The sequence below is a fragment of the Aeromonas sp. FDAARGOS 1419 genome (assembly GCF_019047045.1).
In the GTDB taxonomy this organism is placed as follows: domain Bacteria; phylum Pseudomonadota; class Gammaproteobacteria; order Enterobacterales; family Aeromonadaceae; genus Aeromonas; species Aeromonas veronii.
The window spans coordinates 2,349,642-2,464,984 of the sequence record NZ_CP077209.1 but is presented as its reverse complement, the minus strand read 5'-3'; the positions used below and the strand labels follow the sequence as shown (position 1 = coordinate 2,464,984).

Below are 115,343 nucleotides of genomic sequence, written 5' to 3'. Positions count from 1 at the left end.
CCACTTCGAGGAACAGGCCGGAGGTCGACTTAAGGATGTTCGCCTTGTGGATGATGGTGACCTTCTTGCGCCCTTCCTGACGGGCCAGCTCGAAGGCGAACTTGACGATGCGCTCGGCCCCTTCGCGGGTGATGATGCTCATTGCCTCGGCACTCTTGTTGTCATCACTGCGCTTCTGACCTGCACCCGAGTACATCCCTTCGGTGTTTTCACGCACTGTGATGATGTCGATGTTGTCGTAACGGCTTCTGGTGCCCTTGAAGGAGATGACCGGACGCACGTTGGCGTAGAGGTTGAACTTCTTGCGCAGGGAGACGTTGATGGAGGTAAAACCGCCGCCGACCGGTGTGGTCAATGGCCCTTTCAGGCTCACCTTGTTCTTCTCAATCAGATCCAGGGTAGCCTGGGGCAGCAGCTCGCCATGCTTCTCGAGGGCAACCAGACCCGCATCAGCGTATTCGTACTCAAAATCACAGCCCGCATGGGTCAGGATCTGGATGGCTGATTCAATAATGCTGGGGCCGATGCCGTCGCCGGGGATCACGGTAATTTTTCTTTTGGACATGAGAGGGTTCCACTTCCAGGGTATAGGGGAGGATGGGGCTGCTTTATAGCATTTACTCAGCAAACCAACCACATTCCTTTACATTCTACTCACTTTTATCAACAGCGAGGGTGAGTCTCGTCATGGTTCACGCCCTTGCCTGCATTTTTGTTCGGCACTTTAGTCTGGCTGGGGCGGGTAGCGGATGTCCCGCAGGTTGAATCCCAGCGGAATATCCCGCTGCAAGTGCACCAGCCGCTGGGCCAGCAGGGCTTCATCCTTATGTTGGCGCAGCTTGAGCAGTGGCTTGGCGGCGTCCTCTTGCTGACAGGCTTCGAGCATGGCTGCCAGATTGCCATATTGCTGCAACAGCTGGGTGGCGGTCTTGGGGCCAATCCCCGGAACCCCCTTGATATTGGAACCGCTGATACCGGTCAGGGCCCAGAAGTCGACCAGCTGAGCAGGGGCTACCCCATATTGCTGCTGGACGAAGGCCGCATCCAGCCAGCGTTTGTTGAAGTAGTCGCGCACCCGGATCTGCGGGCAGAGCAGTTGGCAGAAGCCCTTGTCGGTGGAGATGATGGTCGCCTGATGGCCATGGCTGGCGATGCCACTGGCGAGGGTGGCGATAAGGTCATCCGCTTCATCTGTCTCGGAGAGCAGGGCATCTACACCGCACTCCCAAAAGGCATCCTGCAGGGTCGCCAACCCCTCACGCAGTTCGGGGGGCATGGGGGTTCGCCCCTCCTTGTAGGCCGGATAGACCTCTTTGCGCCAACTATGCACTTCGCCATCAAACACGGCAATGACATGGGTCGGCTCGCTATTGGCCAGCAGCTTGCGGCTGGTATTGATAAGGTTGGCGCGGGTGGCAACCAGCGCCTGGGCAGGGGTCAGTGCCTGCTGGGCCTGTACCGCGTGCAGACGGCGAATGAGGTTGAGGGCATCGATGATGAGCAGGTGTGGCCGGATAGTTGACATGGGGCACTCTTGGCGATCGGGACGCTCCATTGTAACAAACCGCTCGCCTTATGGGGGATTGATGGTAGTCGGGAAGGTATTGAGCCAATAAAGAGGGGCGCCGCTGCGCCCCTCTGTCGATGATGTATCTGTACCCTAGCGGACGATTTCGTAGCAGGGCACATACTGGCTGCCTGGCAGCTTCATCCGCTGCTGCTTGACGAAGCTCTCCAGCAGTTTGTCCATCAGGTGCATCAGCTCCTTGTCGCCGTGCAGCTTGAAGGGGCCTTTCTTCTCGATGGCGCGAATGCCCCCTTCCTTGACGTTGCCAGCGACGATGCCGGAGAAGGCGCGACGCAGGTTGGCGGCCAGCAACTGGGGCGGCTGGTTGCGGTGCAGATCCAGACTGGCCATGCTGGCGTGATCCGGTTCGAAGGGGAGCTGGAACTCCGGCTCAATCTTGAGGGACCAGTTGAAGGAGTAGGCATCACCGACCGATTTGCGGTATTCGCGGATTTTCGGCATCGCCTCCTTCATCACTCGGGCCACTTCCGGCGCGTCGCCGACAATGATCCGGTAGAGCTTGGTCGCCGGTTCACCGAGGGTCGCCTTGATGAAGTCGTCGATGGCACGGAAGTAGTCGGCACTCTCTTTCGGGCCGGTCAGGATGATGGGCATCGGCTGCCGCTCGTTGGCCGGATGCATCATGATGCCGAGCAGATAGAGCAGCTCTTCGGCGGTGCCGACTCCGCCCGGGAAGATGATGATGCCGTGACCAAGGCGCACGAAGGCTTCCAGCCGTTTCTCGATATCCGGCAGGATCACCAGTTCGTTGACGATGGGGTTGGGCGGTTCGGCCGCGATGATGGAAGGCTCGGTCAGGCCGATGTAGCGGCCGTTTCTTACCCGCTGTTTAGCATGGCCGACGGCGGCACCCTTCATCGGGCCCTCCATGGCCCCCGGGCCACAGCCGGTACAGATGTTCAGCTCGCGCAAGCCCAGTTCGCTGCCCACGGCGCGGGTGTACTGGTATTCGATCTCGTTGATGGAGTGGCCACCCCAGCAGACGATCAGGTTGGGATCGGCGCCGGGCAGGATCACCTTGGCGTTGCGCAGGATGGCGAACACCACGTTGGAGATGTGAGTGGAGTTGGTCAGATTGACCAGGCGGTTGGACTCGAGCTGATTGGAGACATAGAGAATGTCGCGCAGCACCGAGAAGAGGTGCTCCTGAATGCCGCGAATAATCTCGCCATCGACAAAGGCGTGCTCGGGGGCATTGAACAGTTCCAGCTTGACCCCGCGCTCGCGCCGGATCACATGAATATCGAACGATTTGAAGCGCTCCAGGATCTCCTTGGAGCTGTCGGTATGGCTACCGGAATTGAGCACTGCCAGCGAGCAGTTGCGAAACAGTTGATAGATATCGCTGGAGGCAGTCTGCTTGAGGCGATCCACCTCAAGCTGTGACAGCAAATCCATGCTGCCGACGGGATTGATGTGCGTAATCATAGGTTCCCCTTTACTCACTTGTTATCGTTGTGTTTTTCCCTGGGGAGAAAAGGGGACGCTATGTTGCATCCCCTGAGATCGATAGTAGTGGTAACAGAGGGTGGAGGGAAATAGGGCGACGACTGTTCGCTGTTTTTTTAGCCGCTTGTCAGGCCAGTGTCACTTGATCCCGACCGGTGTGCTTGGAGTGGTAGAGCGCCTTGTCCGCCCGTTCAAACACATCGGACGGGTTGTCCCCATCCTTGAACAGGGTTGCGCCGATGGAGATGGTGATCTCCACCTTGGCATCTCGAAAACGGAACGGGATGCTCTTGATGGTCTGGCGCAGGGTCTCCAGCGGCTTCTGGAACTTGTCCGGGTTGATGTTGGGCAGCAACACCACGAACTCTTCTCCACCAAAACGGGCGATGAAATCAGTGTCACGCAGCGCGCTCTGCAGCGCCTTGGCGACTACTTTCAACGCCTTGTCACCAGCCATATGGCCGTAGTTGTCATTGATGTTCTTGAAGTGATCGATGTCGATGATCGCCATGCAGAGCGGAGTGCGGTAACGAAGCCAACGTTTGTACTCCTGCTCCAGCCGTTCATCGAGGGCAGCCCGGTTGTGCACCTGGGTCAGGCTGTCGAGGAACAGCTTGTGTTTTTGAATGGTCAGCCGCTTCTTGTACTCGGCGGTCTCCTCCTTCATCAAGCGCAGCTTGGACTCCATGGTGGAGAGGCGGGTGAGCAGGTGACGTTCCCGTGCTGCGGTACTTTCCCGTTCTTGCAGCAGCAGGTTGATGGCACCCATATGGCCGGAGATGGCGCGCTTGAGCGCATCGATGGAGTTATAGCTGGCCAGGGAGTGATCGATCGCCTGCAACTCGTTGACCAGCGCCTCGCGGGTCTCGCGGGTTTCGTTTTGCAGCGCGCGCCCCTCATCGAGGGATTCGGTAAAGCCGACATGTACTGCGGACAGGCTCTCGTTGAGGGCGCTGAGGAAGGCGCGAGAGGCTTTACGCTCCTCACGGGTGCCTTCGATGATGAGCTCGATCACCTGCAGGCAGGTTTCCGCCAGCAGGGCAGGGTTGATCCCGATCAGTAGTTGGCGGCGAATGTCGCTCAGGCTCTCGCCGATGGCGCCGGCAAAGTCGAGTTCGGTGATAAGCCGCTGCAGCTCATCGGCGATGCGAGCGTGATCCTTGAGATCAAACGGGTCGACATCGGGCTGGCCATCGTTGCTGGCAGTATCGCTTTCTTGTTGAGTTGCACCTGAAGGTGCCAACAGGGGCTGACTTGGCAGCAGCTGGATCTTGATCGCCTGCTGGTAGAACTCCAGCAGCTTGATAACCTTCTTTTGGTGATCGGCAATGCCGTAACCGGCGGGACTTGCCAGAAATTCCTTGAGGGACTTGCGGGTCTCTTCCGGGAAGCCCTTGATGGTTTTCAGCTGTTTGGAACCAAGATCGATGGCAGTTTGAGTCAGGGTGATCGACTCTTCCAGCGCATTGCTGTGCTGCTGCAGCAATTTTTCAATGGCCAGCAGGTCGGCGTCCAGCGAGGTAAATGCGGGATTGTTATCCAGTTTCTGCTTGAGCTTGGCGAAGCGATTGTCCAGCTCGCGGTCGAAGCCACGGCAGGAGAGCATTAACTTGTTGATAAACTGGATGCCGCGAGCACGCTCTGCATCGGAAAACGACAGTACGCCGTCGAGTTCCAGCTGTTTCTGCTGAAGGGATTCCCTGAGTCTTGCCAATTGTCCTGCTACGGCAGCGATGTCATTCATTATCAGGTCGCCCTGTTGTCATTATTGTTTTTGGTGTTGGATAGCAACAGTGGTCGAACCTAGTTTCGATCCTCGCCTGTTATCTACATTGTTTCCTGGTGGTTATCGGCTGCCAGCTTCCTTGCAAGGCTGGGCCAATTAACCCATTGCTTTTCATGAGAAGAATTGACTTTTACCAGTCCCTTGTCAATTGCCATCAGGCCGCATTGCCACACATCTCCATTAAAAAATGCCGCTTGTTGGCAATCGATCGCCGCGAGCTCCAACCAGGCGTTTTGCTGGCATTTTTCACTGAGCTGAATGGCTCCCGACAGGGCGAGATAGCAGAGGTCAAACAGGCCATTGTGATCGAGCGCGGTCGCCGCTTTCGGCAGGAAGGGGTGACTGACAATCCCGAGGCTGATCCGGCGATCCAGCGGATAGTTGCAAGGGAAGGCGGCGATGGCGGTCAGCAGGTCTCCCGCCAGTTGATGCAGGTTGGTGACGTGGCGCTGTGGTACCACATAGAGCATGTGTCCTTCACGCAAGTCATAGATACGGCCATCTTGCGGGGTCAGGGTGTCCATATAGGCACCGAAGGCCTGCTCGATTTCTCTGCTGGCCTGATAGCCGTGGCGCTCCAGCGTGTTGACCAGGAAGGGCACCCGGAACAGCAGATAGTGCAGCTTGTCATCGAACTCGCTGGAGGGCTGTTCACTGAGGTACCAGCGATCCGATTTCAGCTGGCGCTTTGCCATCTCCCGCGGCCAGCGGTTCATCAGCCGCTGCCAGTTGGCCAGCCCCGAGCGTGGCTCGATCAGCAAGGCCTCATTGGTCCGTTTCAGTTGCAGGCGGGCAGTACGCAGCTTGAGCCAGAGGGTGAAGAAGAGGTAGATAAAGAGCGCCAGCAGCAGGCTGGTGGTGATACTCGACCAGAGATAGCGCTCCTGCTGATGCTGGCTGTTGTTAAGTCGCTGCTCCAGCTCCTTGATATGTTGCACCCGCTCGACCTGGACATAGTTGTCGCGGATCGCCGCCTGCTCCATGGCCTGTTCCTGCTGGCGTACCTCCTCGCCAAGACGGTGGAAGCGCTTGTAGCTGTCGAGGGCCTGGCGCAGATACCCCTTCTGCTCATAGGCCAGCGACAACAGGCGGAATACCTCGTACTGACGGCGGGTATCACCGAGCTGATTGGCCAGCGCGCGGGCATTCTCCAACTGCAGAATGGCGATGGCGGCCTCCTGCTTCTTCAGATAGAGCTCGCCGAGCAGCAACAGGGTATCGATCAGCGGCTCTTTGGCATCGCTCAGTTCGTGAGACTGACGGGCCGCATTGAGGTAGTTGCTGGCCAGCGAGAGGTTGCCGCTTTGCAGGTAGGTCTTGCCGATTTCATATTTGAGCAGGGAGGCTTGTGGTCGGTTGCTCCCCTCATCGAGCAGATCCAGCGCATTGAAGAAGTAGACCAGCGCCATATTGAGGTCGCCCTGCTCGCGGTTGAGTCGCGCCAGCACCATCAGGGAGTCGCACAGCAGGGAAGGGTTGCCGATGGAGTGGAAGTAGTTGGCCGCCTCATTGGCATACTGTAGCGCTTTCTGGGGCTCCTGCTCCTGCTGATAGAGTTTGACTATCTGGTTCGACAGCAGGCCGAGAAAGAGCGGGTCGTTGAGGCTTTTGGCCTGTTGCTGGGCATCGATATATTCCCCCAGTGCCAGCTGTGGCTGCTGCAGCGCGCGATAGAGGTCGCCGCTGATGGCGCTGACCCAGGCACTGGCGAGGGGATTGGGGGTCTTGGCGGCCCAGATCCGCGCATCTGCCAAGTGGGCCTTGGCATCATCGAAGTGCTGGTTCTCGATGTCGTAGCTGGTGCGTTGTAGGCGGCCATAGATCTGCAGCTGGCTCTGCTTGAGCGTGGGGACGGCCAACTGTTCGTCCAGTTGATCCATCAGGGCGCGGCTGGTGCTCTGGTTATCCGGTTTGAGGGCCTGACTGCGGATCTTGAGATAGAGGCCGTGCGCCTTGAGTTCCGGTTGCCGCTCTTTGTCTGCCAGCGCCATCGCCTTGTCGAGCGCTTGCTGGGTGGCCTGATATTGGCCCAGTTGCAGCAGACACTCCCCTTTGAGCAGATGGGCGCCTATGGTCTGGGCTGCCGTGCTGTAACTCAGGATGGGTTCGCGATAACCGAACTCCTGGCGATTGCTGATGATTTGCTGGGGATTATTGGCTGCGCGCGTCAGGAAGGCGGTGGTGATCTGGACGCATCTGGCAGGATCGGTCAGTACCATCGATTGCGCTTGTTGCAGATCGATTGAGAGTTGCTCCTTGTCCAGATCCAGATTCGGAGCTGACAGGGAGGACATCATCATGGCCAGAAAAAACAGTTGATTCATTGGATTAAGGACGGCGCAGAGGTGTTGGCATGTTATCCAAGCCCCCCCCTGCGAGTCCAGCGTTTACTGTGGTTTGCTGGTGGCCGGCAAGTGGGTTTCGTCTGGATTTTATTATCCAGCCCCCTTATCCCAGCTGCGTAAAGCATCGATTGAAACCTTTTTACCAGTCATGGAGGGCAGTGCGACTGCCCTCTCTGTCGCAACTCGACTTTATTGGCGGATCAGACGCAGGTTGGCGGGCACGGCTTCGAAATCGGAGCGGAACGGGTTGATGTCGAGGCCGCCGCGGCGGGTATAGCGGGCATAGACGGTCAACTGCTCAGGCTGGCAATAGTGCTTTAGGTCGATAAAGATCCGCTCGATGCACTGCTCGTGGAACTCGTTGTGCTGGCGAAACGAGATGAGATAGCGCAGCAGCTTCTCCCGATCGAGTTTCGGCCCCTTGTAGCGGATTACCACGGAGCCCCAGTCCGGCTGGCTGGTCACCAGACAGTTGGATTTGAGCAGGTGGCTGTGCAGGGTCTCCTCGACCAGCTCGCTACCGGCAGCCCCTCGCAGCAGGGACGCATCAAACTCGTAATTGTCTACCTCGATATCCTGCTCATCAATGCACTCGCCGGGCAGCAGGGCAATCTGGTGCGGCGCCTTGTCGAGGGGGAACAGGGTCACCTTGACGGTCTCACCCGCACAGGCACTCAGATCCTTGGTCAGCATGGCGGCGACTGCCTCGATAGAGTCGCAACGGGTCTGGTTGAAGGAGTTGAGGTAGAGCTTGAAGGATTTGGATTCGATCAGGTTCGCACTGGTGGCCGGAATGGCCACTTCACCCACCGCCACCATCGGCTTGCCCTTGGCATTGAGCCAGGAGAGCTCATAGAGGGTCCAGACATCGCAACCGCTAAAGGGCAGATCATCGCCCAGCTGGAGATCATCCCGGTTCAGGCTGCGGGGAACCGGCTGCAGCAGGGAGGGGGTGTACTGGCTGATGTAATCGGATTGCTGGCCCAGGCTCAGGCCGGTCAGGGCGCTGGCCCCGGCGTATCTATCTTGTTTGCTCACAGGGTTGCTCACGTAATGTGCTCATGATGAGTGGAATGAAACAGGCCATTGCTGGGCCGGATGGTTGCAGCCGTTTGGCTTAGGCGTCGGCCTCTCTGTATCCCGGGTTCTGTTTCTCGGGTCGCAAGGTCGGCTGGCAACCTTGTCTGTTACCGGGTTTGGTGGTGCAATAGCGGACTTTGCCAGCAATTGTGGGGATTTTCGATGTCGGATCAAGTTTTGTCTGCCCTGGAGCACTTTTTTGCCCGCTGGCAACGGGATGGCGAGGCCAGACGAGGCCTGCCCCTGTGCGAGTGGGAGGCGGACTGGCGTTCCCCCTGCCAACTTGGTGAGCCTGCCGATGGTCGGGTGGCCTGGCGCCCTCACCAGCGCTCCGAGCCCGGCGATTTCACCGCCATGAACGAGGCGCTGGAGCTGCAGCTTCATCCCGCAGCGACCACCCTGTTTGGCCACTGGTTCAGCCGCCCAGTGCCCTGCCTCTTCAAGGGGCTGCGCCTTGAACTGATCCTGCCGTGGAACGAGGCGGATCTCGACCTGCTCAAGGAGAACCTCATCGGCCACCTGCTGATGCTGCGCAAGCTAAAACGAACCCCCTCCATCTTCATTGCCACCACCCGCAACGAGATGACGCTCATCTCCCTTGATAACGAGAGTGGTCAGGTGTGGCTGGAGTGGCTCGATTCCGGCCGCCGTCTGACGTTGGCGCCCTCCTTGCCGGCGTTTCTGGAACGGCTTGAGACGTTGCCGCAATAGCGCAGGTTCGAGCCAAGGTTACTCATCGGAACGAAAAGAGCCTTGCCATGCGGCAAGGCTCTTTTTTATGGCATCGCGTACAGGGAACGCGCTTAATCCTTGAAATCCCAGGAGAGGTTGGAGACCAGGCGGCAGCTGTCGCACTTGAAGTCGAAGATCTCGTGCAGTGGCTCTGCCAGCGCCCACTCACCGCCACAGCTGGGGCAGGAGCGCGCCTTCTCCTCGGTAGCGCTCAACCCGCCCACCCGGTAGAGGTAGTAGTAGGTGGGGATGCCGCTCAGCACTTCCAACCGTTTGGCCAGATCGCTGCCGCGCCGGTAGAGGCGGCTGCCCACTTCGCCGATTTCGTGCAGCGCCGCATGTTCGGCGATGGAGCCGTTCATCTGCAACTGATCGCACGCCTCCCAATCCTCCTGCCACTTGATGATCTGTTTCTGATCGCCGTTGGCGACCGCGGGCAGTTGGTAGAGCGGAATGGGGGCGAAGTGGTCGCCACAGCGCAGCGGCGAGCAGGTGTGCAGGAAGCTGGTGTAGAGCATCATCCAGCTCGGCCGCTCGCCCTGCTGGCCGCAAGGATCTGTGCTATCGGAGAGCAGATCCGCCCCCTGCAGCTGGAGTTTTGGCGCCAGCAACCCCGCCTGATTGAGCTGCTGCTCGGCCAGTTTGACCTGCTCGCTCTGGTTGTCGGGGTGCAGGCTATCCTGCTCCGGGCAGACCACCCGACTGACGAAATAGCCGTCATGCATGCTGGTGGGGAACTCCCGCCCGAGGATCTGGCCCTGATAACGCAGCATGTCGAGGTAGTTGACGATGGCCCGCTCGGCGTCGCCAAGGGAGGTATCGCGGTAACACTCAAAGCAGAGTTCGACGATATACATGGTTCAGCCTTGCCCCTGCTGGAGGAGCAGGTCGGTCAGGCGATCCACCTTCTGTTCGATGCGCGCGAGCTGTTCGGCGAGTTGCTGCAGGGTGAGCTCCGGTGCTGGCTGAGGCACAGCCTCTGGCAGGATCTCGCTCTCGGCGGTCGCAACTGGCTGCTGCTTCCACTGGCTCAGCACTTTCAGCAGCTCGGCCATCGGCACAGGCTGGGTGAGGCGGGCCTTGATCATGGCAGTGGTGGGCGTCAGGCCCTTGGCGGCCAGCTCGTTGGCAATTCGGATGATCTCGTGGGCGGACATAAGCATGCTCTGGGTGAGAAGGGGGGATCGATATCGGGGCGGGATCTTAACCAAAGCCGGCAGGGGAGGAAAGGGGCGGGCGGCTAGCGGGGCTGGCGCAACATCACATCGAGCTGGTCGATCGCTTCACACCAGTCGGAGTCGTTCCACAGGGCGTCGCGCAGAAAGCTTGCCTGGGCGGCGTTCCAGAAACCGGCCTCCGGCAGCAGGGTCTGATTGTCGAGGTGATGGTCGTGCACAAAGCGGTGCAGGCTCAGCTCGTCGTTGGCCATCCCGAGCTGGGCAAACAGGGCTGGCAGATCGTGGACAAGGGGTTCCATCTCGTCTCTCCCTTTGTTTAATCCCTGAGATTATAGACAGGCACAGCCATCGGGCGCAGAGACGAGATTGGGGATCAGGCAGAGGGGATGCGATGGGGTGGCAAATCAACGCCCACGACGTGCAGCCCCTGCATCTTGAGGGTGCCCTGATAGCGGCTCTCGCCATCGCTGGAAAATTCAAACTGATAGTGGGTCAGCAGCCGCAGGGGATTATGTGCCAGCTCCCGCCGATGGCGAGCCAGTGACAGCAGTTGCAGATCATGGTGCTGGCAGTAGCGGCGCACATATTGCCAGGCCACTTCTGCCTGTTGGCGTTGCAGCCAGAACAGGCTGGCAATCGCAATCAGCAACAAAATTCCGAGCATCTCTCCCATAGGCGGGCTTCCTTATCGTGATGTCGATAACCGGGAGTCCTGCTCGGCACTCCCGATCTCCTTTCTATTTCCCGCCGTGTTGCCTCGTGGCGTGAGGGGGAGGCGAGGGATCAGGCCGAGGCAAACAGACGGCCGATGGCCTTGCCCAGCGCATCGCTGCGCTCGGGGTCTCGCAGTCTGGCCAGCATATCATTGCGCAGGGCCGGTAAAGTGACCAACTCGGCAAAAACCTGATTGAAGAACTGGGTCGGTTGCAGTGCCAGCTGTTCCAGATAGTGGCTGAGCAGATTGGCATCTTTCAGATCGGGCCAGAGCCGGCCGGCGATGGCGAGCAGCAGCGCAGGGCTCGGCTGGGTTTGCAGCAGGGTCAGCAGCTTGTTGGTGCGCAAAGAGCTGCCGGGACAGGAGGCCATGGCGCGGCAGAGGTAGGCCAGGGTCTCAGGGTTGGGGGCTGCGCACTCCTGCTCCTTGCCGATCCGCTCAAGCAGGGCGCCTTGTACTGCTGGCGGCAGCGGGGCGTTTTCAAGGCTCTGGCAGAGGGCATAGAGCGGCTCTTGCGGCAGTTTGGGCAGCGCCTTGCAGATCAGCGCCAGATTGCGTTCATCATGCAGTCGCTCGGCCAGATCGGCAAAGCCCTGTAGTCCCAGCGTCTGCCAACCGGTGTCGTTGGGGGCGGCCAGATAGTGGCAGAGGGCATCGTAATAGGCGGAAGGGGCCTGCTCCAGCTGGCGCGCCAGCTTGGCGTGCAGACTGGCCATTTTTGCCTCCGCCGGGCGGAAGGTGTAGGGATTGTCGGCCAAGCGCTGGGCTTTTTCCTCGTCCAGATCGCCGGTGAGCTTGTAGCCCAGGGTCTCCACCACCTGATCCATGAACAGCTTGGGGCCGTTTGACATCAGCAGGCCGCGTTCATCGAGGGCAAACTTGAGGAACCAGAGGTAGTGGCGAGACTCGCTCGGCTGGAAGAAGTGCACACCCAACCAGGCGTGCTGTTGCAGCGGCCAGGGATAGGGCTCCTGCTGCTGTTCGATGCGCACAAAGGTATCGCTTGCCAGTGGCCGCACCTGGCGGCCCATGTCAAACAGCTGGAACTGGGTGCCAGCCTGAGTCAGAAATTCGGTCAAGGTATTGATGGCAGTAGGCGTCGCAGACATGGTGAGATCCGGCTAATGGTGATGCGGGCCGATTATAAGGCCCTTGCCGAGGATAGCCAGTGGCAGCAGACGCGCGTTGCGGCAGATATCAACATGGCAGCCATGCGGGGGGAGGTGTATAGTATCGCCCTTTTTTAACGGCGGCAGGCCGCGCTGGCTGCCGTGTATGTCGACGAGCCGGCTGAATCGCCGGTGCTGCGTGACGGAATTAATTTGCATCCTGGCTGGCCCTGTCGGGTCAGCGGATCAATCTGTGGTTATGAGGAAGAGAGCGAGATGAATCAATATTTGCTGGTAGCTGGCCTGTTGGGGGAACTCACCGCCGAGTTGCAGCGCCTTGAGCGCTGGCAAGCTGACCATCCCGGTGACGAAGCCCTGGCAAGCACCCTGCCTTTTTGTGTCGATACCCTGAGCTTTGATCAGTGGCTGCAGTTCGTGCTGATCCCGCGCATGGAGCAGCTGGTGATGTTGCAGGCGCCGCTGCCCACCAGCGTCTCCCTCTATCCCATGGCCAGCGAAGTCTACAAAGAGGATCTGGCCGAAGCAGAAGCGCTGCTGCGCCTGATCGCCCGCTTCGACCTGCTGCTTTCCGGCAAAGTGATTGAACAATGATGCCAGATCAAACCCGAGAAGATAGTGACCTGAAGCTGACCCTGCTCTATCAGGATGAGTGGCTGGTGGCGGTCAACAAGCCGTCCGGTCTGTTGGTGCATCGCAGCTGGCTCGACAAGGGCGAGACCCGTTTTGCCATGCAGATGACCCGGGATCTCATCGGCGGTCGCCATGTCTATCCGGTGCATCGCCTTGACCGTCCCACCTCCGGCGTGCTGCTGTTTGCGCTCGATCCGGTGATTGCCCGCGCGCTGACCGAAGCCTTCACCCAACGTCAGGTGCACAAGGAGTATCTGGCACTGGTGCGCGGCTGGGCACCCGAGCAGGGGGTGATCGACTATCCCCTCAAGGAGCAGCTGGACAAGATTGCCGATGCCATGAGCAACCCGGATCGCCCGGCGCAGGATGCCGTCACCACCTTCCGGCGCCTGCATCAGGTCGAGCTGCCCCACGCGGTCTCCAAGAAGCATCCCACCAGTCGTTACAGTCTGGTCAGATTGTTCCCGAAGACCGGCCGCAAGCATCAGCTGCGCCGTCATATGGATCACCTGTTCCACCCCATCGTCGGGGATACCACCCACGGGGATGGCCGCCACAACCGTTTCTTTCGCGAGCACTTTGGCTGCGAACGGCTGCTGCTGGTGGCCCGCACCCTGAGCTTTACCCATCCGGTGCTCAAGGTGCCGATTCGGATCCAGGCGCCGCTCGGTCAGGATGTGCTGCGCCTGTTTGCCGAGCTGGGCTGGCCCGCCAGCGAGAGCGACTACTAAGCGCCTGATCCTCAGCCCTGAATCGGTGGCATCTGACGCCAGCTTGCTGATAGAGTTGCTCAAAAGAGTGACTCACGCGGGGAGAGGAGAATGGCGCAGATCGATATCGTGGTAGGAACTGTCTACGGCGCAGCCATGCTGGTAGCCGAGACCTTGGCAGATGAGCTGGAACGCAAGGGGCATCACTGTTCTCTGCACGAAGAAGCACGGCTGGCGGACATCGACCCCGGCCGTTTTTTATTGCTGGTTAGTGCCACTACAGGACAGGGAGACATTCCTCCCAATCTGCAGCCCTTTGCCAGCGAGCTGGCTGACAAGGCGCCCTGGCTCAAGGGGCTGCGGTATACACTGATTGCCATGGGCGACAGCAGCTATGACCATTTTTGTGGCGCGGGCCGTCGGCTGGACGGGTTGCTGCAAGAGCTGGGTGCCACGCGAGTGATGCCCCCGCTGGAGTTGGATGCCACCGTGCACGATGAACCCGAACAGGTGGCACTCAGCTGGCTGAAAAAGTGGGATATTCAGCCCTGAATATTCTCTGAAATAGAGCCATATCAATCCCCTGATCCTTAACCGGCAGGGGATTGTTATTTGCACAAATGTCATCTCACTCAGCAAGCTTATTTCCCACTCTTATTGTCGATAGTGGCGGAGGGATATTTTCCCCTTTTGGCATTCCATCGGCGTAATGGTTTCAAGCGCACCGCAGACCCGTCCTTCAAATAAAAGTTCAATCTTGAAAGCGATCTCAGTCATGTTTTTGTCATTCGAACGTAAAATAATGACTTTGGTTCAGTCGCGAATTAATTGCTGGTAACGCTTTCAGGTTTGCTTTAATTGCTGATTTTGTTGTTTTGTTGGTCATGCATTGCCTTATTTGTCGGTTTTTTACCTGCTTGTGTTGTAGCGATCGTTTGCCGAGCGATTTGTCGCCATTTTGTGAGTCGCTTCATATTTGTCGTGAAATACGCTCCCTATAATCAACCTCGGTTATCACCAACAGGATTACATGGTGATAAGAAGTTGAATATTCAGGATCACACTCCTCACTGCGGGAAATAAGGAATATGACAATGAAAATGAAGTGGCTCCCGATTGCAGCAGCTGTTACTGCCGCCCTGGCTTCCCAAGCCGCCTTTGCCGTAGATTTCCACGGTTACTTCCGTTCCGGTGTCGGTGTTTCCGGCGACGGCGACATGGTTAAATACAACGTCAATAAAGTTGGCCGTCTGGGTAACGAAAATGATACCTACGGTGAAGTGCAACTGGGTCAGGAAGTATTCAACAAAGATGGCAAGACTTTCTATGTTGATTCCATGTTTGCCATGGCTTCCAACGGTTCAAACGACTGGGAAGGTACCGGTACTGTTTGTAACTTCGATGCCAAGCAGTGCAATGGTGATTCTGACTTCGCTCTGCGTCAGTTCAACGTACAAGCCAAAGGCTTGCTGAACTTTGCTCCTGAAGCAACCCTGTGGGCTGGTAAGCGTTACTATCAACGCCATGACATCCACATCTCCGACTTCTATTACTGGAACATCTCCGGTGCTGGTGCTGGTATCGAAGGCATCCAGGCTGGTCCGGGTAAAGTCTCTTTCGCATGGGTACGTAACGACCGTAGCGCAAAAGACGTGTTCGGCGAGTACACCAATACCGGTACCAGTGCAGCTCCAAACTACGTGAAGAACGAAGATCTGAACGTCAATACTCTGGATCTGCGTTATGCCGGCATCCCGCTGTGGACCGATGCCTCTCTGGAACTGGGCGTGGATTACGCTCTGGTTAATGAAACCAATGATCAGAAAGCGCTGAAGAAAGACCCGCAAGATGGCGTCATGCTGACTGCTGAACTGACCGCAGGCATCCTCGGTGGTTTCAACAAAACCGTGCTGCAATACGGTACCGAAGGTTACTCCAAGACCATGGCTTTCTATGGCGATGGTTCCTGGTACGGTGCTGAAGCTAAAGACGGTGCCGATGGTTTCCGTATCATCAACTGGGGCGTTGTTCCTATGGGCAACTCCTGGGAGATGGGTCACCAGTTGGTCTACGGTGTAGGCAACGAAATGTGGGATGGCAACGACAAGTACGAAACCATGTCTGCTGTTATCCGCCCGATGTACAAGTGGGATGACTTCAACAAGACCATCTTTGAAGGCGGCTACTTCAAGGACAACAACAAGTCTACCAATGGCAGCGAAGACAAAGATGCTGGCTACAAGCTGACTCTGGCACAAGCCTGGTCTGCCGGTTCCAGCTTCTGGGCCCGTCCGGAAATCCGTGTGTTCGCCTCCTACCTGGCTAACGATGAAGACAAGAAAGTCTTCGAAGGCAATACCTCCAAAGATACCTACCAATTTGGTGTTCAAGCAGAAGCTTGGTGGTAAGCAAAAGTTTAAGTTAAGTTAGTGACTGCCCCCTTATGGGGGCAGTTTTGTTTCGCCGGATCACGGCCACCGGATTATGGAGATAAGAAAAATGAAACGGGTAAAGATGTCTATTGCAGCCGTAATCACTGCGCTATTAACCGGTTGTGCCGGAAACATGGTTGTTCCTCTGCAAGAACATGGCTCGATCTTGAGCGATGCAGATCAAGCCAAGCAAGCGTTGGCCAAAGCCTCAAGCTGCTGTGTGGCGTTTAAAGATTTCAGTTATGCCCCCTTGCCTGAAGGTGAGACCTTACTGGCCATTGATGGCAAGCAACCTACTTTTCAGTTTGATGAGGGGATGAGTTACTTTGCTGCTTATCGCTTGCCGACCAACACCGGCAATCTGGCGATCAGCCTGGCATCACAGGTGAGTAAAACCGTGATGGTGCCCAAGGTTATTATGCTGGATGCCGAGTTCAAGGTGACTCGGGTCCTGGGTGAGTCAGTATTCAGCTATCAGCCTGCTCACTTGCTCGATAACGACCGTATTGAAGGGCGTGTTTTTGTTGACCGCAGCATGCCTGGCAACCCGGCCAGCGAAACATACATGATCGTTTATGCGCCCGCGGATAAGCTCTCTGGCAGCACAACAATCCTGCATCCATCAAAAGCGTTTGCTCGCGCTAATGGTACCGTTGAGCCTGATATCAAGGATCCGGTGATCCCGCACTCCCCGTGGGGTTTGGTGCAGATCAAAGTCAAAGATATGGCCCGTGGAAGTGGCCTTGAAGCGGTATTCAAACCCGAATATGCCGACAAGGTGGCCATGAGCCAGGGTCAGCAGGTTGCCGCGATAGCGACTACCGCAGCCGTTACCACAACTGCAACAGCTGCGGTCGCAGCCAAACCTGCTCCTGCCATGTTGAGTGAAACTGAAACCTTCTATCAGAGTCAGATCGAAAAAGCGGTCAAGGCGGGGGATATCGACAAGGCGATGAAGCTGGTGAACGAGGCCGAGCGGGCTGGTTCAACCAAAGCAAAAAGCGTGTTTATTGATGCGGTCAAGCGGTCGCAAAAATAGAATAATACGACCATTTATTACTGGTCAGATATATTTATTGAGGCCTCCCTTGTTGGAGGCCTTTTTAATCGGTAGACTGTAATAAATAAAAATCACACCGTTACATTGAGTTACATTGGGTTGCCATTTGATATAAATTGCATTGTTAAAATACAAAGTGAAACTGCTATTTATATGTCTTTGTAATAAAGTGATAATGCGGATTATTAACTTATATTAGAGGCGTTTTTTAGCCGCTAAACAAGTTGTGATCTTCCCTCCAAATTCAATATTCCCCCGCCTTCGAAAGCAGCAATTTATGACCCGCTGGGTTATATTCTGATGGTCAAAATAAACAAGCCCGACTCGAAGATATCTGAATGAATCAGTGCTTATTTCATCCAGATAGATCGTTCAGGGACGACAATCCATTCAGGAGCGCACACAATGTTCAAAAATGCTTTCTCTAATCTGCAAAAGGTTGGTAAGGCGCTGATGCTGCCAGTATCAGTCTTGCCAGTCGCAGGTATTCTGCTGGGGGTGGGTGCTGCCCACTTCAGCTGGATGCCGGAAATTGTCTCCCAATTGATGGAGCAAGCCGGTGGTTCTGTATTTGGCCAGATGGCCCTGCTGTTCGCAGTGGGTGTTGCTCTGGGCTTTACCAATAACGACGGTGTATCCGGTCTGTCAGCCATCGTTGGCTACGGCATCATGGTCGCAACCCTGAAGGTCATGGCACCTGTGATGGGTGTTGAAACCATCGAAACCGGCGTGCTGGGTGGTATCCTGGCCGGTGGTATCGCTGCCTGGGCGTTCAACCGCTTCTACAAGATCCAGCTGCCAGAGTACCTGGGCTTCTTCGCGGGCAAACGTGCCGTACCCATCATCACCGGTTTCCTCTCCATCGGTCTGGGTGTGATCCTGTCCGTGATTTGGCCGCCAGTGGGTGGCGCCATTGGTGCCTTCTCTGACTGGGCTGCCAACCAGAACCCGGTACTGGCCTTCGGTATTTACGGCGTGGTTGAGCGCTCCCTGATCCCGTTCGGTCTGCACCACATCTGGAACGTACCGTTCTTCTATCAGGCTGGTACCTGCGTCAACGGTGCCGGTGAAACTGTTCACGGTATCATGACCTGCTTCCTGACTGCTGATGACGCTTCCCGCGCTGCTGGTAACGGCTTCGGTCAGCTGGCTGGTGGCTACCTGTTCAAAATGTTCGGTCTGCCTGCTGCTGCGTTCGCCATTGCTCACGCTGCCAAGCCGGAAAACCGCGCCAAGATCGTTGGTATCATGGCCTCTGCAGCCCTGACCTCTTTCCTGACCGGTATCACCGAGCCGATTGAATTCTCCTTCCTGTTCATCGCTCCGGTTCTGTACGCAATCCACGCTGTACTGGCTGGCCTGGCTTATGTGCTGACCAACTCTCTGGGTATCGTACACGGTCACACCTTCTCCAACGGCTTCATCGACTTCGTGGTGCAATCACCGCGTGCCGACAACATGCTGCTGCTGGTTGGTCTGGGTCTGGTTTACGCGGCCATCTACTACGTCGTATTCAGCTTCGTTATCCGTGCCATGAACCTGAAAACCCCGGGTCGTGAAGACGAGACTGCTGAAGAGGCCGTTGGCCAAGGCAAAGACGAGATGTCTGCTGCTCTGGTTGCCGCCTTCGGTGGTAAAGAGAACATCGCTTCTCTGGATGCCTGCATCACCCGTCTGCGTGTTGGCGTGAAAGATGTTGCCAAAGTTGACCAGGCTGGTCTGAAGAAACTGGGTGCTGCCGGTGTGGTAGTGGCTGGTTCCGGCGTTCAAGCCATCTTCGGTACCAAGTCCGACAACCTGAAAACCGACATGGACATCTGGATGAAGAGCAACTAATTGGTTGCCTGAATACCAGAGTTCTTGAAGAGGGAGGCGAAAGCCTCCCTCTTGCTATTTGTGGTTGCTTGTAGCGTGTCTCGGGGCTTGGCAGGGGTTGTGTTTTCCAAGGGGCGATATGTAACGGGTTGCCCAATGGTGGCCCAACAGCACAAGGTGGTGTGCTCCGCTCACCTTATCGCACGGCATTGCCAGATAACCCCATAGCCCCATAAAGCCAGCCAATAAAAAGAGCGCCACCTGGGCGCTCTTTTGTCGAGTCGGGGGGATTAGAGTTTCTCTAGATCCCGTTCGATTTCGCTGATCTTGTTCTGCACCACTTTTTCCAGATGGCGCAGGTCGCGCAGGATCTTCTGCTTGATGTCCGGGTCGGCTTGCTGATGGACGCCCTGGGTCAGGTTGTCCAGCTCATCCACCACATACTTGAGGTTGGCGTTGATCTCGGTGACATCCTTGTACTCATGGGTACCGGAGTCGACCAGCATGGTCTTGCGCTGGCGGGGATACTTGAATTTGACACTCTTGGCGAAGAACTCGCCCTTCTGCTTCTTGAAGTAGATCTTGAGGATGTCGTGGTTGGCCTCCTGGCGCAGGGTATAGCTGTCGACGGAGGCGGGATCCTGGATCCCCAGGCTCTTCAGATTCTCGTACATCAGGCTTCCTCGGTTTGAAACGATCCTGTCCCATCCATCTTAACCGATGCCTCATGGCTTGCCTGTGACAGGGGCGCCAAAATCAAAAGGGCGCCATCAGGCGCCCTTTCATCACAGCAATGCTGATTACTCGTCGATGGAGCGCAGCAGGGCGTTGATGCCGACTTTGGCGCGGGTTTTGGCATCGACCTTCTTGACGATCACCGCCGCGTAGAGGCTGTACTTGCCGCATTTGGAGGGCAGGGAGCCGGAGACGACCACGGAGCCAGCCGGTACGCGGCCGTAGTGGATTTCGCCGGTTTCACGGTCATAGATGCGGGTGGACTGGCCGATAAAGACTCCCATGGAGATGACGGAACCTTCCTCAACGATGACCCCTTCAACCACTTCGGAGCGGGCACCGATAAAGCAGTTGTCTTCGATGATGGTCGGGTTGGCCTGCAGCGGTTCCAGTACGCCACCGATGCCGACGCCGCCGGAGAGGTGGACGTTCTTACCGATCTGGGCGCAAGAGCCGACAGTGGCCCAGGTATCGACCATAGTACCTTCGTCAACGAAGGCGCCGATGTTGACGTAGGAGGGCATCAGCACGGTATTGGGGGCGATAAAGGAGCCTTTGCGGGCTGTTGCCGGCGGCACCACGCGCACACCCGCTTCCTTGAACTGCTCGGCGGTGTAGTTGGAGAACTTGAGGGGAACCTTGTCGTAGTACTGGGCATCGTCGCCCTTGATGATGCCGTTGTCGTTGATGCGGAAGTAGAGCAGTACCGCTTTCTTCAACCACTGATGGACAACCCACTCACCGGCGATCTTCTCGGCAACCCGCGCCTTGCCGGAGTCCAGCAGGTCGATGGCTTGCAGGATGGCGGACTTGGTGGCGCTATCCACGGAGCCCGGAGTAATGGTGTCGCGGCGCTCGAAGGCCGCTTCAATGATCTGTTGCAACTCGGTCATGACAGGTTTCCTTTAAAAAATTCTGTTTGTTGTATCACACTTTTCCGACTGTTTTTAAGGGGTTGACCGGAATTCTTCCGGCCAGCGGCCATTTCTTCATCCGGTGTGCGCCAACCAGTTGTTTGGTATGGCAAAAAACGTCCGACAATCAGCCTCTTTCGAATCACTCTTCGCTTAATCCAGTACCGACTGCTGGGGATTGAGCTGGTGTACCAGTCGCTCTTCCAGCTGTTTTTGCTGCTCGGCGGTCAATGGTTCGCCATCGAGGCTGGTCAGGCTGAAAAAGTCCTCGACCCTCTCACCGAAAGTGGCGATTTTGGCGGCGTGCAGCGACAGACCACATTGCTGGAATACGGCACCGATCCGCGCCAGCAGGCCAGGAGTGTCGAGGGCTGTCAGCTCCATCAGGGTGTGGCGGCTTTCCCCTTTAGTGGGCGAAGAGCGGGGCAGGAAGACCACCCGGGTCGGTACGCTGAACTGGCGGTGGCGCCGTGACAGCGGCTTGTTGCGCAGCACCAGCTTGCCCGGCTCCTGCAGCGCTTTCTCCAGCGCTTTCTTGATGGTGGCGGTGCGGTTGGGGCTGATGGGTTCGCCGCTTGGCTCCAGTACCACGAAGGTATCGAGCACATAGTTGCTGCGCGAGTTCATGATCTGGGCGTCGTGGATGTTAAGGTTTTTCTGATCCAGCGCCGAGGCCACGGTGGCAAACAGATTCGGGGTATCGCGGCAGTAGATAAATACCTCGCTGCCGCCGCGGGTCGGGTGTTTGCCGATGATCACCAGCGGTGCCGGATTGTCGCCATGCTCGATGATATGGCGGCAGTGCCAGGCGATCTGCTCCGGGCTGTGACGCAGGAAGTAGTCGGCCTTGAAATCGGCCCAGAGCAGGTTGATTGCCTCTTCCGATACATCCCGTTGCGCCAGCAGTTGCTTGGCCTGACGCTGGTTTTCGCGAATGCGCAGCCGCATGTCGGGCGGGTTCTCCAACCCTTGGCGCAGCGCCTTCTGGGTCGCGAAGTAGAGCTCCCGCAGCAGGGTGCCCTTCCAGTCGTTCCACAGGGTATCGTTGGTGGCGCAGATATCGGCCACGGTAAGGCAGTAGAGCAGGTCGAGATGCTGCTCGTCGCGCACCTTCTGGGCAAAGTCGGTGACCACGTCGGGATCGTAGATATCGCGGCGCTGGGCGGTAACCGACATCAGCAGATGGTGGCGCACCAGCCAGGCGACCAGTCGGCTCTCGTAGCGATCCAGACCGTGCAGCTGGCAGAACTCCAGCGCATCGACGGCGCCCAGTTCCGAGTGATCGCCACGCCGTCCCTTGGCTATATCGTGGAACAGGGCGGCGATGCTGAGCAGCTCCGGTTTGCGCAGCCGGGTGAAGACCTCGTGGCAGAGCGGGTGGCTCTGGCGACTGGCCGGATTGGGAAACTGATGAATGTTCTTGAGCAGCCTGTGGGTGTGCTCATCTACCGTGTAGGCGTGGAACATATCGAACTGCATCTGGCCGACGATCAGGTTCCATTGCGGCAGATAGGCCGCCAGAATGCCGTACTTGTGCATCAGGGTGAGCGGCAGGCCGATGCCGTTGGGGTGGCGCAGCAGCGCCATAAAGAGGCGACGGCAGTCGGGTAAGTCTTGCAGCCAGCAGTTGAGTTTGCGGCGTGCCTCGCGCAGTTGGCGCAGGGTTGCCGAGTGGATGCCGGCAATCTCGGGATGCTGGGCCATCTGATAGAAGAGGCGCAAGATGGCGGCCGGTTCACGGCTAAACAGCTCCGCATCCACTGCATCGATGAGGCGGCCACGGAGCTGGAACTCGTCGGAGAGGCGGCGCACATCCATGGCGGTGTTGCCGAGAATAGCCTCGTCAAACAGCTGCAGCAGCATCTCGTTGAGCTCGGAGACCCGCCGCACCGTCTGGTAGAAGCGCTTCATCATCTGCTCGACCGGAGTGTTGCCTTCCCCTTCGAACCCCAACATCTGGGCCACGGTGCGCTGGCGATCGAACAGCAGGCGGTTATCTCCCTTGTTGATAGCCATGTGCAGGGCAAAGCGCACCTTCCAGAGAAAATTCTGGCAGTCGAGCAGTTCGCGATACTCGGCGCGGTTGAGAAAGCCGTGGCTGGTCATCTCGAACAAGGTTGTGGCGCCGAAGTGGCGGCGGGCGACCCAGGCGAGGGTTTGAATATCCCGCAGGCCGCCCGGATTGCTCTTGAGATCGGGCTCCAGCTTGTAGGCGGTGCCGAGAAACTGCTGATGACGCTCCGCCTGCTCCTGGCGCTTGGCGCGAAAGAAGGCTTCGCTCGGCCAGAAGTGCTGGGGGCCGGTGGCCTCTTTCAGTTGCCGGAAGCCCTCCTGGCGACCTGTGATGTAGCGGGCCTCGATCAGGTTGGTGGCGACAGTAATATCGGCGCGCCCCTGCTCAAGGCACTCCGCCACGTTGCGCACCGCCTGACCCACCTCAAGCTTGAGATCCCACAGTAAGGTGATGAACTCGCCGATCCGCAGCCCCAGCACCTCGTCCAGCTCGTCGCCGTCATAGAGGATCAGCAGGTCGATATCGGAGTGGGGGTGCAGCTCGCCACGGCCATATCCCCCCACCGCGATGAGGGTGAGGTCGCTCTTGTCGAAGCCGAACTTCTGCCACAGCCGGCAGAGCAGCTGATCCATGTATTCGGAGCGGGTGGCAACCAGCTCGATGATGTTGTCACCGGCATCGAAACGGGCGTGCAGCCAGCCGAGAAAGCGGCTCAGGTACTCTTTGCAGTTGTCGCGAGTGAGCTGGTCATCGGGTAACAAATGGGGGGAAAGCAGGCTGGCGTCCATGGCATCTCACACACAGTGGCAGGCAAATAGCTGAAACAGAAGTAAAAACCCCGGCGCTTTGGAAGTTCAGGGCCGGGGTTTGATGTTAGCTGTGTTTGATGAAGCGGTCGATAGTGTCATCGGGGCGCAGGGTGAGCACCTCGCAGCCATCCTCGGTCACCAGCAGGGTGTGCTCCCACTGGGCGGAGTCGCCGCCATCCTTGGTGGTCACGGTCCAGCCATCCTTCGGATTGACCTTGCAGTGATACTTCTTGCTGTTGACCATGGGCTCGATGGTGAAGCACATGCCCGCTTTCAGCTCCAGCTTGCCGCTGTTGCGGTAGTGGAGGATCTGCGGCTCTTCGTGGAACTCGGCACCGATGCCGTGACCGCAGTAGTCACGCACCACGGAGAACCCGGCCTTCTCGACGATGGGTTGAATGACGGCTCCAATCTCGGTGATGCAGGCACCCGGGCGCACTTTCTTGATGGCGGCATAGAGGCTCTCTTGCGCAACCTTGCAGAGCTGGCGGCGCAGCGGGGTGGTCTCGCCCACGATGAACATGGCCGAGGTATCGCCGTGGTAGCCATCCTTGATGACGGTGATATCCAGGTTGATGATGTCGCCATCACGCAGCTTCTTGTGATTCGGGATACCGTGGCAGATCACATCGTTCACCGAGGTGCAGATGGATTTGGGGAAGCCGTGGTAGTTGAGCGGAGCTGGAACCGCCTGTTGTACGTCGACAATATAGTCGTGGCAGAGGGTGTTCAGTTCGTCAGTGGTGACGCCAGCTTTGACATGGGGCGCAATCATGACCAGCACATCGGCGGCCAATTGGCCGGCAACGCGCATCTTTTCAATCTCTTCCGGTGTCTTGATTTTAATGGACATGGGATCTCTCTTGCGGCCTGCCGCTGGGCCTGTGAGGGCAGACAGGACAGGTAATGAAAAATAGATGCGTTTGCAATCAGGGCAAAATTTTATCCGCAACCCCCTCGTACTTCCAGTGTGATTGTCATCACAACGTCAAATCGGCGTCGCAGCATCCTCTGGCGGGATCCATATTTACACCTGTTTAGGGTGTCGGCCGGTGGTGTCCTGAACAAAGTTATGGTATAAAGCGCGCCGGAATGGGGAACTTGCGTCCCGATTTCATCACCCTTACTTAAACAACACACACACATCGACACATATGCCGGGGTGCCTTAACGGGTCGGTTATATGGGATGTGTGGAGGCCTAACCCCAATACGTAGAGGTATAAAATGGCTAAAGTTTCTATGCGCGACATGCTGCAAGCCGGCGTTCACTTCGGTCACCAGACTCGTTACTGGAACCCGAAAATGAAATCCTACATCTTCGGTGCCCGCAGCAAAGTTCACATCATCAACCTGGAAAAAACCGTTCCGATGTTTGACGATGCCATGAACTTCATCAGCTCCGTAGCTGCCAAGAAAGGCAAGGTACTGTTCGTTGGTACCAAGCGTGCCGCGTCTGAAGCCGTAAAAGAAGCCGCTGAGCGTTGCGACCAGTTCTATGTAAACCACCGCTGGCTGGGCGGTATGCTGACCAACTGGAAAACCGTTCGTCAGTCTATCAAGCGCCTGAAAGATCTGGAAACCCAGAGCCAGGACGGTACCTTCGACAAGCTGACCAAGAAAGAGGCGCTGATGCGTACTCGCGAAATGGAAAAGCTGGAGAAGAGCCTGGGTGGTATCAAGAACATGGGCGGCCTGCCTGACGTTCTGTTCGTTGTCGATGCCGACCACGAGCACATCGCTATCAAAGAAGCCAACAACCTGGGTATCCCGGTAGTTTCCATCGTTGATACCAACTCCAACCCGGACGGCGTTGATTACGTCATCCCGGGTAACGACGACGCTATCCGTGCTGTTCAGCTGTACCTGAATGCTGCTGCTGACACCGTACTGGAAGCTCGCGCTCAGGACATCGTTGTTCAAGCTGAACAAGATGGCTTCGTTGAAGCTGAGTAATTGATAAGGACTGCAAAGCCCTTATTAACCAAGCTGATGTAATTGGTTAGCAGGGGCCCTTGTGGCCCCTGTTTCTTGTCAATTCAAGACCGAGGATACTGGACATGGCTAACGTTACTGCCGCCCTGGTAAAAGAACTGCGCGAGCGCACTGCCGCTGGCATGATGGATTGCAAAAAAGCACTGGAAGAAGCTGCTGGTGATATCGAGCTGGCAATTGAGAACATGCGCAAATCCGGTCAGGCCAAAGCCGCCAAGAAAGCTGGCCGTATCGCCGCTGAAGGCGTTATCTTTGCTCGCACCGAAGGCAACGTTGCCGTCATGATCGAGCTGAACAGCGAAACCGACTTCGTCGCCAAAGATGCCAGCTTCATGGCAATGGGCCAGAAGATCGCTGACATCGCTGCGACCCAGAAAATTGCTGACGTTGACGCGCTGAAAGCCGCTGACTTCGGTAACGGCGAATCCGTCGAGCTGACCATCACCAACCTGATCGCCAAGATCGGTGAGAACATGAACCTGCGTCGCGTGATGCTGGTTGAAGGTGACAACCTGGGTACCTACGTTCACGGTTCCCGCATTGGTGTTATCACCAAGCTGACCGGTGGTTCTGCCGAGCTGGCCAAAGATCTGGCCATGCACGTTGCTGCCAACAGCCCGCAATTCGTCAAGCCTGAAGACGTGTCTGCTGAAGTCGTTGCCAAAGAGCGCGAAATCCAGATCGACATCGCCATCAACTCCGGCAAGCCGAAAGAGATCGCCGAGAAGATGGTTGAAGGCCGCATGAAGAAGTTCACCGGTGAGGTTTCCCTGACTGGTCAACCGTTCGTGAAAGATCCTTCCATGACCGTTGCCGAACTGCTGAAGAAAGAAGGCGCTGACGTTGTCTCCTTCACCCGTTTCGAAGTGGGCGAAGGCATCGAGAAGCAAGAGACCGATTTCGCTGCTGAAGTTGCAGCCCAAATCGCGGCCGCTCAAAAGGCCTAATCGAACCGGTTTTTCCGTTTCCCCAGACCGCGACTTATGTCGCGGTCTTTATATGACCAGGAATCAGTGACATGAGTACCAATCCCAAACCTGCATACAGACGTGTTCTTCTGAAGTTGAGTGGTGAAGCCCTGCAAGGATCCGAGGGTTTCGGCATTGATCCGGCGGTGCTGGAGCGTATGGCCCAAGAGATCAAAGAACTGGTTGAGTTGGGTGTTCAGGTCGGTCTGGTCATCGGTGGCGGCAACCTGTTCCGTGGTGCCGGTCTTGCCAAAGCGGGCATGAACCGCGTGGTGGGCGACCACATGGGTATGCTGGCAACCGTGATGAACGGTCTGGCCATGCGTGATGCCCTGCATCGTGCTTATGTGAATGCCCGTCTGATGTCTGCCATCTCCCTGCAAGGTGTCTGTGACTCCTACAGCTGGGCCGAGGCAATCAGCCAGCTGCGTGCTGGCAAAGTCGTTATCTTCTCTGCCGGTACCGGCAACCCCTTCTTCACTACCGATTCTGCGGCTTGCCTGCGCGGGATCGAGATCGAAGCTGATGTGGTGCTCAAAGCCACCAAGGTTGATGGTGTATACAACGAAGATCCGGTCAAGAATCCGGATGCCGTGCTGTATCATGAACTGAGTTATGATGAAGTTCTTGAAAAAGAGCTCAAGGTGATGGATCTTGCTGCCTTTACCCTGGCACGTGACCATGATCTGCCGATCCGCGTGTTCAACATGAACAAACCGGGTGCCCTGCGCCGGGTTGTCATGGGTGAACCGGAAGGCACTCTGATCCACCACGTTGGTAAATAAGATAAAAGTGAGCCACCTTGCGCTCTTATCCTATCCATCACGTCAGTAAATAAGATAGACACGGGCCGTGTAGCGGCTCGTTCGCCAAAAGGAAAACCACTGTGATCAACGAGATTAAAAACGACGCCAAGGACCGTATGGGCAAGAGCGTAGAAGCGCTCAAGACTCAAATGTCCAAGATCCGTACCGGCCGCGCTCACCCGAGCCTGCTCGACGGCATCCAGGTTGAGTATTACGGTGCTGCCACTCCGCTGAAACAGTTGGCCAACGTCGTGGCAGAAGATGCTCGCACCCTCTCCATCTCCATTTTTGACCGCTCCATGATCCAGGCGGTAGAGAAGGCGATCCTGACCTCCGATCTGGGCCTGAACCCGTCCAGCAATGGCCAGACCCTGCGCGTGCCGCTGCCGCCGCTGACCGAAGAGCGCCGTCGTGACCTGACCAAGATCGTCCGTGCCGAAGCGGAAAACGCCCGTGTTGCCGTGCGCAACATCCGTCGTGACGCCAACGCCGACCTGAAAGCGCTGCTGAAGGACAAAGAGATCTCCGAAGACGACGACCGTCGCGCTCAGGAAGAGATCCAGAAACTGACCGACTCCTACATCAAGCTGGTCGATGAGGCCCTTGCCGTAAAGGAGAAGGAGCTAATGGAAATCTAACCGTCTGAAAGGTATATTACGAGCGCCGTGTAGTGCCCCTGCACGGCGCTTTTGTCTTTGTGGGAGAATTACATGTCGCTTTTGGCTGCGTTGGGTGATTGTGCCAACTCGTCTTTACCCCGTCACGTCGCCATCATCATGGATGGTAACGGTCGCTGGGCCCAGAACCGAGGCAAGATGCGGGTTTATGGCCACAAGGCGGGCGTCAAGTCAGTGCGCGAGGCCGTTACCTTTGCTGCGCGTGCCAAGATCGAGGCATTGACCCTGTTTGCATTCTCCAGCGAGAACTGGCGCCGCCCGGAAGGGGAGGTCAGTGCCTTGATGGAGCTGTTCATCACAGTGCTGGGTCGTGAGGTGCAGAAACTGCACAACAACGGGATCCGGCTCAAGGTGATTGGCGATACTGCTCGCTTTAGTGAGCGGTTGCAGGCCAAAATCGCCAAGGCGGAAGCCTTGACCGCCAATAACAAGGGCTTGACCCTGAACATTGCGGCCAACTATGGCGGCCAGTGGGATATCGTCCAGGCGGCCCGCAAGCTGGCTAAAGCAGTGGCGGCCGGTGAACTGGCCGCTGACGACATTGATGAATCCATGTTGACCCGCGAGGTTTGCATGGCCGATCTGCCACCCGTGGACCTGTTGATCCGCACCGGTGGCGATCATCGCATCAGCAACTTTGTGTTATGGCAGCTCGCCTATGCCGAGCTCTATTTTACCCCGGTATTGTGGCCCGATTTCAACGAGGCCGAGTTCAGTGAGGCGGTCGCCTCTTTCGTTGCCCGCGAGCGTCGCTTCGGTTGCACGGGTGAACAGATACGGGAATTGATCGCCGAGCAGCAGACCGGCTAAACCCCGCTCCCAAGAGAGAGGTTTCTTTTGCTAAAACAACGAATTATTACTGCTTTGATGTTGATCCCCCTGGTGTTGGGGGCGCTCTTCTTTCTGCCATTGAAATTTTTTGCCCTGTTGGCAGCGCTGGTGTTTTTGTTGGCCAGTCGCGAATGGAGTGGGTTTGTCTCTGCTGCTCCGCAGCAATGGTTGCCCATCGTATTTTGTCTGTTGCTCGGTGCCAGCCTCTTTTGGTTGCCGGTGGAGCAACTCTGGACGCCCCACCTGCACCCCCTCGTGATGGGCGTGCTCTGGACTGCGGTAAGCTGGTGGCTGCTGGGTCTGCTGCTGGTACTGCGTTATCCCCAGAGCGCCAAGCTGTGGAAAGAGTCTATCTGGCTCAAGTCGCTGTTTGGTCTGGTGACCCTGGTTCCTTTCTTCTGGTCGCTGGTCGCCATCCGTGGTTACAACTTTTACCATGACCCCATGATGGGCGCCTGGATCCTGTTGTTCGTGATGGGACTGGTCTGGGCGGCAGATTCTGGCGCGTATTTTTTCGGCAAGGCGTTCGGTAAGCACAAGCTGGCACCGGCTGTGAGTCCGGGCAAAACCATCGAAGGAATGTGCGGCGGCCTCTTTACCGCCAGCCTGCTGGCCATCGGTGTCACCTGGTCGATGGGATTTGTTCCTGCCAAGATGATCACCGTGCTGTTTTGCTCTCTGCTGGCGGTGCTAGCCTCCGTACTCGGTGATCTGACCGAGAGCATGTTCAAGCGCGAGGCGGGCATCAAGGACTCCGGCACCCTGTTGCCGGGTCATGGCGGGATTCTCGACCGGATCGACAGCCTGACCGCCGCCCTGCCGGTGTTTCTGCTCAGTTATCTGCTACTCAGTCAGGAGTTTTGATGCACAAGTCACTGGTTATTCTGGGAGCCTCCGGCTCCATTGGTCAGAGTACCTTGAAAGTGCTGCGCCATAACCCGGGCAGTTGGCAAGTGTTGGCGTTGACCGCCGCCCGCAACGTGGATGCCATGTTGCGCGACTGCCTCGAATTCTCCCCCCGTTTTGCCGTGATGGTCGATGAGGATGCCGCCCGTGAACTGGCTGCCCGTCTGAAAGCGCACGGCAGTGCGACCCGGGTCATGTCTGGTGCCACCGCCCTGTGCGAGGTGGCCGCCCATCCCGATGCCCATAGCGTGATGGCCGCCATCGTCGGTGCGGCTGGTCTGGCCCCGACCATGGCCGCGGTGCGTGCCGGCAAGCGTATTTTGCTGGCCAACAAGGAGGCGCTGGTGATGTCCGGTGCTTTCTTCATGGAAGCCGTGCGCGAACATGGCGCCGAGCTGCTGCCCATCGACAGCGAACACAACGCCATCTTCCAGTGTCTGCCGACTGCCGTGCAGCGCCAGCCCGGTTTTTGCGATCTGGCGGCGGCGGGGATCAGCAAGATTTTGCTGACCGGTTCCGGCGGTCCGTTCCGTTACACCGAGATCAGCGATCTGGCGAAGGTGACGCCGGCGCAGGCCATCGCGCATCCCAACTGGTCGATGGGGGCCAAGATTTCGGTCGACTCCGCCACCATGATCAACAAGGGGCTGGAGTACATCGAGGCGCGCTGGCTGTTCAATGCGGCGCCCGAGCAGATCCAGGTGGTGATCCACCCGCAGTCGGTGATCCACTCCATGGTGCAGTACAAGGATGGCTCCGTGCTGGCCCAGCTTGGCAATCCGGATATGTGTACCCCCATCGCCCATGCGCTGGCTTATCCCAATCGCATCCCCTCCAGTGTGGAACCTTTGGATTTCTTCAGTGTCGGAGAGTTCAGCTTTATCCGGCCTGATTACGATCGCTACCCCTGTCTGGCGTTGGCCATCAATGCTTGCCAGAAGGGACAAGCGGCGACCACTGCGCTCAATGCGGCCAACGAGGAGGCGGTTGCCGCCTTCTTGGCCGGGCGCATCGGCTTTATGGATATTGCCCGGATCAACGAGGCAGTGATGCTGGCGCTGGAGAGCAGCGTAGTCGGCTCACTCGATGATCTGTTTGCCCTGGACGGTGCGGCAAGAGCCCGTGCTCACACTTTGATTGAGGAGCTTGGCTGATGGGCGGTGTGTTGTGGAATATCGGTGCCTTTGTTGTTGCGCTGGGCCTGCTGGTCGCAGTGCACGAGTTTGGTCACTTCTGGGTGGCCCGTCGTTGTGGCGTCAAGGTTGAGCGCTTCTCCATCGGTTTTGGCAAGGCGATCTGGCGCCGGATGGGTAAAGATGGCACCGAATATGTGCTGGCGCTGATCCCGCTCGGTGGTTACGTCAAGATGCTCGATGGCCGGGTCGATGAACTCAAGCCCGGTGACGAGCAGTATGCCTTCAACCACAAGAGTGTCTGGGCGCGGATGGCGATTGTCGCCGCAGGCCCCATGGCCAACTTTGTCTTTGCCCTGTTCGCCCTCTGGCTGATGTTTATCATCGGGGTGCCGAGCGTCAAGCCGGTGATCGGTGAAGTGCGTCCGGCATCCATCGTGGCCGAGGCGGGTGTGCTGCCGGGGATGGAGATTGTCGGGGTCGGTGATGAGCAGACCGGTGACTGGGAGAGCGTCACTTACGCCCTTATCAGCCATCTGGGTGATGATGCAGTCACCCTGAAAGTGCAGGCACCCAATACCAGCTATGCCACCGATAAAACCTTGTCGCTGACCGGCTGGACCTTCGATCCGGATAAAGAGTCGCCTATCGGTAGCTTGGGGATCGTCCCCCTGAGTGGCAAAGTGCTGCCAGTCGTGGCTGCCGTGGTGGCCAAGAGTGCCAGTGAAAAGGCGGGGCTGCAGGTCGGTGACCGTATCAAACAGGTCGGCGATCAGCCTATTACCGCGTGGGCCCAGTTTGTCGAGTTGGTGCAACAGGCACCGGGCGAACCCCTGCAAGTGGTGGTTGAGCGCAACAACAGCGCTCTCAACGTGACCCTGACCCCGGATAGCCGCAAGGTGCAGGGCAAGCTGGTAGGATTCGTCGGTCTCTCGCCACAACTGGTTCCATTACCGGATGAATATCGAATTCTGTTACAGTATGGGCCTTTGCAGGCGCTGTGGCATGGCGCGGACAAGACCTGGAGCCTGATCACGCTCACCTTTGACATGATTGGCAAGTTGATCGGTGGCATCGTGTCGCTGGACAACCTGAGTGGCCCCATCTCCATTGCCAAGGGCGCCGGCAGCAGTGCCGACTATGGTCTGGTCTATTTCTTGAGTTTTCTGGCGCTGATCAGCGTCAACCTGGGAATTATCAATCTGTTCCCCCTGCCGGTGCTCGATGGTGGCCATCTGGTCTATTTCCTGATCGAAGCGGTCACCGGCAAGCCGGTATCAGAGAAAATACAGGAAGTGGGTTTCAGGATCGGCGCCGCCATTCTGATGTTATTGATGGGCATTGCGCTGTTTAACGATTTCGCTCGCCTCTGAGGCCAGAGCATCAACAAGGACACATAAGAACAAAATGGCTGTTAAAAAAGCATTGGTGTTGAGTTGCCTGCTGGGTGCCAGTTTCCTGGCCCAGGCGGCCCCTGCCTCTTTTGTGGTGCAAGATATCCAGGTCGAAGGTCTGCAACGGGTGACCCTGGGTGCCGCACTGTTGAACCTGCCGATCCGGGTCGGTGATACCGTCGATTCCGTGGCTCTGGCCAGCGCCATCAAAAAGCTCTATGCCTCGGGTAACTTCGAGGATGTGAAGGTTTACCGTGACGGCCAGGTATTGCAGGTGATGGTCAAGGAGCGTCCGACCATCTCCAGCATCGAGTTTGCCGGCAACAAGGATATCAAAGAGGAGCAACTGACCCAGAGTCTGGAGTCCTCCGGTATCCGTGTGGGCGATCCGCTGGATCGCACCGTGCTCACCTCCCTCGAGAAGGGACTGGAAGATTTCTACTATGGCGTGGGTAAATACTCCGCCAAGGTCAAGGCCATCGTCACCCCGTTGCCGCGCAACCGGGTCGACCTCAAGTTCACTTTCGTGGAAGGGGAAGCGGCCAAGATCCAGCAGATCAACATCGTCGGCAACAGCGTCTTCCCTGAAGAGAAGTTGATTGCCCAGCTCTCCCTGCGCGACGAAGTGCCCTGGTGGAACTTCACCGCCGATCAGCGCTATCAGAAGCAGAAACTGGCCGGCGATATCGAGACCCTGCGCTCCTACTACATGGATCGCGGCTATATCCGCTTCCAGCAAGAGTCTACCCAGGTCTCCATGACCCCCGACAAGAAGGGCGTCTACGTCACCCTCAACATCAAGGAAGGGGATCAGTACAAGGTCTCCGGTGTCCAGCTCAAGGGTGACCTGATCGATCGCGGTGGCGAGATGAAGGGATTGATCCCGATCGCTGCCGGCAGCATTTACTCTGCCAGTCAGGTGACTCATACCGAAGAGGTGCTCTCCAAGTTCCTCGGCCGTTACGGCTACGCCTATCCGAAAGTGGTCACTTTCCCGCAGGTCAATGACAAGACCAAGGAAGTCGAGCTGATCGTCAACGTTGAGCCGGGCCCCCGTGTCTATGTGCGCAATATCAACTTCAGCGGTAACGCCACTACCGAAGATCAGGTGCTGCGTCGCGAGATGCGCCAGATGGAGGGCACCTGGCTCTCCTCCGACAACATCGAGCAGTCCAAGAGCCGTCTCAACCGCCTTGGCTACTTCGAGAGTGTCGAAGTGGACACCAAGCGGGTACCGGGCAACGATGACCTGGTTGACCTCGACTTCAAGGTCAAGGAGCAGCCTGCTGGCTCCATCAACGCCGGTATCGGTTACGGCACCGAGTCAGGTCTGAGCCTGCAGGCGGGGATCTCTCAGAATAACTTTATGGGTACTGGTAAAACGGTCTCTATCAACGCCAGCACCAACGACTACTCCAAGAACGTTGACCTGAGCTACAACGACCCCTACTTCACCGTGGATGGTGTCAGCTTGGGTGGGCGGGTCTACTATAACCAGTTCCGCGCCGATGATGCCGATATCGTCGATTACGAGAACGAAACCATCGGTTTCCGTCTCTCCAGCGGCTTCCCGGTCAACGAGTTCAACCGTCTCGACTTCAGTACCGGTATCGAGAGCACCAAGCTGAGTCGTCCCTCATTCAATAGCCAGAACTATCAGGAGTGTCTGAAGGACAATCCGGATACTGATGGCAATACCTACTGCTGGGATCAGTGGAACGATAACCGCCAGTCGGTGCAGATGGATCAGTTCTGGAATCTCTACTCCCAGGATGGTTCCAATCTCGACTTCGTGACCATCGATGTGACCGCTGGTTGGACCCGCTCCACCCTGAACAAGGGGATGTTCCCGACCGCCGGTGACCGCCAGCGTGTCAACGCCAAGGTGACCGTGCCGGGGATGGAACTGCAGTACTACAAGCTTTCCGCCGAAGATGCCCACTACTTCCCGCTCGATGCGGATCATAACTGGGTGATGATCGGCAAGGGGCGCGTCTCCTACGGTAACGGCTATGGCGATGACCCCATGCTGCCGTTCTTCGAGAACTACTATGCCGGCGGTTTCGATACGGTACGTGGCTTCAAGAGCAACACCATTGGTCCCAAGGCGATTTACAAGACCTACAACAAACCGGGGGTTGGCACTTGTACTGGCAGTCAACCTTGTGAGACCGGCAGTTATGAAGGTTCCGACACCTCGGTGGGCGGTAACGCTCTGGCCGTTGCAACACTGGAGCTGGTCTTCCCGACCCCGTTCGTCTCCGAGACCTATCGTCCGCAGATCCGTTCCACCGTTTTTATGGACGCAGGTACCGTCTGGAGCACTGATTTTGCCAACGGAGCATATCCTTGCGCCGCCGGTTCTGATTGCAACTATCTGAGCCAGGACTACTCCAGCCCGGGCAATATCCGGGTCTCTGCCGGTGTCTCCCTGCAGTGGCTCTCGCCGATGGGCCCGCTGGTGTTCGCCCTGGCCAAGCCGATCAAGAAATACGAAGGGGATCGTACCGAGTTCTTCTCCTTCAACATCGGTCGTACTTTCTAAGCAGAGTTTCGCCCCCACCCATGCGGTGGGGGTCTTCAATGATGGGACGCGCGGTATGCGTGCCTCACCAGGTAACAAGACGGTCCTAACGCCGCTTGCATAATCGGGTAAATCAGGTAGCCCTCGCCATGAGGGAACAAGGAGTAAGTGTGAATAAAGCGTTGAAAGTAGCTGGTTTGAGCTTTGCACTGATGGCTGCCGGCATGGGTTCTGCCTTCGCTGAGACCAAGATCGCCGTGGTTGATATGGGCGAAGTCTTCCAAAAGCTGCCCCAGCGTGAAGCCGTTGCAGCCAAGCTGAAAGGTGAATTCGAGCCGCGTATGCGTGAGCTGCAAAAGCTGGAACAGGAAGGCCAGAAGCTGGTCGAGAAGTTCCGCAAGGATGAAGCCTTCATGAGCGCCGAGCAGAAGAAGCAGAACCAGGAGAAGCTGGCCAAGCTGCAGATGGAGTTCAACCAGAAGCGTCAAGCCTTTGAGCAGGACAACGGTCGCCGTCAGTCCGAAGAACGCAACAAGATCCTGACCAAGGTGCAGGCTGCTATCGATTCCATCGCCAAGAGCAATGGTTACGATCTGGTGCTGGAGCGCAATGCCGCCCCGTATGCCGCCAGCAAGCTGGACATCTCCGGCCAGGTTATTTCTCAGGTAAGCAAGAGCAACTAATTGATGGCATTCACTCTCGCACAGCTGGCCCAGCAACTGGGGGCCCAGGTCCATGGCGACGGAACCCTGGAAATCCGCAAGGTAGCGACACTGGAAAAGGCCGGGGAGGGGGATATCACCTTCCTGTCCAACAAAAAGTACCGGCACTATCTGGAGCAGAGCAAGGCGACCGCCGTGCTCATTACAGAAGCGGATCTGCCATTTTGTCCCACCAATGCCCTGGTGCTCAAAGACCCCTATGTGGGCTTTGCCCGGGTAGCCCAACTGCTGGACACCACCCCGCAGCCGGCCACGGATATTCATCCGAGCGCCGTTATCGCGGCTGACGTGCAACTGGGCGAGAGAGTGGCTATCGGCGCCAATGCAGTGATCGAATCCGGCGTCGTGCTGGGTGACGATGTACGCATTGGCCCGGGCTGTTTTGTTGGCAAAAATACCCGGCTGGGAGCGCGCTCCCGGCTGTGGGCCAACGTTACCCTCTATCACAATGTGACCATGGGCACCGACTGTCTGGTTCAATCCGGCACAGTGATCGGCGCCGATGGTTTCGGTTATGCCAACGAGCGTGGCGAGTGGATCAAGATCCCCCAGCTCGGCGGTGTGACTATTGGCAACCGGGTCGAGATCGGTGCCTGTACCACCATTGATCGCGGTGCGCTGGAAGATACCCGCATCGCTGACAACGTCATCATCGACAACCAGTGCCAGATCGCCCACAACGTGGAGATCGGCTATGGCACCGCCGTGGCGGGCTCTACCGTGATGGCTGGTAGTCTCAAGGTCGGCAAATACTGTATCATTGGCGGCGCTTCCGTCTTTAACGGGCATATGGAGATCTGCGACCAGGCCACCGTTACCGGTATGGCCATGGTGATGCGACCCATTACCGAGCCCGGTGTCTACTCTTCCGGCATCCCTCTGCAAACCAATAAAGAGTGGCGCAAGACCGCCGCCCGGGTGATGCGTATCGAAGAGATGCACAAGCGGTTAAGCAAGCTTGAGAAGAAGCTGGATCAAGAATAATCACGATTGGTATAGGGTACTGTTTTGACTACTGAAAAGAAGAGCCTGGGTATCCAGGAAATCATGGATCTGCTGCCCCACCGTTATCCGTTTCTGATGGTGGATCGTGTAGACGACTACGAGATCAGCGATGAGCGCAAAACCCTGCGTGCCATCAAGAACGTCTCGTTCAACGAGCCGATCTTCCAGGGGCACTTCCCGGCCAAGCCGGTGTTCCCGGGCGTACTGATCCTGGAAGCGATGGCACAGGCCACCGGTATCCTGGCCTTTACCATGGTGGGCAAGCCGTCTCCCAACGAACTCTATTATTTTGCCTCAATCGACAACGCTCGTTTCAAGCGTCCGGTCGGCCCCGGTGACCAACTGGTGCTGGACGTGGAGTTCCTGAAAGAGCGTCGCGGTATTGCCAAGTTCACCGGTGTCGCCACCGTCGACGGTGAAGTGGTCTGTACCGCCGAGCTGATGTGCGCCAAACGCGAGGTTTAACACACGTGATCGACCAGACTGCCATCATTCACGATACTGCCATCGTCCATGAGTCTGCCGTGATCGGTAAAGGGGTTGAAATCGGCCCCTTTTCTGTCATCGGCGCCGAGGTGGAAATCGGTGACAACACCTGGGTAGGTTCCCATGTGGTGATCAAGGGCCCGACCAAGATTGGTTGCGGCAACAAGATCTTCCAGCACACCTCCATCGGTGAGGATTGCCAGGACAAGAAGTACGCCGGTGAGCGCACTTTCCTTGAGATCGGCGACAACAACGTCATTCGCGAGAACTGCACCTTCCACCGTGGCACCATTCAGGATCAGAGCCTGACCAAGGTGGGCAGCGGCAACCTGTTCATGGTCAACGTTCACGTTGCCCACGACTGCATCATCGGTGACAACTGCATCTTCGCCAACAACGCGACCCTGGCGGGCCACGTGGTGATCGGTGACTTCGTGATCTTTGGTGGTCTCTCCGCCATTCACCAGTTCGGCCGCGTCGGTTCCCACGCCTTCGTCGGTGGCTGCGCAGCCCTGAACAAGGACGTGCCGCCTTACGTGATGGCTGCCGGCAACTACGCCAAGCCGTTCGGGGTCAACTCCGAAGGGCTGCGCCGTCGCGGTTATACGCCTGAGGCTATATCTGCCGTCAAGCGTGCCTACAAAGAGATCTTCCGCTCCGGCAAGACCATCGAAGAGGTGCTGCCGGTGCTGATCGAGATGGCGCAAGCCGAACCGGCCGTCCAGCTCTATGTGGACTTCCTCAAAGATAACGAGCGCGGGATCATCCGTGCCTGATCCGGTTCGTATCGGTATCGTCGCCGGAGAAGTCTCCGGCGACATTCTGGCTGCCGGTCTGGTGCGCGAGCTGCAGGCCCGCTACCCGGATGCGCAGTTCGAAGGGATCGCCGGGCCGCGTATGCAGGCCCTCGGCGTCAAGGCGCTGTTCGAGATGGAAGAGCTCTCCGTCATGGGGATCACCGAGGTGCTGGGCCGTCTGCCGCGCATCCTCAAGGTCCGTCGCGAACTGCTGCGCCACTTTATTGCCAATCCGCCCGATATCTTCATCGGCGTGGATGCACCGGATTTCAATATCGGAGTGGAGCTGAAACTGCGCCGCGCCGGTATCAAGACGGTTCACTATGTCAGCCCCTCTGTGTGGGCCTGGCGCCAGAACCGCATTCACAAGATCAAGGCCGCCACCGACATGGTGCTCGCCTTCCTGCCGTTCGAGAAAGCCTTTTACGACCGTTTCGACGCCCCTTGCCGTTTTGTCGGTCACACCATGGCGGATGATATTCCATTGGTGCCGGATCAGGCGGCCGTGCGTCGCAATCTCGGTATCGATGCCAATCGCCGCTGGCTGGCGGTGCTGCCGGGCAGCCGCACCGCAGAAGTGGGCTTTATGTCCCCCCTGTTTCTCGAGGCGTGCAAACACCTGACGGTGCGCTATCCGGATCTCGGCTTCATCGTGCCGCTGGTCAACCAGAAACGGCGTGAGCAGTTTATGGCCATCAAGGCCGAGGTAGCGCCGGGTCTCGACATGGTGCTGCTGGAAGGGCAGGGCCGCGAGGCGATGATCGCCGCCGACGTGGTGATGCTGGCCTCCGGCACCGCGGCACTTGAAGCCATGCTGGTGAAAAAGCCGATGGTGGTGGGTTACAAGCTCAAGCCCTTCAGCTATTGGCTGGCCCAGCGACTGGTGAAGACCGAATTTGTCTCTCTGCCCAACCTGCTCGCCGGTCGCATGCTGGTGCCGGAACTCATCCAGCACGAGTGCACAGCGGAGAATCTGGTGGAAGAGGTGAGCAAGTACTTCGAGCACGACAACAGTGCGCTGGTCAACACCTTCACCGAGCTGCACCAGCTGATCCGCTGCAATGCCGACTCGCAGGCCGCCGATGCGGTGGCGGATCTGCTCGGCAGATAACGCTATTTCGGACCGTCGATTGCGCCGCGCAGCCCGTTAATCCGTTTTCCGAGCGGTGATGCCGCGCCAGTCGACCCCTGTCAGGCCCCACGGGGCCTGTTTTGATTCAAGGCTACAAGATGATGATCGATATTCCTGACGACAAGCTGGTTGCCGGTGTGGACGAAGTGGGCCGTGGCCCCTTGGTGGGTGACGTGGTCACCGCTGCGGTCATTCTCGATCCCGCCAATCCGATCGCGGGGCTCAACGACTCCAAGAAGCTCTCCGAGAAGAAGCGCCTCGCCCTGTTTGACGAGATCAAAGAGAAAGCGCTCGCCTGGGCCATTGGTCGCGCCACTCCGGAGGAGATCGACGAGCTCAACATCCTGCATGCCACCATGCTGGCGATGCAGCGAGCCGTGGCGGGGTTGAAGGTCACCCCCGAGCTGGTCTTTATCGATGGCAACCGCTGCCCAAGTTTGCCGATGGAGGCGCGTGCCGTGGTCAAGGGCGATAGCCTGGTGGCCGCCATCAGCGCCGCCTCTATCCTCGCCAAGGTGACCCGCGACGGCGAGATGACCGAGCTGGACAGCCGTCATCCCGAATATGGTTTTGCCCGTCACAAGGGTTATCCGACTGCGGAGCACCTCGCCATTCTGGCCGAGCGTGGCCCGTTGCCAGAATATCGCAAGAGCTTCAAACCGGTGCGCCGCGCACTGGGGATCGAGTAGACCATGTCATTTAGTTTGAGCAGCGAGAGGAGATGACGATGGCTGACCCCCGTTTTATCCACCTGCGAGTCCACTCCGACTTCTCCATGGTCGATGGCCTGCAGAAGATCAACCCCATCGTCGGGGCGGCTGCGGCCAACAACATGCCGGCGCTGGCGCTGACCGATCAGATGAACATGTGTGGTCTGGTGCGCTTCTATGGCGCAGCCCACGGCAAGGGGATCAAACCCATCGTCGGTGCCGACTTCTGGGTGCAGAGCGATGAGCTCGGCGACGAGCAGTTCCGTCTCACCCTGCTCGCCATGGATAACGACGGCTACCAGAACATCACCCTGCTTATTTCCCGCGGTTACCAGCGCGGCCACGTGCAGGGTCGTCCGGTTATCGACAAGAGCTGGCTCGCCGAGCATGCCAAGGGGGTGATCGTCCTCTCCGGTGGCCGCGAGGGGGATGTGGGCAAATTCCTGCTCAAGGGCAACCGGCAGATGACCGAGCAGTGTGTCGCCTTCTATCAGACTCACTTCCCCGATGCCTACTATCTCGAACTGCTGCGCACCGGTCGACCCGACGAAGAGGTCTATCTGCACATGGCGGTGGCCATCGCTACCGAGTTCGAGCTGCCGGTGGTCGCCACCAACGAGGTGGTGTTCCTTAACGCCGATGACTTCGATGCCCACGAGATCCGGGTTGCCATCCACGATGGCTATACCCTGATGGACAAACGCCGTCCCCGTCGCTACAGCCCCCAGCAGTACCTGCGCAGTCAGGAGGAGATGGCGGAGCTGTTTGCCGATATCCCCGAAGCGCTGGAAAACACAGTGGAGATCGCCAAGCGCTGCAACGTGACGGTGCGTCTTGGCGAGTACTTCCTGCCCAACTTCCCGACCGGTGACATGACCACCGAAGATTTTCTGGTGGCCAAATCGAAAGAGGGTCTGGAGGAGCGTCTCGAGTTCCTGTTCCCGGATCCGGCGGTGCGGGCCGAGCGTCGTCCCGAGTATGACGAGCGTCTCGATGTTGAGCTGAAAGTGATCAACCAGATGGGCTTCCCGGGTTACTTCCTCATCGTGATGGAGTTTATCCAGTGGTCCAAGGACAACGGCATCCCCGTTGGCCCGGGCCGGGGCTCGGGTGCGGGCTCTCTGGTGGCCTACGCCCTCAAGATCACTGACCTCGACCCGCTGGAATTTGACCTGCTGTTCGAACGTTTCCTCAACCCCGAGCGGGTATCCATGCCCGACTTCGACGTCGACTTCTGCATGGACAGGCGCGATGAAGTGATCGAGCACGTTTCAGATATGTATGGTCGGGAGGCGGTCTCCCAGATCATCACCTTCGGCAGCATGGCGGCCAAGGCGGTGGTGCGGGATGTGGGCCGGGTGCTGGGCCACGCCTACGGTTTTGTCGATCGTATCTCCAAGCTGATCCCGCCGGATCCGGGCATGACGCTTGCCAAGGCATTCGAGGCTGAGCCCAAGCTGCCCGAGCTCTACGAACAGGATGAGGAGGTCAAAGACCTCATCGACATGGCTCGCCGCCTGGAAGGGGTGGTGCGCAACGCCGGTAAACACGCCGGTGGCGTGGTGATCGCACCCACCAAGATCACCGACTTTGCGCCGCTCTACTGCGATGACGAAGGCCATCACCCGGTCACCCAGTTCGACAAGAACGACGTGGAGTACGCCGGGCTGGTGAAGTTCGACTTCCTGGGTCTGCGGACCCTCACCATCATCGACTGGGCGCTCGGCATGATAAACCCGCGTCTTGCCAAAGAGGGCAAGCCGCCGGTGGACATCGCCGCCATCCCCATCGATGACAAGAAGTCGTTCGACCTGCTGCAGCGCTACGAGACCACGGCGGTATTCCAGCTGGAATCCCGCGGCATGAAGGATCTCATCAAGCGGCTGCGCCCCGACTGCTTCGAAGATATGATCGCACTGGTGGCCCTGTTCCGACCGGGCCCGCTCCAGTCAGGCATGGTGGATAACTTCATCGACCGCAAGCACGGTAATGAAGCGATCTCCTATCCGGACGAAAAGTGGCAGCACGAGAGCCTGAAACCGATTCTGGAACCGACTTACGGCATCATCCTCTATCAGGAGCAGGTGATGCAGATCGCCCAGACCCTGGCGGGCTACACGCTGGGTGGCGCGGACATGCTGCGCCGGGCGATGGGTAAGAAAAAGCCCGAGGAGATGGCCAAGCAGCGGGCCGGTTTCGAGGAGGGCGCCGTCAAGAATGGCGTCGATGGCGAACTGGCGATGAAGATCTTCGATCTGGTGGAGAAGTTTGCCGGCTACGGCTTCAACAAATCCCACTCCGCCGCCTATGCGCTGGTCTCCTACCAGACCCTCTGGCTCAAGACCCACTTCCCGGCCGAGTTCATGGCGGCGGTGATGACCGCCGATATGGACAACACCGACAAGATCGTGACCCTGGTGGATGAGTGCCAGCGGATGGGGCTCACCGTGATCCCGCCGGATGTGAACACCGGTCGCTATCGCTTCTCGGTCAACGAAGATGGCCATATCGTCTACGGGATCGGGGCGGTGAAAGGGGTCGGTGAAGGCCCCATCGATGCGATCTTGAGCGCCCGGGATCAGGACGGCCCGTTCCGAGATCTGTTCGACTTCTGTAACCGGGTCGACATCAAGAAGCTCAACAAGCGGGTGATGGAGAAGCTCATCCTCTCCGGCGCCATGGATCGGCTCGGCCCGCACCGCGCCGCCCTGATGGCGACCCTGGAGGAGGCGATGCGTGCCGCCGAGCAGCACGCCAAGGCGCAGGCGGTGGGGCAGGTCGACATGTTCGGCGTGCTCACCGAAGAGATTGACGACGTCAAGAAGGCGTTTGCCAACGTGCCGCACTGGCCTGACAAGGTGTGGTTGGAAGGGGAGCGCGAGACCCTCGGGCTCTATCTCACCGGCCACCCCATCAACCAGTACAGCAGCGAATTGCGTCGTTATACCTCGGGTCGCCTGTGCGATCTGCATCCCACCTCCCGCGATACCGTAACCACGGCGGCGGGGCTGGTGATTGCGGCCCGCAGCATGGTGACCAAGCGTGGCAACAAGATGGGGATCTTCACCCTGGACGACCGTTCCGGTCGCCTCGATGTGACCCTGTTCAGTGAAGCGCTGGAAAAATATGAAGAATTGATGCAAAAAGACCGCATTTTGGTGGTTTCTGGACAGGTCAGCTTTGATGACTTCTCCGGTGGCCTTAAAATGTCGGCTCGAGAATTACTGGATATCAACGATGCGAGGGAGCGTTTTGCCAGAGCAATCCGCATCTCCCTCGATGAACAGCGGATTGATGATCGCTTTTTCCCGCGTTTGTGCGAGATTTTGGAGCCCGCCCGTGCCGGAGTCTGTCCGGTTCAGGTAAACTATCGTCGCCCCGGCTCCCGGGTGCGATTGACGCTCGGTACCGAGTGGCGGGTGACGCCCACCGATCAACTGATAGATGACTTGCGAGTCCTGCTTGGACGAGAGCGGGTTGAATTGGTTTTTGATTAGAGGTTCTAAGGCCCTATGAGTCTTTTTCTGGATTTTGAACAGCCGATTGCCGAGTTGCAGGCGCAGATTGATGAACTCAAACATGTGAGTGAAGGCAATCACGCCGTGGATCTGAAAGACGAGATCCGCCGGCTGGAGAAGAAAAACGAAGAGCTGACCAAGAAGATCTTCGGTGATCTGGGTGCCTGGCAGGTATCCCAGATGGCGCGTCATCCCCAGCGCCCCTACACCTTTGACTATATCGAGCATATCTTCACCGATTTCGACGAGTTGGCTGGCGATCGCGCCTATGCCGATGACAAGGCTATCGTCGGCGGCATCGCTCGTCTCGACGGTGAGCCGGTGATGGTGATTGGTCACCAGAAGGGTCGTGAGACCAAAGAGAAGATCAAGCGTAACTTCGGCATGCCGCGTCCGGAAGGGTACCGCAAGGCCCTGCGTCTGATGGAGATGGCCGAGCGCTTCAAGATGCCGATCATCACCTTTATCGACACCCCGGGCGCTTACCCTGGCGTCGGTGCCGAAGAGCGTGGCCAGTCCGAGGCGATTGCCCGCAACCTGAAAGTGATGGCCGGTCTGACCGTGCCGGTGGTCTGCACCGTGATCGGTGAGGGTGGCTCCGGTGGTGCGCTGGCCATTGGCGTGGGTGACCGCGTCAACATGCTGCAGTACTCCACCTACTCCGTCATCTCGCCGGAAGGGTGTGCCTCCATCCTGTGGAAGAGCGCAGACAAGGCTTCTGTGGCTGCCGAAGCGATGGGGATCACTGCCCAGCGTCTGAAAGAGCTCAAGCTGATCGACCACGTGATCGACGAGCCCCTCGGCGGTGCCCACCGCGATGTGGAGAAGATGGCCAAAAACCTCAAGGCTCGCATCAAGCAGGATCTGGACGCCTTGCGTCCGCTCGATACCGAGCAACTGCTGGAGCAGCGCTACCAGCGTCTGCTGGGCTACGGTTACTGCTAAGCGCAGCCGTCACCCCCGAGTATTCAGGCCCCCGTCATCGACGGGGGCTTTTTATTGCGGTTGATCTGTCATTCAGGTGAGTGCCCCAACGCGCCCTGAAACGGCGCCGCTCACTCTTCGCGGGTGAGGGGCAGGGTTGGTATGCCACGCTGTTGGTGAGGGCTGTCAGGGACTGTGGCAACGCGTTGTCTGTCGCCTGCCCGCTGCATCCTGCGGCATCGCTAGCGATGGCATGACAAGCCACGTGATCATCCTATTGCGGCATAAAAAAGCGCCCCGACTATGCGGAGCGCTTTTACAGGTGTCTGGCGGTATTACAGTTCAATCTCGTCTGTAAGACCTTCATAGGCGATATCGATGGATTGCAGCTCCTTCTGCAGGCGATGTTTGTCTTTCAACGCCTCGATTTCACGCCATTTACGTTTTTTTCCCGTTGTCCCGCGGCTACGCGAACCGAGTTCAACCACCTCGTCATAATCGAAGTTGAACATTTCCATGGCTCCCTCCTTGGTTTTTATCGTTTTCACCACCCGTATAACATAACGAATCTGAAATTAAAACGTTTTCGTGACGACTCTATGACAGCGCTAAAAAAGCCCATGAAAAAAAACCGGGCCCCTTGGTAGGGGCCCGGTTTTTATCAGAAAAAAGAACTGATTACAGACGGCTTGCCAGCATGGTTTCCAGCTTGCCCTGGTCGATGGCGAACATGCGGATGCCTTCGCCCAGCTTCTCGTGAGCCATGGCATCCTGGTTCAGTTCCCAGCGGAATTCGGCTTCGGTCATCGGGGTCGGTTTGGCCTTGCGCTCACCGGTGTAGTCCAGTTTGCGTACCACGGCGCCTTCGGTCTTGCTCAGCTCTTCCAGCAGGGCCGGGCCGATGGTCAGGCGGTCGCAACCGGCCAGTTCCAGGATCTCGCCGGTGTTACGGAAGCTGGCGCCCATCACGACGGTCGGGTAGTCGTGCTGCTTGTAGTAGTTGTAGATGGAGGTGACGGAGACCACGCCCGGATCTTCGCTGGCGGTGTAATCACGGCCATTTTTGGCCTTGTACCAGTCGAGGATGCGACCCACGAACGGGGAGATCAGGAAGGCACCGGCTTCGGCACAGGCACGGGCCTGGGCGAAGGAGAACAGCAGGGTCAGGTTGCACTGGATACCCTCTTTCTCCAGAACCTCGGCGGCACGGATCCCTTCCCAGGTGGAGGCCAGCTTGATCAGAATGCGGTCGTTGCTGATGCCGGCTTCGTTGTAGAGACGCATCAGTTTGCGGGCCTTGGCGATGCTGGCTTCGGTATCGAAGGAGAGACGGGCATCCACTTCGGTAGAGATACGGCCCGGAACGATCTTCAGCACTTCCAGACCGATGTTGACGGCCAGCTTGTCGCCCGCGTCGATGATTTGCTGTGCCTTGTCCTGGCTCTGGGCTTTGGCCCACTTGATGGCGTCTTCGATCAGCGGAGCGTACTCGGGGATCTCGGAGGCCTTCAAAACCAGAGAGGGGTTGGTGGTGGCATCGATGGGCTGATAGCGTTTGATGGCTTCGATATCACCGGTGTCGGCAACAACAGTGGTCAGGGCTTTCAGCTGGGTTAATTTATCGGCCATAGCGAATATCATCTCTTAATGAGGGAGTAATCCCTGGGTTGCGGGCTTGAGACGGTGGTTCTGAAATAAAATTACAGGATCTTGGTGCCTCAGGCTCAGAAAAGCGCGATGGGGGCGGCCCATCGTCATTGCCTGCCTAATTAATACTGATGTGTTGCATCCTGCAATAGGGGCGCTTGGTTGTTAAACATTCAGGCTGTTGAGTTATCCCGTTTTATGGCTTGAAACTATATGATTAGTAAGGTTTTTTACATTTCCTCCCGACCTCGCTCCGGTTTGCTTTCAGCTGAACTTTTTTAGCCAATATCCATATTTGTGTCGTCGATCACATAAATTATCTCGCTACGTACTTGAAATTTAATTACAGCGAAAACGTTTGGCGAAATATCGCCGTTTGAAAGCCATTTCATGCAAGCGTTTGCGTTTTCGGATAGCTCATCGGGGATATATCAAAATGGTTCTCTTATGGGGCTTAATGGAGGCCTGTCTGATTGAATTATTGAGTTTGTTGAAAGTTTGCGATTTAAATGGAGCTTTATGGGCTTTTACCGTTCGTTTTTTGTGTCTCGCGTGACCGGGATCACTATTCCGGGCTCTCCCGCTGTGCTAGATTCCGCCCCTTTAGCGAAACGCTAATTAAACGACAGACAGAAAACGGTCAGCGCAGACTGACCATGGATGTGAATAACAACGAGAGAATTATGGACACCTTGATTGCGATGCTAAACGACCTGATGTGGGGAGCCGTGCTCATCTACCTGCTCATCGGGGTCGGTATCTTTTTCACCTTCCGCCTGGGTTTTATCCAGATCCGTCACTTTGGCCACATGTTTTCCGTGCTGAAAAACAGTCGTAAATCGGACAACGCGGGCATCTCCTCTTTCCAGGCCCTCTGTACCAGCCTTGCCGCCCGTGTCGGCACCGGCAACCTGGCCGGTGTGGCTGTCGCCATCTATCTGGGTGGCCCCGGCGCCATCTTCTGGATGTGGCTGATTGCCTTTATCGGTATGGCGACCGCCTTCGTCGAAAGCACCCTGGCCCAGCTCTACAAGGTCAAGGATGAGGATGGCAACTACCGTGGTGGCCCGGCCTACTACATGGAGAAAGGCCTTGGCATGCGCTGGATGGGGGTGGTCTTCTCGCTCTGCCTGATCCTGGCATTTGGTCTGGTGTTCAACGCGGTGCAGGCCAACTCCATCAGTCTGGCGATGAAGGTGGCGTTTGGCATTCCTGACTGGGTCAGCGGTCTGGCGCTGGTGGCGCTCTCCGGCCTGATTATCTTCGGCGGCATTCGTGGCATTGCCCGTTTTGCCGAGCTGGTGGTGCCCTTTATGGCGCTGGCCTACATCTTGCTGGCGCTGGTGATCGTGGCGATGAACATCACCGAGTTGCCTCATGTCTTCATGCTGATCATCAAGTCCGCCTTCGGGATTGAGCAGGCAGGCTCAGGTGCGCTCGGTTATGCCATCTCTCAGGCGATGATCAACGGTATCAAACGCGGTCTCTTCTCCAACGAGGCGGGGATGGGCTCTGCGCCCAACGCTGCGGCGACTGCCACTCCCTATCCGCCGCACCCGGCCTCTCAGGGTTATGTGCAGATGCTGGGGGTCTTTATGGACACCATCGTCATCTGCAGCTGTACCGCCGCCATCATCCTGATGTCCGGTCAGTTTGAGCCGGGCTCCGGCGTGACCGGTGTCGAGCTGACCCAGCGGGCGCTCTCCTCCCAGATTGGCAGCGGTGGCAACATCTTCATTGCGGCGGCCATCTTCTTCTTCGCCTTCACCTCTATCGTGGCGAACTACTCCTATGCCGAGACCAATCTGGTGTTCCTCGAGCACAACCACAAGGGTGGCCTGATGCTGTTCCGGGTGTTCGTGCTGGGGATGGTGATGTTCGGTGCCGTGGGTGAGTTGCCGATTGTGTGGGCGATGGCGGATGTCTCCATGGGACTGATGGCTATCGTCAACCTGGTGGCGATCCTGCTGCTCTCCAGCGTTGCCATCAAGCTGGCCAAGGATTACAACGACCAGCTCCGGCTGGGCAAGGTGCCCACCTTCGATGCCAACAAATACCCCGAGATCCGCTCCCAGCTGGAAGAGGGGATCTGGGACAATCCGACCAAAAAATAACAAGCGGTGAGTCAAACCTCTTGATTAAAACCTGAAGGGGGAGCCGGTGGCTCCCCCTTCTTTTATCGCGCACTCGTTGGCTGTTGATCCCAGCGCTGGGCGAGCTGTCTGACACGCCGTCGCAACTGGCGCCAGCAGCGCCCTTGTTGCCGTTCGCTGAGGGGGGCATAACGCCAGCGGCGATAGAGCCAGGCCGCCTGCAACAAGGGGTGGGCAAGGTCGGGACGCAGCCGTGCCAGCCGCTCGCACCATGCCCCCATGCTCTCGGCGGGCTCTGGTGGGTAGCCGCTGCGTTTACCCCGTTTGATCAGGGGCTGCCAGATGCGCCGCTCTGGCGGCAGGCGGGCGGGCAACAGCAGGGGCAGGCTCACCAGCAGGGCGACCAGCATCAGGCTGGCGAGGATCAACCAGGGAGTGTGCCCCGCCAGTGCGGGCCAGCGCAGGCCGATTTGTTGCCAGAGCTGACCCGCATCGTAACCAATCACCCAGCGACTCCACTGGTAGTCGATATTGTTGCCCCACCAGCGCAGCTGATTGAGCAGAGCCCAGTTGCGATAACGCTGCAAAGCAAGCGGGTCGGCGGCGGTAAACTCGTCGCTTAGCGCCTCCCTCACGCCGCCTTCAATGCGCTCCGGTGCCACTGCCGCTGTGGGGTCGATTCGCCGCCATGTTCCTCCTTCATCGAGATACTCCACCCAGGCGTGAGCATCGAACTGGTGTACCGCCAGATAGTTGCCTCTGGGATTCCACTCGCCGCCGAGATAACCGGTGACCAGCCGTGCCGGAATACCGGCGGCGCGCAGCACGAAAGCGGTCGCCATGGCGTAGTGGCCGCAAAAGCCGCGCTTGGTATCGAACAGGAACTCATCCACCCCGTCACGGCCAAGTCGTGGCGGGGTCAGACTGTAGTAATAGGATTGGCTGCGAAACTGCGCGAGCAGGGCGGCGACCAGCGCAGCGCGTTCTGGATAGCGCACAGCCAGCCCTTGGCCGTGAGCTCGCGCTCTCGGGTTGCCCTCGGCTGGCAGCTGCAGGTTGCGCTGGGCGGCTTGGTTGTCGTCCTCGGGCTGCACTTCGCCGCGGCCAATGCGATAGCGGATCGCCACCTCGCCGCTTCCCTGACGATAGAGGGTGTCGAGAGGGGTAAGCAGCACCGGGCCCGCCAGTAGACGGGGATCACTCAGGGCGAAGGCCCAGCGGTGGCGCTGGGGCTCGGCGATCACCTCGTAGCTCCCGGCGGGTAACGGGTTATCTGCCAGTTGAGTACTGGCCTGAGAAGAGGATGCCAGAAGGGTCAGCCCGGTCTGCACCGGCACTGTCTGCTGCCACGCTTTGACCTCGGGTCTCAGCAGCCAGCGCTGACCATCGAAAACTTCTTGGCGCATCACCGGAAAGTAGCGCTCGCGGACAGGGGGCGGACCATCGGCAAAGGTGACCCGAAACGCCAGTTCCGAGGAGTTGACCAGTTCGCTGATATCGCCGGGGGCCAGCTCTTCCGAGAGGCCCGACAGGGCGCGGCTGGTGGTGGGCATCTGCCAGAGGGGCGGGAGCCTCGGCAGCAGCAGAAACAGAGTGATGAGCAGGGGAAGCGCCAGCAGCAGGGTACCCCCCGCACTGCGCCAAGGCTGTTTCTGCTCGGGAGCGACGGCGGCCACCAGCGCGGTCACTGCCAGCCAAAGTGTCACTGCCATCCCGGCCGTCCAGCCGATGCTCTGTCGCTGTACCAACGCCAGCGCGATGAGGAAGAAGGCGAGCAGCAGCACCTGCTCGATATCCCGCTCGCACCGTACCTCGATCATCTTGAGGCTATAGCCGAGCCAGAGCAGATTGATCAGGGCGGGCAGGGTGCCCAATGTGCGCCACTGCAACCCCAGCAACACCACGGTTGTGATGGCCAGCAGCGCCAACCCGCGGGCAGGCAGGGGCGGCCAGCCGCGCCACAGCATCATGGCCCGGACGCCGAGGGTGATGGCGCCCACTGTTACTACCCAGAGTTGCAACTGGGGCCAGAGCGCAGTGACCAGCAGCAGCTGTTGCAGGGCGATGAGTGGCAGTAGGCGGCGGTTATCGAGCAGCATCTGGCGTGCTCTTCGGTGGTGTTGCATCGAATTGGGCCAGTGCCAGCAGGCAGCGCTGCACAAAGGCGGCACCGCTATCGGGCCCCAGCGTCTGGTTTGCCAGCGTCAGGGTAAAGGGGATGCCCCGCTTGCCGTAATCGGCGCACCACCAGGCCAGCACCGCCAGCCGCAGCTCCAGATCCCCGCCCGCGACCCGCTGCAAGGTGAGGCGAGTGTCATCCTGCTGAGGTTCATTGAACTGCTTGGTCAGCAGGCCGCGCCCCTGGGCAAGTTGTTTCCAGGCGACCCGGCTCAGTGGTTCACCGGCCTGATATGTCCGCAGGGTATCAAAGTCACCGAGAGTGGCCGGAGCGGGCTGGCCCTGATTCCCCTCGCTTTCGGTCGCATGTTCCCCTCTTAGCGCCCCGAATGCCGGTTTGGGGGAAAGCCAGCCCTCCAGCTGCAAGTCCAGCAGGGACCAGCAGCGAAACAGACCGAGGGGGTAGCGGCTCTCGACCCGCAATCGACCAAGGGGCAGTGGCCCGCGGCGAGAGCCCGATACCGGCAGGATAACTGTGCTGGACACAGCGTCGGCCTGTGCCAGCCAGAGGGTCCCTTCGTTGAGGCTAAAGCTGAGTGCCTGTACCGGGCGCGGGCTCTGCACCAAGATACGGATAGGAAGCTGGCTACCCGCTTCCCCCAGCACCAGCGGGCCACCCAGCAGCTCCAGCCCCAGCAGGTTGCGGTGGGTGAGCCACATGGCTGCCATAAACAGGCTGCCGAGGCAGTAGGCCACCAGCAGTACCAGATTGTTCTGGTAGTTGGTGCCTAGCAGATAGATGGCGAGCAGCACCAGCAGATAGAGCAGCCCCATGCGGGTGGGGAGGATAAAGAGGCTGCGGGTACCCAGCGTGATCTGGCGGGCCGGGGGAATGCGGCGGTCGAGCCAGCGTCGCTGCCAGCGGGCTCGCCACTGCTGCCAACGGTTTAGCAATTTGCTCATCAGGGATTGTCCGGATCGACCTTGGCCAGCAATCGCTGGCTCAGGGGACAGGCTTCGCCGTGCTGTACGCCAAAGCTGCCCCGCAGCCGATGCTCGGCCACATAGGGGAAGACTGCCTGCACATCCTCCACCGTGACAAAGCGCCGCCCCGCCACCAGCGCCCAAGCACGGCTCACCGCCAGCAAGGTCTGGGCTGCCCGGGGGGAGAGGGACTGTGGCAGATCCCCATCAAAGCGGCTCTGGTGCACCAGCGCCAGCAGGTAATCGAGGGTGGCATCGGAAACATGGATAGCATCACCTTCCGCTTGCAGGGCAGCCAGCTCGGCGGCATCCAGCATGGCGGGCAATGGGCCGCTCGGCTGGTGGCCCCTCAGTAGCTGGCGCTCCGCTTCTCGCGGCGGAAAACCCAGCGAGAGTCGCACGGCGAAGCGGTCGAGCTGGGATTCCGGCAGCGGATAGGTGCCCGCCTGATCCGCCGGATTCTGGGTGGCGATGACGAAAAACGGATCGGGGAGTGGGTGCGTGTGGCCCTCGATGCTCACCTTGCCCTCGGCCATCGCCTCCAGCAGTGCGCTCTGCACCTTGGGGCTGGCACGGTTGATCTCGTCCGCCAGCAGCACCTGGGTGAAGATGGGGCCGGGGTGAAAGGTGAAGTGCTGCTGGCGGGGATCAAAGATCTGCAGGCCTAGCAAATCGGCGGGTAGCAGATCGGCGGTGAACTGCATCCGCCTGCATGCCAGCCCCAGCACCTGCGCCAGCGCGTGGGCCAGGGTGGTTTTGCCCATGCCGGGCAGATCCTCGATCAGCAGATGACCGCTCGCCAGCAGGGTGACCAGTGCAACCTTGAGCTGCAGCGGTTTACCCAGAATCACCTGTTCCAGCGCCGTCAGCACCGCCGTGATCTGTTCCTGTGATTTCACTATTCCTCCCGCTTTCGGCTTGTCCGTATCTTGCTTCTCTGTTTTGGCTCCTACAGCTTATACGCCAGTCGCTCAGGGCGGGCTCAGTACGCCGTAAAACCATAGAAATGGCCCGTTTTTTCAATGACTTCACACCGACTTCACAGTTGTTCACGCTCAGCTCACCAAGCGTCCTTATGATGCACTTCTCAACTCACCACAAGACAGATGTCATGAAACAACCAACAACTCTCTCGCTGCTGACGCTGGGTTCCCTGCTGATCTCTTCATTCGCTTCTGCTGCAGAGGATGCTTCTCTCACCGCCATCGTGGACGGCGCCATTCAACCCGTGCTCAAGGAGTACCGGATCCCGGGAATGGCGGTTGCCGTACTGAAAGATGGCAAGGCCCACTACTTCAACTATGGCGTTGCCAACCGGGAGAACGGTCAGCGCGTCAGCGAGCAGACCCTGTTTGAAATCGGCTCGGTCAGCAAGACCCTGACCGCGACCCTCGGTGCCTACGCCGTGGTCAAAGGGGGCTTCAAGTTGGATGACAAGGTGAGCCAGCACGCAACCTGGCTGAAAGGCTCTGCCTTTGATGGTGTGACCATGGCCGATCTTGCTACCTACAGTGCAGGCGGTTTGCCGTTGCAGTTCCCTGACGAGGTGGATTCGGATGACAAGATGCGTACTTATTATCGGCAGTGGTCACCGGCCTATCAGCCGGGCAGCCATCGTCAGTACTCGAACCCTAGCATCGGGCTGTTCGGTCACCTTGCCGCGCATAGCCTTGGCCAACCCTTCGAGCAACTGATGAGCCAGACCCTGCTGCCCAAGCTGGGTTTGCATCACACCTATATCCAGGTGCCGGAGTCGGCCATGGCGAATTATGCCTACGGCTACTCGAAGGAAGACAAGCCCATCAGGGTCAATCCGGGCGTGCTGGCTGACGAGGCCTATGGCATCAAGACCAGCTCGGCGGATCTGCTCGCCTTCGTGGAGGCCAACATCAGCGGGGCTGATGACAAGGCGTTGCAGCAGGCCATCTCCCTGACCCATAAAGGGCACTACTCGGTAGGCGGGATGACTCAGGGACTGGGCTGGGAGAGTTACGCCTATCCGGTGACCGAGCAGGCATTGCTGGCGGGCAACTCTCCGGCGGTGATTTACAATGCCAACCCGGTCAAATCTGTTGCCGCGTCCCAAGAGACGGAGGGGGCGCGACTCTATAACAAGACGGGTTCGACCAACGGCTTCGGTGCCTATGTGGCCTTTGTGCCCGCCAAGGGGATTGGCATCGTGATGCTGGCCAATCGCAACTACCCCATCGATGCCAGGGTGACGGCGGCTCACGCGATCCTGAGCCAGCTGGCGAAGTGACAGTGTGGTTGTTCTGACCGAGATAGCTACGCTGGGGTGACCCGGCGTAGTTATTTGCGTTGTCCACTGCCGCCGTCCTTAGCCTCATTGCCTAAACGGCTCGTGATTTGAAAGTATATTTCCTGACAGGAATGTACCGATCGCCATCTCTTCACTAGGTGAGGGCGGTGGGCCCACCATATAGTTCCCCCCATTGCGGCCCTGTCCGCTGTCATGTTCATTACGTTTGTTACCACCTTGGCGCCGCCACTGTTCGCCTGTCGCTGTGATCTGGCTGGTATCAGCACGCCAATCTGTTATGGAGCATCCATGCCTGTATTCCTGTTGTGCACTTTTCTGATGATCATCCTCTATCCGGTCGGGATCGATCTCTATCTGGTCGCCGTGCCCCAGATTGCCGATACCCTGCAGGCTAGCGAGGCGCAGATCCACACCGCCTTCTCTATCTATCTGTTCGGTATGGCGGCCACCGTGCTGCTGGGGGGGATGATTGCCGATCGCTACGGGCGGCGCTGGGTGGTGCTCGGGGGGGCGCTGATTTTTGTCCTCGCCTCGCTGGTGGCAGGCAGTGCAGAGGGGATAAGTCAGTTCTATTTCGGCCGTTTCTGGCAGGGAGTCGGGGCCGGTGCGCTCTATATCATGACCTTTACCGTGCTGCGGGACGTGCTGTGTCAGGAGCGGCTGGCGATGGCACTTTCAATGATTAACGGGGTCATCTGCGTGATCCCGGTGTTGGCGCCGGTGCTCGGTTACCTCATCCTGTCCCATTTTGACTGGCGCGGGATCTTCGTGGCGATGGCGCTGGTGGCTGCCGTCAGCGGTCTGGTGAACTTGCTTCTGCTCAAAGAGACCCGCCCGGCGCGGCAACCGGACAGTGGCGCTGCGCTGCCCTTTGCCCTGCTGCGCTCGCCGCGCTTTATGCTGCTCTCCCTGCTGACCAGTGCCAGTGTGACCGCCATTCTGGTCTATGTCAGCGTCTCGCCGCTGATCCTGATGAAGGAGTTTGGCTTCACTACCGAGCAGTACTCCATCGTGATGATGGTGATGGCCGGCGTGAGTATGTCCACCTCCTTCCTGACGCCCCTGCTGTTGCGCTGGTTGGGCAAACAGAAAGTGCTGGCTGTGTCTCATCTCTCCTATCTGCTGGCGGCGTGCTCACTGTTCGGCAGCTGGCAGGCGGGGGGCGATATCCATCTGTTGCTGCCGGGGTTTGCGCTGGTCTGTGTCGGGTTCTCCTGTGGCTTCGGGGTGGCGATGGGGGAGGCGCTCGATGGTTGCCAGCATAACGTGGCGTTCGCCAGTGCCGTGCTCTGCATCATGCAGATCAGCCTCTCCGGCCTCTACATATGGCTGCTGGGTCAACTTGGCTTTGCCCCGACCGAGATGCTGATCTGCGCCTTGCTGCTGGCACTGCTCAGTTACCTGGCTGTCAAAGGGCTGTTACCATGGCTCGCGCTTCGTGAAGCGCGGTCGCAGGGCTGATGGAAGATGAGAGGGGATATGCGCAATCTGGGTGAACTCGATTTGAACCTGCTGGTGGTCTTCAAGTACCTGATGCAGGAGCGCAGTGTGGCAGGGGCGGCCAAAAAGCTCTGTGTCACCCCGTCGGCGGTGAGCAAGTCCCTCGCCAAATTGCGGGAGTGGTTTGACGATCCCCTGTTTGTGCGGGTGCGGCAGGGATTGCAGCCCACCAACCTCTCCCTGACCCTGGAGGAGGAGCTGAAGGTCTGGTTCCAGCTCACTGACAGCATCACCTCGCTCAATAGCGAGGCGATCCCCGATGGTGCCCGCTTCACCCTGGTGATGGAGTCCCCCTTCTACATCAGCTTCCTGAGCGATCTGCCCATGACCATCTACCAGAAGTACCCCAACTCGGTGGTCAGGATGCTGGGGTGGGATCACCACTCCCTCAACGACATCGTCAATGGCGATGCAGATCTCGGCTTTTGTGCCCGCGAGACCCATGGCCGCTCTCTGGCCAAGGTCAACCGCTTGCCTTATTACATCGATCATGAGGTGCTGTTCACCGATCGCCCGGTGGTTTTTCTGCGCAAGGATCACCCCTTGCTCCAGCAGAAGTGGTCGCTGGAGAACTTTCTGGCCTGCCCCCAGATCAGCATGGTGTGGGAAGCGAACGATACCTGGGCTCTCGACAGTCTGCTGGAGGACGAGGGGCTGAAGCGGGAGGTGCCCATCATGGTCTCCAGCTTCGAGCAGGCGCTGCATATTGCCTCCCAGTCGAGCCACGAGCTGATCGCGGTGGTGCCTTCCTACTGCGGGGGGTATGCGGCCAAGCACCATGCCAATCTCATTGCCATGCCCTTGCCACTGCCGGAGAAACTCTATCAGCAGTTGGGGATCGCATTTATCCTGCTCTGGCACAAGCGGCACAATCAGGATGCCAAGGTAATGTGGCTGCGCAACGAGATAAGGCGGCTTTACAATCGCGAGTCGGAACAATCTAATGGATAAAAACCGGAGCGTTTGCTCCGTTTTTTTATGCGCGCTGAATAGCTGATACTGATAAAAATGTATTTATATTGGTACATTTCCTTAACATAGATTCCGTAATGGAACGTTCTGACTTCCTGTTTTGCTATAGACTCTATACCTCCCTCTGTTAGATACTGCCACTTATAATAAACGCCTCTGCATTGCACTGAAAATATTTTTTTCTGTGTATGCCAGAGGCTACGCAGTAATTACAATGTTAATAATGTTGACTTATTTGACATTGTTACCATTTTGTACATCTGGATGTTTATTCAGGGGACGTCTATTAGTATTTGAACCCTCATGAAGTAAATCATTACGACTTTTATTTTTCTTTATACCAGAAAAGCTCTATTTGACCCCATGGTTATAGCAGTAAAGGTTCGATGTAGTTGGTGAGTGGAACTAAAAAGGTTGTTTATATGATTAATTGCAAAACTATAACGGTCACCAGTTTGTTGACCGTATTTCTCTGTGGCTGTGCCAAGAATACTGTTCACTCTGATGGCTCACAGACTATTGCACTTAATAAAGGTGCGATTATCCATTCAGAAGAGATTACCAGCCATTTCTTCTTTTCTGATGTCGACTTCGGTCTAAATGACAAAATTGATGCGGCAGCTATTTGTCATGGTGTTGAAAATGTCGTGCAGATAGAGACAAAACGGGGATTTTTGGACTCTGTCTTTGGCAGTTTGAGCGCAGGCCTGTATGCGCCTCGTACGACAAGAATTGATTGTGCAGGATGACAAAAAGAGGAGACAAGGTGTGATGAAACTGAAGAGTATATTGTTGGTTGTGAGCTGTGTGGGGGCTTTGTATGGTTGTGGCGGTGGCTCCGACGAATCCAAAGTCTCTGTGGTAAAACAGAGTAATACAAACACTCCACAACAATTGGTCAATATTGATGGTGAAATAACCCCCCACGATGCTGAAAGTATTTATTCCATTCCGGCCAATCTTTATAAATCTCAACTAATAAATAGTGATGGTACATTAGGTTTGGCTGGTTTAGCTTTAAACTATAACTTTGGATCAAAACAGAAAGATAATTGGCAAGTCATGGTGGATGACGGTCACTTATTCAGTGTGTGGTTTACAGGATTTAATAAATTAACCAAGGTGCCGGGTGAGCTGGTTGTGAATAGAGTGAGCAGAAGTCATAGCGCACCATCAGTCGAACAGAGCAGGGAAAAAATATCTATTGCGGCTAATAAGTTGAGGATGGTGGATGAGGTAAAAAAGGCCCCTAATGGGCTTGATTTATCTTTGATAGGGACGGCCAGTTATGCCAACTGGTCTGGTAAAATAAAATTAACACCGATAGAAATCAATCTTGTTAATACAGCCAGTTGGCATCCCAATAATGGACTTGCAACCGATATGCTGGGTAATGTGGAGACTACCCGCAATGGGGATATGGTGACAGTTACCCTGGAGTTGCCTGCCGCCGGATGCACATTGGTTGGCCGTAATAATGTGCCACGCTCTCGTCGTGACATAGTTGCTTTTAGTGGATTTGATCAATGCCAGTTTGACCCGGCAAAGGGGGCTAACTGGACGCCTAATGATTACTACAATAACGAAGCGTTAGCCAAGGGCAGGGATGGTGTGGTCGCTCATATAGCAACCTTTAAAAATGACGGAGGGACAGAGATGCTGGTGATTGGTTTCCCGAATCTGGAAGGTCTCTTCTTTGTGGTGCCAAAGAGCTAGGCAAAAGTTTGGCCAGTCGTCACAAATCAGGTTGATGGCAGTGCGGGAATTATAGCCGCTAACAAAACTAAGTTGATTCGAACGATACCAGTCCCCACATAGCCGGCATGACACGAAAAATCATCAGTAACCAGCTATGGAAGTCCTTGCAGCCACTTCTGCCACCTCACCAGCCTTCGCCACGGGGTGGCCGTCCACGCCTCGATGACTATGCCGTTCTCAACGGTATTCTGTTTGTCCTTACTACCGGGATCCCGTGGGAGGACTTACCCCAGTCTTTGGGTTTTGGCAGCGGAATGACGTGCTGGCGTCGCCTACGTGATTGGCAAGCTCAAGGCATCTGGCAGCGACTTCACGTGGCGCTCCTGAGCCAGCTACATCAAGCTGGCCACATCGACTGGAGTAGAACAAGCCTCGATGGCGCGAGCGTAGCCAGCCCCCGGGGGGCCAGGAAACAGGACGTAACCCGACAGACAGAGGCAAGCTGGGCAGTAAACGACACATAGTGGTGGACCGTCAGGGCATACCGCTCGCAGTGCTTGTATCAGGCGCCAATCGCCATGACTCGATAATGTTTGAGCCCTTGTTGGATGCACTTCCGGCGTTAGCAGGTAAGAGAGGGCGACCACGATGTCGACCTGACAAGCTACACGCAGACAAAGGGTATGATTTTCGCCGTTGTCGAGATTATCTGAGGCGACGGGGTATCAAGGTTCGTATTGCCCGGCGAGGCATCGATAGCAATGAGCGATTGGGTTGTCATCGCTGGGTTGTAGAACGCACTCATGGTTGGCTAGCAGGCTTTGGGAAGCTACGAATACGTTTCGAGCGACGGTTGGATATCCATCTCGCCTTGTTGACGCTGGCTTGCGCCGTTATCTGCCTACGCTTTGTTGAACGGTTTTGTTAGCGGCTCTTAGTCCCTTGTTGTTGATGTTCAACGGCAAGCCACTCTGTCGGCCCGTCATTACGCTGCGATGGCAAGCGTTATGACGGGCCGCTATTGTATCAAGGCAGCTATGGCTAATGCCTGACGAGAAGAGATATGCGTGCGCTCAAAGATCTTGATTTGAATCTGCTGGTGCTTTTCAAATACCTGCTGGCTGAGCGCAGTGTGGCCGGTGCGGCCAAGCTGCTCAATGTGACGCCTTCCACGGTAAGCAAGGGATTGGCCAAGTTGCGGGAGTGGTTTGCCGATCCGCTTTTTGTGAGAGGGCGCAGGGGGTTGCAACCTACCAATCTTGCCTTGACGCTGGGGGAGGAGCTGGAACTCTGGTTCCAGCTTACCGGCGTTATCACCTCGCTTAATCGTGATGCTATCCCCGATGGGGCTCGCTTCAGTCTGATGGTGCAATCCCCTTTCTACAATAATCTGCTCAGTGATCTGCCTATCACCATCCATGAGCATTACCCTAACTCGGTGGTCAAGATGCTGGCGTGGAATCGCCACTCTCTTGGCGATATCGTCAATGGCGATGCCGACCTTGGTATCTGTGTGCGTGAAAGTTACGACCGCTCTCTGCTCAAACTCGGCAATCTGCCCTACTACATCGATCATGAAGAGCTCTTTTGCGACAGGCCAGTGGTCTTCCTGCGCAGAGATCATCCGCTGCTCCAGCGGCAGTGGTCGCTGAATAATTTTTTGGCCTGTTCCCATTGCAGTGTGGTGCTGGAGGTCAAAGAGACATGGAGTCTGGATATGTTGCTGGAAGATGAAGGTCTCAAGCGAAATGTATCCGTGATGGTATCCAGCTTCGAACAGGCGCTGTATATGGCTGCCCAGTCGCAGCAGGCGCTTATTGCGGTTGCGCCCTCCTACTGCACCGCGTTTGCGGCCAAATATCATCCCAATCTCGTTACCCTGCCGCTACCTCTGCCCGAGCGTCTCTACAGCAAGCTGGAACTCACTTTTATCCTGCTTTGGCACAAGCGGCATAATCAGGACTCAAAGATTAGGTGGTTACTGCAGGAGATAAGGCGGCTCTATCAGCGAGCACCAGCCCAGGGGGCTACCTGAATTCAGCCGGCGGATCTGCGCCGGCTTTTTTGTGCCTGTCAGTTGTCCTGAGCCTGCGATGGCTGTGCAGAGAGCCATTTGCTGTCGTTCAATACACAGAATTGAAGATAAATCACGTCTCGAGTGATACTCTTTGCAAGAGAATTTGTAATCCTGTTTCATTAGAAAACATCATGAAAGTCGGATTTTAAAGTGTGATCAACCATTAAGTCAGGTAATTGCCAGTGACATAACATGCCTTACCTTGAAATAACGGGGCGTGCCCCCTTATTTCTGCTCGCCCCTTTGCGGTGCATCAGTGTCGCTTCTTGCCCCACTTAGCACCTTGAAGATGACCAATGAAACATCTGTTGCCAGATAACGAGTGGCGGCTTGCCAGCAAAGGGCAAGGTCGCTGTCGGGTGGCTTGGCAGGTATTTCATTTCATGGGCTCACCGCCATCAGATTTATAACAATAAGCAGCTATCAAGGCAGGTTACTATGCGTCCAGCAACAGCACCCACAGGGTTGTTACAACAGCCCAAACCCTTCTTTATGATATTTTTCGTCGAACTCTGGGAGCGCTTCGGTTATTACGGCGTGCAGGGGATATTGGCGGTCTTCTTTGTACAGCAACTGGGTTTTTCCCAAGAGCAATCCTTTATTACCTTCGGTGCCTTCTCGGCGCTGGTATATGGTCTGATCTCGGTCGGTGGCTATGTCGGCGACCATGTGCTTGGCACCAAGCGCACCATGGTGCTGGGGGCCGTGGTGCTGGTGATAGGCTACTTTATGACCGGCCTCTCTATCTACAATCCCGACCTGATTTTCTATGCGCTGGGCACCATTGCAGTCGGTAACTGCCTGTTCAAGGCCAATCCGGCCAGCCTGCTGTCAAAATGCTACCAGCCAAAAGATCCGCGGCTGGATGGGGCGTTTACCCTGTTCTATATGTCGATCAATATTGGCTCCCTTATTTCCCTCTCGCTCGCGCCGGTGATTGCCGATCACTACGGCTATACCGTGACCTATAACCTGTGCGGGGTGGGGCTGATTATTGCGCTGCTCACCTTTTTTGCCTGCCGCAATATGGTCAAGGATATTGGCTCCGCGCCGGATCACCTGCCGCTCGATTACAGCAAGCTGCTGCTGGTTATATTGGGTTCGGTAGCCATGGTCTTCTTCTGCGCCTGGCTGATGCACCACGTGGTGATCGCCAACATGGTGCTGATGACGGTAACCATCGCCGTGGTGATTTTCTTCTTTCGCGAGGCGTTCAGGCTCGATACCGTGGGCCGCAACAAGATGTATGTGGCCTTCGTACTGATGCTGGAGGCGGTGCTCTTCTACGTGCTGTACGCCCAGATGCCGACGTCTCTGAACTTCTTTGCCATCAACAACATGCACCACGAAATGCTGGGCATGAGCGTCAACCCCATCAGCTTCCAGGCGCTCAACCCCTTCTGGGTGGTGGTGGGTAGCCCGGTACTCGCGATGATCTATACCCGGATGGGCAGCAAGGGGCGGGATCTCACCATGCCGCTCAAATTCACCCTCGGAATGTTCTTCTGCTCGCTGGGCTTTCTGACGGCGGCGGCATCCGGCTGGTGGTTTGCCGATGAGCAGGGGCTTACCTCCCCCTGGTTTATGGTGCTTATCTATCTGTTCCAGAGTCTGGGTGAGCTGATGATCAGCGCCCTGGGGCTGGCGATGGTCGCCGCGCTGGTGCCGCAACGGCTGATGGGCTTCATTCTCGGAATGTGGTTCCTGACTCAAGCGATGGCATCCCTGCTGGGAGGCTATGTGGCGACCTTTACCGCCGTGCCGCAAGGGATGACGGATCCGCTGCAAACTTTGCCCATTTACACCGGCGTATTTGGCAAGATCGGGATGGCGACTCTGCTGATTGCGGTAGTGATGGGGCTGATGGTGCCCTGGCTCAACCGGATGATGAATGCGACGCCGACCGAAGCCGAAGGGCTGGTGGCGGGACAATCACAGGCGTAATGAGGGGATTGTGCGAGACAAGGCAAGGGCGGCGACCCTTGCCTTGCTGTTGATGGCTTAGTTGTACTGCTCTTCCATCCAGGCTTCGACGATCAACTGCGCCGAGACGCCGTCCACACTGCCTTTTTCCAGCGCGCGATAGCCGCCTCGCTCAAACAGGCGGGCGCGGGCATCTGTGGTGGTGAGTCGCTCATCCTTGAATTCCACCGGCTTGCCGAAACGGCCATGCAGCCGGTTGCCGAATTTGCGGGCCCGTACCGTGATCTCCTGATCGGTGCCATCCATGTTCAGCGGCAGGCCGACCACCAGCAGGTCCGGTTGCCACTCCTTGAGCAGCTTCTCAATCTCGTCCCAGTTGGGGATGCCGTCGTTGGCCTTGAGGGCGCGCAGAGGCTGGGCTGTGCCAGTCAGCTCCTGACCGATGGCGACGCCAATGCTCTTGGTGCCATAGTCAAAGCCCATGATGCTGCGTGATGACATAACTGATAAATCCTTGAAATAGAGAGCGGAGCGGGCCAGCCGATCAGCTGTGGCCGATATCGCTGGAGAGGTGAACCGGGTTCACCCCTATGCTGGCGGCAGCTTGCTGCCAACGTTTGTGAATGGGGGTCTTGAACACCAGAGCCGGATTGGGGGGGATCACCAGCCAGGCGCCGTCCACCAGCTCCTGCTCCAGCTGCCCGGCGCTCCAGCCGGCATAGCCAAGGGCCACCAGCCAATGGGCAGGGGCTTCGCTCGTACCCAGGGTTTCCAGAATATCCTTGGAGGTGGTCACCATCATCTCATCCCCCACCTGCAGGGTGGAGTTGAAACCGGGGCGGAAGCTGTGCAGCACGAAGCCGCGATCGGCGTGAACCGGCCCCCCTTGCAGCACCGGCTGCTTGAGCTCCGGGTTGTTGGGCGGATTGAGCTGGAGCTGGGTCAGCATGGTTTCCAGCGACATCTCGACCGGAATGTTGACGACCAGTCCCATGGCGCCCTCTTCGTTGTGCTCGCACAGATAGACCAGCGAGCGCTCGAAGTAGGGATCCGTCAGGCTTGGCATGGCAAGCAGGAAGTGATTTTGCAGTGTTTGCATAGAGGCCAAATAGTGCAAAGGTATTTGAGGTCAATTATGGCAGTTGATCCCCATGGGAAAAACCGCTTTTTGGGCTGGGCGAGATCCCGCCCCTTTCCGGATTGTCTTGAAACAGAGGGGGTGGCGCCGGGCCACCCTCTCTGTTTCCGGGCTTGTCAGTGGCGGTTACCCCTGAACAGGCCGGCTTAGCCTGCCTGGCGATTATTTGCCCAGCCGACGCTCGATGGCATCCATCAGCATACCGGTGATGTGCACGTCGAAGGTTGCTTCAATCTCGCGAATGCAGGTCGGGCTGGTGACGTTAATCTCGGTCAGGCGATCGCCGATGATGTCGAGGCCGACGAAGATAAGGCCTTTCTCTTTCAGAGTAGGGCCCACTGCGCGGGCGATGGCCCAGTCCGCTTCGCTCAGGGGACGCGCTTCACCACGGCCACCGGCCGCCAGATTGCCACGGGTTTCGCCCTGCGCCGGAATACGGGCGAGGCAGTAGGGAACAGGTTCACCGTCCACTACCAGTACCCGCTTGTCGCCATCCTTGATGGCGGGCAGATAGGTCTGCGCCATGCAGTACTGGCTGCCGTGGGCGGTCAGGGTTTCGATAATCACGCCGACGTTGGCGTCATCTTCCTTCATGCGGAAGATGGAGGCGCCGCCCATGCCGTCCAGCGGCTTGAGGATCACGTCCTTATGCTTCGCGTGGAAGGCGCGCAGCTTGTCGGCGCGGCGTGTCACCAGCGTGGTCGGGGTATGCTCGGCAAACCAGGCCGTGTAGAGCTTCTCGTTGGCGTCGCGCAGGCTCTGCGGCTTGTTGACGATAAGGCAACCCTCATCCTCGGCCCGCTCCAGCATGTAGGTGGCATAGATAAATTCGGTGTCGAACGGCGGATCCTTGCGCATCAGGATCACATCGAGGTTGGAGAGGGGCTGATCCACCACCTCGCCCAGCGTGTACCAGTCGGCATAGTCATATTTGACGGTGAGCGGGCGCATGGTGCCAAAGGCGCGACCGGCTTCCATGTAGAGATCCTTCATCTCCAGATAGAAGAGCTCATAGCCGCGCTTTTGCGCCTCTTCGAGCATGGCAAAGCTGGAATCTTTCTTGATGTTGATGGCCGAGATGGGGTCCATCACGATGCCGAGTTTAATGGTCATCCGCTGTTCCTTTTTAATGGCTCGATAGGGTTGTAGGGTCGATTAGCGCAGCGTAATCGGCCGCTTGCGGCTGCGTCGATGCAGCCATGGGGCTGATTGATGCGGCCGATAGTATCAAGCCAGATCGCCAAAGCGGCACTGCAGCGCAGTGATCGCCGTCAGGGCGGCGGTTTCGGTGCGGAGCACCCGCGGCCCCAGCAGCATCTCTTTGAAATCTTCCTGCACGGTACGGGCGATCTCGTCGCTCGACAAGCCCCCTTCCGGGCCAATCAGCAGGCGCACACCGTGCTCGGGAACGGGCAGGGTGTTGATGCTGTACTCGGCGCGCGGGTGCAGGTTGAGCTTGAGCTCCTTGGTCTCTTCTGCCAGCCAGGCGTCCAGCTCCATCGGCATGCGCACCTCTGGCACCACGTTGCGGCCGCACTGTTCGCAGGCGCTGATCACCACCTTCTGCCACTGTTCGCGTTTCTTCTCCAGCCGATCGGCTGGCAGCTTGACGCCGCAGCGCTCGGAGAAGAGCGGGGTGATGCAGGTGACGCCCAGCTCCACCGATTTCTGTATGGTGAAGTCCATCTTGTCGCCACGGCTGATCACCTGACCGAGGTGGATGGCCAGCGGTGACTCCACCGATTGGGTATCGCAGCGGTCGATGGTCACTTCCACCGACTTTTTGCCGACGCTGGCGATGGTGGCGGGATATTGATTGCCATCGCCGTTGAACAGCTCGAGCTGCTGGCCCGGCTGCATGCGCAGTACCCGGCCGATATGGTTGGCACCGTCTTCCGACAGGGCGATGGTCTGGCCAACTTGCAGGGTGGCCGGTTCATAGATACGTGGAATGCGCATGGCTGCTTGTCAGTCTCTTGCTTGGAAAACCTTCATATCCTGCTGCGAGGCGGCAAGCAAGGCTCACGCGGCAGAAGGGAAGGGTTTCATGATTAGGAGGGGCGATCCCCCTCCCTGGTCAAATGGGGTTATTGGCACTGCTTTTCAATAAAGGGATTGGTATTGCCCTGCAGCGTGCCGATGCGGCGGTTGCGCTCACACTCCCAGCCCTCTGCCGGGTACTGGCGATCCCAGGCTTCAAACAGTTTACGCTGTTGCGCTGCCAGACGCAGCCCATACTGCTGGCTCATGTAGAGGTAGGCGCGGGCAATCTGGCCCCGTACCGGCCCCTTGGGCGGCTGCACCCGACGATCCTTGAAATCCACCAGCATCTGGCACTGACCGTACTGATCCGGCTTGCCGTTCCAGTCGGAGAAGCGGTAGTTGGCCCGATCGCCGTTCACCTCGCCAATGGCGGGGAAGAGGTTGTGCATATCCCCCTCCATCTTGTTGAACTCGGGGCTCGCTTTTTCGCAGTTCTTGCGACCGCCATCCTGCCAGCACTGCAGCTGGTGGCCGAACTCCCAGGCGGGGACCACGTGTTCCCACTCGATGCGGGCGGCGCGTTTGGCCTGCTTGCGCGGCTCATAGCCGCAGCTGGCGAGATCCGGGCTCATTTTCTTGCCCTGATAGTCGATGTTGCAGCCGCAGTAGAAGGTGGTGACTGCAGGCTGGCTGCGATAGAGCTTCACCAGATCCTGCTTGGCTTCGCGAAAGGTCTGGGCGTGCAGGGGGGCGCTGAGCAGCGGTAAACCGGCCAGCAGGGTCAGGGCGAGGGAGGAGATGAAACGCATGGGATTCCTTGCAAAACAGGGTGATTGACGAACGATGGCGGGCACCCTACCACAGGGGCGCGACACAAGCTGGCTTACTGCTCTGGCTCCGGCCGTTCCCGCTCCAGGGGCTGCTTGCAGCGACGACAGTGATAGCGGGCTTCGCCACGTACCACCTTGTTGTGGCGGCGAGTAGAGAGCTGATGCTGCTGGCAGTGACAGCGATAGGGCACGGTGCGCTGGGCCAGTACCGCCAGATCGAAGCTGTGGGTAGTTCTGGGCTCAAGGCCGAACACCTCCCGCATCACCGATTGCCACTGCTTGCCGTGGGGCAAGACCCGGCTTTTGCCGCGACCTTCACCCCACAGGGCATAGACCAGCAGATGGGCCACCTCGTGGGGCACCACCTCATCCAGAAACGCCTGCTGGTTGGCCTGATAGAGGGCGGGATTGAAGCGCAGCTCCCAGGTTTGCAGCCGCGCCGATCCCGCCGCCCGGCCCCGCATATTGCAGTAGATCCGCGGGCGTGGGAAGGGGCGGCCAAGGCGCGCCTCGGCCTGCACAAAGCAGGCTTCTACGCGTTGTTGCAGCAGGGCGACAAGCTGGGAAGGGGTGGCAGACATCAACATCTCGTCAAATGGCGGATAAGCTAAAGGGGAGCCAGGCTCCCCTTTTATCACAACAGCGAGCCTTACAGGCCAGCGGCAGAACGCAGCAGTTCGGCCTTGTCGGTCTGCTCCCACGGGAACTCGTCGCGACCGAAGTGACCGTAGGCTGCGGTAGCCTGGTAGATAGGACGCTTCAGATCCAGCATTTCGATCAGACCATACGGGCGCAGTTCGAAGTGCTCGCGCACCAGCTTGACCAGCAGTTCTTCGGCGACCTTGGCAGTGCCGAAGGTCTCGACGCTGATGGAGGTCGGCTCGGCCACGCCGATGGCGTAGGAGATCTGGATTTCACAGCGATCGGCCAGACCGGCGGCAACGATGTTTTTGGCAACGTAGCGGGCGGCGTAGGCTGCGGAGCGGTCAACCTTGGACGGATCCTTACCGGAGAAGGCGCCACCACCGTGACGAGCCATGCCGCCGTAGGTGTCGACGATGATCTTGCGACCGGTCAGACCGCAGTCACCCATCGGGCCGCCGATAACGAAACGGCCGGTCGGGTTGATGAAGTATTTGGTGTCCTTGTTGACCCACTCGGCCGGCAGTACCGGCTTGATGATCTCTTCGCGTACCGCTTCAACCAGATCCTTGTGGCTGATGGATTCGGCGTGCTGGGTAGACAGTACAACGGCATCCACACCGATGATCTTGCCTGCGTCGTCGTAGGCGAAGGTCAGCTGGCTCTTGGCATCCGGACGCAGCCACGGCAGGGTGCCGTTCTTGCGCACTTCAGCCTGACGCTTCACCAGCAGGTGAGAGTAGGTGATGGGGGCCGGCATCAGCACGTCGGTTTCGTTGGTGGCGTAGCCGAACATCAGGCCCTGGTCGCCAGCGCCCTGCTCCAGCGGATCGCTGCGGTCAACACCCTGGTTGATGTCCGGGGACTGCTTGCCGATGGCGTTCAGCACGGCGCAGGAGTCAGCGTCGAAGCCCATGTCGGAGTGGGTGTAGCCGATTTCACGTACGGTATCACGCACGATCTGCTCGATGTCTACCCAGGCAGAGGTGGTTACTTCACCGGCCACCATGACCATACCGGTCTTGACCAGAGTCTCACAGGCAACGCGTGCCTTGGTATCTTGCTTGAGGATGGCGTCCAGTACCGCATCGGAGATCTGGTCCGCAATCTTGTCGGGATGGCCTTCGGAGACCGACTCGGAAGTAAACAGCTTTGCCATGATAAGAGTCTCAGCTTGTCTGGGTTATCGCCACGGCAATAACCGGATGAATGGGATGGTGTAGAGGTATCTACATCTGGACGTCTATTTTAATTAGCGCCCCCCGTGATTGCCAGCACTATTTTGTCGCGCAGTGTCCAATGGGTCACAAGCGGTGCTCTCCTATCCCGAAAGGGATGGAAATCAAACGTTTTTCTCTGGTTGCTTTGGTCAATAGAGGGCAAGAAAAGCGATTGTCCTCCCAAAGCCACTTTATTCATCCAGATAATATTTGCACGCCGCGCGCCCTGCTGGGACAATAACGCGCCTTAATCTTGGCCATCAAATGAAGCAATCGCAGGAGATTCAGATGCCTTCTCGTAAAGAGCTTGCCAATGCCATTCGTGCATTGAGTATGGATGCCGTTCAAAAAGCCAACTCCGGTCACCCGGGCGCCCCCATGGGAATGGCGGATATCGCCGAAGTGCTGTGGCGTAGCCACCTCAGACATAACCCGAACAACCCCAAGTGGGCCGACCGCGACCGTTTCATTCTCTCCAACGGCCACGGCTCCATGCTGCTGTACTCCCTGCTGCACCTCTCCGGTTATGACCTCTCCATCGACGATTTGAAAAACTTCCGCCAACTGCACTCTCGCACCCCGGGTCACCCGGAGTACGGCTATGCACCGGGCGTGGAAACCACCACTGGCCCGCTGGGTCAGGGCATCACCAACGCCGTTGGTATGGCGATCGCCGAAAAAGCCATGGCTGAGCAATTCAACCAGCCGGGCCACGACATCGTTGACCACTACACCTACGCCTTTATGGGCGACGGCTGCCTGATGGAAGGTATCTCCCACGAGGCTTGCTCTCTGGCCGGTACCCTGCAACTGGGCAAACTGATCGCGTTCTGGGATGACAACGGTATCTCCATCGACGGTCACGTAGAAGGCTGGTTCACCGATGACACCGTCAAGCGCTTCGAAGCCTACGGCTGGCACGTTATCCCGGCTGTTGACGGTCACAGCCCGGAAGCCATCAATGCCGCCATCGAAGCCGCCAAGGCCGAGACCGGCAAGCCGACCCTGATCTGCTGCCGCACCATCATCGGCTACGGTTCCCCGAACAAGTCCGGTTCTCACGACTGCCACGGCTCACCGCTGGGCAACGACGAGATCGCCGCTGCTCGCGCCTTCCTGAAGTGGGACCACGCTCCGTTCGTTATCCCGGCCGATATCGCTGCCGAGTGGAACGCTCAGGAGAAGGGCGCTGCACTGGAAGCCGACTGGGCTGCCAAGTTCGCCGCCTATGAAGCCGCTCACCCGACGCTGGCTGCTGAATTCAAGCGCCGCACCGCTGGCGAACTGCCGGCCAACTGGGCTGCTGAATCCGCCAAGATCATCGAAACCCTGCAAGCCAACCCGGCCAAGATTGCGACCCGTAAAGCGTCCCAGAACTCTCTGGAAGCCTTCGGCAAGCTGCTGCCGGAGTTCATGGGCGGCTCTGCCGACCTGGCTCCGTCCAACCTGACCATGTGGTCCGGCTCCAAGTCCCTGACCAACGACGATGCCTCCGGCAACTACATCCACTACGGTGTACGCGAGTTCGGTATGTCCGCCATCATGAACGGTATCGCCCTGCACGGTGGTTTCATCCCCTACGGCGCAACCTTCCTGATGTTTATGGAGTACGCTCGCAACGCCCTGCGCATGGCCGCCCTGATGAAGCAGCGCGCCATCTTCGTTTACACCCACGACTCCATCGGTCTGGGTGAAGATGGCCCGACTCACCAGCCGGTTGAGCAGATTGCCTCCCTGCGTCTGACCCCGAACATGAGCACCTGGCGTCCGTGTGACCAGGTTGAATCTGCCATCGCCTGGAAACACGCCATCGAGCGTACCGACGGCCCGACCTCTCTGATCTTCTCTCGTCAGAACCTGGCCCAGATGGACCGTACCGCCCAGCAGCTGGCTGATACCGCCAAGGGTGGCTACGTGCTGAAGGATTGCGCCGGTACTCCGGAGCTGATCCTGATCGCCACCGGTTCCGAAGTGGAACTGGCCGTTGCCGCCTATGAGCAGCTGACTGCCAAGGGCCGTGCCGTGCGCGTGGTCTCTCTGCCGTCTACCGACGTGTTCGACGCTCAATCTGCCGAGTACAAAGAGTCTGTCCTGCCGTCCTCCGTCACCAAGCGTGTGGCCATCGAAGCGGGCATCGCTGACTACTGGTACAAGTACGTTGGTTTCGGCGGCAAGATCATCGGTATGACCACCTTCGGTGAGTCCGCACCGGCCGAGCTGCTGTTCAAGGAATTCGGCTTTACCGTGGAAAACGTGGTTGCGACCGCTGAATCCCTGTAATTCCTGAAGATTGGGCCAGCTTGACCCAATAGCTGGAAAATAAACGCCCTCCATCGCAAGATGGGGGGCGTTTTTATTGGCACAGGAAAATAGTAAATTAAAAATATATTTCAATGCCTGAGAGTTGATAGTACTTTTTCTTGATGATTGATCTTCATTGTCTTAATAAAGGCTAAGCTATGGTTATAAGAGGTTGGGTTATTATAGTTGTTGTTTTTGTATTTTTATTTTCCCCTGTTGCTTTATATGTAAATACATTTGGCGGAGATTTGTCACAAGACCACTCTCGATGGGCCGAATTTGGCTCGGCAATTGGAGGTATCTATGCACCAATACTCGGATTTATTACGTTAGTAGTTTTGATTCGTCAGCTTTCTTTACAGAAACAGATGAATGACCAGTATTATTTGCAGCAAGCACGAGAAGATATCGAGTTTTATGCATCGCAGTTATCTAATATTCTTGATGAATCACTGGTCGGTAATGTGCCGTTGAGGGCTGTACTTCACGAAAAGTTTATGTTTTGTAGCCCTGAACATCTATGTTCAATGGATATGAAGAATATTGCCATTGATATTCATAGGGTAATGCCACAGGCACTTGATATATGGGCAGCCATATACCCTGTATTAATAGGGCTATCTGCGGTTGATGACTCATTATTTAAAATGACATTGGCCTCTTCAAATCAAAAACTAGTTGCATTACTCAGTTTTGAAATATGTGTGGCTTTGGATAATTTGCATTTTTGTCGTACTGATGGGAAAAGCGGTTTTACATATATTTTTAACCAAAAATTGCAGTAGAGCTATCTAAATAGCTCGTAGGTTCGATTAGCGAAGCGTAATCGGACGTTCGCGTTTTTAAGACGATGCCATAAAAATAATATCCCACCCTGTTACCAAAAAATAGACCGGCTATCAGCCGGTCTATTTTTATTTATCGCACCCCTTACGCCTGCGGCGGGGTGCTTTCAGCACTGGACATCACCGCATCCATCTCGGCCTGCTCCACGATGGGCTTTATCAATCTGACGACAACGGCGCCATGGTTAATACCAGCTTGCCGATATGACGGCCTGAATCCAGCAAATGGTGGGCGGCGGCGGCCTCATCCAGCGGGAAGGTCTGGTAAACCTGCGGTTTGACCTCGCCGCGTTCGATAAATGGCCAGACATGAGTTTGCAGCTGGGCGATCAGATCGGCTTTTTCCTGCGGTGTCCGCGAGCGCAGGGTAGAGCCGATATGGGTCAGCCGCTTTTGCAGCATGGGAAACAGATCGAGATTGGGGGCGGCGCCCGCAATAATGCCGATCTGGACTATGCGGCCATTGATGGCGGCCGCCGCATAGTTGCGCGCGACATACTCCCCGCCAATGATATCGAGAATGATGTCGGCGCCATGGCCATCGGTGGCTGCATGCACGGCCTCGACAAAATCCTCCTCCTTGTAGAGTACGGCCACATCCGCGCCCAGCTTGATGCTGGCGGCCTGCTGTTCGGGTGAGCCGACCGTGGTGATGATTTTGGCGGCGCCAAATGCCTTGGCCAGCATGGTGGCGGTCGTGCCGATGCCGGAGGCGCCGCCATGGATCAAGATAATGTCGCCTTTTTTGAACTGACCCCGTTCAAACATATTTGACCAGACCGTCATAAAGGTTTCCGGCAGCGCCGCGGCTTCGACAAAGCTTAATCCGGGCGGCAGGGGCAGGACATTGCTCTGGTGGGCGACGCTGTACTCGGCATAGCCGCCACCCGAAATCAGCGCTGCGACTTTGTCGCCAACCTTGAGATGCTCCACCTGCTCCCCCTTGGCGACCACGACCCCGGCGACCTCCAGCCCGGGAATATCCGATGCCCCTGCCGGAGGCGGGTAGAGCCCTTTGCGCTGCATCACATCCGGCCCATTGATGCCGGTCGCATAGTGCCGGATCAAAACCTCATCGGGCTTGGGCGCCGGTGTGGCGCGGGTGGTCAGTTGCAAGACATCGGGGCCACCTGGCTGGGTAATTTCTACCGCGCTCATGGTGGCGGGAATGGAATAGGCGTTATGCATCAGCGGCTCCTTGTAACGAGGTGATATGAGGTTCCCCGAGTTGGATGAGCACCAAGATAGTGGAGATTGCTGATGAATAAACGCAGTATTATCCCTCACCTGTAATGCAAAAATGCATTTCAACCGGGAGTCGTGATGAACTGGGATGATGCGAAAATTTTTCTGGCGTTGCATCGGGAAGGGAGCCTGAGGGGCGCCGCCCGTGTGGTCGGGGTCGATCAGGCCACCATTGGCAGGCGGATTGCCGCACTGGAGCATCGTCTGGCGGCCACGCTGTTTCTCCGCACATCCAAAGGGTATGTGCTGACTCATGTCGGGGAGATAGTGCTGGCCAGCGCTCAGCAGATGGAGCTGGCTGCCATTGATTTCGTGCGGGCGGCGCAAGGGGTCGACAACCGTCTGGTCGGTGAGGTCAGCGTGGCGACCACAGACACCCTGGGGATGGATTTTCTGATACCGGCCCTGACCGAGCTGTATCAGCGTTATCCCGATATCAGGGTCATCCTCAATACCTCGACCCAGGTGGTCAATCTGTCCCTGCGGGAAGCGGATATCGCGATCCGGACGGTGAAGCCGGACAATCCCGACCTGATTATCCGCAAGCTGGCCTCCTGGCCGGTCGGGTTGTATGCCTCCGCCGACTATCTGGCTCGCCATGGCATTCCCGAAGCGGGCACCGGTTTTGCGGGCCATTCGCTGGTAGTGTATGAGCCCCACTGGCAGAGCGCGCGCTCGCCCATGATGCTCGAAGAGGCGGCCGAGGGGGCCACGGTCGCCGCGGGGGTCAATACCAGCCTGATGCTGCGTCAGGCCCTGTTGATGGGGTTGGGGCTTGGCGAGGTGGCGGTTCCGCTCGCCGAGCAAGCCGGGTTGGTGCGGGTCTGGCCCGAGCGGCAGTTACAGCAATCCTACGATGTGTGGCTGGTGACCCATCAGGATGTGCAGCATGCCGCGCGGGTCAGGGCGGTCATGGATGCCATCGTCAGGGCATTTGCCGCGATGGCCTAAGTCTGGCGGGGATTCTGTTCAGGTTTTGTCGCAGCGCGGTCACACCTCTTGCCATCGTCATGGCGGTTGAGGGAAAACCCTCATTTACTTGGTCTCTGACAGTCAATACTGTGAGACCGAGTCCACCACTACTGGAGCCTGACCCATGACCGATATGCTTGTTGACGATAAACAACCGACCCCGGATCCGGCAGAGCAGAATGCCTTCTTCCCATCGCCCTACTCCCTGAGCCAGTTCACCTCGCGCAAATCTGACCTTGCCGGGGCAGACTATCCCGCTCCCTATCGGGAGGGGCGCTGGAAGATCCTGCTGATCGGGGCCGATGAGCGCTATCTGCCCACCGACAACGGCACCCTGTTTTCCACCGGTAACCATCCGGTCGAAACCCTGCTGCCCATGTATCACCTCGACAAGGCGGGCTTTGCCTTTGATGTGGCCACCCTTTCCGGCAATCCGGTCAAGTTCGAGTGGTGGGCCATGCCCGGCGAAGACGAAGAGGTGCTGGGGCTCTATGCCAAATATCAGGCGCAGTTCCGCCAACCGGCCAAGCTGGCCGATCTGCTGAAAGAGGCGCTGGCCGCCGACTCGGACTATATCGGCGTCTTTATTCCCGGCGGCCACGGCGCCCTGATGGGGTTGCCGCAGAGTGCCGAGGTGAAAGCGTTGCTGGAGTGGGCGATGGCCAACGATCGCTTCATCATCTCCCTCTGTCACGGGCCTGCTGCGCTGCTGGCGGTGGCCAATCCAGAGACCTTCGCGGGCTACAAGATCTGCGCCTTCCCCGACGAGCTGGATGCCCAGACCCCGGCAATTGGCTATATGCCGGGCCACCTCACCTGGAAGTTTGGCGAGAAGCTTAAAGAGATTGGTTTTGAGATCGTCAACAACGGCATCTCGGGAGAGGTGTGCCGGGATCGCAATCTGCTGACCGGTGACAGCCCGCTGGCTGGTAATAACCTCGGCAAGCTGGCCGCCACCACCTTGCTGGAGGCGGTTGCCAAGCGATGAGGTTGTCGTCATCGCCAGCGAATGCATTGCAGGTCGTGGTGGCGCTGGAAGGGTGCCAGCGGCTGGAGGAGATCCAGCAACTGGTGCGCGCCTTTGCCACCCCGCTGGGGTATCACCGCTTTGCGCTCTTCTCCATCAGTGCCAGCGAGGAGGGGGTGGTCGAGCATCTCTACTGGCTGGAGGGGGAGTGGCTGGAGAGCGGCGAGGCGGTCGACCTGCATGCCTATATGCGCGAGTGCCCGATGGCGATGCATATCAGGGAGCGAGACCAGCCCTTCTTCTGGAGCAAAACGGTTGGCGCTGCTGGCGAGCAGTACCGTATCGTTCGCCATCCTGAGGGGCCGGGCCGACATGGCTTGCAGGTACCCGTCTATGGGCCGTTGGGACTGGAAGGGGCGATGAGCTTTGGCGGCGATCAGATCGATGCCAGTGCCCACACTCGGGTTGGCCTTGCGCTGATCGCGGTGGCGGCTTTTCATGCTGCTCGTCGAATGATGGAGATGCCGGTGGCGGGTCACGAGCGTGGCCTCACTGGGCGCGAGCGCGAAGTGCTGGAGTGGGTCTCCCGGGGTTGGCGCCATGCCGATATCGCCACCACCCTGAAACTCTCGGTGCGCACGGTCGAGAACCATCTGCGCAGTGCCCGCCGTCGACTGGGGGTGGCCACCACGGCAGAGGCGGTCAGAGTGGCGATCAGGAACCGCGATATTGAGGGCTGAGGGGCTACCCCTTTGTCTGGCATGTAAAAAGAGACCGGCATATAGCCGGTCTCTTTTTTATTTCCGCAACCTTTATGCCTGTGGCGGGGTGCTTTCGGCGTTGGACATCACTGCATCGATTTGTACCAGAGCACCGGCGGGAAGTTCACTTACCCCGATTACGGTGCGGGCAGGCAGATAACCCGGGAAGAATTTGGTGTAGATGGTGTTGACCGCATCCAGATCCGCGATATTGCCGAGCTGGATATTGACCTTGACGATATCGTCCATCACATGGCCGATGCTTTCCACAATCGCCTTGATATTGCTCAGGCACTGGGCGGTCTGCTCCTTGATGCAGCCAGCCAGGATCTTGCCGGTGGCGGGGTCTATCGGCAGTTGGGCAGAGAGATGGTTGTAGTGGGAGAAGGCAACGGTCTGGGTGTGCAGCGGGCTGCGCGGTGCCTTGTCGGTATTGCGGGCACGGATCACCAGATTGTGACGATCTTCCACCAGTTGCGGCGGGGTGCCGTCACCGTGGGAGATGACCGCATCCATCTGCACCCGTGCCCCCATGGGCAGAGCGGCGGCACTGACTACCGAGCGGGCGGGCAGATAGGCCACGGCGCGGGCGATGGCGGAGTCGGGGAAGAAGGTGGTGTAGACCTCGTTGACGGCCTCCAGATCGGCCAGATCGGTCAGATAGACGGTGACCTTGACGATATCGTCAAACGGCACGTCGATGCTCTCCAGCACCGCCTTGATATTGCGCAGGCACTGGCCCGCCTGCTCCTTGATGCCACCGGCAACCAGCTGGCCAGAGGCTGCATCGACCGGCAGCTGGGCGCCGATATTGTTGTAGTGGGAGAAGGCCACGGTATGGGTGGAGAGCGGATTGTGCGGCGCCTTGTCGCTATTGCGGGCCAGTTTAACCAGCGGGCAAGGATCTTGTGGGAAGGTACCTTCGCCGTTGGAGATGATGGCATCGATCTGCACCAGTGCGCCCAGCGGCAGGGCGGCGACGGCGAGGGTAGTGCGGGTCGGCAGATAGCCCGGGAAGAATTCGCGATAGACGGCGTTGACCGCCTCCAGATCGGCCATCTCTTTGAGGAAGATGGTCGCTTTGACCATATCGTCCATCACATGGCCGATGCTCTCGATGATTGCCTTGAGGTTGCTTAGGCACTGTCTGGCCTGCGCAGTGACATCGCCACTCACTATCTTGCCGGTGGCGGGATCGACCGGCAGCTGGGCGGAGATATTGTTGTAATGAGAAAACGCCACCGTTTGGGTGCAGGGGCCCAGATCCTGGGGTGCATGGGGGGTATTTCTTGCCGACTTGATGATGGTGCCACTCATAGATATGCCTCTTTTTAATATTTGTTGTTCATTCAGGTACAGGTTTACCCCATCTTGTTGTGCGCCACGGCCACTGCGCCAGCGGCGGCATCCCCGGTTATTATTTGTGATCCACTCAATTACTGAGAGGAATAAGGGAGAAGAGGACAGGGTAGATATTTCAGACGCTGCGATTCTATGAGTGGCTATCAGGGGTTGCAAACCGCTGATTGCATTTCTATGAGATGGCTCAATGGGTGCAAATTTAAGCATATTGCTATTCAATTCACCCGAAATCGTAGCCAATTTGTGCGCAAATGGTGCCGAGCCGGCGGACAGCCTTGCCCTGACTGGATTTGCTCTCCCCCTCTTCGGGATATTGGCGTGTGAATAAAGGGTTAATATTATGCGCTAATGTGCAAATAATGCATATTATGGTGCATGGATATCTGTTTTCAGCTCTTTTAAGGGGCTATGAAAATTCCCGTGAATATGCATATCAACATTATTAAAGATACCTCTGGAATATAATTCACGGCTTTTGCATTCCTCTCTGTTAATGATAATTCCGGCATACTCGATGACGCCTTGCTGGCAGCCGGGATCTGTTATTAACGCCATAAAATTCTATGCCATGAATTTGCACGACGGACCTGCCCCTGCTGCACAGGAGTGGGGAGCATGGCGTTGGCGTGACGGTTTGCAGGAGCTGTGGTGCTGGATGAGAGGTGGCGTTGGATGAGGGGCGGTGGTGGCAATACGAGTCTCTTCACGCCGGTTGCATCCCCCGATGGGTGGGGTTGCCCCGCGTCGTCGCTTTTTCCACTTTTCTGTGGCTTTGTCCGAGCTCCCTCTTATCTGTGGCTGGTTGTGATGATTGGGATGGTTTTCAGGGCTCGGGAACAGTTCAGATGATTTCGCAGGCATAAATTTCAATATGCTGTTTTTAAAGGGAAATGTGTCAAAAAATGGATTTATCGACCGCTTTTTATGGTTTCTTGATGAAACTATTAATTAGTGGCGTGATTGCGAGTCAGGTCGCTTTTTTCACTCGCTATTAATCGTATGATTAATAAGGTGATCAAGGAGCCCTGACGGAGAGCATCGATGCACCGGCAGGCCATTGCCCAGGATTGGCAAGCGAGATCGCATCGCGATCATCATTACCTGACTGTGGAGGATTTATGCTGGGTTTCGTTCTGGGCGATATGTATTGTCAAACATCTGGGCAGCGGTTACCTCCTCGCCTGGGAAAGAGCTTTCCAATTCCTGCCGATTACCGACTGCGCGGCCGGGTATCCGCCGCCATCATGACCATCGAGAGCCTGCTCGATACCCCTTATCCGCAAAAGCAGTTTCGTGATCTGGTCTTTGGCGCCTTTATCGAGCGCCAGCGTCGGCTGTTTGGCGAACATGTGATTGTGGCCCGCATGGAAGGGGAGGATGGGCTGGAGCTGTCGATTGATCTCTCGTTTGTCAGTACCGCCGTACCTGTGGGCCTGCTGGCCATCTCTGAAGAGCTGGCCCTCGCCACGGCGCCGCGTCCCAAGAAGAGCCATCCCCACTACGAGGCGCTGTGCAAGGCGATCGACTGCATGGTGATGCTGATGTTTTATGGCAAGGTGATCCGCCAGCGGAATACGGTGTTGGAAAATATCGGTCATCAGTTTGGTTATCAGCCCGCGGCGACCCTGACGGCGCGCGTTGGCCAGGGTGGGGAGGATGACTACGACGCCTTCATGGTCAATATCATGACCTGTATTGCCCACTCCAACTCGCTCAAGGAGGCGCTGGAGAATGCCAGCCGGATGGGAATTCAGGAGCCCGCTTTCTTCTGCATCGTCGGTGCGATTGCCAGCACCCTGTGGGGTGTGCCCAGACTGTGGGCGTATCAGGCCTCACAGCTGATCCATCGCTCCCACCATCACTACATCCAGAATCTGCTTCGCTGTGAAACCCGTGCCGGGCGGCGCCATATCAATCTGGAGCCGCCAAAGCCCCCGCTGTTTGCACCGATCCGGCAACAGGTTGTGCGTCTGTTCAAGGGGGCACACTGATCCGCAGCCCCCTTGTCATCACTCAGGCGGGATAAAGTGCCCCCAGCACAGCCGGACGGCTGGCACCGGTGACGGCGGGCAGATTGCCCGGCTTGCGGTGAACAAAGCACATGGCCAGCCAGGCAAAGGCTGCGCCTTCTACCCAGTCGGGGGCAAGGCCCAGCTCGGCAGTGCTGGCGATGCGCCATGCAGGCAGCAGGCTGGCCAGCTCCTTCAGCAAGGGGGCGTTATGGGCACCGCCGCCGCAGACAAACAGCTCGGCTTTCGGCTGGCTGGCACCGACTGATTCGGGCCTGGCGGGCAGTTGGAGGGCGATGCTGTGGCAGGTGAGCGCCTGCAGGGTGCGCTGCACATCCACGGGGGCGTATGAAGTGCCAGCCAGCTCCCCATCGAGCCAATCGAGGGTAAACATCTCACGTCCGGTGCTCTTGGGGGCGGGGGCTGCGAAGTAGGGGTGAGCCAGCAGTTTTTCCAGCAGGGCCGGGATGGGCTTGCCACTGGCGGCCCATTTGCCACCGGCGTCATAGCTGCCGCCGTGGGGCTGATGGCGGCGATACCAGCCATCGAGCAGGGTGTTGGCCGGGCCGGTATCAAAACCATATACCCCGCCCGGATTGCCCGGCAGCACCGAGATATTGGCGATGCCGCCGAGGTTCAGTACCACTCGCAGGGCGCCGGGTTTGGCAAACAGCGCCTGATGGAAGGCGGGCACCAGCGGCGCCCCCTGACCACCGAGGGCCATATCCATGGTGCGAAAATCGGCGATAACGTCGATGCCGGTCAGGGCGGCCAGCAGGGCGGCGTTGCCGATCTGCAGGGTAAAGCCGAGCTGGGGGCGATGGCGGATAGTCTGGCCGTGGCTGCCGATAGCGCGAATATCTTTGGGCTCAAGCTTCGCCTTGGCCAGCAGCGCGTGGGTGGCGGCGGCAAACTCTCGCGCCACCAGATTATCGGCCACCCCCATGCGGTCGATTTCGTTGTCGCTCGGGGTGCAGAGGGCATGCAGCGTGCGGGCGGTCTCTTGCGGCCAGGGGTGACAAAGCGCCGCTTCGACCCGCAGTTCATCCCCGGCGATCATCACCAGCACGGCATCAATGCCGTCCATGCTGGTTCCCGACATCAGACCGATATAGCGCTCAGCCATGGTGTCTCCTTACATTCCTGTTCGAAAATGCGGTGTGCAGAGAGGGTGAAGAGGGGAACGGCTTTCATCCCATGCCACATGGCGTGGTCTTTGACATCAGACCGATATAACGCTCAACCATGTTGCATCCTCAATGCGGACCGGAAAAAGAGTGAGAGAGACAGGATAGATAAGCCCTTGCTTCCGTGCCACATGCCGCTCCCGGTGTTCCATCTCATCTTATGTCTGAAAGTGGACTCATTTCAATCTGATTGCCTGGTGCGGGTTTAATAAAAGGGGCTGGCAGGGCCTTCACCCTGCCAGCCCTGATGACTTAGTTGCCGCGACTATCCCGCTTGTTCTGGGCCAGCTGCAGCTCGGGGTTGTCGAGCTTGGCCAGTTGCGGCATCGCCAGCTTTTTGAAGTTGGCCAGCTCGCGTCCGCTCAGGGTCTCTGCCTGCGGCAGGGTGAGGGTGCGCGGGTTCTTGTGAATGCCGCCCACCACGAATTCGTAGTGCAGGTGCGGGCCGGTGACGCGGCCGGTGCCACCCAGAGTGCCGATGGTCTGTCCCTGCTTCACCCGCTGTCCCTTGTTGACGGTGCGCTTGGAGAGGTGCAGGTACTTGGTCACATAGTTGCCAGCATGCTTGATAAAGACGTAGTTGCCGTTGAACTGGTTGTAACCGGCGGCCACCACGCTGCCGGAGCCCGCCGCCATGATGGGGGTGCCCACCGGCGCCACATAGTCGATGCCGTTGTGGGGGCGGATCTTGCCGGTTACCGGATGGAGGCGGCGCGGGTTGAAGTTGGAGCTGATGTATTTGAAGTTGACCGGCGCACGCAGGAAGCTCTTGCGCATCGCTTTGCCTTCCGGGGTGTAGTAGTTGCCATCTTCATTGAGCACGGCGCGGTAGGCGGTGCCCTGGTTGACGAACTCCGCCGCCAGAATATCGCCGGAGGCGACCCGCTCGTCGTCGCGGAACTTGTCTTCATAGACCACCCGGAAGCTGTCCCCCGGCTGCAAGTCCTGGGCAAAGTCGATGTCCCAGCCGAAGATGGCGGCCAAGTCCATGATCTGATCTTCGGTCATCCCCGCATCCACCGCGGCGCCCCAGAAGCTGGAGCGGATCTCCCCTTTGCTCACCTGTTCGCGGGTGTCGAGGGCGATCTTGACGTTGCGGGCGACAAAGGTCTCCTCCTTGCGGCTCACCTTGAGCGCCTGCTCCAGACTGTGGGGGTAATAGAGGCTGTGCAACTGGCCATCTTCGGTCAGCTTGAAGGTGAGTTCCTGCCCAGGTTGCAGCATGCGCAGGGGATCGCTGCCCTCGAGCTGGTCGATCAGGTGCAGATCCGTGGTGCTCAGGCCAATGCGCTGGAAGATGACTCCCATGTTGTCGCCACGGCGTACTTTCACCTGCTTGGTGATGTAGCGCGGCTTGGGCGGGGTAACGGGCTGGGCGGCCTCGGCTGGCAGCTCGTCGTTTAGCGCGTTGTCGTTAGCCGGTTCCCGCAGGGCAATTTCGTTGCCGTTTTCATCGACCCGTGTTGCTACTGCCTGTTCGCTTGGCCAGGCAGCCAGCATCATGATCATGATGCTCAAGATCAGCACCATCTTGCGGTGCCAGTGGGGGAGTGCGTTGAAGGCGTGCCAAATAACCATGAGAAGCAGATGAAGTCGGGCAGAATGGACGGATTTTACAGCCTTTCCAATTGGCCCGCCATTCCAGTAATATGTTTGGCCCTGTGGAATCGTGATGGAGAGTCAAAAAATGTCCCAGCTCGAGGTGGCGCTAGCCGAGATCAAGCGCGGAGCGGAAGAAATTCTGGTTGAAGAAGAACTTGTCGCCAAGTTGAAGGAAGGGCGCCCGCTGCGCATCAAGTTGGGCATGGACCCGACCGCCCCCGACATTCACCTGGGTCATACCGTGATCCTCAACAAGCTGAAGACCTTCCAGGATCTGGGCCATGAAGTGATCCTGCTGATCGGTGACTTCACTGCCATGGTGGGTGACCCCTCCGGCAAGAACGCCACCCGTCCGCCGCTCTCCGAAGAGGCCATCAAGCACAACGCCCTCACCTATGCCGAGCAGGCGTTCAAGATCCTCGACCCGGCCAAGACCCGCATCGAGTACAACTCGACCTGGCTGAGCGAACTGGGGGCGACCGGCATGATCAAGCTGGCGGCCAAGCAGACCGTGGCCCGCATGATGGAGCGCGACGACTTCAAAAAGCGCTACACCGGCGGCCAATCCATCGCGATTCACGAATTCCTCTATCCGCTGCTGCAAGGCTATGACTCGGTCGCGCTGAAGGCGGACGTTGAGCTCGGCGGTACCGACCAGAAGTTCAACCTGCTGATGGGCCGCGAGCTGCAAAAAGATGCCGGTATGGCGACCCAGTGCGTGCTGATGATGCCGCTGCTGGTGGGTCTGGATGGCGTCAAGAAAATGTCCAAATCCGCAGGCAACTACATCGGCGTCCATGACGCTCCGGGCGAGATGTTCGGCAAGATCATGTCCATCACCGACGATCTGATGTGGAACTACTACGAGCTGCTCTCCTTCCGTCCGCTGGCTGAAATCGAAGAGTTCAAGGCAGGTATCGCGGCCGGTACTCTCAATCCGCGCGACGTGAAGATCTGGCTGGCCAAAGAGATCATCGCCCGTTATCACGACGAAACGGCGGCTGAAGCGGCCCACGAAGATTTCACCCAGCGTTTCTCCAAGAACGCCATTCCGGACGAGATGCCGGAAATCGAGCTGGCACTGGAAGGCGAAGGGCTGGCCATTGCCAACCTGCTGAAAGAGGCCGATCTGGTGGCCACCACCTCCGAAGCGCTGCGGATGATCAAGCAGGGTGCGGTCAAGGTGGATGGCGAGAAGCTGGAAGATGGCAAGGCACTCATCGGTGCCGGTACCGCCGTCTATCAGGTCGGCAAGCGCAAGTTTGCCCGAGTGACTGTCAAATAAGCAGCACCGTCAAATAAGCCGTCGCATCAGGCAAGCTGGCCATCAAACCGGTTCAAGCTTGTTCAACAGGGCCTCCTTCGGGAGGCCCTGTCGTATCTGGGCGGCACGGATCTGGGCGATAAAGTGCCGCAGCACGGCACTGCTTGGGTGTGGCCGTGTCGCCAGACTGATACTGGTCATCATGCCGTTGCCCTCAATGGGGTGATAACTGACCCCGAGCGGGCGCAGCGCCGCCACCGAGCTGGGCACCAGAGTCACGCCAAAGCCCGCCTGTACCATGCCGACGGTGGAGATCACCTGCGGGCATTCGGGCCCCAATATCGGCTCGAACCCCGCCTCCCGACAGAGACCCACTATGCCGTCATAGAGCCCGGGCCCGATGGCGTGGGGGAACAGAATAAAACTCTCGTCCTTCAGGCTGGCCAGTGGTAAGGGGCCTGGCTTGGCTTTGGGGTGACTGGTCGGCAGGGCGATCAGCAGCGGCTCCTGCTCGATAAGGTGATGGGCAAAGCCCTCGCTACCCCGGCAGGGCAGCCGCAAGATGGCGGCGTCCAGCCGATCGTTGCGCAGCGCCTCCACCAGTGCCGGCATGGTGCCCTCCTGCGGGCTGAGGGCCACCTTGGGGTAGCGCTCCCGATAGTCGTGCAGCAGGGTCAGCACCGCGGGGTGGAGCACGGTGGAACCGGCAAAGCCGATCCTCAGCGCCCCCTGCTCGCCCCGGGCAATCCGCTTTACCTTCAGTTTTGCCGCATCGGCCAGCGCCAGGATCTGCGCCGCATCCCGATAGAGGCTCTCGCCCGCCTCGGTCAGTTCGACACTGCGGGTCAAACGGCGCAGTAGCGGGGTGCCCAGGGTCTCTTCCAGCTTGCGGATCTGCTGGCTCAGCGGCGGCTGGGCCATGTTGAGTGATTCGGCTGCGCGGGTGAAATTCTGCTTTTCAACAACGGCCATGAAGTAGCGGAGCGTACGAAGTTCCATATCGATTGAGTCTCAAAGTCATGGGATCAGCGTATTGGTGTTGAAATGTGAACCAAGTCACCATTGGATTCGAACGCTAACAGGATTCACGGTGGAGGTGAAACCCGAATGGAACATATTGCAACATCTGACAGTGCCGGGTGCAGCTGTGCCCTCGAAGTGAGCCAGCAGTTTTCCCGCTGGCGCAGGCAGCATGACGGTGGCGAGATCTACCAGAGTTCCCTGATGAGCGCCCTGCTGGCGGGGGTCTACGAAGGGGAGACCACCATGAGCGAGCTGCTGCGCCACGGCGACTTTGGCCTCGGCACCTTCAATCACCTCGATGGCGAGCTGATCGCCTTCGAGCGGCAGATCCACCAGTTGCGCTCCGATGGCTCGGCCCGTCCCGCCCGCGCCGATCAGAAGACCCCCTTTGCGGTGATGACCCATTTTCGCCCCTGTCTGGAGCGTCGCTTCGATCACCCCCTGAGCCGTGACGAGATCCACCAGTGGGTGGATCGGCTGGTGGGCTCCGACAACGTCTTCGTCGCCCTGCGCCTCGACGGCCAGTTTGAAACGGCCAAGGTCCGTACCGTGCCGCGTCAGGAGCCCCCCTATCGCCCCATGCTGGAAGCCATCGAACAGCAACCGCTGTTCCGCTTTGCCGCGGTGGCGGGAACTCTGGTGGGCTTTCGCTGCCCGCCGTTCGTGCAGGGGGTCAATGTGGCGGGTTTTCACGAGCACATGATCACCGCCGATCGCAAGGGGGGCGGCCATCTGCTCGACTACACCATGGCCCACGGCACCCTGCGGCTTTCTGTGGTGCGTCACCTCAATCTGGCCCTGCCATCGGATCCCGCTTTCCGGCAGGCCGACCTCAACCCCGCCGATCTCGATCGCGCCATTCAAGCCGCCGAAGGCTGATAGACAAGGAGCAATAACATGGAAAACAGACAGTGGAAGTGCGGTGCCGAGCTGGTGGTTCGTCATCTGGAGGCGCAGGGGGTCAAGCAGGTGTTTGGCATTCCTGGCGCCAAGATTGACCGGGTATTCGATGCGCTGGAGGATTCCCCCATCGAGACCATAGTGGTGCGCCACGAGGCGAACGCCGCCTTTATGGCGGCCGCCGTGGGGCGTCTCACCGGCAAGGCGGGGGTGGCGCTGGTCACCTCGGGCCCCGGTTGCTCCAACCTTATTACCGGGTTGGCGACGGCCACCTCGGAGGGGGACCCCATGGTGGCGCTCGGCGGTGCGGTGCGCCGTGCCGATGGCCTCAAACTCACCCACCAGAGCATGGATACGGTCAACCTCTGTCGTCCGGTCACCAAGTTCAGTGCTCAGGTCAACAGCGGGGCGGCGATCTCCGAAGTGATGGCCAACGCCTTTCGTGCCGCCGAGCTGGGGCGGCCGGGGGCGGCGTTTGTCAGCCTGCCGATGGATATCATCAACAAGCCGGTGCAGGGCAATGTACTGGTGCCCCGCGAAGTGCCGGAGCCGGGCTGCGCCGATGAACAGAATATGGAGCAGGCATTGACCCTGCTGAGCAATGCCCAGAATCCGGTTGTGCTGCTCGGCCTGATGGCGAGCCGGCCGGAGAATGCCGAGGCGGTGCGCGCCTTCCTCGACAAGGCGCGGCTGCCGGTGACCGGTACCTATCAGGCGGCCGGGGTGGTGGACAGCTGCCACTTCGATGACTTTGCCGGACGGGTCGGGCTCTTCAACAACCAGCCGGGGGATCAGCTGCTGGCAGGGGCCGATCTGGTGATCTGCATCGGCTACAGCCCCATCGAGTACGACCCCGTGCTGTGGAATGGCGACAGGGAGCGGCGCATCCTCCATATCGACGTGCTGCCTGCCGATATCGACAGCAGCTACTGCCCGACCGCCGAGCTGGTGGGGTCGATCCGCGCCAACCTGTTGCAGCTGACCCGCATCATGGGCAATCCGAAAATCCGTCCCCCCGAGGTGGATCGGCTGCTGCAAGGGGTGCGCCAGCAGCGACTGCGACTGGCGATGCGGGCCGATGATCTGCACGGCAATCCGGTTCACCCCTTGCGTATCGTGCGCGAGCTGCAGGATCTGGTGCGCGACGACATGACCCTTTGCGTCGACATGGGCAGCTTCCATATCTGGATTGCCCGCTACCTCTACAGCTTCCGCGCTCGTCAGGTGTTGATCTCCAATGGTCAGCAGACCATGGGGGTGGCACTGCCGTGGGCCATCGGTGCGGCGCTGGTGCGACCGGGTGAGAAGGTGATTTCGGTATCGGGGGATGGCAGCTTTATGCAGTCGAGCATGGAGCTGGAGACGGCGGTGCGGCTCAAGAGCAATATCGTCCACATCATCTGGGTCGATAACGGCTACAACATGGTCGCGATGCAGGAGCAGCAGAAGTATTGCCGCACCTCCGGCGTCTCTTTTGGCCCCATCGACTTCAAACGCTATGCCGAATCGTTCGGGGCGGCCGGGTTTGCGGTGCGCTCGGCCGACGAGCTGCGTGCCACCCTGCGGGCCGCGCTGGCGGTGGAGGGGCCTGCTGTGGTGGCGATCCCGGTGGATTACTCCGACAACCCGGGGCTGATGGCCCAGCTCAGGCCAGAAGTATTGGCATAAGTGTGGGCAGCAGTGCTGGCCTGAATCCCTGTGTAAGAGCAGGCAGACCCGACCATATAGCAAAAACCGGCATCATGGGATGCCGGTTTTTTATTGCTACGCGGGATTGGTGGCCTTAACGGGCCAGCTGGACGGCGGCGCGTGCGCGGGCCGGTTGTGGGCGCTGTTTGGCTTTTGGCGCGCAGGCCATCTTCAGGCGCAGCCACTCGCGCCACAGCAGCCAGCAGAGCGGCAGGGTGAGCAGCAGCACGGTCGCGGGCTGGGCCATCAGCACGCCATCACGCCCCCACAGTTGTGGCAGCAGGAAGATGAGCGGCAGCAGCAACACGGTTTTGGCGATGGAGATGGCCAGCGCCTGACGGGTACGCGCCATGGATTGCAGCAGCACGATGCCGAACATGATGATCCCCTCCAGCGGAATGGCGCCGAGGTTGAGGGTCAGGCTGCTGATGGCGGCGGCCAGCAGTTCGGGATCCTTGTCGCCGGTATAGAGCATGGCGACCTGTCCCGGCAGCAGCTGGATGGTGAGCCACACCAGCATGCCGTAGATAAAGGTGAACTTGAGCCCCATCTCCATCAGGTACTTGAGGTTGCGATGGCGCTTGGCCCCCGCCGCCTTGCTGATGAGCGGCTGAATGCCGAAGGCGAGCCCCTGCAGAATGACGATGAAGACCGCCTCGGTGTAACCGGCCACGGTAAAACCCGCCAGATCCTTCACATTGCCGTACACCATCAGCTGGCTGTTGTGCAGCATCAGCAGCAGGCCGAGGTTGAACTGGGCAATCAGGCTCGGCAGACCGGTAAAGAGCAGGTGCGGCATGGCGGGGAGGTTGGGCACCAGATCCCGCCAGCTGAGGCGCAGCCGCGCCCAGGGGGTGAAGAAGTAGCCTAGGCCGATCAAGCTCACCGCACCCTCTGCCATCAGGGTGGCTTGCGCGGTACCGATCAATCCCAGCCCCAGCCGACCCACCATGATGTAGTTGAGGATGATGTTGAGCACGGCGCCGCTGCTCACCAACACCATGGCCAGTTTCGGGCGGCCATCGTTGCGCAGCAGATAGGGGACCGCCAGATTGCTGGCCAGCAACAGAGTGCCGCCGCCAATCCAGGTGAGGTAGTCACTCGCCTGTTTCCAGGTCTCGGTGCCCTGTTCAATCCCCAGTCCCAGCAGGATATCGGTGTGGGTGTAATAGAGAAGCACCGGCGCAACGCCCCCGAGTCCGGCCAGCAGCCAGAGGGCGTTGACCAGTGCCTGACGGGCCAGCGTGTCGTTTTTCGCCCCTTGCTGGAAGGAGATGGCGGTGGCCGCCCCCATGCTGATCATGGCGGCCAGGCCGATCAGCACCATGATGACCGGATAGACCAGGTTGATTCCGGCGAGGCCAGCGGCACCGACATAGTGGCCGACGAAGATGCCGTCGATGAGGTAGTAGGCCCCCGAGACCAGCATGGCAAGAATGGAGGGGAGGGCGTAAGCCCAGAAGCGACGGGTCATGGCCCGTTGCCGCAGTGTTAAATAGGCAGACATATCTGTTCTCTCGGGGAGTTCGATTATCGAACAGCTAGTCTAGATTAATACTTATTTGGTGATAATCAGGGTTTCACTTGATGAATTGCTGAGTATTACTCACTAATCCGGGGTTTTGGTAGTGAGCCTTGAGCATGTCGATCAGGATGCGCAGCCCGCTGCCCAGCTGATGCCGACTGGGATAGAAGAGGTAGAAGCCGGCAAAGGTGGGGCACCAGGGCTCCAGCACGGTGAGCAGTTTCCCCTCCGCGACCTTCTGGCTCACCTCCTCTTCCAGACAGTAGGCGAGCCCCAGCCCCGCCTCGGCGGCGCCCAGATAGAGGGCTGGGGTGCTGGTAGTGAGCGGCCCGGTCACTTCGATCTCCAGCATGGTGCCATCGGCGGCAAAGGCCCAGCGATAGTGATGGTGCGGGGTGAGGCGATAGCCGATGCAGGCGTGGCGGCTCAGCTCGCTCGGGTGCTCCGGCGTACCGTGCTCCGCCAGATAGGCCGGGGAGCCCACCACCAGATAGCGCTGGGGCGGGCCGAGGGGGATGCCGATCATCTCCTTGGGCAGCAGATCGCCATAAAAGAGTGCGGCATCGTAACCATCTTCAATCAGCCGGGGCATCAGCTCCTGCTCCACCACCTCCACCTGCATCCGCGGATAACGGGCCAGATAGTCGATCAGCACAGGTGCCAGCAGGCTGTCGATGGCGCCGCGGGGGGCACAGAGCTTGAGCCTTCCCACCGGCTCATCGCTGTTGCGGGCCAGCTCGCAAAGCGCCTCTTCCAAGGTATTGAGGGTGGGGAGCAGCTGCTTGAGCAGCCGCTGGCCCGCTTCGGTCGGTACCACGGCGCGGGTGCTGCGGTTGAGCAGCCGTACTCCCAGACGGGCTTCCAGCCCCTTCAGGCTATGACTGAGGGCGGAGGCGGAGACCCCGAGTTCGAGGGCGGCCTTGCTGAAACTGCGGTGACGGGCGACGGCGGCAAACACCGCCAGTTCGGCGAGATCGGTACGGGTAATGGTCATCATCAATCAACAAAAAGGCGTGAGTCACAAGGGTACGCCAAGGCCGTGCTGCACACAATCCGCGCTAAACGGGTGGCTTGTTGCAAATATGTAGCTGCTCGCAGGCCATTGATTCCAGTGAAACTAAGTTGAATTGTTAAAAAAAACTCACAATAAGGCGCTTTGAGTGTGATCTTGGTCGTCCGAAAGGCGACCAAAATCAAACTTTGGTTGATTAATTCAAAAAAACGCTGTGATTAATAAGGGCATTTAATTAAAGTCAGCCCATCAAGAGTGGCGCACGTTAATCGGTTGTTAAGTGAGACGGGCGCCGACCCTCAGGGTCAAAATCTCGCACTGTTGTTTGTTGCAATCCTGTTGTCACAAGGAGTGATGGCCAGGTTGCCGGGGGGCGAGAGGTTAATATCAAGGACGGACAGCAGGCGTTCCAGGGAGATGGAACCGGGCCAAGGCCCGACCAAACAAGAATCCCATTTTCCTAGATGACAGGAACAACGTATGTCTGACATGAATATTGCAGCTGATGGTCGTTTAGCCAGCAACACCTCCCGCGGCGTCAACAAGGCCGATGTGGTCTGGATGCTGGGTCTGTACGGTACCGCGATCGGTGCCGGTGTGCTCTTCCTGCCAATCAACGCCGGTGTAGGTGGCCTGTGGCCGCTGGTTGCCATGTTGATTCTGGCGCTGCCGCTGACTTTCTTTGCTCACCGTGGTCTGACCCGCTTCGTGCTGTCCGGCTCTACCCGTGATGGCGACATCACTGAAGTAGTAGAAGAGCACTTCGGCAAGACCGCAGGCAAATTCATCACCCTGCTCTACTTCTTTGCCATCTACCCGATCGTGCTGATGTATTCAGTCGCCATCACCAACACCGTCGAGAGCGTGATTGTTCACCAGCTGGGCATGTCTGCACCTCCCCGTGCCGTTCTGTCACTGGCCCTGATCCTCGGTCTGATGGCGGTTGTTCGTCTGGGCGGCCAGGTTATCGTCAAAGCGATGAGCGTGCTGGTATTCCCGTTCGTGCTCACCCTGATGGGTCTGGCGTTCTACCTGATCCCGCACTGGAACGGTGCCATCATCACTGAAGCTCCGGCCCTGTCCGACGCCTTCAACGGTGACTTCATCAAGACCCTGTGGCTGGCTATCCCGGTAATGGTGTTCTCCTTCAACCACTCCCCGATCATCTCCTCCTTCGCGGTGGACAACAAAGGTCGTTACGGTAAAGGTGCCGAGAAGAAGTGCAGCAACATCCTGCTGGGCGCCCACGTCATGATGGTGATGACCGTTATGTTCTTCGTATTCAGCTGCGTACTGAGCCTCTCTCCGGCTGACCTGGCTGCTGCCAAAGAACAGAACATCTCCATCCTGTCCTACCTGGCCAACCACTTCGATAACCCGGTTATCGGTACTGTGGCTCCGCTGATCGCCATGGTTGCCATCAGCAAATCCTTCCTGGGTCACTACCTGGGGGCGCAAGAGGGCATGAACGGCCTGATGGCCAAGGCGCTGCGCGAGAAGGGCAAGAACGTTGACACCAAGCAACTGAACAAAGTCACTGCCGTGTTCATGATCCTGACCACCTGGGCCATCGCTACCATCAACCCGAGCATCCTCGGCATGATTGAAGACCTGGGTGGCCCGATCATCGCAATGCTGCTGTTCCTGATGCCGATGTACGCCATCACCAAGGTTCCGGCCATGCGCAAATACGCTGGCAACATCAGCAACGGCTTCGTGACCATCATCGGCCTGATCGCCATGTCCGGTATCATCTACAAGCTGATTGCCTGATAACTCCGGTTACCAAGTTGAATGAAGAAGCCGCCTCGCAAGAGGCGGCTTTTTTATGGCCGGGATTCAGGATTGGGCATTGTCGATATTTTCCGACTGCCAGAGGGCATAGCCCTTGCCGGAGGCCGTGGTAGGCAGATCAATCTGCATCAGGTCGTTGCCGATGACAAAGGGGCCCGAGTAGCGGGCGCGCAGATCCTGCGCCAGATCTTTGACCCTGATCTTGCCGTTGAGGCCGATATGGCTGAACACGGTCAGCGCCGGTTTGGCTTCGTTCATTACCCGGGCCGCCTGCTCAGGGGAGGCGAGGTGACCGGCGATCGCCTTGTAGCCGGGGTTGGCCTTCATCTGCTCGGCAGAGGTCATGGAGACGCAGTGCACCAGCAGATCGGCCCCTTTGGCCTGCTTCACCACTTCGGGGCTGTAGCGGGTATCGCCGGAGAGCACCACGCTATGGCCGTGATAGTCGATGCGATAGCCGAATGACGGCTTGATGTTGACCCCGTGGTCGTTGTCAAAGGCGGTTACCTTGACCCCGTCATGGTTGTAGACCACCCCGGCGGTAACCTCGTGGCTGTTGATCTCCACCCCATCCAGCGGCGTACCCTCATCCTTGACCCGGGTGGCGATGTCGGTGGCGTAGGCCTGCTGCAAGCCACGGGCGAGAGCTGTGGTGCCTTTGGGGCCGTAGAGTTCCATCGGCGCGTGGCGCTGGCCATAGGCCGGTTGCAGCCAGCCGGTCAGCCAGAGATCCGCCAGCCCGTTGGTGTGGTCGGAGTGAAAGTGGGTGAGGAAGAAGGCGTTGACCCGGCCGATGGGGATATGCAGCTGCCACAGGCGAGTGGCGGAGTTGCGGCCAAAATCGAACACCAGCTTCTGGTTGCCCGCCTCGACCAGAGTGCTGTAACCGCCACGACTGATCTGGGGTACCGGAGTGCCGGTGCCGAGCAGGCTGACCCGAAAGATATCGGGCCGGGCTTGAGTTGCTGAGGCAGGGGCATGATCGTGGTTGCTGATAAAGCTGCTCTCGGCAGCCTGACTGGCGCCGCTGGCCAGCAGACCGACCAGTAATGCGGCCAGATAGGTGCTTTTCATGGGAATTTATCCTGTGGGGGAGGGACGGCATCACTGTATTGGTAACTAAAAGTTGAATAAATTGGCTAAAATCCATTTCTTACTAAACTTTTGGTTGTGAATAGGGGCCCTGTCGCGGGACAAACGGCCTTGAAACGGGCAAAAAGGAGGGGTTGTGGACCGATTGACCAGCATGCGAATCTTCACCCGGGTAGTGGATCTCGGCTCCTACAGCGCGGTGGCGAGCGAAGAGGGGATCAGCGCCCAGATGGTGGGCAAGCATGTGCTGGGGCTGGAGCAGTGGCTGGGGGGCAAGCTGTTTCACAAGACCACCCGCCAGCAGACTCTCACCGAGCTGGGCCAGCTGTTTTTGGCTCGCTGCCAGCGGGTGCTGGAGGAGCTGGCACTGACCGAGTCGCTCACCCAGAACCTGCTGGCCGAGCCGGCCGGACGGCTGCGCATCGCCGCTCCCCTCAGCTTTGGCCACCACCGGCTGGTGCCGCTGCTGCCCGCTTTTCTCGACCGCTACCCCAAGCTGGATCTGGATCTGCAGCTCACCCCGCGCTGGGTCGATCTGGTGGAGGAGGGGTTCGACGCCGCCATCCGCACCCTGCGCCCGCAGGATGAGGCGCTGATCGCCCGTCCGCTGCTGACCCAGCACTACCGCCTCTGCGCGGCCCCCGACTACCTCAATCGCCACGGCGTGCCCCGTCATCCGGCCGATCTCGCTCGCCACCAGTGTCTGCACGGCAACTGGGGCGAGCACGAGCGCTGGCAGTTTGTCGGTGAGGATGGCCAGAGCGAGGAGGTGCGGGTCGCCTCGCGCCTGCGCATCAATCACTGGCCAGCCTTGTTGACGGCGGCGCTCTCGGGGGCTGGCATCACCTTGCAGCCGGCCGAACAGGTGCGTGACCATATCGCTGCGGGGCGTCTGCTGCCGCTGCTTGGCCACTATCAGAGCCCGGCCAAGACCCTCTACTTCATCTATCCGGCGGCGCGGCGGCAGGTACTCAAGATCACCCTGTTGGGGGATTTTCTGGCCGAATCCCTGCAAGCTGGGCCCGAGCCCGAATAAAAGGCTGCATATTCTCGCAGCCGCGATTAACCATCGTGCTTAACAAAGGGGCGGAGCAGGCCTAACATGGCGGGATGTTTTTCTAGTCGGGACAAAAGGATATGTCTGGGTTGAAAAAGGATCTCGGGCTCTGGCAGGGGATGGGGCTGCTCGCCACCTCGCTGCTTGGCACCGGGATCTTCGTGGTACCGGCGACTGCCGCCTCGCTGGCGGGGGGGGCCTCGCTCTGGGCCTGGTTGCTGCTGATTGCGCTGGTGCTGCCCATCGCCTTTACCTTCGCTCGCCTCGGTCGTCGCTATCCCCATGCGGGCGGCGCGCCGCACCTGATTGGCCTCGCCTTTGGCAACGGCGCCGAGCGTTTCTCCGCCTTCCTCTTCCTGGCTGTGCTGCCGGTGGGGCTGCCCGCAGCCCTGATGATTGCCGCCGGTTTCTGGCACGCCCTGTTCGAGATGGGGGAGTGGACCCTCTGGGCCATCCAGCTGCTGACCCTGCTCGGGGTATTCCTGCTGGGGCTGCGCGGGGCGCGCTCCTCCGGCAACCTGCAACTGTTGATAGCTCTGGCTATTCTGGGGCTCACCCTGCTGATCTGGTTCAAGGGAGAGGTGAGCTGGCGCGATGCGGCCCGGCCGCTGCCGAGCGCGGATGAGTGGCCCCCTATGGCCACCGCGCTGGCGGTGATGTTCTGGTGTTTCGTCGGGCTGGAAGCCTTCGCCCACATGGGGGAGGAGTTCAAGCGGCCGGAGCGGGACTACCCCATCGCCCTGCTCGGCGGGGTGCTGCTGGCGGGGCTTATCTACTGGATCCACTCGCTGGTGGTGCTCAAATACGGCCTCTACGGCGATGAGGCGACCAACGCCACCGCCATTCCGGCCCTGCTCTCCCTGCTGTTAGGCCCCACCGCCAAGTGGCTGGTGGCGGTGCTTGGCTACCTCTCCTGCTTTGCCAGCATCAACATCTACATTCAGGGCTTTGCGAGGCTTATCTGGAGCATGGCGCGTGAAGGCAAGCTGCCCCCCTCGCTGGCGGTGCTTACCGCTCGGGGTGCGCCGCTGCGGGCGCTCGGTCTGGTACTGCTTATCTGCCTGCTCTGCATCACCCTTATCATCTGGTTGCGACTGCCCCTCGATGAGCTGATCCGCTACGCCAACGGTAACTTCGTGCTGGTCTACCTGCTCTGCATGGCGGCGGGCTGGCGCCTGCTCGGCGGGGTGGGCAAGGGGCTGGCAGGGATAAGCGTGCTGCTCTGCGCCCTGGTGCTGGTGGCGCTCGCCACTCAGGTCCTCTATGCGGTGGTGCTCAGTCTTGGCTACGGCAGCTTCTCGTTGTGGCGGCGTCATCTGCGCCGCAGTCGTCAGCAGGATGCGCTCCCGCTGGCGAAGTAACGTCTCCCCGATAGTCGAAGAAATGAGAAAGCCCTGATGTTCAGGGCTTTTTGATTCCGGTATATGTGATGTTCATATGAATACTAGTTGGCACGCTATTTGCCGAAAAGTGCGGTGTCGGATCAACTCAACGGCGATTTATAGCCAAAAAAAGTGGGATCCAGCTCCCGTTTTGCTTAAAGTGATCCCTTCCGATCCCGGTGGTCGGAATGCCCGCAAGGATGCCCTTCAGACGTAAACAGGATGGCCTGGCCAGACTGACTCTCAGAGATGTGATTGCTTCGGTTCTCTTTTTATCTGTCACCTGTGGTGATAGCGCCTTGTTCCGTTCAGTCAGCCCGGGTTTTGCGTCTCTCTCATCGTGCATTGTCACCATCTGCAGCGAGTGAATCATGAGCGAATCGGTTTTTGAGATCCACGACTGGACCCTGAGCGTTGACGACAACATGCTGTGTCGCCCCGACCGCGAGGTCTACCTCGAACCCAGACTGGTCAACCTGTTGCGGTTTCTGGCCCATAATGCCGGCACCGTGTTTGGCCGCGATGCCCTGATCAACGAGGTGTGGGATGGCGCCGAGGTGACCGATCAGGTTGTGACCCAGTCCATCTTCGAACTGCGCAAGATCCTCAAAGATGGTCGCACCGATGCGACCGACTATATCGTCACCGTACCCAAGCGCGGCTACAAGCTGGTGGCACCGGTGCGGCCGCTGCAGGTGGTTTCCGTGGTGATGGCGGACGAGCAACCCGTGCCCGCGGTCAATACCGCTCTCTCCGACAACCCGACGCTCTCCGATCTGAGCCCGCCCGCGGCTGAGCAGGATGATGATGCACAGCCCAATGTCGCCCCTTTTCCCGCCGGGCCCCTGACCCGCGCCATCTCCACCCATGCCAAGGATGCTCGCAGCCGCTGGAAGATGGTGAGTTTCGATATCTTCGTTGCCATCGTGCTGATCGCCATTGTCAGCATGCTCAGCTACCAGCACACCAGCCCCCAGGTGCATGCCATGCTGGATCCCAATCTGCTGGTGTTCCGCTTTCACTCCGGCATGGATGACAACAACGAGAACGTGCGCCTCGCCGATGGCATTACCCGCGCCCTGATGGGGGAGGTGGCCGTGGCTACGCCGCTGCGGGTGCAGTACGGCGCCACCACTCTGATGGGGGGCATCATGCCCGGCAAGGAGCTGAGTGTGCGGGTCACCCGCCAGCCCCGTGGCACCTATCTCGATCTGGAGTATCGCAATATCAATACCAACCGGGTGCTGTTCAGCCATCAGTACCAGCTCAGTCGCCACAGTGTGCACGGTGTGTTGCAGGCCAGCAGCCAGGATCTGCTGCGCGCCCTCGACCAACCCGATGCCGAGCCGGGGATGGGCTGGCCGACCGATGATGCCTCCCTGATGGCGATGATGGAGGCGCAGTACTACATCAACAGCCGGGATCCGGTCGCCCTCAAGCGTGGGATTGATCTGCTGGAGCAGGCGCTGATTGTCCATCCGGATCAGCCGCTGCTGCTGGCGGAGCGCTATCTGGCAGGCGAGGCGCTGGCCACCCTTGCGGGCAAATCCGAGAGCGAGCGGCTGCAGGAGATTGGCACCCATCTCGCCCGCGTGGTGCAAAACAGCGGCGCTCTCCCTGCTCGGGTGTGGGAGGCGTTGACCCTGCAGGCGATCCTCAACGGCCAGCAACAGCAGGCCAACTATCTGCTGGAGAAGGCGGCGAGTCGCGGCCGCTCTGTGCTCTATTACATACTGCAGGGCAAGCTGGCGGAGCTGGACGGTCGCCCCGAGGCGGCGGGTGATGCCTACAGTCAGGCCTTCCTGATGGAGGCGACCGAGCAGACCTATCTGCTCTGCCAGCAGCTCGGTTTCTACAGCAATATGGAGAGCCTCACCCCGGCCCTGTTCAATGCGCTGGGCCAGAGCAAGGTGAAGCTCTTCTAACTCCGTAGTGTTGGTTTTCCCCCGGTCGGTGCGGTTGCCGACCCCATCCACAGGCTGCCTTCGGGCGGCCTGTGCTGTTTCTGCTTGTTTCAATCCTGCTTGTTTGTCACCGGGGATAGTTGCTCTGGTGTGGCCCGATTTATCCCCCGCCGCTCCCCACTATCCCCACTTGCCTTTATCTTGCCCGCGGCATTCGCTGCACTCGCGTTTGTTCGGCTTCACGCCGCGCGCAGCTTGTGACATCTGCTCGTTGTTGGCGGCGGGATAAGCTGTCTGTCTCGACCCATTTCTCATTGCTTACCGGTTATCGCCGTTGCGCTTTACCTCTGAGTTTGGATTGTGATGAGCCGAGCTGAGGGGCGAACAGGAGGTGAGTGTCCACTCAGGGTGATGATCAGCAGGGCTTCCAAATGGCCGCAAGGGCAGGGGGGCGCAATGGGCGCTGCTTTATCCCGGGTTTATCTGACCAAAAATATCAAGACGGCGAGATAAGGGAGTTATCAAGGGACAAAAACGGGTTGGCCGGATATCAAGGTTTTATCAAGAAGGCTGTGTGATGTGATGTCAATTTACTGTTTTTAAATGGTTTTTATCAAAAGTGACGAGGCGGCGAAAAAAGTTGCCTCATATTTTTATCCGTTAGCTGGTCTTTATGTTTTCCGGGGATGAGAGGCCTAGTCTGTGCCCATTCTTTGGCGGGGCGTTCCGCCAAATGTGTATGTGACGACCCGACCTTTTATAGAACCGGAGATCTTATGTCCCTAGATACGAGCAAGAAGATTGGCCTTATCGCCTGTACAGGTGTGGTGGCCGGCAACATGATGGGGAGCGGTATCGCACTGCTGCCTTCGGCACTGGCCACCATCGGCTCCATCTCTGTCTTTAGCTGGGCAATCTGTCTGGTAGGCGCCATGGGCCTCGCCTTTGTCTTCGCCCGCCTTGCTACCAAGAACCCGCAAGAGGGTGGCCCCATTGCTTACGCTGGCGAGATCTCTCCGGTGTTCGGTTTCCAGACCGGTGTGCTTTATTACCATGCCAACTGGATCGGTAACCTGGCCATCGCCATTACCGGCGTCTCCTACCTCTCGGTCTTCTTCCCCATTCTCAACAGCCCCATTCCGGCCGCCGCAGCCACCATCGCTGCCGTCTGGATCTTCACCTTCGTCAACCTGCTTGGCGGTAGCTGGGTGAGCCGACTCTGTACTCTGGGTCTGGTGCTGATCCTGCTGCCGGTTGTCGGTACTGCGGTGATGGGCTGGGGTCATTTTGATGCCACTGTTTACAGCCAGAACTGGAACACCACCAGCGGTAGCGACCTGCATGCGGTCATCAGCGCCGTGCTGATCTGCCTCTGGTCCTTCGTCGGTGTTGAATCTGCCGCCGTCTCTTCCGGCATGGTGAAGAACCCCAAGCGTACAGTACCGCTCGCTACCATGCTGGGTACCGGTATTGCCGGTGTTATCTACATCCTCTCTACCCAGGTGATCAGCGGCATGTTCCCGGCCGGTGAAGTGGCAGCCTCCGGCGCCCCGTTTGCCATGGCCTCTTCCGCCATCTTCGGTAGCTGGTCTGCACCGTTTGTCTCTGCCTTCACCGCCCTGGCCTGCTTCACCTCGCTGGGCTCCTGGATGATGCTGGTGGGCGAGGCGGGCAAGCGTGCCGCCAATGACGGCAACTTCCCGAAAATCTATGGCGAAGTGGACAAGAACGGCGTAGCCAAGAAGGGTCTGATCCTGGGCTCCCTGAAGATGACTGCCCTGATGGTTGGCCTGACCGCCTTCACCTCCCAGTCCGCTCATGCTGCCGATCTCTTCAACGTGCTGACCACAGATGCTGTGCTGCTGACCATGCTGCCCTACTTCTACTCCAGCATTAACCTGATCCGCTTCGAGGGCATGACCTCCCGCAGCATCGGCGCGATGATCTTCTCCGGTGTGGCCTGCGTCTTCTGTCTGGTAGCCCTGATGGGTGCCAAGGGTTCCAACCTCACAGCTACCTTCGTGGTGTCGCTCATCATCCTGATGTTCTACGCCAAAAAACTGGGTCTGCGTCAGCACGATGCCCTGCTGAACGAACAACCCAGCAACTGATTTCCCCTTTTATCTTCCGAGCGCTCTTCACTCACCATCCCTGATGGAGAGCGCCCCTTTACGTGTGGAGCATTACGATGAATATCATTGCCATCCTCAACCACCTCGGCGTTTTCTTTAAAGAAGAACCCATTCGCCAGCTGCAAGCCTCCCTCGAGCGCAAGGGTTTCGAGGTTGTTTATCCGGTCGACGTCGCCGACCTGCTGAAACTGATTGAGAAGAACCCCCGTGTTTGCGGCGCCATCTTCGACTGGGACAAATACTCTCTGGGCCTGTGCAAGGAGATCCACGATCGCAACGAGAAGCTGCCGATCTTCGCCTTCGCCAACGACCAGTCCACCCTCGATATTCACCTGACCGACCTGCGTCTGAACGTGCACTTCTTCGAGTACCGTCTCGGCATGGCCGATGACATCGCCCTCAAGATGGGTCAAGCCACTCAGGAGTATCAGGACGCCATCCTGCCGCCGTTCACCAAGGCACTGTTCAAGTACGTGGAAGAGGGTAAATACACTTTCTGTACTCCGGGTCACATGGGCGGTACCGCCTTCCAGATGAGCCCGGCCGGCAGCATCTTCTATGACTTCTACGGCCCGAACGCGTTCAAGGCTGACGTCTCCATCTCCATGCCGGAGCTGGGCTCCCTGCTGGATCACTCTGGTCCGCACAAGGAAGCCGAAGAGTACATCGCCCGTACCTTCAACGCCGATCGCTCCTATATCGTTACCAACGGCACCTCCACTGCCAACAAGATCGTCGGCATGTTCTCCGCGCCGGCTGGCAGCACTGTGCTGGTTGACCGCAACTGCCACAAGTCGCTCACTCACCTGATGATGATGAACGATGTGACGCCGATCTACTTCCGTCCGACCCGCAACGCCTACGGCATTCTGGGCGGTATCCCGCAGAGCGAATTCAGCCGCGACACCATCGCAGCCAAGGTTGCCGCGACACCGGGTGCCCAGGCTCCCCGTTACGCCGTCGTCACCAACTCCACCTATGATGGCCTGCTCTACAACACCGGCTTCATCAAGGAGAGTCTGGATACCCCTTACATCCACTTCGACAGTGCCTGGGTGCCTTACACCAACTTCAGCCCGATCTATGAAGGCAAGTGCGGCATGAGCGGCGAAGCCATGCCGGGCAAGGTGTTCTACGAAACCCAGTCCACCCACAAGCTGCTGGCGGCCTTCTCCCAGGCCTCGATGATCCACATCAAGGGTGACGTGGAGGAAGAGACCTTCAACGAAGCCTTCATGATGCACACCTCCACCTCGCCGCAGTACGGCATCGTGGCCTCTACCGAGATCTCTGCTGCCATGATGCGTGGCAACACCGGCAAGCGTCTGATCAAGGACTCCATCGATCGCGCCATCTCCTTCCGCAAAGAGATCAAGCGTCTGCGTGATCAGAGCGAAGGCTGGTTCTTCGACGTATGGCAGCCGGACAACATCGACACCGTCGAGTGCTGGAAGCTGGATCCGAAAGATGACTGGCACGGCTTCAAGGACATCGATGACAACCACATGTACCTGGATCCGATCAAGGTCACCCTGCTGACCCCGGGTATGGGTCGTGATGGTAAGCTGCTGGAGAAGGGCATCCCTGCCTCTCTGGTCTCCAAGTTCCTGGACGAGCGCGGCATCGTGGTCGAGAAGACCGGTCCTTACAACATGCTGTTCCTCTTCTCCATCGGTATCGATCAGTCCAAGGCGATGCAGCTGCTGCGCGCCCTGACCGAGTTCAAGCGTGGTTACGATCTGAACCTGACCATCAAGAACATCCTGCCGAGCCTCTATCGTGAAGATCCGAGCTTCTACGAAGGGATGCGCATTCAGGAGCTGGCCCAGAGCATCCACGATCTGACCTGCAAATACCGTCTGCCGGAGCTGATGTTCAAGGCGTTCGACGTGCTGCCGGAGATGAAGATGACCCCGCATGCTGCATGGCAGCAAGAGCTGGCGGGCAATCTGGAAGAGGTGCCGTTGCGTGACATGGTTGACCGCATCAGCGCCAACATGATCCTGCCGTACCCGCCGGGAGTTCCGTTGGTACTGCCGGGCGAGATGGTGACCCAGGATTCTCTGCCGGTGCTCGAGTTCCTCGAGATGCTGTGCGAGATCGGTGCCCACTACCCGGGTTTCGAGACCGACATCCACGGCCTCTATCGTCAGGCCGATGGCAGCTACACCGTCAAGGTGCTGCGTTAATCGACAGTGACAACAGTCGAAAGTGACAACAACGGGCCGCAAGGCCCGTTTTTCCCTCCGGAATTCCTGTTCTTATTGCGTGAGTCGCCAATCATGAAGCGAGTGCTCTCTATTCAATCCCACGTAGTCTTTGGCTGTGCCGGCAACAGTGCCGCCGTTTTTCCCATGCGTCGCCTCGGGATCGAGGTGTGGCCGATGAACACGGTGCAGTTCTCCAACCACACCCAATACCGCGAAGGCTGGCAGGGGATGGTGATGCCCGGCGGCCATATCCGTCAGCTGGTAAACGGCCTGGCGGAGATCGGTGTGCTGGCCGAGTGCGATGCGATCTTGAGCGGCTACCTCGGCTCGGCCGAACAGGGGGAGGAGATCCTGGCGGCGGTGGCCCGGCTCAAGGCGCTCAATCCGGCCGCCCTCTATTTTTGTGATCCCGTGATGGGTCACCCCGACAAGGGGTGCATAGTGGCACCCGGCGTCGCCGATTTTCTGAAAAACCGGGCACTGGCCTGCGCCGATATGCTGGCCCCCAATCTGCTGGAGCTGGAACAGCTCACCGGCCGCGATATCCGCAATGTGCCGGAGGCCATCGAGGCGTGCCAGCAGCTGCGCGCGCAAGGGGTCAAGCTGGTGATGGTCAAGCATCTGGGCAAGGCAGGTTTTGCCATGGACCGCTTCGAAATGTTGCTGGTGTGTGAGGAGGGAATCTTTCATCTCTCCCGCCCACTCTACCCTTTTGCCCGCCACCCCATCGGGGTGGGGGATCTGCTGAGCGCCACCATGCTGGCCAATCTGCTGGCCGGTTGTACCCCGGTCGCGGCGTTCGAGCTTACCAACGCCAGTGTCGATGCCGTGCTGGCCCGCACCTGGCTGGCGGGAGCTTACGAGCTGCAACTGGTGGCGGCCCAGCACGAGATGGCGTTGCCGCAGGTCTCCATCCGGGCGACCCGCCTCTGAGCTGATTACGCGCACAGAAGAAACAACAAAGCCCTGATCATCAGGGCTTTTTATATTTCAGATTCAGGGAGATGGCTTAGTCTTGCGGGCTTTTGAGCGCCTTGACCACATCCTCTTTGGGCTCCAGCTCCTTGACCTGGTTGAAGATCTCCAGCTCCCCCTGCGGGCTGACGGTGTAGGCATCGGCATCCTGATAGCTGCCGCTACCGGCGCTCTCGATGATGACCACCAGCTCGGGCTGCTTGTCGCCATTCAAGTCGACCAGTTTCAGCTCTCGGATAAAGCCGTTGCGAGCCATCACCTTGCCATCCTGAAACTCATCCAATGGAAATTGGGCGTTCTGGCCCGAATAGAGCCGCACGTCATAGCTGCCGATGGAGGCGGGCTCACCGGCCCCCTGCGCTACCCGGATCACCTGTCCGGAGGGGAGGGTCAGCTGCTTGCTAAATCCCTCTTCGGCTTGTGCTTGCGCCGCCAGCGGCAGGGCCAGCAGCCCTGCCATGATCAATGCTCTGTTCATCTTGCAACCTCTTGCTGTCTGTTGAGGGCGGGCTCCCGGGGAGCCCGCCCTGATGCTGTTACCAGATCTTCACCCGCTTCTGGGGTGGCAGATAGAGTTTGTCCCCCGGCTGGATGTTGAATGCCTCGTAGAAGGCGGGAATGTTCGGCACCACGCCGTTGACCCGGTACTCGGGGGGCGAGTGGGGGTCGGAGCGCAGCAGCATCTGCATCAGCTCGGGGCGATACATCCCCTTCCACACCTGCGCCCAGCCGAGGAAGAAGCGCTGCTCGCCGGTGAAGCCATCCAGCACTGGCGCCTCCTTGCCATCCAGTGACAGCTCGTAGGCCTTGTGGGCGATGGTGAGGCCGCCCAGATCGCCGATGTTCTCCCCCAGGGTAAACTGGCCATTGACGAACTGGCCGTTGATGGGCTCGAAGCGGTTGTACTGGGCCACCAGACGGCTGGTGCGGAAGCGGAACTCCTTGAGATCCTGCGGTGTCCACCAGTCGCGCATCATGCCGTCGCCGTCGGATTTGGCCCCCTGATCATCAAAACCGTGGCCCATCTCGTGGCCAATGACCCCGCCGATGGCGCCGTAGTTGACCGCATCATCCGCCGTCATGTCGAAGAAGGGGGGCTGCAAGATGGCCGCCGGGAAGACGATCTCGTTGTTGCTCGGGTTGTAGTAGGCGTTCACCGTTTGCGGCGACATATGCCATTCGTCCCGGTCGACCGGCTTGCCGAGGCGCGCCAGACTATCTGCGTATTCAAAGGCTTGCGAGCGTTGCAGGTTGCCCACCAGATCATCCGGTTTGATGGCGATGGCGCTGTAATCCTTCCACTTGTCGGGGTAGCCGATCTTGGGGCGGAACTTGGCCAGCTTCTCGAGGGCCTGCGCCTTGGTCTCGGGCGACATCCAGTCGAGCTCCTTGATGCTCTGGCCGTAGGCGGTGCGCAGGTTCTCCACCAGCTGCTCCATCCGCTCCTTGGCTGCTGGCGGGAAGTAGCGGGCCACATAGAGCTGGCCGACCGCTTCACCCAGATGATCGTTCAGCACCCCGAGCGCCCGCTCCCAGCTGGCGCGCTGCTTGGGCGTGCCGCTTAATGTGGTGCCGTAGAAGGCAAAGTTGGCGCGGTCGGTCTCGCTGTCGAGATAGGGGGCGTAGTCGGTCAGCAGTTGCCACTTGAGGTAGGCCTGCCAATCGGCGATGGGGGTCTGGGCCATCACCTGATCCAGCGCGCTCAGATAGGTCGGCTGGCCGATGATGAGTTCCGGCTGACCAGCAATGCCCGCGGCATTGAGATAAGCCTGCCAGTCGAGATGGGGGGCGAGCCGTGCCAGTTCGCTGGCGGGGCGCTTGTTGTAGTTCTTCTCCCGATCCCGCAGGGCCACGTTGTCCCACTGGATGGTGGCGAGCCGGGTTTCGAGGGCCAGAATCCGCTTGGCCTTTCCGCTCGGGTCAGACTCACCGAGGCGGCTCAGCATGGCGGCGATATGCTGCTGGTACTTCTGGCGCAGGGCCTGACTGTCGGGATCCTGCTTGAGGTAGTAGTCCCGATCCGGTAGCCCCAGTCCACCTTGATAGAGGTAGACCGCATAGCGGTCGGGGGACTTGGCATCGGCGTCGATCCAGATGCCGAACGGCGCGCCGCCGCCCATGCGGCCACTTTGGGCAAAGGCGCGGGCCAGCGCAGCCTGATCACCGATCCGATCGATGTCGGCCAGCGCCGGTGCCAGCGGGGTGAGCCCCTTGGCGTCACGGCTTGCCTGATCCAGATAGCTGGCGTAGAGATCGCGGATCTGCTGGGTCGGCGTGCCGGTGGCGGCCTCCTGCTTGGCCAGCCCCTCGACCAGCACCCGCACATCGGCGAGGGATTTGTCTCGCAGCATGTAGAAGGCACCATCGGCGGGGCGATCGTCTGGGATCTTGGCGGTGGCGAGCCACTTGCCATTGACGTAGCGGAAGAAGTCATCGCCGGGTTTAACCCGGGTATCCATATTGGCCAGCGCCAGCCCGGAGTGTTTGGGGGAGTCTTGCGGTGCCTGACTGCAGCCAGCCAGCAGGGCCAGTCCAATCAGGCCGGCCAGTAAGCTTTTCTTATTGTTCATCTTGTTTGATTCCAATTCGGGTTGTTTGCTTCCCTGCCCATCTTCCTTGCTCCAACCGGTTGTGCGACCGCCTTGCGGCCAGCCTGGTGGAGAGGGCGGGCGAGCCTCACTCTAGCAGCAGGGTTGCAGCTTGATAAGCCCGACTCTGCTAAGATCGGCCGGTCCGTTTTGGGGAAGCCTATGATTTCTCATCTTTATTCTCGCTTTTGTCTGACTATGCCAGCGCCGGAAGGTTCCACCGGTCTGCTGGTGGCCTTCAGTGGCGGCCTCGACTCTACCCTGCTGCTGGTGCTGGCGGCGCAGTATGCCCGCGAGCATGGCCTGCCGCTTCGCGCCCTGCACGTGCACCACGGCCTCAGTCCCCATGCCGATGAGTGGGTCGCTCATTGTGAAGCCGTGTGTCAGCAATTGGCGGTGGAGCTGCTGGTGGAGCGGGTAACACTGGCCCGTGACAATGGCGAGAGTCTGGAGGCGCAGGCCCGCACAGCCCGTTACCAGCGGCTGACCGCCCGGATGCGGGAGGGGGAGTGGCTGCTCACCGCCCACCATCAGGACGATCAGCTGGAGACCCTGCTGCTAGCCCTCAAGCGCGGCGCCGGTCTGCGTGGCCTGGCGGGGATCTTGCCAAGCCAGCCCTTTGCTGGCGGCCTGTTGCTGCGGCCGCTGCTCAATATGAGTCGCGCCGAGCTGGCCGAGGCGGCAGCGAGCCTCCCCTTTGGCTGGGTGGAGGATGAGAGCAATCAGGATGTGAGCTATGACCGCAACTTTTTGCGCCAGACGCTTATCCCCCAAATCAAGGCGCGCTGGCCCGCCATGGCCCAGACCGCGGCGCGCAGCATGGCCCTGTGCGCCGAGCAGGAGGCGCTGCTGGACGAGCTGGCCGAGAGCGACTGGCAGCTGGCGGGCGAGGGGGAGGCACTCCATATCGGCCCGCTGCACGCCCTTTCACCCACTCGGCGCAACAACCTGTTGCGCTACTGGATCCGCCGTCAGGGGGGGGAGATGCCATCCCGTGAGCAGCTTGCCCGGCTCTGGCAGGAGGTGGCGCTGGCGCGCGGCGATGCCAATCCCCAGCTCAACTGGGGGCGCCAGAGCTGCCGTCGTTTTCAGGAGCGGCTCTATCTGGTGAGCCCTGACCTGCAACCCTGTCATCAGGTATTGCCGCTGACCGTGGGTGAGCCGCTGACCCTGCCGGACGGTTTGGGCGAGCTGGTGGTACGTATGGTGGAGTGCGGCGAGGATCTGCTGCGCTCCCCCCGAGCGGACGAGCCCCTCTCGGTGCGTTTTCAGGTGGCGCCCGGGATCCCCCTCAAACCGGTGGGGCGGGGCGGTAGTCGGCGGATGAAGAAGCTGCTACAGGAGTATGGAGTGCCTTCGTGGCAGCGGGGGCGCATCCCCATCCTCTACTATGGCGAGCAGGCGGCGGCGGTAGTGGGGCTCTTTGTCTGCGACGGTTTTATGGCGCAGGGTGCCGGGCTGGTGTGCCACTGGCAGGGGAGCGGTGCCGCCCCGGTTCTACCCGAGCAGGATCTTGCCTGAGGTGATCTCGGTGTGAGGGGGGATTAGCCCCAAAAAAAGAAGCTCCGGTCACATGGCTCGCATGTGCCGGAGCAAAGAAGAGTTCGCGATTATTCGTTAGGGCTGGCCTTGCCGGCTTTTTTGCGGGCGTAGAGGTGACTGTCGGCCGCCTCGTAGAGGCTCGGCACATCGACCCCGGATTGCCAGCTGGCGGCGCCAAGGCTGCATCCGACCGAGAAGGTGCTGAGCTCTTTGTTGGTCATCAACATATGCTGCAGTCGCAGCCAGACCGGGCGCCACGCCTCGGGTTCGGCCGGTTGCAGCAGCAGGGCAAATTCATCTCCCCCGAGCCGGAAGGCTTGATCCGTGCTGCGGATACACCCCTTGAGCAGCTGGGCAAAACGGCTCAGCACCAGATCCCCCACCGGATGACCCCAGGTATCATTGATCTGCTTGAAGCGATCGAGATCCAGCAGCACCAGCACCAGACCGTGGGGCTCGCGGCTGTGCTGCTCGATGGCGCGGCCGATGGCCTCGTCAAAGTAGGAGCGGTTGCCAAGGCCGGTCAGGTGATCGAGCCGGACCAGCTGATCCAGTTTTTCCAGCCGCAGATAGAGGGGGAGCAGCAGGCAGAGCAGCTGATGGTATTGCATCAGTACCCGTTGCTGACTGCCGCTCAGCGGATGTTCCAGCTCGTAGTGAAGCTGGCCGAGCAGCTGGCCATGCTGACCGCGCAGCTCGAACGGATAGTTGTGCAGGTTGAGGGTGGCCAGCGGCGGGTGCTGGATCAGCACATGGGGCTGGCCACAATCGAGGTAGAGACCGTGGATCCTGACAATTCTTGCCGCACGATCGGCAAAAGTTGTCAGCAGACCGCCGAGATCGCTCTGCCCCAACAACTGCTCGAGCAACTGGTTGCGTTCAACGCTGGGCAACGGCGTGAGCCGCTCCATCTGGCGAACCCACTGCTCGATGCCATGGCTAAAGCCATTAAGTGACGACGTATTTTCCATGGTCTTCCACCTGTAACACCTGACTACTGTCTCCTCCCTGCAATTGGCATGCCCAATATATCTTTCCTGCCCGCCAGATCGGCTGACTAAGCTTAAGTCGATAAAAGGAGAGGAAAATTTGTACACAGACCTGTTGATCCTGCTGTTCGCCGCCGTCCTGCTGGTGGCAACTTTCCGGCGCCTCGGCTTGCCGGTCATCCTTGCCTACCTGATTGCCGGCGTCTTGCTCGGCCCCCACGGGCTGGCGGTGATCACCGGCCAGTCGATCATGCAGACCATTGCCGAGCTGGGGATCGTCTTTCTGATGTTCTCGCTGGGGCTGGAGTTTTCTCTGCCGAAATTGCTGGCGATGCGCCGGTTGGTGTTGGGGGTCGGGATGTTGCAGGTGCTGCTCACGTCACTGCTTTTCTTCGCCATCGGCTGGTGGTGGGGGTTGGGTCTGGCCCAGTCGCTGGTGGTGGCGGGGACGCTAGCGCTCTCCTCGACGGCTGTGGTGATCAAGCAGCTCGGCGAGCAGAAGCAGCTCCATACCCGCCGCGCCCAGCTGGGGGTGAGCGTGCTGCTGTTTCAGGATCTGGCGGTGGTGCCCCTGCTGGTGATGATCCCCATTCTCGCCCAGCCGGAAGTGCAGGGGAGTGCCCTGGCCGCCGAGATCGCCTGGGCCACCCTCAAGGGGCTGTTTGCTCTCTTCACTCTGCTGGCGGTGGGCAAGTGGTTGCTGCCGCTGCTGTTTCACGAGGTGGCGCGGGCCCGCTCCGACGAGTTGTTCGTGCTGAGTGCCCTGCTTGTGGCGCTGCTGGCTGCCTACATGACCCATTCGCTCGGGCTGTCGATGGCGCTGGGGGCGTTTCTGGCGGGGATGATGCTGGGGGAGTCCCACTACCGTCATCAGCTTGAGGTAGACATCAAGCCCTTTCGCGACGTGTTGATGGGGCTCTTTTTTATCACCATCGGTATGGCTATGGAGTGGGAGCTGGTGGCGCGGGCTTGGTGGCAGGTGCTGATCTGCGTGGTATTGCTGGTGCTGTGCAAATCCCTGCTGGTGCTGCTTGCCGGGCGGCTGATGGGGGAGCGCAAGCGCGACAGCATGGCCGCCGGCATCATGCTCAGTCAGGTGGGAGAGTTTGGCTTCGTGCTGCTGGCACTGGCACTGCACCACGGTCTGCTGGATCAGCAGCTGGTCTCCCTGCTCATCGGCATCGGCATCATCTCCATCGCCATGACCCCCTGGCTGGTGACCCAGGCCCATTCGCTGGCCCGCAGCCTGACCGATCCGGCGCTGCTGACCCGCTCCGAAGTCGCCCAGTCGGGCCTGAGCAAAAACCAGCATGTCATCATTGCCGGGTTTGGCCGGGCCGGGCAGACCTGTGCCCGCTTTCTCAAGATCGAGGAGATCCCCTTTCTGGCCCTCGATCTTGACCCGGAGCGGGTGAGCGAGGCCAAGCTGGCGGGGGAGCAGGTGGCCTTCGGCGATGCCAGCCGCCGCGATATTTTGCTGGCCGCCGGATTGCTGCGGGCACGGCTGGTGATCATCACCTTCGATGATCGCAAACGGGTGGAGGCGATGCTGGCACTGATCCGCGAACTGGCGGGGGATCTCAAGGTGCTGGTGCGTACCCGGGATGACAGTTTTCTGGAGCAGTACAAGCAGGCGGGGGCGTTTGAGGTGATCCCCGAGTCCCAGGAGGGGGCCCTGATGCTGGTCTCCCACCTGCTGCTCAACTGCGATATCCCCATCGGTCGGGTGATCCGCCGGATGGAGCTGGAGCGCAGCAGCCAGTATCGCTTCCTGCACGGCTTCTACTGGGGGGATCAGAGCGCCAGCAATCTGGAGGCAGATCAGCTGCTTGAACGCCTCCATCCGCTGTTGCTGCACGATCAAGCGTGGGCGGTAGGCCGTGAAGTGCGCGAGTTGCCGCTTGATGAGGTGCGGATCAAGGAGGTGCAGCGTGGCGATCAGAGCCTGGAGCCCAGACCCGAACTGGTGCTGGCGGCCGGTGACCGGCTGATCCTGTTTGGTACCGTGGTGGCGATGGAGCAGGCGGAGCAGCGTTTGCTGGAGGGACGCTGAGTCCCCTTGCTCTCATCGGCCGCGCCCTTTATTCCCGCTCTTTTGGTAGCCCTTCGATATCGAGGAAGGCGACGACCCGCTCTCGCTCCCTCAGGGTGTCCTGATAGCCCAGCTTGATCAGCTGCTGGCAATAACCCGGATAGAACATCAAAAAGCTGGCCAGACTGCTGGTCTCATCTCCCTTCACGCCCAGCACCCGCAACAGACGGCGCAACTTTAGCGGCAGTTTGCGCAGGTAGGCCAGTGCGATGGTGTCGAGATCCTGACTCGGTTTCAGCACACAGGTCTCCACCCGCTTCAGCTTGAGGCGGTTGCGCTCCCGCTCCGGGATAAGATCCAGAGTCTGGTTGATGCGCCACAGCCGCTCCAGATCGGAGTTGAGGGTGTCGGTAAAGACCGTATCGAGCAGATGGCTGGCGATATTGGAGCTGGTGAGATGGCCGTGATGATGGGTCGGTGCCGAGTGCGCCGGCGGATCCAGGGTGATCAGCAGGATCCGCTCCGCCCCCAGATGGATGGCGGGGCTGAGCGGGCTCAGCTGGTGGATGGATCCGTCGCCGTAGAACTTCTCGCCGATCCGGGTGGCTGGAAAGACGAAGGGGAGAGCCGAGGAGGCGAGCAGGTGCTCCGATGTAAGCACGGTGCGTACCCCGCGCCGTCTGGCTCGCTCCCACGGATGATGGTCGGCCCGCCCCTGAAAGAAGGTGGTGGAGAGGCCGTCGTCGTAATCCGATGCCGTGATGGCCAGCGCCTCCAGACTGCCGTAGAGGATGTTGTCATCGATGCGGTGATAGTCGATAAGTTGATCCAGCAGGCGGTGCAGCGGCGCGTTGTCAAAGAGGTGAAAGGCGTGGTTGGTGTGGGGATTGATCAGCCCCGCCGACCCCTCGTACATCAGTCGCCACAGCAGGCGCCCCGGGTGAAAATCGAAGATGTGGTGAGTCTCGAAGCGGCGCCAGACCCACTCCAGCTTGCGCACCCCCAGATGGAAGCAGGAGGCGTAGCAGGCCAGCGCGGTGACATTGATGGCCCCCGCCGAGGTGCCACAGAGTATGGGAAAAGGGATGCCGAGATTGCGCGGGTAGAGCTCAGCAATCGCTTTGAGGGCTCCGACCTGATAGGCGGCGCGAGCACCGCCACCGGTGAGCAACAACGCTGTATTGGGTCTGGCCATATGCTGGCGCCTTATCGTGTTCTGACAAGAATGTTCCCACTGACAAGTTAACTATAAGGCGCTGTATCAAATATAAAAACGGGCGCTCGCCCGTTTTTTTCATGGCCCCATGTCAAAGGGCTCGGTGGGGATTTTCCGGCCGAGCCAGCTGATCGAAGGCGGCGAATACCGGGGCGCTGGCGAGGATGCGACCGTGGCCCAGACCCCGGGTGCTCACCAGCCGGGTATGACCATCCTGACTGGCCCGCAAGGAATCGCCGTGCGGGGCAAACCTGTCCTCCTCGTCGTGCACTATCATCGCCGCGCCGCTGCGACTGGCGAGGCGACCCAGCGGGTCGACCGTGCTCAAGGGGTGCTGGTACTCCTGCTCAATCTCCTTGACCACCGCATCGAACAACCGGATGGAGTAGCCGGAGCGCGCCACCATGCCGTAGAGCTGGGGCACATAGTCGAGCACCGGCGAAATCAACAGCAGCGGCAGGGTATCGATACCCGGCTGACGGCTGGAGAGGGTGACGGCGCCTCCCATGCTGTGGGCGATGACCCCGTGCAGCGGGCCTACTTCGCTGGCCAGCTTGGTCGCCAACTCGTCGAAGGCGCGCACGAAACGGGGCAGGTGGCCAGTGTTGCCCGCGCTCTGGCCGTGGGCCGGATGATCGTAGGCAATGGCGGTGAAACCCTGCGCGGCGATATGGCTCATCAGCGGATAGAACTGGCTGGCGCTGCCGGACCAGCCGTGCATCAGCAGCCACAGTGGTCCCTGACCGAGCCGATAGCTCATCAATACCCCTTCGCTGGTATGGACGGCCTGCTTCACCAGACCGGCAGGTTCGTGGCCATCCCGCTGGCTGCGCTGGGGGGTGAGCAGCAACTTGCTGGCGGTGCGCTTGGCATGGGTGGGGGCGAGTCTGTGGTGCAACCGGGTACCGATCCCCAGCAGCCATTTGCTCGGGCTGAAGCGGCTGGTGTTGAAGTAGATCTTGCTGCTCATGGTCATCCTGTGGTTTTTATGTGCGAACGGTCGTGCTTTTTTGTTGGTTTTTAAAAATTAGTGTTGAACGGATGCCAAAACATCAGCGCCAGCTGCTCAGTAGAGCGTCCACCTCGGGCCAGAAGTGGCGGGCCGGATCCTGACACAGTTCGAGATCGTTGAACACCTGATCCGCCAGATAGAGGCCATAGAGACGGTAAACGGCGCGCCAGGGATCCATCTCGCGTCGCCACTCGCCTGCGGCCTGACCTTGCACCACCTGACGGGCCAGATAGTCGAGCCAGAAGCGCACCAGTTGCCGGGCAGCTTGCTGCACCAGGCTCTTTTGCTCATGGCCATCCTGCGCCGAGGTCCAGGCGTCGAGGAACATGCAGCGACCGGCGAAGCAGTGGTTCCACGCCTGCCAGGCGCGCAGCAGGGCGATCAGCTTGTCGTGCTGGCTCTGGTGCTCCTGCTGACGTACCGGCTGGATCACCCGCAGCCGGAACACCTCGGCGGCGTACTCCAGCACGGCGATCTGCAGATTGTCGCGAGATTGAAAGTGGGCAAACAGGCCGCTTTTCGACATCTCGCAGGCGCTGGCCAGCGAGCCGATGGTCAGGCTCTCCAGCCCTTGCTGGCTCGCCTGCTCAAAGGCAGTCTGCAAAATGTTTTCCCGGGTCAGGCGCCCCTTGCTCATCACTCTCTCCTCGTTGGCGCTGGCAGCATAAAGTACGATCGTGCTAATTGTCGAGCAACAAATAGCCAGCATGGCTGGCTATGTCGTCTCCCGCGTGTCACTGCGCGCGGGGGTCAGTTCTCCTTGATATCGAGCTGTTGCAGGGCGATGACCGCCTGAGTGCGGTTCTTGACCCCCAGTTTTCTGAAGATGGCGGTGATATGGGCCTTGATGGTGGCCTCGGAGACGTTGAGCTCCCAGGCGATCTGTTTGTTGAGGCTGCCATCGCGCAGCATGATCAGCACCTTGTACTGCTGGGGGGTGAGGCTGGCCAGCTTGCTGGCGAAATCGGGGCCATCTTCCGATTCGGGATGGAGCGAGATGCCTTCCGGCACCCAGTTATCCCCCCCGATCACCGTATTGAGGGCATTGACCAGCTCCTTCATCGGTACCGATTTGGGAATAAAGCCGAGCGCTCCGAGTCGCAACACCTGCTGGATGATGGCCGCATCTTCCGAGGCGGAGACCACCACGATAGGCAGGTCGGGGTACTGGCCGCGCAGGTGGGCCAGCCCCTCGAAACCATTGGCCCCGGGCATCTTGAGATCGAGCAGCAACAGGTCAACTTCGGGGTGCTCGCCGAGCAGGCTGGTCAGGCTGTCGATGGAGTCCGCTTCCAGCAATTGGGCGTCGTTGATGGCCATGTGCACCGCTTGGTATAGGGCGCCCCGAAACAGGGGGTGGTCATCTGCGATGACGATGGTAAATTGGCTGTCCATATTTCGGTTAATGGCTCACATTATTGCTAACTGATTGTTTTGAAAAATCAAACTAGCATCGCTCACCAAGAGGGTCAAACCCGCCGGTGCGCAAATGTGAAGCGACCATCGGATGTTTTGCCATCAGGGCAGATCGGCCGGTCGCAGGCAACTCATGCAGGAGGCAACAAATGGGTTCCTTGGTATTGGCGGTGGGCACCGGCTCCACCTGGGCGATGCGGGCTGCACTGGTGCTCGCCATGAGCGGGCTGACGTGGCAGGAGCAGGTGTTCGATCTGGAGGATGCCAAGTCGCTGGCGCGGCTCAAGCGGCTGGCACCGGCCGGTCTGGTGCCCTGGCTCGAACACGACGGCGTGCGGGTTCACGACTCGCTGGCCATCGCCGAATATGTTCACGAGCTCTGTCCCGACCGCCAGCTCTATCCGGTTTTGCTGGCCGAGCGGGCACTGGCTCGCAGCCTCTGCGCCGAGTTGCACGCGGGATTTCGGCAGATCCGTTCTCTGCTCCCCTTCTTTCTTGGGGCGCCAACCCGTATCGATCCCCCGGTGGAGGCGGTCGGTGAGCTGGCCCGTTTGCAGGAGATCTGGTCGCAGGCGCGGGGCCCCTTCTACTTTGGCGAGGCGGGCATTGTCGATGCCTTCTATGCAGTGATGGCCTATCGACTGGCCAGCTACGGCATCCTGTTGCCCGGTCAGGCCGGAGCCTATCAGCAGGCGCTGCTGGCCTGGCCCCTGTGGCAAGAGATGTTGGTCAAGGCGCGCCTGCAGTGGCCGGTGGCAGCGCGCCAGTCACAGTGAACCGTGGGAAATAGATAAACGAGAGAGGGGAGCCAGTGGCTCCCCTCTCTGTTGCTGGTGAATGTGGCTCAAGAGTTACTTCTGCCGACCGGCAAAGACCACCACCACCTTGTCATCCCCCTTTTCCCGCACGAAGGCGTAAGGGGCATCCGAGAGTTTCTGGTGACTGCCTGCCGCAATGGCCGGATGGGCGGCGCGGAACTGGCCCAGTTGCTGCCAGTGCTTGACCAGCTCAGCCTTGTCTCCGCTGGCCAGCTCCTGCCAGTTCATGTCCGAGCGCAAGCCTTGATCGAACACCCCGCCATCCTTTGCCAGCCCGCGGCCGGACTCGTCGCCATAGTAGAGCTGGATGCCGCCCGGCAGCAGCATAAAGTTGTTGGCGACCCGGCGCTGTAGCGGCACATCCTGATAGTCGCCAAAGAACAGCTTGGTGTCGTGGGAGCTGATGTAGCTCAGCACGTTGAACTCGGGATCCTGATTGATGCGGCTGGCGTAGCTGGCATAGGTGGGCTCGGCGCTGGCCATGCACTGGGCCTGTGACAGGGCGAACTCGCGCTGATAGTCGAAGTTGATCAGGGAATCGAAACCGTTCTGATACCAGAAATCCTTGGCCACCCCGTGATCCCACACCTCGCCCACCATGTAGAAGGGCAGATCGTCGAGGGCCTTGCTCGGGTTCGCAGTCTTCCACTCCTTGAGCGCAGCGGTGCCCGCCTGCTTGAGCTTGGCCCACACTTCGGGCTCCAGATGCTTGACTGTGTCGGCCCTAAAACCGTCGATACCAAAGCGGCGCACCCAGTCGGTGTGCCAGGCGATGAGATAGTCGCTCACGGTAGCGTCGGGCAGCGCCTTGGCGAGGGTATCCTTTTTCGCGGCCAGCAACGGCGGCAGCCCTACCGGTTTGGCCGATTCGGTGAGGAAGTCCGGCAGCCCCGCCACCGAGCCGGTGACATCGTCGGTGCCGGGCTGCGGGTAGCCGGGCAGACCGGCGCGCACCCAGTCACCACTCCACCACTTGTTCCACGCGGGTGATTGATAGTCGATGAACTGGTTGTAGCCATGCCAGTTAAGGCCGCCGCTCGGGCGCCACTGGTTCCAGACGGTCGGCAGTTTGCCGCTGTTCTGGGTCAGTTCGGTGAGCCCCAAATCCTGCAAGTCGGCGAGGGTGGCGTAACCGGCGTGGTTCATCACCACGTCGAGGATGATCCGCATGCCGCGCTTGTGGGCCTCATCCACCAGGGTTTTCAGGCTCTCTTCATCGCCGTAGTTGGGGTCGATTTTGGTGAAGTCGAGCGCCCAGTAGCCGTGGTAGGCGTAGAAAGGAAAATTGCCCTGCTCGCCACCGCCGATAAAGCCGTGTACCTGCTCCACCATGGGGGTGATCCAGATGGCGTTCATGCCGAGGCTCTTGATGTAGTCGAGCTTCTCGGTCAGTCCCTTGAAGTCGCCGCCGTGCCAGGTGGCCACCTCATCCTGTCCATCCTTCTGGCGGCCGAAGCTGTGGTCGTTGGCGGGGTCGCCGTTGTGGAAGCGATCGGTCAGCAGGAAATAGACGCTCGCCTGATCCCAGCTGAACGGTGCTGGCTTGGCTGCCTTGACCGGCTCGAGCAGCAGCAGGCCGCCGCTCTCTTTACTCGGGGTCAGTGTCAGTTTGCCCTGTTTGACCACCGCCTCCTGTTTCGAGTAGGCATCCCGCAGTCGGGTGCCGTCGGGCCAGACCCCTTTGAGCGACACCGTGACCGGGCCGCCATCCCAGCTGATGCAGGGCTCTTGTGGTGGCTGGCGTTTGAACTCGCTCTTCTTGGTTGCCCGCAGCACCTTGAGGCTGGGAGTATCCGGGTTGAAGGTGAACTGATACTCCCCGGCCAGCATTACCCGCAGGGTAAAGCTCTGATCCTTGCTGCATTTGTCCATGGGTTGGGCGGTGCCGAAGGGGAGCGGTCTGCTCTCGCTCGGGCCAAAGCTGGTACCGCAACTGTTACTTGCGTCGCTGATGCGGATCTGGTGGCTCCCCTTGGCAAGGGGATGGGTCAGCTCCACAGTGCCCTTGTCCAGCGAGATCGGGGTCGCCACCGGCTGACCATCCACATAGAGGTGAACCTCGGAGGCGGCCATCGCCTGTTGGGTGAACAGAGGGGCGGCCAGCAGGGCGAGCCAGAGAGGGGATAAGTGATGAGCACGACGCATAAGCCATTCCTTGAGCAGGGCAGTTCGGACAAGGGCCCATTCTAGGAGCAGCAAAGCGCGCCTTGGATCGGCAAAACGCCGATTTGTGACATCAGTTCAAATGGTTACGTTTTCAAGCCGAGGAAAGTGTGACGGAGAGGAGAGGGACGCTCTGTCGATAAAAATAGCGGCCATAAAAAAATGCCGGTCAGGTGACCGGCATTTGGTGTATCAGGCATCGTCGTCACATCAGACGGTGAAGAACTTAAAGTTGACGAAGGCCACCGCGATGAAGGAGGCCACCATGCCGCTAATGCAGAGCACAGCAGGGCGGATGGCTGGCCAGCGATGGGTCAGCAGAATGATGGCCAGCAGGGTCGGATAGAGCCCGAACATATAGCGTGGCATGGCGTTGAGGCCGGTCATCAGCGGAATGGTGCAGCAGATGAACATCAGTGTCGCTTCAGCCCAGCGTTTCTGGCTGAACAGGTAGCCGTTCAGGCACCAGCCGAAGATCACCATGATGGAGAGGTAAGCCTTGCGGCCGCCCAGCTCGAAACCGCTCAGCCACCAGTCCAGCGGGCTGTCCATGTAGCGACCCCAGGCCACCTGAATGTGCTTGAAGGCGAAGGCATCGCCGGTCAGGTGATAGAGGTAGACCATGTAGGCAAACAGGCCAAACGGGATCATCCAGAGGGTGAAGACCACCTTGAAGGCTCGCTCGGTAAAGCGGAAAAATTCCCGCCAGCCGTAGGCCTGCAGCGCCAGGATCAGCACCGGGAAGACCATCATCACCCCCAGGTTGCGGGTGGCGGAGATACAGACCCCCAGCACGGCCACCATCAGCCACTGCTCCCGATAGGCGAACAGGAACATCCCCAGCATCAGCGCCATAAAGGTCGACTCGGTATAGCCGGAGACGAAGTAGGCGGAGAAGGGGGAGAAGGCGAGCAGCCAGACGCCGAAGCGGGCGGTATCGTCCCCCAGCTTGAGCTGACGCAACACCAGCAGCATCAGCGGCAGGCTGGCGAAGAAGGAGAGATTGGTAACAATGATGAGGCCGATCAGGCTCTCGACATTGAACAGGTTGGAGATGGCACCGGAGACCATCGGATAGAGCGGCATAAAGGCCCAGTTGGCCGCATTGCCCTTGCTCAGCCAGCGCGGGTAGAGGTCGTAGCCGTTCTCGATGATGCGCTGGAACCAGACGCAGTCGAACTGACAATATGCCTGTAGCGGGCCAATGTCGGGGGAGCCATAGAGCTGGACTCCGAAGTAGCCCATGCCATACAGCGCCACCCGGCTCAGCATGAAGGCGGCGATGATCATCAGCCAGTCACGGCCGCTGATGCGCAGTGACGGGCGATAGGGGAGTGCGGCCCCGGTTAGCGGGGCAGTATTGGTCATATCATTCATCAGGCAAAAACCCAGACGCGAGAGAGAACGTAAGTGAGGACGGTAACGGTCAGGGTGGCGATGACCACCGGCAGCAGACCGGAGAGCCCCGCAAACAGCAGGCCGCTCAGGATCAGGTTACGCACCGCCAGCGAGAAGAGGGCGACCAGCAGAAACTTGCTGGCGGCTCCCTGCTTCTGGAAGGTGATGTAGCGGTGACCAAAGAAGGAGAACCAGAACGCGATG

At 58.9% G+C, this 115,343-nt stretch carries 96 protein-coding genes and 1 pseudogene (2 of these 97 cut by a window edge); 52 read left to right on the top strand and 45 right to left on the bottom strand.

Annotated features, from left to right (window positions below; genetic code table 11):
• The 6 genes from I6L49_RS10910 to queF all read right to left on the bottom strand — a co-directional run.
• Nucleotides 1–565: the 5' portion of an isocitrate dehydrogenase gene (locus I6L49_RS10910; protein ID WP_005349723.1), read on the bottom strand. It extends 443 nt beyond the left edge of the window; only the first 565 of its 1,008 coding nucleotides appear in the window; its start codon is at nt 563–565; its stop codon lies beyond the left edge, outside the window.
• Nucleotides 566–724: 159 nt separating this feature from the next.
• Nucleotides 725–1,525, bottom strand: a complete 801-nt coding sequence (gene xni / locus I6L49_RS10905; protein WP_216949535.1) for a flap endonuclease Xni — start codon at nt 1,523–1,525, stop codon at nt 725–727.
• A gap of 135 nt (nt 1,526–1,660) precedes the next feature.
• Nucleotides 1,661–3,016: a nucleotide 5'-monophosphate nucleosidase PpnN gene (ppnN, locus tag I6L49_RS10900; protein ID WP_019445906.1), complete on the bottom strand. Its 1,356-nt coding sequence runs from the start codon at nt 3,014–3,016 to the stop codon at nt 1,661–1,663.
• Nucleotides 3,017–3,164: 148 nt separating this feature from the next.
• Entirely contained in the window at nt 3,165–4,781 is a 1,617-nt protein-coding gene (locus tag I6L49_RS10895) for a diguanylate cyclase (RefSeq protein ID WP_216949534.1), read from the bottom strand.
• A gap of 83 nt (nt 4,782–4,864) precedes the next feature.
• A complete protein-coding gene (locus I6L49_RS10890; RefSeq protein ID WP_158112041.1) occupies nt 4,865–7,147 on the bottom strand; it encodes a hypothetical protein in 2,283 nt (760 codons plus the stop codon).
• A gap of 210 nt (nt 7,148–7,357) precedes the next feature.
• Nucleotides 7,358–8,206 carry an NADPH-dependent 7-cyano-7-deazaguanine reductase QueF gene (gene queF, locus I6L49_RS10885; protein WP_041202347.1) on the bottom strand — a complete coding sequence of 283 codons (849 nt, stop codon included), beginning with the start codon at nt 8,204–8,206 and terminating at the stop codon, nt 7,358–7,360.
• Nucleotides 8,207–8,410: 204 nt separating this feature from the next.
• On the opposite strand from queF, the gene syd reads away from it, so the two are divergent.
• Nucleotides 8,411–8,959, top strand: coding sequence for a SecY-interacting protein (gene syd / locus I6L49_RS10880; RefSeq protein WP_075114996.1), 549 nt, complete (start codon nt 8,411–8,413; stop codon nt 8,957–8,959).
• Nucleotides 8,960–9,051: 92 nt separating this feature from the next.
• Here syd and I6L49_RS10875 read toward each other — a convergent pair whose 3' ends face one another.
• The 5 genes from I6L49_RS10875 to I6L49_RS10855 form a co-directional block, all read right to left on the bottom strand.
• Nucleotides 9,052–9,837, bottom strand: coding sequence for a Zn-ribbon-containing protein (locus I6L49_RS10875; protein WP_216949533.1), 786 nt, complete (start codon nt 9,835–9,837; stop codon nt 9,052–9,054).
• Nucleotides 9,838–9,840: 3 nt separating this feature from the next.
• Nucleotides 9,841–10,137: a DNA-binding protein gene (locus I6L49_RS10870; RefSeq protein WP_005343755.1), complete on the bottom strand. Its 297-nt coding sequence runs from the start codon at nt 10,135–10,137 to the stop codon at nt 9,841–9,843.
• 83 nt (nt 10,138–10,220) lie between these two features.
• Nucleotides 10,221–10,457 carry a DUF2789 family protein gene (locus I6L49_RS10865; protein ID WP_216949532.1) on the bottom strand — a complete coding sequence of 79 codons (237 nt, stop codon included), beginning with the start codon at nt 10,455–10,457 and terminating at the stop codon, nt 10,221–10,223.
• A 74-nt stretch (nt 10,458–10,531) separates the two neighbouring features.
• Nucleotides 10,532–10,831, bottom strand: a complete 300-nt coding sequence (locus I6L49_RS10860; protein ID WP_216949531.1) for a DUF3301 domain-containing protein — start codon at nt 10,829–10,831, stop codon at nt 10,532–10,534.
• 110 nt (nt 10,832–10,941) lie between these two features.
• Nucleotides 10,942–11,982, bottom strand: a complete 1,041-nt coding sequence (locus I6L49_RS10855) for a DUF3549 family protein (RefSeq protein ID WP_216949530.1) — start codon at nt 11,980–11,982, stop codon at nt 10,942–10,944.
• Between the two features lie 276 nt (nt 11,983–12,258).
• Between I6L49_RS10855 and I6L49_RS10850 the strand changes: the two genes are divergently transcribed.
• The 6 genes from I6L49_RS10850 to ptsG all read left to right on the top strand — a co-directional run bounded on the left by I6L49_RS10850 (nt 12,259) and on the right by ptsG (nt 18,671).
• A complete protein-coding gene (locus I6L49_RS10850) occupies nt 12,259–12,594 on the top strand; it encodes a YqcC family protein (RefSeq protein WP_005338596.1) in 336 nt (111 codons plus the stop codon).
• Complete coding sequence (gene truC, locus I6L49_RS10845) at nt 12,591–13,364, top strand: tRNA pseudouridine(65) synthase TruC (RefSeq protein WP_216949529.1); 774 nt, start codon at nt 12,591–12,593, stop codon at nt 13,362–13,364. Before I6L49_RS10850 ends, truC begins: the two co-directional genes overlap by 4 nt.
• 90 nt (nt 13,365–13,454) lie before the next feature.
• Nucleotides 13,455–13,895, top strand: a complete 441-nt coding sequence (locus I6L49_RS10840) for a flavodoxin (RefSeq protein WP_216949528.1) — start codon at nt 13,455–13,457, stop codon at nt 13,893–13,895.
• Between the two features lie 542 nt (nt 13,896–14,437).
• Nucleotides 14,438–15,751, top strand: a complete 1,314-nt coding sequence (locus I6L49_RS10835) for a maltoporin (protein ID WP_005349751.1) — start codon at nt 14,438–14,440, stop codon at nt 15,749–15,751.
• Between the two features lie 91 nt (nt 15,752–15,842).
• Nucleotides 15,843–16,814: a MalM family protein gene (locus tag I6L49_RS10830; RefSeq protein WP_042055101.1), complete on the top strand. Its 972-nt coding sequence runs from the start codon at nt 15,843–15,845 to the stop codon at nt 16,812–16,814.
• A 426-nt stretch (nt 16,815–17,240) separates the two neighbouring features.
• Nucleotides 17,241–18,671, top strand: a complete 1,431-nt coding sequence (gene ptsG / locus I6L49_RS10825; protein ID WP_005338586.1) for a PTS glucose transporter subunit IIBC — start codon at nt 17,241–17,243, stop codon at nt 18,669–18,671.
• A gap of 269 nt (nt 18,672–18,940) precedes the next feature.
• Here ptsG and I6L49_RS10820 read toward each other — a convergent pair whose 3' ends face one another.
• From I6L49_RS10820 to map, 4 genes are all read right to left on the bottom strand, one after another.
• On the bottom strand, nt 18,941–19,324 hold the full coding sequence (locus I6L49_RS10820) for a DUF3461 family protein (protein WP_005338583.1): 384 nt from the start codon (nt 19,322–19,324) through the stop codon (nt 18,941–18,943).
• 126 nt (nt 19,325–19,450) lie between these two features.
• Nucleotides 19,451–20,278, bottom strand: coding sequence for a 2,3,4,5-tetrahydropyridine-2,6-dicarboxylate N-succinyltransferase (gene dapD / locus I6L49_RS10815; RefSeq protein WP_005338581.1), 828 nt, complete (start codon nt 20,276–20,278; stop codon nt 19,451–19,453).
• Between the two features lie 174 nt (nt 20,279–20,452).
• Nucleotides 20,453–23,101 carry a bifunctional uridylyltransferase/uridylyl-removing protein GlnD gene (glnD, locus tag I6L49_RS10810; protein ID WP_139735704.1) on the bottom strand — a complete coding sequence of 883 codons (2,649 nt, stop codon included), beginning with the start codon at nt 23,099–23,101 and terminating at the stop codon, nt 20,453–20,455.
• A gap of 85 nt (nt 23,102–23,186) precedes the next feature.
• Nucleotides 23,187–23,975, bottom strand: a complete 789-nt coding sequence (gene map, locus I6L49_RS10805) for a type I methionyl aminopeptidase (protein WP_005338579.1) — start codon at nt 23,973–23,975, stop codon at nt 23,187–23,189.
• Between the two features lie 373 nt (nt 23,976–24,348).
• On the opposite strand from map, the gene rpsB reads away from it, so the two are divergent.
• The 17 genes from rpsB (at nt 24,349) to accA (ending at nt 43,670) form a co-directional block, all read left to right on the top strand.
• On the top strand, nt 24,349–25,077 hold the full coding sequence (rpsB, locus tag I6L49_RS10800; protein WP_005303470.1) for a 30S ribosomal protein S2: 729 nt from the start codon (nt 24,349–24,351) through the stop codon (nt 25,075–25,077).
• 104 nt (nt 25,078–25,181) lie between these two features.
• Nucleotides 25,182–26,063: a translation elongation factor Ts gene (gene tsf / locus I6L49_RS10795; RefSeq protein ID WP_005338578.1), complete on the top strand. Its 882-nt coding sequence runs from the start codon at nt 25,182–25,184 to the stop codon at nt 26,061–26,063.
• Nucleotides 26,064–26,134: 71 nt separating this feature from the next.
• Entirely contained in the window at nt 26,135–26,869 is a 735-nt protein-coding gene (gene pyrH / locus I6L49_RS10790) for a UMP kinase (protein ID WP_005338577.1), read from the top strand.
• A 101-nt stretch (nt 26,870–26,970) separates the two neighbouring features.
• On the top strand, nt 26,971–27,528 hold the full coding sequence (gene frr / locus I6L49_RS10785) for a ribosome recycling factor (protein WP_005338576.1): 558 nt from the start codon (nt 26,971–26,973) through the stop codon (nt 27,526–27,528).
• Nucleotides 27,529–27,600: 72 nt separating this feature from the next.
• Nucleotides 27,601–28,377 carry a polyprenyl diphosphate synthase gene (uppS, locus tag I6L49_RS10780; RefSeq protein ID WP_216949527.1) on the top strand — a complete coding sequence of 259 codons (777 nt, stop codon included), beginning with the start codon at nt 27,601–27,603 and terminating at the stop codon, nt 28,375–28,377.
• 57 nt (nt 28,378–28,434) lie between these two features.
• Nucleotides 28,435–29,262 carry a phosphatidate cytidylyltransferase gene (locus I6L49_RS10775; RefSeq protein WP_005338571.1) on the top strand — a complete coding sequence of 276 codons (828 nt, stop codon included), beginning with the start codon at nt 28,435–28,437 and terminating at the stop codon, nt 29,260–29,262.
• Nucleotides 29,262–30,458, top strand: a complete 1,197-nt coding sequence (gene ispC / locus I6L49_RS10770; RefSeq protein WP_216949526.1) for a 1-deoxy-D-xylulose-5-phosphate reductoisomerase — start codon at nt 29,262–29,264, stop codon at nt 30,456–30,458. Before I6L49_RS10775 ends, ispC begins: the two co-directional genes overlap by 1 nt.
• Entirely contained in the window at nt 30,458–31,810 is a 1,353-nt protein-coding gene (rseP, locus tag I6L49_RS10765; RefSeq protein WP_040066584.1) for a sigma E protease regulator RseP, read from the top strand. The genes ispC and rseP overlap by 1 nt, the downstream gene beginning before the upstream one ends.
• A 34-nt stretch (nt 31,811–31,844) precedes the next feature.
• Nucleotides 31,845–34,376 (top strand): outer membrane protein assembly factor BamA, encoded by a 2,532-nt coding sequence (gene bamA, locus I6L49_RS10760; protein WP_216949525.1) that lies wholly within the window; start codon nt 31,845–31,847, stop codon nt 34,374–34,376.
• A gap of 149 nt (nt 34,377–34,525) precedes the next feature.
• On the top strand, nt 34,526–35,038 hold the full coding sequence (locus tag I6L49_RS10755; protein ID WP_005338563.1) for an OmpH family outer membrane protein: 513 nt from the start codon (nt 34,526–34,528) through the stop codon (nt 35,036–35,038).
• Between the two features lie 3 nt (nt 35,039–35,041).
• The gene (gene lpxD, locus I6L49_RS10750) at nt 35,042–36,061 is read left to right on the top strand and encodes a UDP-3-O-(3-hydroxymyristoyl)glucosamine N-acyltransferase (RefSeq protein WP_005338561.1); all 1,020 of its coding nucleotides are present in this window, start codon (nt 35,042–35,044) and stop codon (nt 36,059–36,061) included.
• 63 nt (nt 36,062–36,124) lie between these two features.
• A complete protein-coding gene (fabZ, locus tag I6L49_RS10745; protein WP_013724020.1) occupies nt 36,125–36,547 on the top strand; it encodes a 3-hydroxyacyl-ACP dehydratase FabZ in 423 nt (140 codons plus the stop codon).
• Nucleotides 36,548–36,552: 5 nt separating this feature from the next.
• Nucleotides 36,553–37,344, top strand: coding sequence for an acyl-ACP--UDP-N-acetylglucosamine O-acyltransferase (lpxA, locus tag I6L49_RS10740; RefSeq protein ID WP_216949524.1), 792 nt, complete (start codon nt 36,553–36,555; stop codon nt 37,342–37,344).
• Nucleotides 37,337–38,476 carry a lipid-A-disaccharide synthase gene (gene lpxB, locus I6L49_RS10735; RefSeq protein ID WP_194496541.1) on the top strand — a complete coding sequence of 380 codons (1,140 nt, stop codon included), beginning with the start codon at nt 37,337–37,339 and terminating at the stop codon, nt 38,474–38,476. The genes lpxA and lpxB overlap by 8 nt, the downstream gene beginning before the upstream one ends.
• 119 nt (nt 38,477–38,595) lie before the next feature.
• Nucleotides 38,596–39,186 (top strand): ribonuclease HII, encoded by a 591-nt coding sequence (gene rnhB / locus I6L49_RS10730; protein ID WP_216949523.1) that lies wholly within the window; start codon nt 38,596–38,598, stop codon nt 39,184–39,186.
• Between the two features lie 38 nt (nt 39,187–39,224).
• Nucleotides 39,225–42,704, top strand: coding sequence for a DNA polymerase III subunit alpha (dnaE, locus tag I6L49_RS10725; RefSeq protein ID WP_064338543.1), 3,480 nt, complete (start codon nt 39,225–39,227; stop codon nt 42,702–42,704).
• A gap of 15 nt (nt 42,705–42,719) precedes the next feature.
• Nucleotides 42,720–43,670 carry an acetyl-CoA carboxylase carboxyl transferase subunit alpha gene (gene accA, locus I6L49_RS10720; protein WP_005338549.1) on the top strand — a complete coding sequence of 317 codons (951 nt, stop codon included), beginning with the start codon at nt 42,720–42,722 and terminating at the stop codon, nt 43,668–43,670.
• 314 nt (nt 43,671–43,984) lie between these two features.
• On the opposite strand, the gene I6L49_RS10715 is transcribed toward accA, so the two are convergent.
• Both I6L49_RS10715 and tal read right to left on the bottom strand, forming a co-directional pair.
• On the bottom strand, nt 43,985–44,167 hold the full coding sequence (locus I6L49_RS10715) for a DUF3545 family protein (RefSeq protein ID WP_005338547.1): 183 nt from the start codon (nt 44,165–44,167) through the stop codon (nt 43,985–43,987).
• Nucleotides 44,168–44,327: 160 nt separating this feature from the next.
• Nucleotides 44,328–45,278, bottom strand: coding sequence for a transaldolase (gene tal / locus I6L49_RS10710; RefSeq protein WP_216949522.1), 951 nt, complete (start codon nt 45,276–45,278; stop codon nt 44,328–44,330).
• Nucleotides 45,279–45,979: 701 nt separating this feature from the next.
• Between tal and I6L49_RS10705 the strand changes: the two genes are divergently transcribed.
• Nucleotides 45,980–47,410, top strand: coding sequence for a sodium:alanine symporter family protein (locus tag I6L49_RS10705; RefSeq protein ID WP_013724018.1), 1,431 nt, complete (start codon nt 45,980–45,982; stop codon nt 47,408–47,410).
• 62 nt (nt 47,411–47,472) lie between these two features.
• Here I6L49_RS10705 and I6L49_RS10700 read toward each other — a convergent pair whose 3' ends face one another.
• Genes I6L49_RS10700 through I6L49_RS10690 form a run of 3 tightly spaced genes read right to left on the bottom strand, consistent with a single transcriptional unit; the run spans nt 47,473 to nt 51,390 of the window.
• On the bottom strand, nt 47,473–49,488 hold the full coding sequence (locus I6L49_RS10700; RefSeq protein ID WP_216949521.1) for a DUF3488 and transglutaminase-like domain-containing protein: 2,016 nt from the start codon (nt 49,486–49,488) through the stop codon (nt 47,473–47,475).
• On the bottom strand, nt 49,475–50,470 hold the full coding sequence (locus I6L49_RS10695) for a DUF58 domain-containing protein (protein WP_216949520.1): 996 nt from the start codon (nt 50,468–50,470) through the stop codon (nt 49,475–49,477). The genes I6L49_RS10700 and I6L49_RS10695 overlap by 14 nt, the downstream gene beginning before the upstream one ends.
• Nucleotides 50,470–51,390, bottom strand: a complete 921-nt coding sequence (locus tag I6L49_RS10690) for a MoxR family ATPase (protein WP_216949519.1) — start codon at nt 51,388–51,390, stop codon at nt 50,470–50,472. Before I6L49_RS10690 ends, I6L49_RS10695 begins: the two co-directional genes overlap by 1 nt.
• 212 nt (nt 51,391–51,602) lie before the next feature.
• Here I6L49_RS10690 and ampC point away from each other — a divergent pair, with 212 nt between their 5' ends.
• The 8 genes and pseudogenes from ampC to dtpB all read left to right on the top strand — a co-directional run bounded on the left by ampC (nt 51,603) and on the right by dtpB (nt 60,963).
• A complete protein-coding gene (gene ampC / locus I6L49_RS10685) occupies nt 51,603–52,751 on the top strand; it encodes an FOX/MOX family class C beta-lactamase (protein WP_216949518.1) in 1,149 nt (382 codons plus the stop codon).
• A gap of 309 nt (nt 52,752–53,060) precedes the next feature.
• Entirely contained in the window at nt 53,061–54,233 is a 1,173-nt protein-coding gene (locus I6L49_RS10680) for an MFS transporter (protein WP_216949517.1), read from the top strand.
• Between the two features lie 18 nt (nt 54,234–54,251).
• The gene (gene yidZ / locus I6L49_RS10675; RefSeq protein ID WP_216949516.1) at nt 54,252–55,223 is read left to right on the top strand and encodes an HTH-type transcriptional regulator YidZ; all 972 of its coding nucleotides are present in this window, start codon (nt 54,252–54,254) and stop codon (nt 55,221–55,223) included.
• 416 nt (nt 55,224–55,639) lie between these two features.
• Nucleotides 55,640–55,993 carry a hypothetical protein gene (locus I6L49_RS10670; RefSeq protein ID WP_128815669.1) on the top strand — a complete coding sequence of 118 codons (354 nt, stop codon included), beginning with the start codon at nt 55,640–55,642 and terminating at the stop codon, nt 55,991–55,993.
• 22 nt (nt 55,994–56,015) lie between these two features.
• Nucleotides 56,016–56,960 (top strand): hypothetical protein, encoded by a 945-nt coding sequence (locus I6L49_RS10665; protein WP_216949515.1) that lies wholly within the window; start codon nt 56,016–56,018, stop codon nt 56,958–56,960.
• 107 nt (nt 56,961–57,067) lie between these two features.
• A pseudogene (locus I6L49_RS10660) lies at nt 57,068–57,789 on the top strand (IS5 family transposase); the annotation flags it as partial.
• 216 nt (nt 57,790–58,005) lie between these two features.
• Nucleotides 58,006–58,977 carry an HTH-type transcriptional regulator YidZ gene (gene yidZ / locus I6L49_RS10655; protein WP_216949513.1) on the top strand — a complete coding sequence of 324 codons (972 nt, stop codon included), beginning with the start codon at nt 58,006–58,008 and terminating at the stop codon, nt 58,975–58,977.
• A gap of 480 nt (nt 58,978–59,457) precedes the next feature.
• Nucleotides 59,458–60,963, top strand: coding sequence for a dipeptide/tripeptide permease DtpB (gene dtpB, locus I6L49_RS10650; RefSeq protein WP_201994834.1), 1,506 nt, complete (start codon nt 59,458–59,460; stop codon nt 60,961–60,963).
• A 57-nt stretch (nt 60,964–61,020) separates the two neighbouring features.
• On the opposite strand, the gene ruvX is transcribed toward dtpB, so the two are convergent.
• The 7 genes from ruvX to metK form a co-directional block, all read right to left on the bottom strand.
• Nucleotides 61,021–61,443, bottom strand: a complete 423-nt coding sequence (gene ruvX / locus I6L49_RS10645) for a Holliday junction resolvase RuvX (protein WP_005343821.1) — start codon at nt 61,441–61,443, stop codon at nt 61,021–61,023.
• Nucleotides 61,444–61,486: 43 nt separating this feature from the next.
• Complete coding sequence (locus I6L49_RS10640; protein ID WP_005349793.1) at nt 61,487–62,041, bottom strand: YqgE/AlgH family protein; 555 nt, start codon at nt 62,039–62,041, stop codon at nt 61,487–61,489.
• Between the two features lie 201 nt (nt 62,042–62,242).
• The gene (gene gshB, locus I6L49_RS10635; protein ID WP_216949512.1) at nt 62,243–63,193 is read right to left on the bottom strand and encodes a glutathione synthase; all 951 of its coding nucleotides are present in this window, start codon (nt 63,191–63,193) and stop codon (nt 62,243–62,245) included.
• A 114-nt stretch (nt 63,194–63,307) separates the two neighbouring features.
• Nucleotides 63,308–64,039 carry a 16S rRNA (uracil(1498)-N(3))-methyltransferase gene (gene rsmE / locus I6L49_RS10630; RefSeq protein WP_118854215.1) on the bottom strand — a complete coding sequence of 244 codons (732 nt, stop codon included), beginning with the start codon at nt 64,037–64,039 and terminating at the stop codon, nt 63,308–63,310.
• A gap of 128 nt (nt 64,040–64,167) precedes the next feature.
• Nucleotides 64,168–64,872 (bottom strand): endonuclease, encoded by a 705-nt coding sequence (locus tag I6L49_RS10625; RefSeq protein ID WP_216949511.1) that lies wholly within the window; start codon nt 64,870–64,872, stop codon nt 64,168–64,170.
• Nucleotides 64,873–64,946: 74 nt separating this feature from the next.
• Nucleotides 64,947–65,474 carry a SprT family zinc-dependent metalloprotease gene (locus tag I6L49_RS10620; RefSeq protein WP_127006409.1) on the bottom strand — a complete coding sequence of 176 codons (528 nt, stop codon included), beginning with the start codon at nt 65,472–65,474 and terminating at the stop codon, nt 64,947–64,949.
• Nucleotides 65,475–65,542: 68 nt separating this feature from the next.
• Complete coding sequence (gene metK, locus I6L49_RS10615) at nt 65,543–66,694, bottom strand: methionine adenosyltransferase (protein WP_206900326.1); 1,152 nt, start codon at nt 66,692–66,694, stop codon at nt 65,543–65,545.
• Between the two features lie 349 nt (nt 66,695–67,043).
• Here metK and tkt point away from each other — a divergent pair, with 349 nt between their 5' ends.
• Entirely contained in the window at nt 67,044–69,035 is a 1,992-nt protein-coding gene (gene tkt, locus I6L49_RS10610; RefSeq protein WP_005338517.1) for a transketolase, read from the top strand.
• Nucleotides 69,036–69,214: 179 nt separating this feature from the next.
• Nucleotides 69,215–69,841 (top strand): hypothetical protein, encoded by a 627-nt coding sequence (locus I6L49_RS10605; RefSeq protein WP_216949510.1) that lies wholly within the window; start codon nt 69,215–69,217, stop codon nt 69,839–69,841.
• Nucleotides 69,842–70,060: 219 nt separating this feature from the next.
• On the opposite strand, the gene I6L49_RS10600 is transcribed toward I6L49_RS10605, so the two are convergent.
• On the bottom strand, nt 70,061–71,089 hold the full coding sequence (locus tag I6L49_RS10600; protein WP_216949509.1) for an NAD(P)H-quinone oxidoreductase: 1,029 nt from the start codon (nt 71,087–71,089) through the stop codon (nt 70,061–70,063).
• A 135-nt stretch (nt 71,090–71,224) separates the two neighbouring features.
• Here I6L49_RS10600 and I6L49_RS10595 point away from each other — a divergent pair, with 135 nt between their 5' ends.
• From I6L49_RS10595 to I6L49_RS10585, 3 genes are all read left to right on the top strand, one after another.
• Nucleotides 71,225–72,097 carry a LysR family transcriptional regulator gene (locus I6L49_RS10595; RefSeq protein ID WP_216949508.1) on the top strand — a complete coding sequence of 291 codons (873 nt, stop codon included), beginning with the start codon at nt 71,225–71,227 and terminating at the stop codon, nt 72,095–72,097.
• Between the two features lie 145 nt (nt 72,098–72,242).
• Nucleotides 72,243–73,106 (top strand): glyoxalase III HchA, encoded by an 864-nt coding sequence (gene hchA, locus I6L49_RS10590; RefSeq protein WP_058057895.1) that lies wholly within the window; start codon nt 72,243–72,245, stop codon nt 73,104–73,106.
• Nucleotides 73,103–73,825: a PA1136 family autoinducer-binding transcriptional regulator gene (locus I6L49_RS10585; protein WP_216949507.1), complete on the top strand. Its 723-nt coding sequence runs from the start codon at nt 73,103–73,105 to the stop codon at nt 73,823–73,825. Before hchA ends, I6L49_RS10585 begins: the two co-directional genes overlap by 4 nt.
• Nucleotides 73,826–73,897: 72 nt before the next feature.
• Here I6L49_RS10585 and I6L49_RS10580 read toward each other — a convergent pair whose 3' ends face one another.
• Nucleotides 73,898–75,163, bottom strand: a complete 1,266-nt coding sequence (locus tag I6L49_RS10580; RefSeq protein WP_216949506.1) for a RidA family protein — start codon at nt 75,161–75,163, stop codon at nt 73,898–73,900.
• A gap of 1,289 nt (nt 75,164–76,452) precedes the next feature.
• Between I6L49_RS10580 and I6L49_RS10575 the strand changes: the two genes are divergently transcribed.
• Nucleotides 76,453–77,199, top strand: a complete 747-nt coding sequence (locus I6L49_RS10575) for a hypothetical protein (RefSeq protein WP_254127467.1) — start codon at nt 76,453–76,455, stop codon at nt 77,197–77,199.
• A 22-nt stretch (nt 77,200–77,221) separates the two neighbouring features.
• Here the strand turns inward: I6L49_RS10575 and I6L49_RS10570 are convergent, their stop codons facing one another.
• Both I6L49_RS10570 and I6L49_RS10565 read right to left on the bottom strand, forming a co-directional pair.
• The gene (locus I6L49_RS10570; protein WP_216949504.1) at nt 77,222–78,343 is read right to left on the bottom strand and encodes an anhydro-N-acetylmuramic acid kinase; all 1,122 of its coding nucleotides are present in this window, start codon (nt 78,341–78,343) and stop codon (nt 77,222–77,224) included.
• Nucleotides 78,344–78,656: 313 nt separating this feature from the next.
• On the bottom strand, nt 78,657–79,982 hold the full coding sequence (locus tag I6L49_RS10565; RefSeq protein ID WP_005358749.1) for a peptidoglycan DD-metalloendopeptidase family protein: 1,326 nt from the start codon (nt 79,980–79,982) through the stop codon (nt 78,657–78,659).
• A gap of 109 nt (nt 79,983–80,091) precedes the next feature.
• Here I6L49_RS10565 and tyrS point away from each other — a divergent pair, with 109 nt between their 5' ends.
• Nucleotides 80,092–81,291 (top strand): tyrosine--tRNA ligase, encoded by a 1,200-nt coding sequence (gene tyrS, locus I6L49_RS10560; protein WP_216949503.1) that lies wholly within the window; start codon nt 80,092–80,094, stop codon nt 81,289–81,291.
• 42 nt (nt 81,292–81,333) lie between these two features.
• Here the strand turns inward: tyrS and I6L49_RS10555 are convergent, their stop codons facing one another.
• Nucleotides 81,334–82,269 (bottom strand): LysR family transcriptional regulator, encoded by a 936-nt coding sequence (locus tag I6L49_RS10555; protein ID WP_216949502.1) that lies wholly within the window; start codon nt 82,267–82,269, stop codon nt 81,334–81,336.
• Nucleotides 82,270–82,377: 108 nt separating this feature from the next.
• Between I6L49_RS10555 and budA the strand changes: the two genes are divergently transcribed.
• Both budA and alsS read left to right on the top strand, forming a co-directional pair.
• Nucleotides 82,378–83,172 carry an acetolactate decarboxylase gene (budA, locus tag I6L49_RS10550; RefSeq protein WP_005338506.1) on the top strand — a complete coding sequence of 265 codons (795 nt, stop codon included), beginning with the start codon at nt 82,378–82,380 and terminating at the stop codon, nt 83,170–83,172.
• A gap of 18 nt (nt 83,173–83,190) precedes the next feature.
• Entirely contained in the window at nt 83,191–84,861 is a 1,671-nt protein-coding gene (alsS, locus tag I6L49_RS10545; protein WP_216949501.1) for an acetolactate synthase AlsS, read from the top strand.
• Between the two features lie 115 nt (nt 84,862–84,976).
• Here alsS and I6L49_RS10540 read toward each other — a convergent pair whose 3' ends face one another.
• Both I6L49_RS10540 and I6L49_RS10535 read right to left on the bottom strand, forming a co-directional pair.
• Entirely contained in the window at nt 84,977–86,389 is a 1,413-nt protein-coding gene (locus I6L49_RS10540) for an MATE family efflux transporter (RefSeq protein WP_216949500.1), read from the bottom strand.
• Nucleotides 86,390–86,462: 73 nt separating this feature from the next.
• Complete coding sequence (locus I6L49_RS10535) at nt 86,463–87,401, bottom strand: LysR family transcriptional regulator (RefSeq protein WP_042055187.1); 939 nt, start codon at nt 87,399–87,401, stop codon at nt 86,463–86,465.
• A 498-nt stretch (nt 87,402–87,899) separates the two neighbouring features.
• Here I6L49_RS10535 and I6L49_RS10530 point away from each other — a divergent pair, with 498 nt between their 5' ends.
• The gene (locus I6L49_RS10530; RefSeq protein ID WP_216949499.1) at nt 87,900–89,192 is read left to right on the top strand and encodes an HAAAP family serine/threonine permease; all 1,293 of its coding nucleotides are present in this window, start codon (nt 87,900–87,902) and stop codon (nt 89,190–89,192) included.
• A gap of 66 nt (nt 89,193–89,258) precedes the next feature.
• On the opposite strand, the gene I6L49_RS10525 is transcribed toward I6L49_RS10530, so the two are convergent.
• Nucleotides 89,259–90,287 carry an MBL fold metallo-hydrolase gene (locus I6L49_RS10525; protein WP_216949498.1) on the bottom strand — a complete coding sequence of 343 codons (1,029 nt, stop codon included), beginning with the start codon at nt 90,285–90,287 and terminating at the stop codon, nt 89,259–89,261.
• Nucleotides 90,288–90,441: 154 nt separating this feature from the next.
• On the opposite strand from I6L49_RS10525, the gene I6L49_RS10520 reads away from it, so the two are divergent.
• From I6L49_RS10520 to pdxY, 6 genes are all read left to right on the top strand, one after another.
• A complete protein-coding gene (locus I6L49_RS10520; protein WP_216949497.1) occupies nt 90,442–91,341 on the top strand; it encodes a LysR family transcriptional regulator in 900 nt (299 codons plus the stop codon).
• Nucleotides 91,342–91,442: 101 nt separating this feature from the next.
• Nucleotides 91,443–92,723: an L-methionine/branched-chain amino acid transporter gene (yjeH, locus tag I6L49_RS10515; protein WP_216949496.1), complete on the top strand. Its 1,281-nt coding sequence runs from the start codon at nt 91,443–91,445 to the stop codon at nt 92,721–92,723.
• Between the two features lie 392 nt (nt 92,724–93,115).
• Nucleotides 93,116–94,669 carry a lysine decarboxylation/transport transcriptional activator CadC gene (cadC, locus tag I6L49_RS10510; RefSeq protein ID WP_216949495.1) on the top strand — a complete coding sequence of 518 codons (1,554 nt, stop codon included), beginning with the start codon at nt 93,116–93,118 and terminating at the stop codon, nt 94,667–94,669.
• A gap of 755 nt (nt 94,670–95,424) precedes the next feature.
• Nucleotides 95,425–96,759 (top strand): cadaverine/lysine antiporter, encoded by a 1,335-nt coding sequence (gene cadB / locus I6L49_RS10505; RefSeq protein WP_100646560.1) that lies wholly within the window; start codon nt 95,425–95,427, stop codon nt 96,757–96,759.
• A 77-nt stretch (nt 96,760–96,836) separates the two neighbouring features.
• Nucleotides 96,837–98,969 (top strand): lysine decarboxylase CadA, encoded by a 2,133-nt coding sequence (locus I6L49_RS10500; protein WP_139443216.1) that lies wholly within the window; start codon nt 96,837–96,839, stop codon nt 98,967–98,969.
• 93 nt (nt 98,970–99,062) lie between these two features.
• Nucleotides 99,063–99,923: a pyridoxal kinase PdxY gene (gene pdxY / locus I6L49_RS10495; RefSeq protein ID WP_139399575.1), complete on the top strand. Its 861-nt coding sequence runs from the start codon at nt 99,063–99,065 to the stop codon at nt 99,921–99,923.
• Between the two features lie 76 nt (nt 99,924–99,999).
• Here pdxY and I6L49_RS10490 read toward each other — a convergent pair whose 3' ends face one another.
• Both I6L49_RS10490 and I6L49_RS10485 read right to left on the bottom strand, forming a co-directional pair.
• A complete protein-coding gene (locus I6L49_RS10490; RefSeq protein WP_164537500.1) occupies nt 100,000–100,443 on the bottom strand; it encodes a PliI family lysozyme inhibitor of I-type lysozyme in 444 nt (147 codons plus the stop codon).
• Between the two features lie 58 nt (nt 100,444–100,501).
• Nucleotides 100,502–102,535: a M13 family metallopeptidase gene (locus I6L49_RS10485; RefSeq protein ID WP_216949494.1), complete on the bottom strand. Its 2,034-nt coding sequence runs from the start codon at nt 102,533–102,535 to the stop codon at nt 100,502–100,504.
• A 180-nt stretch (nt 102,536–102,715) separates the two neighbouring features.
• On the opposite strand from I6L49_RS10485, the gene tilS reads away from it, so the two are divergent.
• Entirely contained in the window at nt 102,716–104,074 is a 1,359-nt protein-coding gene (gene tilS / locus I6L49_RS10480) for a tRNA lysidine(34) synthetase TilS (protein WP_216949493.1), read from the top strand.
• Nucleotides 104,075–104,163: 89 nt separating this feature from the next.
• Here the strand turns inward: tilS and I6L49_RS10475 are convergent, their stop codons facing one another.
• Nucleotides 104,164–105,066: a GGDEF domain-containing protein gene (locus I6L49_RS10475; RefSeq protein WP_005347848.1), complete on the bottom strand. Its 903-nt coding sequence runs from the start codon at nt 105,064–105,066 to the stop codon at nt 104,164–104,166.
• 118 nt (nt 105,067–105,184) lie between these two features.
• Here I6L49_RS10475 and I6L49_RS10470 point away from each other — a divergent pair, with 118 nt between their 5' ends.
• The gene (locus tag I6L49_RS10470) at nt 105,185–107,137 is read left to right on the top strand and encodes a monovalent cation:proton antiporter family protein (RefSeq protein ID WP_005338473.1); all 1,953 of its coding nucleotides are present in this window, start codon (nt 105,185–105,187) and stop codon (nt 107,135–107,137) included.
• 28 nt (nt 107,138–107,165) lie between these two features.
• Here I6L49_RS10470 and I6L49_RS10465 read toward each other — a convergent pair whose 3' ends face one another.
• From I6L49_RS10465 to I6L49_RS10450, 4 genes are all read right to left on the bottom strand, one after another.
• Complete coding sequence (locus tag I6L49_RS10465; RefSeq protein WP_005347843.1) at nt 107,166–108,311, bottom strand: patatin-like phospholipase family protein; 1,146 nt, start codon at nt 108,309–108,311, stop codon at nt 107,166–107,168.
• Between the two features lie 112 nt (nt 108,312–108,423).
• On the bottom strand, nt 108,424–109,302 hold the full coding sequence (locus tag I6L49_RS10460) for an alpha/beta hydrolase (protein WP_179903330.1): 879 nt from the start codon (nt 109,300–109,302) through the stop codon (nt 108,424–108,426).
• A gap of 82 nt (nt 109,303–109,384) precedes the next feature.
• Nucleotides 109,385–109,981 carry a TetR/AcrR family transcriptional regulator gene (locus I6L49_RS10455; RefSeq protein WP_216949492.1) on the bottom strand — a complete coding sequence of 199 codons (597 nt, stop codon included), beginning with the start codon at nt 109,979–109,981 and terminating at the stop codon, nt 109,385–109,387.
• A gap of 113 nt (nt 109,982–110,094) precedes the next feature.
• On the bottom strand, nt 110,095–110,739 hold the full coding sequence (locus I6L49_RS10450; protein WP_005347836.1) for a response regulator transcription factor: 645 nt from the start codon (nt 110,737–110,739) through the stop codon (nt 110,095–110,097).
• A 170-nt stretch (nt 110,740–110,909) separates the two neighbouring features.
• Between I6L49_RS10450 and I6L49_RS10445 the strand changes: the two genes are divergently transcribed.
• Nucleotides 110,910–111,536, top strand: coding sequence for a glutathione S-transferase (locus I6L49_RS10445; protein WP_216949491.1), 627 nt, complete (start codon nt 110,910–110,912; stop codon nt 111,534–111,536).
• 75 nt (nt 111,537–111,611) lie between these two features.
• On the opposite strand, the gene I6L49_RS10440 is transcribed toward I6L49_RS10445, so the two are convergent.
• The 3 genes from I6L49_RS10440 to I6L49_RS10430 all read right to left on the bottom strand — a co-directional run.
• Nucleotides 111,612–113,723 carry an alpha-amylase gene (locus I6L49_RS10440; protein ID WP_216949490.1) on the bottom strand — a complete coding sequence of 704 codons (2,112 nt, stop codon included), beginning with the start codon at nt 113,721–113,723 and terminating at the stop codon, nt 111,612–111,614.
• Nucleotides 113,724–113,951: 228 nt separating this feature from the next.
• The gene (locus I6L49_RS10435; RefSeq protein ID WP_040066657.1) at nt 113,952–115,118 is read right to left on the bottom strand and encodes a hypothetical protein; all 1,167 of its coding nucleotides are present in this window, start codon (nt 115,116–115,118) and stop codon (nt 113,952–113,954) included.
• Nucleotides 115,118–115,343 carry the 3' portion of a GtrA family protein gene (locus I6L49_RS10430; protein ID WP_005338463.1) on the bottom strand. Its footprint extends 146 nt past the window's final position, so the window shows 226 of its 372 coding nt (coding positions 147–372); its start codon lies beyond the right edge, outside the window — the gene reads right to left on this strand; the stop codon is at nt 115,118–115,120. Before I6L49_RS10430 ends, I6L49_RS10435 begins: the two co-directional genes overlap by 1 nt.

Bases quoted from the DNA above. Each gene is read 5' to 3' on its own strand.
- xni (WP_216949535.1), bottom strand. From the start codon at position 1,525: ATGTCAACTATCCGGCCACACCTGCTCATCATCGATGCCCTCAACCTC.
- ppnN (WP_019445906.1), bottom strand. From the start codon at position 3,016: ATGATTACGCACATCAATCCCGTCGGCAGCATGGATTTGCTGTCACAG.
- I6L49_RS10895 (WP_216949534.1), bottom strand. From the start codon at position 4,781: ATGAATGACATCGCTGCCGTAGCAGGACAATTGGCAAGACTCAGGGAA.
- I6L49_RS10890 (WP_158112041.1), bottom strand. From the start codon at position 7,147: ATGAATCAACTGTTTTTTCTGGCCATGATGATGTCCTCCCTGTCAGCT.
- syd (WP_075114996.1), top strand. From the start codon at position 8,411: ATGTCGGATCAAGTTTTGTCTGCCCTGGAGCACTTTTTTGCCCGCTGG.
- I6L49_RS10875 (WP_216949533.1), bottom strand. From the start codon at position 9,837: ATGTATATCGTCGAACTCTGCTTTGAGTGTTACCGCGATACCTCCCTT.
- I6L49_RS10870 (WP_005343755.1), bottom strand. From the start codon at position 10,137: ATGTCCGCCCACGAGATCATCCGAATTGCCAACGAGCTGGCCGCCAAG.
- I6L49_RS10865 (WP_216949532.1), bottom strand. From the start codon at position 10,457: ATGGAACCCCTTGTCCACGATCTGCCAGCCCTGTTTGCCCAGCTCGGG.
- I6L49_RS10860 (WP_216949531.1), bottom strand. From the start codon at position 10,831: ATGGGAGAGATGCTCGGAATTTTGTTGCTGATTGCGATTGCCAGCCTG.
- I6L49_RS10855 (WP_216949530.1), bottom strand. From the start codon at position 11,982: ATGTCTGCGACGCCTACTGCCATCAATACCTTGACCGAATTTCTGACT.
- I6L49_RS10850 (WP_005338596.1), top strand. From the start codon at position 12,259: ATGAATCAATATTTGCTGGTAGCTGGCCTGTTGGGGGAACTCACCGCC.
- truC (WP_216949529.1), top strand. From the start codon at position 12,591: ATGATGCCAGATCAAACCCGAGAAGATAGTGACCTGAAGCTGACCCTG.
- I6L49_RS10840 (WP_216949528.1), top strand. From the start codon at position 13,455: ATGGCGCAGATCGATATCGTGGTAGGAACTGTCTACGGCGCAGCCATG.
- I6L49_RS10835 (WP_005349751.1), top strand. From the start codon at position 14,438: ATGAAAATGAAGTGGCTCCCGATTGCAGCAGCTGTTACTGCCGCCCTG.
- I6L49_RS10830 (WP_042055101.1), top strand. From the start codon at position 15,843: ATGAAACGGGTAAAGATGTCTATTGCAGCCGTAATCACTGCGCTATTA.
- ptsG (WP_005338586.1), top strand. From the start codon at position 17,241: ATGTTCAAAAATGCTTTCTCTAATCTGCAAAAGGTTGGTAAGGCGCTG.
- I6L49_RS10820 (WP_005338583.1), bottom strand. From the start codon at position 19,324: ATGTACGAGAATCTGAAGAGCCTGGGGATCCAGGATCCCGCCTCCGTC.
- dapD (WP_005338581.1), bottom strand. From the start codon at position 20,278: ATGACCGAGTTGCAACAGATCATTGAAGCGGCCTTCGAGCGCCGCGAC.
- glnD (WP_139735704.1), bottom strand. From the start codon at position 23,101: ATGGACGCCAGCCTGCTTTCCCCCCATTTGTTACCCGATGACCAGCTC.
- map (WP_005338579.1), bottom strand. From the start codon at position 23,975: ATGTCCATTAAAATCAAGACACCGGAAGAGATTGAAAAGATGCGCGTT.
- rpsB (WP_005303470.1), top strand. From the start codon at position 24,349: ATGGCTAAAGTTTCTATGCGCGACATGCTGCAAGCCGGCGTTCACTTC.
- tsf (WP_005338578.1), top strand. From the start codon at position 25,182: ATGGCTAACGTTACTGCCGCCCTGGTAAAAGAACTGCGCGAGCGCACT.
- pyrH (WP_005338577.1), top strand. From the start codon at position 26,135: ATGAGTACCAATCCCAAACCTGCATACAGACGTGTTCTTCTGAAGTTG.
- uppS (WP_216949527.1), top strand. From the start codon at position 27,601: ATGTCGCTTTTGGCTGCGTTGGGTGATTGTGCCAACTCGTCTTTACCC.
- I6L49_RS10775 (WP_005338571.1), top strand. From the start codon at position 28,435: ATGTTGATCCCCCTGGTGTTGGGGGCGCTCTTCTTTCTGCCATTGAAA.
- ispC (WP_216949526.1), top strand. From the start codon at position 29,262: ATGCACAAGTCACTGGTTATTCTGGGAGCCTCCGGCTCCATTGGTCAG.
- rseP (WP_040066584.1), top strand. From the start codon at position 30,458: ATGGGCGGTGTGTTGTGGAATATCGGTGCCTTTGTTGTTGCGCTGGGC.
- bamA (WP_216949525.1), top strand. From the start codon at position 31,845: ATGGCTGTTAAAAAAGCATTGGTGTTGAGTTGCCTGCTGGGTGCCAGT.
- lpxD (WP_005338561.1), top strand. From the start codon at position 35,042: ATGGCATTCACTCTCGCACAGCTGGCCCAGCAACTGGGGGCCCAGGTC.
- fabZ (WP_013724020.1), top strand. From the start codon at position 36,125: ATGGATCTGCTGCCCCACCGTTATCCGTTTCTGATGGTGGATCGTGTA.
- rnhB (WP_216949523.1), top strand. From the start codon at position 38,596: ATGATGATCGATATTCCTGACGACAAGCTGGTTGCCGGTGTGGACGAA.
- dnaE (WP_064338543.1), top strand. From the start codon at position 39,225: ATGGCTGACCCCCGTTTTATCCACCTGCGAGTCCACTCCGACTTCTCC.
- accA (WP_005338549.1), top strand. From the start codon at position 42,720: ATGAGTCTTTTTCTGGATTTTGAACAGCCGATTGCCGAGTTGCAGGCG.
- I6L49_RS10715 (WP_005338547.1), bottom strand. From the start codon at position 44,167: ATGGAAATGTTCAACTTCGATTATGACGAGGTGGTTGAACTCGGTTCG.
- tal (WP_216949522.1), bottom strand. From the start codon at position 45,278: ATGGCCGATAAATTAACCCAGCTGAAAGCCCTGACCACTGTTGTTGCC.
- I6L49_RS10705 (WP_013724018.1), top strand. From the start codon at position 45,980: ATGGACACCTTGATTGCGATGCTAAACGACCTGATGTGGGGAGCCGTG.
- I6L49_RS10700 (WP_216949521.1), bottom strand. From the start codon at position 49,488: ATGCTGCTCGATAACCGCCGCCTACTGCCACTCATCGCCCTGCAACAG.
- I6L49_RS10695 (WP_216949520.1), bottom strand. From the start codon at position 50,470: ATGAGCAAATTGCTAAACCGTTGGCAGCAGTGGCGAGCCCGCTGGCAG.
- ampC (WP_216949518.1), top strand. From the start codon at position 51,603: ATGAAACAACCAACAACTCTCTCGCTGCTGACGCTGGGTTCCCTGCTG.
- I6L49_RS10680 (WP_216949517.1), top strand. From the start codon at position 53,061: ATGCCTGTATTCCTGTTGTGCACTTTTCTGATGATCATCCTCTATCCG.
- yidZ (WP_216949516.1), top strand. From the start codon at position 54,252: ATGCGCAATCTGGGTGAACTCGATTTGAACCTGCTGGTGGTCTTCAAG.
- I6L49_RS10665 (WP_216949515.1), top strand. From the start codon at position 56,016: ATGAAACTGAAGAGTATATTGTTGGTTGTGAGCTGTGTGGGGGCTTTG.
- yidZ (WP_216949513.1), top strand. From the start codon at position 58,006: ATGCGTGCGCTCAAAGATCTTGATTTGAATCTGCTGGTGCTTTTCAAA.
- dtpB (WP_201994834.1), top strand. From the start codon at position 59,458: ATGCGTCCAGCAACAGCACCCACAGGGTTGTTACAACAGCCCAAACCC.
- ruvX (WP_005343821.1), bottom strand. From the start codon at position 61,443: ATGTCATCACGCAGCATCATGGGCTTTGACTATGGCACCAAGAGCATT.
- I6L49_RS10640 (WP_005349793.1), bottom strand. From the start codon at position 62,041: ATGCAAACACTGCAAAATCACTTCCTGCTTGCCATGCCAAGCCTGACG.
- gshB (WP_216949512.1), bottom strand. From the start codon at position 63,193: ATGACCATTAAACTCGGCATCGTGATGGACCCCATCTCGGCCATCAAC.
- rsmE (WP_118854215.1), bottom strand. From the start codon at position 64,039: ATGCGCATTCCACGTATCTATGAACCGGCCACCCTGCAAGTTGGCCAG.
- I6L49_RS10625 (WP_216949511.1), bottom strand. From the start codon at position 64,872: ATGCGTTTCATCTCCTCCCTCGCCCTGACCCTGCTGGCCGGTTTACCG.
- I6L49_RS10620 (WP_127006409.1), bottom strand. From the start codon at position 65,474: ATGTCTGCCACCCCTTCCCAGCTTGTCGCCCTGCTGCAACAACGCGTA.
- metK (WP_206900326.1), bottom strand. From the start codon at position 66,694: ATGGCAAAGCTGTTTACTTCCGAGTCGGTCTCCGAAGGCCATCCCGAC.
- tkt (WP_005338517.1), top strand. From the start codon at position 67,044: ATGCCTTCTCGTAAAGAGCTTGCCAATGCCATTCGTGCATTGAGTATG.
- I6L49_RS10605 (WP_216949510.1), top strand. From the start codon at position 69,215: ATGGTTATAAGAGGTTGGGTTATTATAGTTGTTGTTTTTGTATTTTTA.
- I6L49_RS10600 (WP_216949509.1), bottom strand. From the start codon at position 71,089: ATGCATAACGCCTATTCCATTCCCGCCACCATGAGCGCGGTAGAAATT.
- I6L49_RS10595 (WP_216949508.1), top strand. From the start codon at position 71,225: ATGAACTGGGATGATGCGAAAATTTTTCTGGCGTTGCATCGGGAAGGG.
- hchA (WP_058057895.1), top strand. From the start codon at position 72,243: ATGACCGATATGCTTGTTGACGATAAACAACCGACCCCGGATCCGGCA.
- I6L49_RS10585 (WP_216949507.1), top strand. From the start codon at position 73,103: ATGAGGTTGTCGTCATCGCCAGCGAATGCATTGCAGGTCGTGGTGGCG.
- I6L49_RS10580 (WP_216949506.1), bottom strand. From the start codon at position 75,163: ATGAGTGGCACCATCATCAAGTCGGCAAGAAATACCCCCCATGCACCC.
- I6L49_RS10575 (WP_254127467.1), top strand. From the start codon at position 76,453: ATGACCATCGAGAGCCTGCTCGATACCCCTTATCCGCAAAAGCAGTTT.
- I6L49_RS10570 (WP_216949504.1), bottom strand. From the start codon at position 78,343: ATGGCTGAGCGCTATATCGGTCTGATGTCGGGAACCAGCATGGACGGC.
- I6L49_RS10565 (WP_005358749.1), bottom strand. From the start codon at position 79,982: ATGGTTATTTGGCACGCCTTCAACGCACTCCCCCACTGGCACCGCAAG.
- tyrS (WP_216949503.1), top strand. From the start codon at position 80,092: ATGTCCCAGCTCGAGGTGGCGCTAGCCGAGATCAAGCGCGGAGCGGAA.
- I6L49_RS10555 (WP_216949502.1), bottom strand. From the start codon at position 82,269: ATGGAACTTCGTACGCTCCGCTACTTCATGGCCGTTGTTGAAAAGCAG.
- budA (WP_005338506.1), top strand. From the start codon at position 82,378: ATGGAACATATTGCAACATCTGACAGTGCCGGGTGCAGCTGTGCCCTC.
- alsS (WP_216949501.1), top strand. From the start codon at position 83,191: ATGGAAAACAGACAGTGGAAGTGCGGTGCCGAGCTGGTGGTTCGTCAT.
- I6L49_RS10540 (WP_216949500.1), bottom strand. From the start codon at position 86,389: ATGTCTGCCTATTTAACACTGCGGCAACGGGCCATGACCCGTCGCTTC.
- I6L49_RS10535 (WP_042055187.1), bottom strand. From the start codon at position 87,401: ATGACCATTACCCGTACCGATCTCGCCGAACTGGCGGTGTTTGCCGCC.
- I6L49_RS10530 (WP_216949499.1), top strand. From the start codon at position 87,900: ATGTCTGACATGAATATTGCAGCTGATGGTCGTTTAGCCAGCAACACC.
- I6L49_RS10525 (WP_216949498.1), bottom strand. From the start codon at position 90,287: ATGAAAAGCACCTATCTGGCCGCATTACTGGTCGGTCTGCTGGCCAGC.
- yjeH (WP_216949496.1), top strand. From the start codon at position 91,443: ATGTCTGGGTTGAAAAAGGATCTCGGGCTCTGGCAGGGGATGGGGCTG.
- cadC (WP_216949495.1), top strand. From the start codon at position 93,116: ATGAGCGAATCGGTTTTTGAGATCCACGACTGGACCCTGAGCGTTGAC.
- cadB (WP_100646560.1), top strand. From the start codon at position 95,425: ATGTCCCTAGATACGAGCAAGAAGATTGGCCTTATCGCCTGTACAGGT.
- I6L49_RS10500 (WP_139443216.1), top strand. From the start codon at position 96,837: ATGAATATCATTGCCATCCTCAACCACCTCGGCGTTTTCTTTAAAGAA.
- pdxY (WP_139399575.1), top strand. From the start codon at position 99,063: ATGAAGCGAGTGCTCTCTATTCAATCCCACGTAGTCTTTGGCTGTGCC.
- I6L49_RS10490 (WP_164537500.1), bottom strand. From the start codon at position 100,443: ATGAACAGAGCATTGATCATGGCAGGGCTGCTGGCCCTGCCGCTGGCG.
- I6L49_RS10485 (WP_216949494.1), bottom strand. From the start codon at position 102,535: ATGAACAATAAGAAAAGCTTACTGGCCGGCCTGATTGGACTGGCCCTG.
- tilS (WP_216949493.1), top strand. From the start codon at position 102,716: ATGATTTCTCATCTTTATTCTCGCTTTTGTCTGACTATGCCAGCGCCG.
- I6L49_RS10475 (WP_005347848.1), bottom strand. From the start codon at position 105,066: ATGGAAAATACGTCGTCACTTAATGGCTTTAGCCATGGCATCGAGCAG.
- I6L49_RS10465 (WP_005347843.1), bottom strand. From the start codon at position 108,311: ATGGCCAGACCCAATACAGCGTTGTTGCTCACCGGTGGCGGTGCTCGC.
- I6L49_RS10460 (WP_179903330.1), bottom strand. From the start codon at position 109,302: ATGAGCAGCAAGATCTACTTCAACACCAGCCGCTTCAGCCCGAGCAAA.
- I6L49_RS10455 (WP_216949492.1), bottom strand. From the start codon at position 109,981: ATGAGCAAGGGGCGCCTGACCCGGGAAAACATTTTGCAGACTGCCTTT.
- I6L49_RS10450 (WP_005347836.1), bottom strand. From the start codon at position 110,739: ATGGACAGCCAATTTACCATCGTCATCGCAGATGACCACCCCCTGTTT.
- I6L49_RS10445 (WP_216949491.1), top strand. From the start codon at position 110,910: ATGGGTTCCTTGGTATTGGCGGTGGGCACCGGCTCCACCTGGGCGATG.
- I6L49_RS10440 (WP_216949490.1), bottom strand. From the start codon at position 113,723: ATGCGTCGTGCTCATCACTTATCCCCTCTCTGGCTCGCCCTGCTGGCC.
- I6L49_RS10435 (WP_040066657.1), bottom strand. From the start codon at position 115,118: ATGAATGATATGACCAATACTGCCCCGCTAACCGGGGCCGCACTCCCC.